Below are 115,343 nucleotides of genomic sequence, written 5' to 3' on the forward strand. Positions count from 1 at the left end.
CTTCAACATTTTCAAGCAATGGCGCAGCATCGCCACCCGATACGACAAGCTCGCCATCACCTACCGCTCCGGGGTCGCCCTCTACTCCGTCCTCATCTGGCTACGCCAATAAGGAGACACGCCCTAGCTCCGGACGGGCTCTTTCCTGCCCCTGAGCTTGTCCCAGCGTGCCTGCAGGCCCCACCGGGTCACGTTGATCATGGCCTCAACCACAATGTTGCCGCTCATTTTGGACGCGCCCAGCTCGCGTTCAACGAACGTGATGGGCCGCTCCTCGATTCTGAGACCCATTTTGGCAACCCGCCATGCAAGGTCCACCTGGAATCCGTAACCCACCGAATCGACCTGGTCGAGGTTGAGTTTTTCCAACGTGGATCTGCGGAAAGCACGGTAGCCGCCGGTGACGTCCTTGATCTTCAGCCCCAGCATCAGCCGTGCGTAGGTGCTGCCAACACGTGAAATCGCCTGGCGGTACAGGGGCCAGTTGACCACGCTGCCACCCGGTACCCACCGGGAACCCATCGCCAAATCGGCGCCCTGATCAACGGCTTCCAGCAGTTGGGGCAGCTGTTCTGGCTGGTGGGAGCCGTCAGCGTCCATTTCCACCAGAACCTCGTAGCCGGCCTCCAGGCCCCATTTAAACCCGGCGATGTAGGCAGCACCGAGGCCTTCCTTGCCCTTGCGGTGCAGGACATGGACCTGGGAGTCGGCAGCCGCAATACTGTCCGCCAGTTGCCCGGTACCGTCCGGGCTGTTGTCATCCACCACCAGTACATCCGAGGCGGGTACGGCCACCCGCAGGCGCTGGAGGGTCTTGGGCAGCGATTCCAGCTCGTTGTAGGTCGGAATAATGGTTAGGACGCGCACAAAGGGCCTTCCTGGACGGGAGCGGTCGGAGCACCTGATCATCAGCTATGTTGCCGGCTGGCAGGCGCAACTACCCATTATAGGGCGCCCGCCCGCACATCGGATCAGGAACGCAGGGCCGGACTGGAATAGAGCTCCTGACCGTCCCGGACAGTCTGCAGGCACACCGGATCACTGCCAGTGTCCAGCGCCGGAAGAAGCGGTGTGCGTGCGCGCGGATCCGTACTCCACGACTGCACCCGACCATCCGCCACCTGGACCATCAGTTCTTCCACGTCCCAGACCGCGAAACTGGCCGGGGCGCCGGGAACCAGCTGGCCGGCCATCGGATTGTGGTGCTTCGCTGCACGCCACCCGGCCCGGGTGTGGCCCAGGAACGCAGCCCGCGCCGAGATCCGCTCAGCCTCGTTGTGGTGTTCCAGGCAGGCCCGAACGCTGGACCACGGCCGCAGCGGCGTCACCGGGCTGTCGCTGCCGAAGGAAATGGGGACCCCGGCCGAATAGAACGAAGCAAAGGCGTTCATGTTCCCGCTGCGGTCGCCGAGTCGCTGCTGGTACATCCCGCCGTCGTTCCCCCACGCGGCGTCGAAGCGTGGCTGGGCGCTGACCGTGACTGCGTAACGTGCGAGCTGTTGGATCGCGCTGGCGTCGGCCAATTCCACATGTTCGAAACGGTGGCCGGCAGCGCGGATCCTCTGCTCCCCCACCTCACCGGCGGCGAGCTCCAGGGCCTCCAGCACGGCGTCCAGGCCGGCGTCACCGATGACGTGGAAACCGCCTTGGATTCCCAGGAGGGAGCAGGCTGCCAGATGGGCGCCGGCCTGGGCGGCCGTGACATACAGGTTTCCCCGCCCACCCGGCGCGTCGGCGTAGTCCGCCCGCAGTGCGGCCGTCCGGGAACCCAGGGAACCGTCGATGTTCAGGTCGCCGGCAAGACCGCGGACGGGCACACCCAGCCCGGCCAAAAGTTCCCGGGCGTGCTCCTCCGAGGTTGCCAGTTCGCCCCAGTAGGGCAGGACCTCAGGCATGGCCCGTCCGGCTGTGTCGGTGTTCCAAGCGCCGGCGAGGCGAAGGTCCTCGAGCCCGCTGATGTGCGGCGCGGCCATCTCCGCGACGGCCACGTAGCCGTTCGCAGCGGCTTCCGTGAGCGCGCGCTGCTGGTAGCCGCGGACACTCGATTCGGGCAGCCGCCGCGCTGCCTGGCGTGCAGCCGTGTGAGCAGCCCGGAAGACCTGTGTCCCCGAACCATAACCGTCCAGGCCGGTGATTCCGGCGTCGGCAACAAGTGAGGCGGAAACCAGGGCTGAATGCGCGTCCACCCGCGACAGGAAGACGTGCCGGCCCCCGGCGGCCTGTTCCAGTTCGTGGACTGTGGGCAGGGCTGGGTCTTCCCAGACGGACTCGTCCCAGCCATGGCCCAGGACCGGGCCTTCACCCCGGGAAGCAGCCACCGCGTCGAGGAGTTGCCGTGCGGAGCGGACATTGCCAAGTTGAAGCCCATCCAACGCAATGCCGGTCTCCGTGAGGTGGACGTGCGAGTCCACAAATCCGGGCGCAACGAGGGCACCGTGAAGATCAATGATCTCCATGGAGGAGTCTGCGATGGAGGATGCTGCCTGTTCGGAGCCCACCCACGCGACAGTGTCGCCGTCCACCACCATGGCGGTGGCCAGCGGATCGGCTGCAGAGTACACGGAGCCATTCCGGTACAGAACCACCTTTCGTTCGGACGGGGCGGGCACGGAGGGACGTTCAGTCATGGGCAAGGCTCCTGGATGGGGGACGCAGCAAACGCTGCTGATGATGGAAACTGCTGTGGGGACGGCGTGCGGCCGCGCTGGTACAGAGGACGGGATGGTTCAAAGGACGGAATGGTTCACAGGACGGAGGAGTAAGCCACCACGCCGCGGCGGATGAGCGAGATGGCTTCCGAACACAGCCTTGCCAGCCGTGGATCCAGGCCCGGAATCTTGGCCAACTGGTCCAGAAGGTCGATGACCTGCTTAACCCAGCGGACAAAGTCTCCTGCGGCCAGGTCCGTTCCGTTCAGCACCTCCTGGAGGTGCCGGCCCTTCGCCCACTTGTACATGGGCCACACCAGCCCCAGCTCGGGTTCACCGGTCAGCGGCAGCTTGTTTTGCTCCTCCACGTCTTCAAGGGCTGACCACTCACGGACTACCAGGTCCACGGACGATTCGAGTGCGATGCTGGGCATCCGCGGGCGGAGGCCCCTGTCCTCGCGCTTGGCCTGGTAGACCAGGACGCTCGCCAAAGCTGCGACCTCGACGGCGTCCAGGTCATCAAAGGCACCCAAACGCAGCGACTGGGAGATCAGGAGGTCCTTCTCGCCGTAGATCCGGCGCAGGCGCTGGCCATCCGTGCTGATGGACAGGCGGCCATCAGTACCGGCCTCCAGATAACCGTAGGCCGAGAGGACGTCGCAGACCCGGTCAAAGGTCTTGGCAATGGTGTTGGTGCGCCCTTGGATCTGACGGATCAGACCGTCCGTTTCCCGGCGCAGCTTCCACCAACGCTCCGACCAGCGGGCATGGTCCTCACGCTCGCTGCACCCGTGGCACGGGTGGGCCCGGAGTGCCCGGCGCAGCTCGCTGATCCGTTTTTCCTGGGTGGGCGTGACGCTGCCAAGCCCGAAGTCGGTACTGCGGCCCGGAGCCGGCGGGCGGTTTTCACGCAAGGCATTGCGGGCGGACGAGGCAAGATCGCGCCGGGATTTGGGCACCTTGGCATTAAACGCCTTGGGAATCCGAATCCTGGTCAGGGGAGAAATCGGGCCTTCAAGGTCTTCGGTGCCGATCCGGCGGAGCTGGTTGTCCAGCGTCAGAACGGCGGGCCGCGGCTCCCGGCCGCTGTGGTCCGAACTGAGCACCACGGCCAGGCCGGGCGCGCGCCCGCCCGGCACGTCCACAACGTCGCCGGGCATGAGCCGGGCCAGCGAGTCTTCGTTGAGGGACTTCCTGGCACGGGACTTTGTGCGTGAGGTGATGTTTTCGGCGTCGGAGAGCTCGCGGCGGAGCCGGGCATACTCGGTGAAGTCACCGAGGTGGCACGTCATCGATTTGGCGTAGCCCGCGAGGGACTCTTCCCTGCTGCGCACCTGCTTGGCGAGGCCAACCACGGACCGGTCGGCCTGGAATTGGGCGAACGAGGACTCCAGGATTTCGCGGGCGCGGGTCCGGCCGAACTGGGCCAGCAGATTGATGCTCATGTTGTAGGTGGGTCGGAAACTTGAATTCAGAGGGTATGTTCGGCGGGAAGCAAGTCCTGCCACCGCGGCCGGATCCGTACCGGGCTGCCAAAGGACAACGGCATGGCCCTCGACGTCGATGCCGCGACGGCCGGCCCGGCCGGTCAGCTGCGTGTACTCCCCCGCCGTGATGTCCACGTGGGCTTCGCCGTTAAACTTGTCCAGCTTTTCCAAAACGACAGACCGGGCCGGCATGTTCACGCCCAAGGCAAGAGTTTCGGTGGCGAAGACCGCCTTGACCAGGCCCTCAACGAACAGCTTTTCCACCACCTCCTTGAAGGTGGGCAGCATCCCCGCATGGTGGGCGGCGAATCCCCGCAGCAGGCCCTCCCGCCACGTCCAGAAACCCAGAACGTCCAGGTCGTCGGACGGGATGTCCTGTGCGGCCTCGTCAACGCGACCGGCGATGATCCGCTGCTCCTTCTCCGTGGTCAGCCACAGGCCTGAGGATACGCATTGAGCCACCGCGGCGTCGCACCCGGCCCGGGAGAAAATGAAGGTGATGGCGGGGAGCAGGTCCTGCCGGTCCAGGCTGGCGATCACCTGGGGCCTGCTGGCCCTCCGGGCCGCGCCGGGTTGGGAACCCTGCGGAGCGCGGGCATCAGAGCGCTGCTTGTGCTGCCGGCGCTGGCTGCGTCCGCCGTGGCCGAACCGGCCGCGGAAGCTGTCCTGACTTTCGCTGCGGGCCATTGCCAGCAGGTCGGGGTTGACTTCGAAGCCCCGGCCGGCCCCGCCATCGCGGAGCGGGAGGCCCCGCCCAGGCTCCGTCGCTTCACGGACCGCCAGGGGTGTACCGGTCTCCGCGTCGGCCGGCGGCGCAATTTCGTCGAACGTGGTTTCCCCGGCGAACAGGTCCACGATTTCCCTGCCCACCATGACGTGCTGCCACAGAGGCACGGGCCTGTGCTCCGAGACAATGATGTCCGTGTCACCGCGCACGGTATCCAGCCACGCGCCGAATTCTTCCGCGTTTGAAACCGTGGCGCTGAGGGACACAACCTGGACTTCACTGGGAAGGTGGATGATCACTTCCTCCCACACTGCGCCGCGGAACCGGTCCGCAAGGTAGTGGACTTCGTCCATCACCACAAAGCCGAGGTCGTCCAGGGTGGCCGAGTCGGCGTACAGCATGTTCCGAAGGACTTCTGTGGTCATGACCACCACGGGGGCGTCGCCGTTGATGCTGGTGTCCCCGGTCAGCAGCCCGACGTTTTCCGCCCCGTACTTTTCCGCGAGTTCGGTGAACTTCTGGTTGCTCAGAGCTTTGATGGGGGTGGTGTAGAAGGCCTTAAGGTGCCGCTCCAACGCGAGGTAGATGGCAAACTCGCCCACGATGGTCTTTCCGGCACCGGTAGGGGCCGCAACCAGCACTCCCCTGCCTTCCTGCAGCGAGCGGCAGGCAAGACGCTGGAATTCGTCAAGTTCGAAATCGAGGGTGCGGACAAAACCGCCGAGGTAGGTGCGCGCCTCGGCTGTGCGTTCCGCGCTGGCCCGGTAACTTTCAGAGGGCGAGAGCGGCCCGGAAATAGAGGACATGCTTCAAGCCTAATGCGCTGCGCCCTACAGGTTCTTCAGTTCGCTGCCAGGGGTTGCGATGTCGGCTGTTGCGTCCGTCTCGGCAACCCGTTTCGCCTGCCTCTTGTCCCGGCGCTTGTCGTTGAAAATACACAGCCCGATGGCCGCGAAAAACAGGACCAGCAGTGGGGCGGCCAGCAGGAACATGGACAGCGCGTCCGTCCCCGGCGCGGCAAGTGCGGCCAGGACAAAAACGAGGAAGACGATGATCCGCCAGGCTTTGAGGATGGTCCGGCCCCGCACCACTCCGGCCATGTTGATGCCGACCAGAATCACGGGAACCAGGAAGGAGACACCCAGGATCAGCAACATCTGCGTGGCGAAGGTGAGGTAGTCGGTGGCGGAAATGTTGTTCGCGCCGGTTTGCGGCGTGAACTGAAGCAGAGCCCTGACTACCGTAGGAAAAACAAGCCACGCAACGTACACGCCGGCCAGGAACAAAGGCACCGCCGCCGCCATAAAACCGAGCGTGTAGCCTCGCTCCTTGCGGGTCAGGCCCGGGGTGATGAACGCCCAGACCTGATAGATCCAGACAGGGCTGGAGATCACCAGCCCGATCTGGATGGCAATCTGGATTTTGAAGGCAAACGGGTCCGCGATGGTGGCGAAGTTAAGGACGGCCGTCCGGCCGGTCTCGTGCGCTATGGAGATCAGCGGAGCCGACAGGCTGCTGACGACGGGATCGTAAAGGAACCAGCCGCCGACGGCAGCGAGCACCACCGCAATTGCTGATTTGATCAGCCGGTTCTTGAGCTCCTTGAGGTGGTCCCAAAGAGCCATCCGCCCCTCAGGGTTGGATTTACGGCCCCGCGTCAGTGCCACTGTGCGTTATGCGCGGTTCGACGGCGGAACGTCGGTGCCGTTGGTCGGCTCGCCGTGCTGGGTCGGTGCAGGATTCGGGTGCGGATGGTTAACGACTTTGCCCTCCACCGGTCCCGATTCGGTGTCTGTGGCGTCGGTCTTGCCGTCGTTCTTCATTTCCTTGACTTCGGACTTGATGATCCGCATGGACTGGCCCAGGCTGCGGGCCATGGCAGGGAGTTTAGGCGCGGCAAAAAGCAACAGCGCAACAACGATGATAATGACAATTGGCCACGGGCCATCAAAGAGTCTTCCCACGGGAATTCCTTTCCTCTTACAACATCCTACGTCTAATTGAGATCCAGATCGCGAAGTGACTGGGGCTGTCCCCGGTCGTGCTTGCGCTGTACCCGCCGTTGGCGGCGGTCCTCCCGGCGGGATGACTTGGATGCGTCGTAATCATGTCGCATCCGGGCCGGAGAGGCAAAAACGGCAGCTCCCGGCTCAACCTGTGTTGAATGCTGCAGCTCGCCGGTGGTGGCCGGGGACGGGGCTACTGCCAGGTGCCCGAGTTTCGAGCTGGCCGCACCCAGGTCTTTCAGTACCGCCATGCCCTGGCGGTACAGCCGGATGCCCAGGAGGACATAAAAGAGCAACGACACGGCAATAAGCGCTATCCAGATCAGGATCCAAGACCACCAAGGCATGCTGACGAGTCTAACTGCCGTACCGCGCGAGGGCCGCCTCGATCCAGCTCCGGGCTGCGGCTGCAAGCTCCGAAGGCTCAAGGATTCTGGCCTTGCCGCCATGTTGCGCCACAAACATCGGAAGCCAGGTCGTGTTGCCGAACCTGATTTCCGCCACCAACCCGCCGTCCGGCAGGTGCGCCACCCTTTCCGCGTAGTAATCGTCGGCAAGGCCGGCGCCCTGCCTGGTGAGGTGTACCAGGACGAGGGTGTCGTCGTCGTTCGGCGTAAACAACTTGGCCGGGAACCCTTCCTCCGGCCGGATCGGCGTGGCGGCAGGCAGGCCGTTCGGCCGCACTTCCTGGATCCGATCCAGCCTGAAGTTCCGCAAACCGTCCGCGGAGTGGCAGTACGCCTCGACGTACCACGTGTTGTCCAGCGAGTACAGGCGGAGCGGGTCAACGTCCCGTTCGGAGACCTGGTCGCGCTGGGCGGAGAAATAGACCAGCCGCAGTTGGGCGCGGTCCCGGATGGCGTTCCGGACCACTTCCAGCACGGCCGAATCCGCGGGCCCGACCTCCGGGCCTGCCAGGGATGCTGCCCGCAGCCCCTCTTCCCCCGCGGCAGCCATCAGCTTGAGGGTGACCGACTCCAGGGCGCCGCCCTCGGCAAGCTCCGGGAGCCCGTTCAAGGTTTCCAGTCCGGTCAGGAGCGCACAGGCTTCGTCCACGGTGAACCGGACCGGCCGGGTGAGGTCCAGGTCCTGGGTGATGTAGACGTGGCCTTCCTCCCAGTTGATGTCGAGAAGGTCGTCGGGGTATCCCTCGGGCAGCCCCGAGCAGATGAGGATCCGGAGGTCATTTTCGAGCTCTCCGGGGGTGATTCCGAAACGTGCGGCGACGTCCTCGATGTGGAGGCCCTGGTTGTGGACCAGGAAGGGCACCAGCTGCAGCATCCGCTTCAGCTGGTCCTCCGAAGTCCGCTTCCGGGTCTGCCGGCCGGCCGGGGAGTCGGCGAAGCGGTAGTCCGGTGCGGGAGCCGCGCAGAACGCTGCGGCGCTTTGCAGCCGGTTCCGCACGGCGGCCACCAGTTCTTGCGGCTCCCGGGCGACGGCGTCCGGACCGTAGGAGGCGAGCTCTTCGGCGAGCACCTCAACGTCCCGGAAGTCCACCTGCAGCCGTTCGTCGCCGCCGTCGGGCGCTCCCGCGGTGGAGGCAGGCGCCCGCAGTGCCCGCCGCCGCAAGCCGAGGAGGCGGCCCTCCCGGACATCCACGACGGCGGTGCGGAGCGGGAGTTCGGGGAGCTTGCCCAGTTCCTCGCGGATGTTGAAGTTCGGCGGCGGAGTGTAGGTTTCCTTGTCAAGGACGGAGACGGCGCCCGTGAAGCGGGAGAGCCTGAAATGGCGGGGCGCCTGGCGGCTCCGGTCGAAGCCGGTCAGGTACCACTGGCCAAACCGGCTGCCGAGGCCCCACGGCTCTACCGTTCGCAGTTCTTCCTTGCCCGTGGTGCCGGCAAGGTAGGAGAAGCTGACGGGGTGCTGGGCGTGCATGGCCGCCACCAGGTCATCGAAGGCCTGGCCGGCGGGCCTGATCCGGGGCTGGACTCCTACGGGAAGCTCGATGTCCGCGAGCGTTCCGGAGGCCTGCAGCTTACGCAGGGCGTTGGCGGCCGCCGTGCCCAGGGCGGCGCGCTCCCACAGCTGGGAGGCCAGCAGCAGGACGGTCCACTCCCCCGGGCTGAGCTGGACGTCGGGCAGCCGGTTGGATTCCTTGCCGATGCGGTAGCGCGTCGTGGCCGGGTCGTCTTCGCTCCACCCGTGGTCGGTGACTGTTTCCACATCAAAGCCGAATTGGCGGAGATCGTTTTTGTCCCGCTCGAACATTCGGCCGAACGCGACGTCGTTGCCGGAGGTGTCGTGATAGACCTTTAGCCGCAGCTCCGAACGGCGCAGGCCGTATTTGGTGTTCAGCAGGGCTATCAGCAGGTTCAGCAGACGTTCAGTACGGGATACGGGCACTCTGGCTACGTTACTAAACTCATCCGCGGAACGCAGAAGGCGCGGCAACAACAGGAAGACAGCTCCTGATTGTTACCGCGCCCTGGCCTTTCGGCGACCTTACGGTGTTCGGGTCAGCGCACGCCGACCAGGTCCACAACGAAGATCAGTGCTTCGTTGGGTCCAATGGCGCCACCGGCACCGCGGGAGCCGTAGGCAAGCTCGGAGGGAATCTCAAGACGACGGCGGCCGCCCACCTTCATGCCGAGCAGGCCCTGGTCCCAGCCCTGGATGACCTGGCCGACGCCCACGCGGAAGTCCAGCGGTGCGCCGCGGCCCCAGGAAGCGTCGAATTCCTCGCCCGTGGACCAGGCCACGCCGACGTAGTGGGTGGAGACGGTGTCGCCCTTCTTGGCCTCGGCACCGTCACCTTCGATCAGGTCCGTGATGACCAGTTCGGTGGGGACATCGCCCTGCGGGAAATCGATTTCCGGCTTCTGGCGGTCGAAATTACGCTGACCAAATGACATGGTTGCTCCTTCTGATTGGGTGCGTGATGGTTGGAAGTTACTTGACGCCGAGGATATCCACAACAAAGACAAGGTCACCCTTGGCTTCGCCCTGACCGGCATCACCGTACGCGAGGTCCTTCGGGACGACCAACAGGACCCGTGAGCCGACCGTCTTGCCGGTGAGCCCCTGCGTCCAGCCCTTAATGACACCCGTCAACGGGAAGCTGGCGGGCTGGCCACGGTCGAAACTCGAATCAAACTTGGTGCCGCCCACGAGGTTCACACCTACGTAATTGACGGTGAGCGTGTCGGTTTCTTTGACCTCCACACCCTTGCCCTTGATCAGGTCCTGGGCCACCAGAGCCGTCGGGGCAGCAGCGCCGTCCACGGATATCTCGGGAACGCCCTTGTCGTTTTCCTTAACGGTCGGGAGGCCGGCCGGCGGTGTGACAGGATCGCCTTCGGGCTTCTCAAGCGGCGGCGTGACGTCCTTCGCGGAAATCAGCTTGATCAGCAGCAGCTGGGTGGGCTGGGTGGCGGCGCTCGGCGTGGGGCTCGGTGTGGCGCCGTCCGGCGCGGCACTGGCAGGCGCGGCCGTCTGGCCGGGAACTGCCAGAGCCAGCGTGGAACCAATTTTGGCTCCCACAAAGGCGTTGTAGACCAGGGAGTTGCCGGTCTTCATGTCATCGCTGAGCTCGAGTGCCTCAGGTTCGGCCGGGAAGGTGTCCTCCAGCGTGGAACCGTCTGCGCCGCTCACGGCGAGGATGGAGATGTTGGCCACCTGGTTGGCTTTGATTCGGTCACCGTTGCCCTCGGTGACCACCTTGACGGTAGGCTCCGTCACCTCAAGAGGCTTGGTGAACTCCACTCCGGGAGCTTTCTTGTCCCCGTTATCCGTCAGCTTCAGGGAGTCGAACTTGGCAGTGTCACCGGCCGCCTGGCTGGTGGGTTCCGGTGCCGCGGGCGTACCGCCGCAAGCGGTAAGCAGCAGCAGACCGGGGAGAAGGATCGCTAGGATTCGGCGCACGTAAGAGAACTTTCGTCGGGGCAGGGTGGACGCGGTACCGGAACAGGCGCCCGGCACCGCTGCAGGGCCAAAGAATGGCCCTGTCAAGGATAGCCCCTGAACCTGAACGTCAGCCCATAGAACCGAGGAGAGCGTCCACCCGGTCATCGACGCTGCGGAACGGATCCTTGCACAGGATGGTCTGATGGGCGCGGTCATTGAGCTTCAGGTGCACCCAGTCCACGGTGTAGTCCCTGCCCAGTTCCTGCGCCCGCCGGACGAAGTCACCCCGGAGCTTGGCCCGCGTGGTTTGCGGCGGCACGTCCACTGCATCCTTGATGACGGTGTCGTCTACGATCCGGCGCACCGCTCCCCGTGACTGCAGCAGGTAATACAGGCCGCGCGTCCGCGAAATGTCGTGGTAGGTCAGGTCCAGCTGGGCGATCCGGGGAGCATCCAGGCCCAGACCGTGCCGCTCCCGATAGTTGTCCATCAGCTTTTTCTTGATGGCCCAGTCGATCTCGGTGTCGATGGTGCTGGTGTTTCCGCTTTCGATGGCCTTCAGCGTCCGTTCCCACAGGTCGAGGATCAGCGGAACGTGGGGGTTGTGCGCACCGTGTTCCTGGACGAACGCCGTGACTTTGGTCAGGTACTCCTGCTGGATCTCCAGGGCAGTGAGCTGCCGCCCGTTGGCCAGCCTGACCAGTGCCCGGCCGCTGAGATCGTGCGAGATCTCCCGGATGCTGCGGATGGGATTCTCCATCCGCATGTCCCGCATGATTACCCCGGCTTCGATCATGCGGAGGATGAGGTCCACCGTGCCGACCTTGATCAGGGCTGTGCTCTCGGACATGTTCGAGTCACCCACGATGACGTGGAGCCGCCGGAAAAATTCGGCGTCGGCGTGCGGCTCGTCCCTGGTGTTGATGATGGGCCGGGACCTGGTGGTGGCCGACGAGACACCCTCCCAAATGTGGTCGGCGCGCTGTGAGAACGCGAACGTCGCCCCGTGCGGCGTCTTCAGGATCTTGCCTGCACCCGCGATCAGCTGGCGGGTGACCAGGAAGGGGATGAGAATCTCCGCCAGCCGGGAAAACTCGCCCCGGCGCGGGATCAGGTAGTTCTCATGGCTGCCATAGGAATTGCCGGCAGAGTCGGTGTTGTTTTTGAAGAGATAGACGGTGCCGTTGAAGCCCTCGGCGGCCAGCCTGGCCTGCGCCTCGTCCACAAGGTCATCGAGGATGAGCTCGCCGGCCCGGTCATGCGCGATCAGCTGGGCGAGGTCATCGCACTCGGCGGTGGCGTACTCGGGGTGGGAGCCGACGTCGAGGTAGAGCCGCGAGCCATTGGTCAGGAACACGTTGGACGAACGCCCCCAGCTGACCACCTTGCGGAACAGGTATCGGGCCACCTCCTCCGGTGCCAGTGGGCGTGAATCGGGACTCGAATACGAGATCCCGAATTCGGTTTCAATACCGAAGATCCTCTTATCCATCTCAGGCCTCCTCCGCCAGCAGCGCCGTAATGTCGGCATCGTTCAATCGCCGGAACGCCCGGCGGAAGCCGCGGGCCGTTTCCGACTGCCTGTCCAGGACGGCCACCTCTACGGCCTTCGCCGGAAGGGTCGCTCCTGACTCGCCCTGCTCAGTGCCGGTGGCGAGGCCGCCGATCGCCAGCCGGACCGCGTCAGCAAAGCGCAGCGAGGACCGCCAGCCGTCGGCAATCACGGCGGAAACCCGCTCCGCCTGGCCGCCCATCACGATGAAGCCGTGTTCGTCCGCGATCGACCCGTCGAACGTCAGCCGGTAAAGGTGGTCCTGCTCCGGGGATGCGCCTACTTCGGCGACGGCCAGTTCCACTTCGAATGGCTTCTGTTCGGCTGTGAAAACGGCGCCCAGGCTTTGCGCGTAGACGCTCGCGAGGCCGCGGGCTGTCACGTCCTCGCGGTCGTAGGAGTAGCCCCGGACGTCGGCGTACCGGACGCCTGCCTGGCGCAGGCTTTCAAATTCGTTGTACTTCCCGACGGCCGCGAAGGCGATTTTGTCGTAGATTTCACCGATCTTGTGCAGCGACGGCGAGGGGTTCTCGGCCACCAGGGCAATCCCGTCCTGGCAGCTGATGACCACCACGGACCTGCCGCGGGCGATGCCTTTCCGTGCGAAGTCCGCACGGTCCTTCATCAGTTGTTCTGGAGAAACGTAGAACTGCTGCGTCATCTCAGGCCTCCCGTCGCTCAGCGGACCTGGCGTCAATGATGCTCCCCGCAACGGCCGCAAGCTCCGGTTCGGGGATGCGCCGGGCACCCTCGCGGTTCACGGTGTACACCACCGGCCACAGTTGCCGGACCGGATCCGGGCCGCCGGTTGCGGAATCGTCGTCGGCTGCGTCATAGAGCGACTCCACCGCGACAGAAACTGCCTCCGCTTCCGTCAGGCCGGGGCGCCAGAGCTTTTTCAGGGCACCGCGGGCAAAAACCGAGCCGGAGCCCACCGTATGGTGCTCGCGTTCTTCGTACCGGCCGCCGGTGACGTCGTACGAGAACAGGCGGCCCACGCCGGCTGTGGTATCGAAACCGGCAAACAGCGGGACCACGGCCAGGCCCTGCAGGGCCATGGGAAGGTTCCCGCGGATCATGGCACCAAGCCGGTTGGCTTTGCCATCGAGGCTGAGGAGTGTGCCTTCAATTTTTTCGTAGTGTTCCAGTTCCACCTGGAAAAGCCGGGTCAGGTCAATGGCAATACCCGCAGTCCCTGCGATGCCCAGGACTGAGTACCGGTCCGCCGGGAAGACTTTCTCGATGTGCCGGCTTGCTATGACGTTGCCCATGGTGGCGCGCCGGTCCCCTGCCATCAGCACGCCGCCGCCGTAGCTCATTGCCACGATCGTGGTGGCGTGCGGCACCTGCAGCGGCGTAGCCTGCGCGGCTGCCGCAGTCAGCGAACGGTTGTACGGGAGCAGGTCCGGCCGGTCCCGCTGCAGATGCTCGGTAAATGACGACGTCGCGTTGCCGGCTACCTGGTTGGCGGTTGATTCCTGCACTGGTGCACTCCTTGAACGTGGTCCTTCTACGTCGGTACAGCTTTCGGCCGGTGCGCGGCTACCGCCCCGCGTGGATCCGGGTTACTGGCCGCCCTTTTGGACGAAGGCGCGGACGAATTCCTCGGCGTTGGACTCAAGGACGCCGTCGATTTCATCCAGGAGGTCATCTACGCCCTGGGTGGCGGCTGAAGCCTGCGCGTCGGGGGCCGCGGGCGGTGCCTCGGGGATGTCGTCTTCGACTTCACTGTCCCGCGACTGTGGCTGCTGTTGTTCCTGGCCTGCCATCTTAATCTCTCCTTCTGCGATCATCGGATCCGGGCGGATCTGCTGATACGCCCATATTGCCACGCTGTGAGCCCGTCGGGGCGGTTTACGCCGGAGGCGGAGCGCTGGTGTGCCCGAGGAGTTCCGCGAGGAACGGCCCGGCTGTGCGGTGCCGGGTGAAGAGTCCTCCCGTCAGGGCCTTGGTGCCGCGCAGCGGCTCCCTTGTCGGGACCCGCTGCAAGCGCCCGTAGCCGGGGACATCGAAGATGACAGAGTCCCAGCTGGCGCCTACCACGTCTTTGCCGAAACTGCTGACGCAGCGTCCGCGAAAGAACGCGCGGGTATCCGGCGGCGGTTCGGTCACAGCGGCGGCGATCACGGCGTCGTCGACAATCCGCTGCATCCGGTTCCTGGCCAGGAAACGGTAGTACAGGCCCTTTTCGGGCCTGATATCGGCCCATTGGAGGTCAACCAAACCCAGCCTGGCATCACTCCAGGCGAGATTGTCACGTTCCCGGTAGCCCTCCAGCAGCGAAAGTTTGGCCAGCCACTCAACGGACGTCGCCGCCGCACCCCGGTCGGCATCGAGCTGTGTCAGGGTGGTGGCCCAGCGTTCCAGAACGTCGTGGGTGTGGCCGTCCCCGTCCACGGCATCGGCAACGCCTGTGTCCTGCGCCAGTTTGGCCGCCGCCTCGTGGTACATCCATTGCAGATCCAACGCCGTCACCCGGCGTCCGTCCACCAACCTGAGTTTCGTGGTCAGGGAGGTATCGTGGCTGACCGCCTGAAGGGCCTGCACCGGCTCGTAGACCTCCACCTTGGGCGCCAGGCCGGCCTCAATCAGGCTGAGCACCAGCGCGGTGGTGCCGAACTTGAGGTAATTCGAGGACTGGCTGAGGTTCGCGTCGCCGATAATGACGTGCAGGCGCCGGTATTTGTCGGCAGTGGCGTGGGGTTCGTCCCGGGTGTTGATGATGGGCCGGCGGATCGTCGTCTCCAGCCCAACCTCGGCTTCAAAAAAGTCCGCGCGCTGGCTGATCTGGTAGCCGGCCGTGGAACTGTCCTGGCCGAGTCCCACGCGGCCGGAGCCGCAGATGATCTGGCGTGTGACGAAGAACGGGGTGAGGCCGCGCACGATGTCCCCGAACGGCACAGAGCGGGGCATGAGGTAGTTCTCATGGGAGCCATAAGAGACGGACTTGTTGTCCGTGTTGTTCTTGTACAGGTTGATCGGCGGAAGCTCGGGGTCCGCGGCAAGGCGCCGCACCGCTGCCAGCGCCACCTGATCCCCGGCGGCATCCCAGATCACAGCATCACGGGGGTTCGTCACCTCGGCGCTGGAATACTCGGGGTGGGCGTGGTCCACGTACAGCCGGGCGCCATTCCCGAGCACCATGTTCATCAGCAGGCTGCCGGACTCATCCTCGCCGTCCAGCTCAAGTTCCTCGCGGCCGTATGCCAGTGCCACCGCTTCGGCGTCGAGCACCGGCGGCTGGTCCGTGAGCTGGCTGGGGTGGGCGGAGGCGCGTTCAAGCGTCCAGCCACGGGCGTCGTGCAGCGGCTCCTCATCGGTGTAGTCCCACCGGGTTTCAGCCCCGCCTGCAGCCCGCTGCCGGGTCACCTGGGCGTATGCCTGGACTACGCGCGCAGACATCATGGTGGCGTTGGCTCCGGGGGCGGACGGGGCGTGGATGCCGTACTCCGTCTCGGCACCCATGACGCGCATGGCACCGCCGACGGGGAGCGATTCCCCTGCGGGTCGTTCCGGAACTGCGGTCATAGGTACTGTCCCGTGGTGGGCATCGTTTCGATGGACTTGCCGGGCTCCTGTCCTGCCTTGCCTTGGACAATGGTGCGGATGTACGTAATCCGCTCCCCCTTCTTACCGGAGATGCGTGCCCAGTCATCCGGGTTGGTGGTGTTGGGCATGTCCTCGTGTTCGCGGAATTCATCCACGACGGCCCGCAGGAGGTGCTCGATCCGGAGACCCTTCTGATGCAGGGTGAGAAGGTCCTTGATGGCGTACTTCTTGGCCCGGTCCACCACGTTCTGAACCACGGCGCCGGAATTGAAGTCCTTGAAGTACAGCATCTCGGTGTCACCGTTGGCGTAGGTGACTTCCAAGTACTCGTTGGATTTCTCCGTGGAGTACATGGCTTCAACCGTGCGCTGGATCATGGCGTCCACGGTGGCCTGGACGTCGCCGTCGTGTTCGGCGAGGTCAGACTCGTGGAACGGCAGGTCCGTGGTGATGTATTTGTTGAAGATGTCCGCCGCGGCTTCGGCATCAGGCCGCTGGATCTTCACCTTCACATCGAGCCGGCCCGGCCGGAGGATGGCAGGATCAATCATGTCCTCGCGGTTGGATGCGCCGATGACGATGACGTTGTCCAGCCGCTCCACGCCATCAATTTCGCTCAGGAGCTGAGGCACGATGGTGGTCTCGACGTCGGAGGAAATTCCCGTGCCGCGGGTGCGGAAGAGGGAATCCATCTCGTCAAAGAAGACCACGACCGGGCTGCCGTCCGAGGCCTTCTCCCGGGCCCGGGAGAAGATCAGGCGGATGTGGCGTTCCGTTTCGCCCACGTACTTATCCAGGAGTTCGGGGCCCTTGATGTTAAGGAAGTAACTCTTCAGGTCCACGTTGCCGGTCCGCTCCGCTGCCCGTGCAGCGAGGGAGTTGGCTACCGCCTTGGCAATAAGCGTTTTGCCGCAGCCCGGCGGACCATACAGAAGAATGCCCTTGGGGGCCTTCAGGCCGTGTTCCCGGTAGAGGTCCGGGTGCAGGAAGGGCAACTCCACGGCATCCCGGATCTGTTCAATCTGTGGGCCGAGACCGCCGATGTCCTCGTAGGTGATGTCCGGCACCTCTTCGAGGACCAGGTTTTCCACCTCGGAGCGGGGCACTTTTTCGAGGGCATAACCGGTGCGGGAATCGATTGAGAGCGCGTCACCGACCCTGAGCTTCTCGGCGAGGAGAGCGCCGGACAGCCTGATGACGCGTTCCTCATCCGCCCGGCCCACCACCAGCGCACGGTCCGTGCCCAGCATTTCCTTAAGGGTGGCGAGTTCGCCCGCGCGTTCATAACCCAGGCCGGCAACAATCAGCAGTGCCTCGTTGAGCAGGACTTCCTGGCCCACGGACAGCTGGCCGATGTTTACCAGCGGGCTGATTCCCACCCGCATTTTCCGGCCCGCGTTGAAGATGTCCGCAGACTCCTCGGTGACGGCCTGGCCGCTGTTCCCGGCTGATGGCATGCGCCGGGGATTGAGCTGCAGGATGGTGCCAAAGCTGTACGGCGGCTGGCCCTCCTGGTCCAGGGCATTTTTCAGGCGCAGGATCTCGGCTTTCGCCGCCTCCAGCATGCTGACCAGCTTGGTATTGTTCTGCGTTGCAGCAGCAAGCTGCCGGTCGATGTGCCGCAGTTTGTCCCGAAGGACATTGACCTGCCTGTCGGCAACGGACAGCTCATTGGCGGCAGCCTGCTCCGCCGGTGTACGTCCGGAGTCCTGATTCGGCGTCTCCATGATGCATCAGCCCCTTCCTGCGCTTCTTATTAAGACCTTAGCCCCAACTTGGCAGGTACTGCTGGAGACTCCCGAAATGTGGACTATTCCGTGATCTCCGGGCCGTCCTTGACGTTGGTTCCGGCGATGGCATCGCGTGCCGCGCGGCGGAGTTTCTTGTCCGAGACCAGCCGTTCACCCACTGCCCCGGGGGTCCAGGCGTTGACATCTTCCTCGTTGAAATCTGTCTTCGAAGGGCGGCGTTTCACGGAAATGCCGGTGACGCCGTCGGCAAGGCGGCGGGTGACCAGGAGGAAGCCCGTGTGGGCCACCATGCGGTGGTCCGGGCGGACCGCGAGCCCCTCCAGGTGCCAGCCGCGGACCATGGATTCCCAGGCGTCGGGTTCGGTGAACCGGCCATCTGCCCGGATGGCCTCGGCGGTCCGGGACAGTTGCGTGACGGTGGCGACGTAGTTGATCCAGACCCCGCCGGGTGCCAGCACCGTGGCGACGGCGTCGAGGCACTCCCAGGGAGCCAGCATGTCCAGGACGACGCGGTCGACGGAACCGGGAGCTTCGGTGCGGACCACTTCCTCCTGGAAATCGCCGAGTGAAATTTTCCAGGCGGGGTGCGGGCCGCCGAAGATCGTCTCCACATTGCCCCGGGCAATGTCTGCGAACTCTTCGCGGCGTTCGAAGGAATGGAGGTAGCCGTTGTCGCCCACGGCGCGCAGCAGCGAGATGGACAGCGCGCCGGACCCCACTCCGGCTTCAACAACCCTGGCACCGGGGAAGATATCGGCCATGGTGACGATCTGTCCGGCATCCTTGGGATACACCACCGCGGCGCCGCGGGGCATGGAAAGGACGAAGTCGGAGAGGAGCGGGCGCAGGGTCTGGTACTGCTGGCCAACGTTGTTGACCACCACCGAGCCGTCTGCCTTGCCGATGATCTCATCATGGTTGAGGAAGCCCCGGTGGGTGTGGAAGGCTCCCCCGCTTTCGAGGGTGATGGTGTTCATACGGCCGCGTTCGTCGGTCAGCTGGACCCGCTCGCCTTCACGGAAAGGTCCGCGGCGGCGGGCAGCACCTACCGGCTGGGTGACGCCGGCAGCCCCACTTGTGGTGGACAACGCCGTTGTGGATGGTGTTGCGGTATCGGCGGCAGATTCGCTGCTCATGAATTTCCTCGCTCCTGTAAGACTGTGGGCGCATACACGGAGTCTGACCGTCCGGCGCGTTCAGGCCCGGGGCAGCCTTCCGGCGGCAAGTGCAGGGCCGGCATGCAACTCTACCGGCTTTGGTTCTGCGGATGTTTCTTTGACCGGACGGCTTTGCCGGTGATGGCGCTCACGATGGCATTCTGCGACAGCAGTCCCGTCACAACGCCGTGGTGATCCACCACGGCATATTCCCGGCCCTCGAGCTGGGAGAGGTATTGGATCAGCTCCTGCCCCTGGGACCACTCGGGCACATAGGCGCCGGGCACGAGGGCGTACGAGACCGCCGTCGCAGGGGTGGATTCCGCAGCAGACTCGGGAACCGCAGCGAGGGCAGCCGGGTCGACCACGCCCTCCGGCCGGCCCTCGGGTCCGCAGGTCACCACCGCAGTCCCGTCCGTCGAGAGTCGCCGGATGTCGGCCACGGTGGCCGTGGCGGGAATGCCGACGGCGGGAGTTGCCAAGGCGGTTGCGCTCACCAGATGCAGCCTGCCGCGCAGGGTTCCCTGCTGGATTGCCGCGCTGGCACCCATCCACAGGAATCCGCCCACAAGGACGGTGATCATCAGGAAGCTGAAGTCAGGGGTGTCGCCGGACAGCAGCGGCATGACAATGAACCAAAGGCCCAAAGCCACCACAATAAGCCGGCCTGCCCAGCCGGCGGCGACGGTCCCCCTGGCCTGGCTGCCGGTGGCTTTCCAGACGGCTGATTCCACGATGCGTCCCCCGTCCAGCGGGAGTCCCGGCAGGACGTTGAAGATGCCGATGACGAAGTTGGCCCACATAAAGATGTTGGTCAGAGTGTCCGCCACAACGCCCAGGCTGCTGCCGGACAGCACAAGCCAGGCCCCGCCGGCGAGGACCAGGTTGGCGGCGGGTCCCGCCAGTGCCACGATGACGGAGCGGCCGGGCGACGCCGTGAAGTTCTCGAACTGGGTGTGGCCGCCCCAGAGGTTGAGGACGATTTTCTGCGTCGGCCAGCCGTAAATCTTGGCGGTGAGGGCGTGCGCCAGCTCGTGGACCAGGACCGAAATAAGCAGGAGCAACGCGTAGGCGAAGGCCACGTAGTAGGCGGTGGTGCCAAGGGCGGGATTTCGCTGAAGCAGGACCGGACCATAGACGATGACGGTAAAGGCGGCAATCACAAACCACGAGTAAGCCAGGATGACCGGGATCCCGGCGATCCGGCCGAGGCGGATCCCTTCCTTCCGGGCTGGGGCCGGCGTGTCGCTCAAGACAGGCTCCCAAGAGCCGGTTCCGAGCCGGACGCGGCTGCCAGGCTGCCCGCCGCAATGGCCTCCAGTTCGGACACGGAGCGCCCCGCCAGCGAAGACCAGGTTGTGTGCCGCGGATCCTCGGGGAGGGGAACAATATGCGGAATGGCCACGGTGGCGACGCCTGACGCGAGAGCCGCGGCAACGCCGGGTGCCGAATCTTCCAGCGCGACGCAGTGGTCGATGGTCAGTCCCGGGTCAGCCTCCTGAAGCAGTTCCACCGCCTTGAGGTACGCCTCCGGATGGGGTTTCCCCTGGGTGACGGTGTCTCCCGTCACCAGGAACTCAAAGTAGGGCTTGGGCAGGTTTGCCACGATCTCGCGGGCCAGGGGCCCTTCGGACATGGTCACCAACGCGCACCGCACGCCGGCCTGGTGCAGGTCATCGAGCAGTTCCCTCGCTCCGGGGCGCCACGGCACGGCGCGCTGGACGCTCTCAATGACCTCGGCAGTCAAGGCATCGATGATCTCCCTGGTCTCCAGCCGCACTCCTGCCTCCTGCAGGACCCCGGCCGAAAACGTCAGTGCCTGCCCCACGAGTTGGGTGGCCTGGTCGTGCGACCAGCTGCCGCCGTGGGCTTCCACGAGCGCGTGTTCCGCGGCGATCCAGTACGGTTCTGTGTCCACGATGGTCCCGTCCATGTCCCAAAGTACGGCGCGGAGCGGTGAATCGGAGGGTAAGGATCGCATGGCTTCAGTCTACGGTGCGAGGCTGAACGCCAGCCGTGGGGTACGCCCTTGGCGAATATGGCCCGCCGCGGGCAGGCGGAATCGCGGCCGGCGGCCTTTTTGGGACCTGTAGTCACTGCATCGCCCCGGTCCTTGGACGTAGGGTGAAGAAATGAATAGCTTCGACGGAGACACCACGGAACCAGGTGCCGCGCCTGAACAGGACCAGTTCCTGCTGCCAGTGGCTGACGGGGAGCGCATCACGGTGATGCTGGCGGCGTTTGAGGGCTGGAACGATGCCGGTGAGGCCGCAAGCGACTCATTGCGCTACCTCAACAAGGCATGGGGCGGTAAGAAGGTCGCGTCCATCGATGCCGACGAATACTACGATTTCCAGTTCACCCGCCCTACCGTCCGCCGGAACGCCGCAGGTGAACGAAAGATCAAGTGGCCCTCCACCCGCATCTACAAGGCGGCTGCACCGGATTCCAATGTGGACGTCATCTTTGTCCAGGGCATTGAGCCGTCGTACAAGTGGCGTGCCTACACGGCGGAACTGCTGGTCCATGCCGAGGCTTTGAAGGTTGACTATGTGGTCCTGGTGGGTGCGCTCCTGGCTGATGTCCCCCACAGCAGGCCGATTCCCGTGAGTACCTCTTCGGATGATCCCCAGTTGCGGGAACGGCTCAACCTGGAACCGTCCCAGTACGAGGGGCCGGTCGGCATTGTTGGCGTCCTGTCGGAGGTGGCATTGCTGGCAGGCATTCCCACCCTGTCCTTATGGGCGGCCGTCCCGCATTACGTCGCCCAGGCCCCTTCGCCCAAGGCGCAGCTGGCCCTCCTGAACCGGGTGGAGGAACTTCTCCAGGTCCCGCTGGACACTCACGAGCTGGCGGAGGAGGCGGCCGCCTGGGAGCGCGGGGTGGATGAGCTGGCCACCGAGGACCCGGAAATCGCCGCATATGTCCGGCAGCTGGAAGAGGCCAAGGACACCGCGGATCTCCCGGAGGCCAGCGGTGAGTCCATTGCCCGTGAATTTGAGCGTTACCTCAAACGCCGGGGCCGCGACAAACCCTAAAGCGGAGCCACAGTGGCCGTGCCGCTGCCGCGGTCACTGTGGCAATCACGGGTTGGAATCAGAGAACGACGCCGAGCAGCGCCTCGACGGCGTCGCTCACCAGGGCTTGATCCTGCTGGCAGCCGGGACCCGCTGCCGCCACGGCGCTTTCGGCCCACCGGTCTACCGCTGCCAGTGCCGCCGGGGCGTCCAGGTCTGCGGACAGGGCGGACCGCATGTCACGAATCAGACCTGCGGCGGAACCTGCCGGCGCCGTGGTCAGGGCCTGGCGCCACGTGGCAAGCCTGGTTTTGGCTTCTTCGAAGCCCTCGGCAGTCCACGACCAGTCCGACCGGTAGTGGTGGGCAAGAATGGCCAGCCGGATGGCGGCCGGTTCCTCGCCGTCTGCCCGGAGCTTGGAGACCAGCACCAGGTTTCCCTTGGATTTGCTCATCTTTTCACCGTCGAGCCCCACCATGCCTGCGTGGGCGTAGTGCTGGGCCAGCGGCACGCCGGTCAGCGAATAGGCGTGCCCGGCACCCATCTCGTGATGCGGGAAGATCAGGTCTGAACCACCGCCCTGGACGGTAAAGGGGGCGGGAAGATACTGCCGGGCAATAACCGTGCACTCGATGTGCCAGCCCGGCCTGCCCTGACCAAGCTCACCGCCGGGCCAGCTGGGCTCACCGTCGCGGGCTACCCGCCACAGCAACGGGTCCAGGGCCTGGTGTTTGCCGGCCCTGCCGGGGTCGCCACCGCGTTCGGCGAACAACTCCAGCATTTCGGCCTCCCCAAGGCGGGAGATCGAACCCAGGGTCCAGGCGTCCGGGGCCATTGATTGCTTCCCGGCGGCCTCGACGTCGTAGTACACATCGCCGTCGGGCTCTCCTGCGGCGCCGGCCACGCGGTAGGCAAGCCCGAGCTCGAGCAGCCGCTCAATGGCAGGAACTATCAGGCCCACGGATTCGACCGCGCCGACGTAGTGGTCCGGGGCGATGACGTTGAGGGCTTCCATGTCCGTCTGGAATAGCTCAATCTGGCTCGCCGCGAGGTCACGCCAGTCCACTCCGGTGGCTGTGGCGCGCTCCAACAGGGGGTCGTCGACGTCGGTGACGTTCTGGACGTAAGCGACCTTAAGGCCGGCGTCGCGCCAGACCCTGTTCAGGAGGTCGAACGCCACGTAGCTGGCGGCATGGCCCATGTGGGTGGCGTCATAGGGGGTGATGCCGCAGACGTACATCGACTGCTCACCACTGGCCGGCAGGCTGACCTCACGCCCCAGGGCGGTATCGAACAGACGGATGGCCGGAGTGGCGCCGGGCAGCACAGGAACAGGGCGGGAGATCCAGGATTTCACAGCCCAAGCCTACTTCTACGCGCTGATGACATTGAAACCGAGCAGGAGATAGAGGGCCAGGCCGAGGAGGATCCGGTACCAGACGAACAACCGGTAGCTGCGGGTGGAGACAAATTTGAGGAACCAGCCAATGATGATGTAGCCCACCACCAGGGCGATGACGGTGGCCAGCGCAGTCTCCGGCAGGCCGAACGGTCCGGTGATGCCATCCTTCGAGACCACTTTGTACAGCTGGTAGAAGCCACTGCCGAACACGGCCGGGATGGCGAGCAGGAACGAATAGCGCGCCGCCGCTTCACGGGTATAACCCATCAGGAGGCCGGCGGTGATGGTGCCACCGGATCGCGAAACACCGGGGATGAGCGCCATGGCCTGAGCCAATCCGTAGAGGATGCCGTGCTTGTAGCTCAGCCGGGTCAGGTCCCGGTCCTGTTTTCCGACGGCGTCCGCCACGGCCAGGATCAAACCAAAAACGATCAGCATGGTGGCGACGATCCACAGGCTGCGCAGCACTGACTCGATCTGGTCCTGGAACAGCAGGCCCAGCACGATGATGGGCAGGCTGCCGAGGATCACCAGCCAGCCCATGCGTGCATCAGGGTCCTGGCGCGAAACCCGTCCCGCCAGCGACCCGGCCCAGGCCTTGACGATCCGGACGATATCGCGCCAAAAGTAGATCACCACAGCCGTTTCGGTTCCCAGTTGCGTGATGGCCGTAAAGGCCGCCCCGGGATCCGAGGCGTTGGGCAGGAACTGCCCCACAATCCGCAGGTGCGCGCTTGATGAAATCGGTAGAAATTCGGTCAGACCCTGTACCAGGCCCAGCAGGGCCGCCTCAATCCAGTTCACGCTAAGACACTACGTCATGCGCCCTGTTGATTCCCCGTAAGCTTGCAGCTATGCAGCAGCGTTACGTCGGCAACAGTGGATTGCGTGTCTCCGCCCTTTCCCTCGGCACCATGTCGTGGGCCAATGAAACCGACGAGCAGGACGCCTCGGACATCTTGCGCACCTTTGTTGATGGCGGCGGAAAGCACATCGACACGGCAGCGTCGTACTCCGATGGCGGCTCCGAGGCGCTGATCGGCTCGCTTCTGGGTGACGTGGTCTCCCGCACCGAAGTGTCGATTTCCACGAAGGCTGGGACCTCGACGACGGACGGCAGGCGGTCGGTGGACACGTCCCGGAACGCGATGCTGAGTGCTTTGGATGCGAGCCTGGCGAGGCTGGGGACCGACTACGTGGACGTATGGTTCGCCCAGGCCTGGGACGGCAATGTTCCCTTGGAAGAAACGCTCTCAGCCCTCGAATTCGCGGTCCGCAGCGGGCGCGCCCGTTATGCGGGCATCGCCAACTTCAACGGCTGGCAGAGCGCCAAAGCAGCCGCCGTTGCCGGATTTCCCCTTGTTGCCGCGCAGGCCGAGTACTCCCTGGTCCGGCGGACGCCGGAGGCGGAACTCATCCCCGCCGTCGAGGACGCGGGCCTGGGCCTGATGGCGTGGGCCCCGCTGGGGCGCGGGGTGCTGACGGGCAAATACCGGGGCAGCATCCCGGCTGATTCCAGGGCCGCACGCGGTGATGCTGCGCCCTATGTGGAGCCATATCTGCAGCCGGGACCCTCGAGTGTGGTGGAGGCCGTTTCCATGGCGGCGAAGGGCCTGGGCAGAACCCCGTTGGATGTTTCGCTGAGCTGGCTGCTGGCGCAGCACGGTGTGGCCACCGCCATCGTGGGGCCCCGGACGCCGCTGCAGGCCAAGGAGATCCTCGCCGCCCAACTGACCCAGCTACCCCCGGAGATAGCGTGTGCGCTGGAGGACGTGTCCCAGCCCGGCTAAGGTTGCGCGGACCGCCGCGGCTGAGGAGACTGAAGGACGACGCGTGTCATTCCTCGACGATTTCGAGGTCCTCGTCATCGTCGATGCCGGATTCCTCGTCCTCGTCCTCTTCGTCGTCAAAGACCTGGAGGGGCGTCACTTCGCTGTACGCCTCGTAGAGCGCGTCTTCGTAAACTTCGAAGGCATCTGCGACCGCAAAAAATGCCGCTTCGACGGCGGGGTCCCCATCCCCTCGCCTGTTGGATGCTGCTATAAGGTGTTCTTCCAAGGCGGATGTCAGGGACTGAAGCGCGACACGCGGATCGATGCTCATGACTTCACGTTAGCCGGAAAAGGACGAAAATGGAGAGCAATGAAGGAACAATTTCTCACCAGCTCGGTCCGTCGCGAGCGGGACTTTCTGAAGCAGTACGAGTACCTCGTACTGACGGTCAGCCCCGTGGATTCGTTGCCTGAGGCCCGTCGCCGGCTCGTGGAGCACTCCGAGTACGGCAAATGGGAACTGGAGCGCAGCGTGCTGTACATGGGCGGAGCCAGGCGCTTCTGGCTCCGCCGCCGGGTCATGCAGGTCCAAAGGACCGTCTAGGCTTCGAGCGGCCCCAGCCAGGCGTTGGCGACGGTGTTGTGCGCTGACTCGTCATCGGACGGGTGGAACATTCCGGCCAGCACGTCCCGGTAGAGCCGCTCAAGTTCGGAACCGCGGAAGTAGCTGGAGCCGCCGCTGACCCGGATGGCGAGGTCCACCACCCGCCGCGCGGTTTCCGTGGCGTTCACCTTCAGCCCAACGAGTTTGGGGAACCACTGCGCGCCGTGATCGGAGAGGTTGTCGACGTCGCGGGTTACGGCCAGCAGTTGGGGATAGAGGATGTCCATGGCCATGGCTGCCTCGGCCACCTTCCAGCGGATGTCCGGGTCCTGGGCGTAGCTTCTGCCGGCGTTCTTAAACGAGGTCCGCCGCTTCACAGCTTCCACGCCGAGGGCCAGTGCACGCTCGCCGATGCCCGTATAAACGGCCGCCAGCAGCGATTCAAAGCAGGCAAAGATGGCGAAGATCAGCGGGTCGGCGTTGGGTCCCACCGGCAATTTGCGGAAGATGCGGTCTGCGCGGACTTCCGCGCCGTCCAGCACGGTGGTGTTGGACTGGCTTGCCCGCATGCCCAGGGTGTCCCAGTCCTCCAGGATGGTGTAGCCGGCGGAATCCCGGTCTATAAAACCGTGCACCAGTTCCCCCTCCCCTCCTCTGGCCTCGGCGTCCTTGCCGAAAATACCCAGGCGGGTCCACGCGGGTGAGAGGCTGGTGAAGATCTTTTTCCCGGTAAACCTGTACGCACCGTCCGGCAGCGGGGTTGCCACCGTCCTCGAGTCAAAGAGCACGGAGTCGTTTCCCGCCTCGGAGTTGCCGAACGCGAAGACCTCGCCGCGGGCGGCGTCCCGGAGGACAAAGCCCAGCGAGTCGTCGCCCCTGGCGGCGAGCAACCGGGCGACGCCGGTCCACACCAAATGCATGTTGATTGCCAGGGCGGTTGCCGGGGCCGCCGTTGCCAGCCTGCGCTGGCACTGAGCTGCCGCTTCGAGTCCGAGGCCGAGGCCGCCGTCGGACGTTGGGACAAAAAGCTTCAGGTAACCGGCGGCGGTCAGTTCCTCAAGATCCTCGGTGAAGAAGGCATTGTCCCGGTCGTAGCCCGCGGCGCGGGCTCGGATGCCTTCCAGCAGGTGGTCCGGGAGGACTTCCTCGGGCGTCATGTCCCCGCCCCTAGTAGTTGGTGAGGAGTGTGTTGAGGACCCGGGCCCCAAACTTCAGGGAGTCCACCGGCACACGTTCGTCCACACCATGGAACATTCCGGTGAAGTCCAGGTCGTCAGGCAACATGAGCGGCGCGAAACCGTAGCCGGTGATGCCCAGCCGGCTTAGGGACTTGTTGTCCGTGCCGCCGGAAAGGGTATAGGGCAGAACCTTGGCTCCCGGGTCTTCGGAGTGCAGTGCATCGATCATGGAGTCCACCAGGTTCCCGGCAAAAGGAACCTCAAGCGAGACGTCGTTGTGCACGTAGCTGACGTCAACACCGGATCCGGCGAGTTCCCGCACGATTTCCAGGACCTGTTCCTCCTGCCCGGGCAGCGTCCGGCAGTCCACCAGCGCCTCTGCCGACTCCGGGATGACGTTGTGCTTGTAGCCGCCCTTCAACAGGGTGGGATTGGTGGTGTTCTGGAGGGTCGCGCCGACGAAGCGTGCCACCGTGCCCAGCTGGTCCAGCAGCCGGTCCGGGTTGTCCGGGTCGAATTCGACGCCGGTGAGTTCCGTCACGCCGTCCAGGAACTGCCGGGTGGTGGGGGTGAGCTCGATTGGCCACTGGTACTGGCCGATCCGGGTGACGGCTGCCGCCAGCCTCGTTACGGCGTTGTCGGTATTGATCTGCGAACCGTGTCCTGCCCTGCCGTGGGCCACAAGGCGGAGCCAGGAGATGCCCTTTTCGGCTGTCTGCAGAAGGTACGTGCGCTGCCCGCCGATGGTGGCCGAGAACCCGCCCACTTCCGAGATCGCCTCTGTGGCGCCCTCGAACAGCTCCGGTCGCTTGTCCACGGCGTAGCGGGCGCCGTATTCGCCGCCGGCTTCCTCGTCAGCAAAGAAGGCGAACACAATGTCCCGCTTGGGCTGGCGGCCGGATCGGGCAAGATCCCGCATGACGGACAGGATCATGGCGTCCATGTCCTTCATGTCCACGGCCCCGCGGCCCCAGATGAGTCCATCCTTGAGTTCTGCACTGAAGGGATCCACGGACCACTGATCCCGCAGGGCCGGAACGACGTCAAGGTGTCCGTGCACCACCAGGGCGCTGGCAGACGGATCTTCGCCTGCCATCCGGGTAACAACGCTTGCGCGCCCCGGCGCCGATTCAAAAATCTCGGCAGCGAGGCCAACTTCCTCGATCAGCCCCGCGGTGTACTCGGCAGCAGCCCGCTCCCCCGGCCCCGAACCGTCACCGTAGTTCGAGGTGTCGATCCGGATGAGCTCCTGGCAGATCCGGACAACTTCATCTTCGGGGCGGATTTCGGTCATGGGGCTCTCCTCATAAAGATGGGCGGCTGCTGGGAACCAAGGGCGGATTCGCGTGCCTTCAGCCTACCCATCCGCTCCGATTTCATCTTCCAGGAAAGTTCATGTAGAGTCTTTCTCGCTGCTTCGGAGAAAAGCGAAACGCTGAAAGGCGGAAACGTTCTCCGAATTACCACCTGCGCGGGTGGCGGAATGGCAGACGCGCTAGCTTGAGGTGCTAGTCCTCGAAAGGGGGTGGGGGTTCAAGTCCCCCTCCGCGCACAATGGGAAAGCCCCTGGAATCCACGGATTCCAGGGGCTTTTTTCGTTCCCGCCCACGCGAGTTCCCCTTTCGTCCACCGGCGTTCCAAAGACACCGGCACCCCAACGGACTCGCGTGGCAGGTAATCTCTTGTGCAGGGACCAAAGTTGCCGGGCGGGATTGCCGGCTAAATATGGCGACCGACGTTACCGGCAACGCTCAAGGCATGTGTGGCCTGAAGGGGACAGTCCATGGATGAGCACTCGGGTGTGAGGATCGACTCAACCAGGATCCGACGAATCATTGCTGAATCGACGTTTACGCTCGGGTTCCTGCTCATTCCGGACCCCGGCAGGGTACAGCCCCCAACACTCGAAGTGGACGATGCGATCGCCGAGATTAGGATGCCAGGGCACACCGATCAACGGTTTCACGCAGTGGAAGTGAGCCAGGGAACGGCAATCTATGTTTTCCCACTGAGTTCAGCGTCCCACGCCGTTGAGGTGGCCGGAATGATCGCTGACGCCATTTCGATTATTGGTTTCACCGGAAGTATTACGGCGTGCGCGGACAAGGTCGGGCGCAGGCCGCGGACGGGACGATACGCCTACAGTGCCGCCATCTGCTCAGTTGAGGCGGCCCTGGATAATGACGAGACCCCGTTGAGCCTTCTGCCTGTCAAGAAGAACTTGGACCGTTGGGCCGTCGGAAGCCCCGCATTCAAGGGCGTCGTTGAGGTGCTCGCTGCATGGGCCCGGACGAATCGCGCCGGACCTATCCTTGCCGGCCTCCACTTCACCATGTCCCGCTGCGAACCGCACCAGGTAGCGGAGATCATCACGCGGTGCTGTGAGGACATCGGATGGGCCGAACTTCTGTTTCCGGCGGCTAACGGGGACTGGTACGTCCATTTCTCGACCGAAGGATGGATAGTGCCGGGTACCGAGATCAAAGCGGGAAAGGCGGACGCCTTGGATTCGCTGTCACGTCTGCTCGAAGACTTGGCACCGCTGTATGACTACGCGGCTGTAGCCAGGGTGCACTTCGGACTCGTGACGCCAGTCAGTGTCATCACCCAGTGGGGACTCCCCTCACCAAGCCAGCGTGAACTGTCACGCGACCACGCCGCAATGCAAACCTCAGTTCCGGGTATCTTCGCGGAGCAGGTCCTGGGTCCGGAGCATGCCGATCTGCTGCCGGAAGGCTACTGGAACGTCACGCCCCTCACCGCCGGCCGAAGGATGTTTACTGCCCCGAACCCTGAGGACTGGCACATGGCGACGATGACAACGAAATATTCCCCGACGGATGGCTTCGGCACTCTGAGGGAGGCCAACAAGGAACTTCTTGGCTAATGGTTCTGATGTTGTTCGGTCACCTGCAAATGCAGCGAAAGACTGATGGTCCAGTGCCACTGCGCATGCGGGGACGCTGGCTGTTCCGAGGGAACCAGAGTGAGATGCGTCGCATCATGTGAACAAAGTCTCCACGCTCCCGCCCACCACGGTGTATCGGCGAGCCTCGTTTGGCGTACTCTTATGGTTTGCCGATTGAGTTCCGGCGTTTTGCCCATACTTCCTTGCGGCGCCACAGACAAATTTTTCCGCCAGCCTATTGGGGAATAGTAGCTGGATGCTGTACGTTGCATACGCGACAGACGAACCAAAGAAAAGAGATACACCTAAGTGGCAACCGATTACGATGAACTTCGCTCCGACGTCAAGGAGTCGCAGGACAACTCGCTCGAGGCACTGCAGTCCGCCAACGCACCGGACGCGCGCAGCGTGGTGCTCGAGCTCGATGAAGCAGACGGGCTGGACGGCGCCGGTGTCCCGGGAGGCGAATTCGTTGCCGAGGAACTGGTCGTGCAGGTTATCCCCCAGGCCGAGGACGAATTCACCTGCTACTCCTGCTTCCTTGTCCGTCACCGCTCGCAGATTGCACGGCAGAAGGACGGCCACAGCTACTGCACGGACTGCGAAGGCTAATTCCGGACCTTCGCAGCACCACCGGTCAGGCTGGAAACCCAGCCCGCAGGACCAAGGCACGCCCACCCATTGTCGGCGTGCCTTTCCTGTCTGTTGGAGCCGGTCTCAGGCCAAACGGCCGCGGACAATCTCGCTGACGGCTTTTCCATCAAAGCGGCCGGCGATCTTCGCGGTTACCGGCTTCATGACGGCACCCAGCTGGCGCAGCCCGGGCTCCACACCTTCGGACCGCAGCCCGGCAATGGTCTCATCAACGATCGCCTCCACTTCGGCGGCCGTCAGCGGGCTGGGCAGGTAGCCCTCAATGACTTCGGCCTCGGCGATCTCCGCGGCGGCCCTTCCGGCCTCGCCGGCATCCGTGTAGATCTTTGCCGTGTCCCGCCGCTTGGCCGCTTCCTTCTGCAGCAGCGCGGTCACCTGGGCGTCGTCCAGTTCGACGGGCGTTTTGCCCGACTTTTCCCGCGTTTCGATCTCGCCAAGGACGTTGCGCACCGTCGTCAGTGCGGTCTTATTCCGCTCCTTCATGTGGGTCACAACGTCCGCGTGCAGGCGGTCTTTCAGGCTGGTCACAGTCTTCCTCAATTCGTTCAGTGCCCAAGGGCAACAGGACAGCGGTGAACCGTCCCTCTAGTACGGTAGAGGGCTATGGCTGAGAATTACTACCTTCTGTCCGGCAGGCCCCGAATTTGAGTTCCGAAGAACTGTGGCACCGCGTCCTCGAGATCTTTAGCCGGACCGCGGTCCCCCAGGTCACGCTGGCCGAACTCGCCATCGTCTTCGTGCTGGCGACAGCCTTGTCCATCCCGCGGGCCACCTGGAAGTACTTCGGACTCCTTGCGACCGCCACCCACGAACTCGGTCATGCCTTCGCAGCCGTCATGAGCGGACAAAGGCTTGGCGGAATCAAGCTGCAACTGGACCACTCCGGGACCACCACCAGTTACAGCCGGGGCCGGCTGGCAACTGTGTGGTCAGGATTCTGGGGCTATCCCGTTCCCGCCGTAACCGGTGCTGCCCTGGTGACGTCCGGGTTCGGCGGCTGGGGTCCCGCGGCCCTGGCCACCGGAACCCTCATCCTCATAGCATCCCTGCTGTTCATCAGGAACTTCGCGGGCATCGTGATTACCGTTACGGCGATCACAGGCGGCGCGCTGCTGGTGATCTTCGTCCCGCACGCCTTCACCGGCCACGTGGCCATCTGCCTCGGGGTGGCCCTGCTGGTCGCCGCGGTCCGCGATCTCGCCAAACTCACCAATGTTCATCTGCGGCGCCGCGACCGGCTGGCCAGTTCCGATGCGTATATTCTGTACCGCGCAACCTCAGTCCCCTCCGGCGTCTGGATTGCAATGTTCCTCGCTGTTGTTGCCGGCTGCTGGCTGGTGGCATGGCAGCCCATATCTTCAATTCTGGCCGCGGGAGCCTAGGCTTGTCCTCATGAGCCAGGAACCAGCGGGCACCCAGCCCGCCCCCACACCCACCGACGACACCACGGACAGCCACCTCGACAATGGTGGAAACCACAGCACCAAAGGCGCCTATGTAACCGGCGGCGCGGAGTTCAACCGCGACACCAACTACATCGAGGACCGGATCACGAAGGACGGCCGCCCGGGTGAGAATGGCGAACCTGGCTGGCCGGTGGAGGCGGGCCGCTACCGGCTCATCGCCGCACGGGCCTGCCCGTGGGCGAACCGGACGGTAATTGTGCGCCGGCTGTTGGGCCTGGAGGAAGCCATATCCCTCGGCCAGCCCGGGCCCACCCACGATGCGCGGTCGTGGACCTTTGACCTGGATCCGGGCGGCGTGGACCCCGTACTGGGCATTGAACGCCTTCAGAGTGCCTACTTCCGGCGGTTCCCGGATTATCCCCGGGGCATTACCGTACCGGCCATTGTGGGGGTGGCCAGCGGCGAAGTGGTCACGAACAACTTCCCGCAGATCACCCTGGACTTCGCGACCGAATGGAAGCAGTTCCACCGGCCCGGCGCCCCGGACCTCTACCCCGAGCACCTCCGTCAGGAAATTGACACGGTCAACAAGCGAGTCTTCACCGAAGTCAACAACGGGGTTTACCGTTGCGGATTTGCCGGGTCCCAGGAGGCGTACGACTCTGCCTATGCGCGGCTCTGGACCGCACTGGACTGGCTGGAGGAACGCCTGACGGGCCAGCGGTACCTGGTCGGTGACACCATCACCGAGGCCGACGTCCGGCTCTTCACCACCCTCGCCCGCTTCGATGCCGTCTACCACGGCCACTTCAAGTGCAACCGGCAGAAACTCACCGAAATGCCCGCACTTTGGGGCTACGCGCGCGATCTGTTTCAGACGCCCGGATTCGGCGACACCATCGATTTTGTCCAGATCAAACAGCACTACTACATCGTTCACGAGGACATCAACCCCACAGGAATCGTGCCGCAGGGCCCGGACCTGTCCAACTGGTTGGAGCCCCACGGCAGAGAATCACTGGGCGGCAGGCCCTTCGGCGACGGCACTCCCCCGGGCCCCGTGCGGCCCGGCGAGGAGGTCGCACCGGGCCACGGTGCCTCTGCAGACCCGGAAGGGATTTCCTGAAGGCCGCGAACAGCCGGCGGTCCCCGGCTCCTTGTACCGGCGCACGGCGGGGCCTAACGTGGGCGTGATGGGCGATACACGCACGGGGCCGGACCGGCCGCGATCGAAAGGGACCCGGCTGCTGCGAAACGCCATTGCCGGTCTCTCCACTGCCTTCACCCTCCAGCGCCTGCAGCTGGCGGGTAAGTCAGCGCTGGCGGCCGGAGTGGCCTTCGCCATAGCACCGCTGATGCCCGGCTCCGCGGCCGAGTATCCGTACTACGCCCCCCTGGGCGCTCTGGTGGCGATGTACCACAACGTTGCCGGATCAGTCCGGCAAGGCCTTCAGACGCTGGTCGGGCTGGCCATCGGCATCGGGCTGGCCTTTGTCCTGGTCAGCATCAGTGATCCGTCGCCGCTTGCCGTGGCTGTTTTCATGGGCATAGGAGTCCTGCTGGGCGGCCTGCCCCGGATTGGCTCCGGCAGTGATTGGATCCCGACGGCGGCGCTACTGGTGCTCTTGGTGGGCGGAAGCAATGCGGACTCCTTTTCCTTCGGCTACCTCATCCAGATGGGCGCCGGAGTGGCCGTTGGCATTGCCGTCAATTTCCTTGTCTTTCCGCCACTGCACTTTGCTGCCGCCGCCAACAGCCTGGGCAAACTCCGGCTGGCACTGGGCAGGCAGCTGACCGACATGGCGGCGGCCCTGACGGAACAATGGCCGCCCGAGCATGAGGACTGGTCCCGCCGCTCCGACGAGCTGGCGGAAGCGGCACGGACGGTTCGCCATCTTGTGCAGGAGGCTGATGAAAGCCGGCGGGCCAATCCGCGCCGGCGGTTCCATCCGCGGGACCTGGACCTCGATTACCGTAACCTGCGCGATCTCGAACGGGTCACGTTCCACATCCAGGACATGACCGAAGTCCTCTCCGATGTCATCTGGGCTGACGACGTTCCCTACGAGGTGCCCTTCGAGGACAGCAAACCGCTGGCCGCAGCGCTGGACAGCACGGGACAACTGCTGGCCTCGTTCCACCATGACGACGAGCCGGAGCAGCGGCGCCTCCTCGCTGCGGCGAAGTCTGCAGTGGAGGCTTGTATGGCCGGGTCCGACGGGAGCAGCACTGACGGCGCCGTGACGGCGTCCGAATCCATCCTCCTGAGCCTGCACCGCATTCTCCGCGCCGTTCGTCCAGCCGCTTAGAGTGGCGCCACGGAACCGCTGAAATGCTTGCGGCCGGAGCGGGGGTTCCACGCCACATAGCCGGACCGTTCCCACCCTCCGCCCGGCGCCTGGCCGGTGGTGATTTCCAGCGCAACCCGCCCGGGCAGATAGACGGGCGCATCGAAGGTCACGTCCCAGCCGAACGCCTCGCCCTTCACCGGCCCCACGTCGGCGAGGGCCCTGGATGCCAGGTACATCCCGTGCGCGATGGAGCGCCGCATGCCCAGGGCCTTGGCCGACAGCGCGCTCAGGTGGATCGGATTGAAGTCACCCGAAACGGCCGCGTACGCCCGTCCTGTTTCCACCCCGAGGTCCCACACCGCCGTCGGGTGCGGCGGCGCAAAATCGGGCCGGCCGTTCTGGGGTGACGGTACGTCGATGCCTGGCAGGAACACTCCTTTGGCGAGGTAGGTGGAGCGGCCCGTCCAGCGGATGTCCGGCCCACCGGCACTCCTGATCTCGGCGATGACGTCCAGTTGGGTCCCGGCCCGGTGCCCGCGCAGGTTCTCCACCCTGGCGCTGATGTCGAGGAGATCTGTGAAGAGCACAGGCGAGCGTTGCTCGATGTAATTGCTCAAGTGGACCATCCCCAGCAGCGGCAAGGGGAAATCGTCCCGGTTCATCACGCTCATGGCCAGCGGGAAAGCAAGCGCGTGGAGGTAGCCGGCGGGCAGCGTATCCCGCGCGGTCAGACCGATCAGGTGCTGGTAGGCGGTCAAATTTGCGACGTCGGCCCTGACACCGCGTACCTCATGGCCGGTTTCCGGGAGGGTTGAGGTGCCATGCGTCCCCAGGATGCGGCGGCGCGCCGCCTGCGCGGCGGCATTGACATACAGTTTCGAAAGAGAGGGCACCTCCCCCAGGATCACCGGCTGCGCGGCACTCACGCTCCCACCAGGTTCTGTCCGCAGACCCGCAGGATGTCACCGTTGATGCCGCCCGCGGCATCGCTGGCCAGGAAGGCGATGGCCTCGGCCACGTCGGAGGGCAGCCCGCCTTGCTGCAGGGCGTTGAGCCGCCGGCCCACCTCCCTGATGGCAAAGGGAATCCGTGCGGTCATCTCCGTTTCGATAAAGCCGGGTGCTACTGCATTGATGGTGCCGCCCCGGGCAGCCAGCAACGGCGCCGTGGTGCGAACCATTCCCATCACGCCACCCTTGGAGGCGGCGTAGTTGGTCTGGCCGCGGTTACCTGCGATGCCGCTGGTGGACGCCACTGAGACGATCCGGGGTGCGCCACGGAACTGGTCCGAGGCCAGCAGGGCTTCATTGATCCTGAGCTGCGCGCCGATGTTGATGTTCAGGACGGCGTTCCACCGCGCGTGGTCCATGTTGGCGAGGAGTTTGTCCCGGGTGATGCCGGCGTTGTGAACCACGATGTCGAGGCGCCCGTGCCGCTGCAGGGTGTGCTCGAGGATGCGCTGACCCGCGTCCACATGGCTGATATCCAGCTGCAAAGCGGTGCCGTGTACCTCGTTGGCGACGGCGGCAAGGTGGTCTCCGGCCGCCGGGATGTCCACAAGCACCAGGGTGGCTCCGTCGCGGTGCAGCGTCCGCGCGATGGCGGCGCCGATGCCGCGTGCCGCCCCGGTAACCACAGCCACCTTTCCGGCGAGCGGCTGGTCGGGATCGGCCGGGAGAACGCCGTTCGCGCTGCTGACTGTCAGGAACTGGCCGTCGACGAATGCCGAGCGCCCGGACAGGAAGAACCGAAGCGCCCCGAGGGTGCTCGGACTGGTGCTTTGTGCCTCGTCAGCCAAAAGAATGCCGTTTGCCGTTGCGCCCGCCCGGAGTTCTTTGGCCAGGGACCGCACGAAGCCGTCCACCCCCTGCCGGGCCGCCGCCTCGGCCGGACTGCCCGCTTCTGCGGCCGGCCGCGAAACGGTAATGAACCGGGCACTCGGCCCGAGGTCCCGGAGTGAGGCCGCCGCCGACAGCACCGGCTTTTCAAGGTCTGCGGGCGCGGCCAGCCCGTCCAGGACAAGAATGATGGCACCTAATTTTTCGCCGGGCACCGCGTGCCGGCGCACGTCCAGGTTCCACGACAGCAGCGTAGTGGCCAACTCGTCAGCCCCCGGGGTACTCCCCTGGACCAGGACAGGCCCGTTGACGAGGGCCTGGCCCGGGGTGTAGCGGCGCAACACCGCGGGCTGCGGCAAGCCGAGCCGCTTGGCAAGGTCTTTACCCAGTCCCTGGCTGACCAGCCGGGTATATGTGTCAGTCATTCGGTACTCCTACGCTGCTTCGAGAATTGCGACGACGCCCTGTCCGCCGGCGGCGCAGATGGAAATGAGGCCGCGTGCCGGCCTGCCGTTCACCCTGCCTCTGGTGTGCAGCATCTTGGCGAGGGACGCGACGATGCGCCCGCCGGTGGCGGCAAACGGGTGGCCCGCCGCGAGGGAGGAGCCGTTCACGTTCAGTTTGGCGCGGTCGATGCTGCCGAAGGCGCCATCGAGGCCCAGCCGGGTGCGGCCGAATTCCTCGTCTTCCCAGGCTGCCAGCGTGCTCAGGACCGTTCCGGCGAAAGCTTCGTGGATCTCGAAGAAATCGAAGTCCTCAAGGGTCAGCCCGTTCCGGGCGAGAAGGCGCGGCACCGCGAACGCCGGCGCCATCAGCAGGCCGTCCTTGCCGTGAACGAAGTCCACCGCCGCGGCTTCCCCGTCCACCACCGTTGCGAGCATGGGGAGGTCATGTGCCCGGGCCCATTCCTCTGATGCCAGCAGGACCGTTGATGCCCCGTCCGTCAGCGGAGTGGAGTTGCCGGCGGTCATGGTGGCCTCGGCGCCCAGGCTCTTCCCGAAGACCGGCTTGAGCGTGGACAGCTTTTCCAGCGTGGTGTCTGCCCTCAGGTTTGAATCCTTCGCGAGCCCCCGGTACGGGGTCAGGAGGTCGTCGAAGAACCCGGCGTCGTAGGCGGCAGCCAGGTTGCGGTGGCTGTTGAAAGCCAGCTCGTCCTGGGCCTCCCGTGAGATGTTCCACTGGGCGGTGGTGAGGGCCTGATGTTCACCCATGGACAATCCTGTCCGCGGCTCTCCGGTGTTGGGCGCATCCGGAGCCAGGTCCTTGGGCCGTATCCTGCTGAGCACCTGCAACCGCTGCGGAAGGGTCTTGGCGCGGTTGAGGTCCAAGAGCACTGCCCGCAGCCCTTCGCTCACCGCAATGGGAGCATCGGAGGCCGAGTCAACGCCGCCGGCGATTGCAGAGTCGATCTGGCCCAGCTTGATCTTGTTGGCCAGACCCAGCACGGTTTCCAGGCCTGTGGCGCAGGCCTGCTGGAGATCGTAGGCGGGCGTCTCCGCCGACAACGCCGAACCCAGGACCGCTTCACGGGTGAGGTTGAAATCCCGGGAGTGTTTCAGAACGGCGCCGGCGGCAACTTCACCGATCCGCTCGTCCTGGAGTCCGAACCGGGCAATCAGGCCGTCCAGCGCCGCAGTCAGCATGTCCTGGTTGGAGGACTTGGTATAGGCCCCGCCGGAACGGGCAAAGGGAATCCGGTTGCCGCCCACGATCACGGCCCGCCGCACCGAGGGCGTTCCGCCCGTTGCCGCGGGGCTGCTGGATTCCTGGGGTCCGGTGGCGGACTGTCCGTTGACGGACATGGGTGTCTCCTCTGATCTGCGACGGTTATCGATACCCAGCGTACCTGATACGCTGGGTATCGTGAACAAGCTCCCCACGGACCCGACGATGCCTACTGCCGGCTCAAGCGCCGACGGCCGTTCCGCCCGCTGGCAGACCCACCGGGAGGAACGCCGGCGCGAACTTATCAAGGCCGCCCGGCGGGCAGTCCATGCACTGGGCAGCGACGCTTCCATGGAGGAGATCGCCGCCGACGCAGGCACCTCGAAATCGGTCTTCTACCGGTACTTTGGCGACAAGGCGGGTCTGCAGCATGCGGTTGGTGAAGTGGTCCTCAGCCAGATGCAGCGCAAGATCCGCGAGGCGGCACAGGCTGCCCAGACGCCCAGGGAGGGCCTTTTGGCCATGATCTCGGCGTACCTCCAGATGGCCGAAACCAGCCCGAATGTGTACACCTTCGTCACCCGGTATGCACCGGTGGATCCCGGCAGCCAACAGGGTCCGGCGGCGATTTCCGGGGCCCTGGGCCACTTTTTCGACTCCATCGCCGAAATGATCGCCGCCCCGATGCGGGCGCATCTGGGCGACGGCCGCGCAGCTGTGCTCGGCTACTGGCCCACCGCAGCCATCGGCCTGGTGCGCAGTGCCGGGGAACAGTGGCTCAGCACTCCTGAATCCGGAGACAAGCCGGACCAGGCAACCATGGCCCGGCAAATTACTGCATGGCTGTGTGTGGGGATAGCCCCGGAACTTCTTGAAACACCTGTCAGAACCAACGAAGGACATTGACATGACCGAAGTAGTAGACCGCAGCGGCGGCTCCGGCAGAACCGTCAACACCAAAACCGGCCCGAATGCCGGGACCACCAGCGGCACCGGCACCTCTGCCGGGTCCCGCGGCGGCGCGCAGCCCGCCGTGGACGTTGCGGCCCTCGGCGAGCAGCTCCTGGGCAAGTGGGCTGACGTCCGCCGGCAGTCACGCGGGCTCGCGGGTGAGCCGGAACTGCATAAGACGGAGGGCCTCACGCACACCGAACACCGCACCCGCGTCTTCGGACAGCTGAAGTACCTGGTGGACCACAACGCCGTGCACCGGGCGTTCCCGGCGGAGCTGAACGGTGCGGATGACCATGGCGGCAACGTTGCCGGCTTTGAGGAACTGGTCACTGCGGACCCGTCCCTGCAGATCAAGGCCGGCGTCCAGTGGGGCCTCTTCGGCTCAGCCGTGATGCACCTCGGAACGGCGGAGCACCACGCCAAGTGGCTGCCGGGCATCATGAGCCTGGAGATTCCCGGGTGCTTTGCCATGACCGAAACCGGGCACGGATCCGATGTCGCCAGCATTGCCACGACGGCGACCTTCGACGAAGCGACCGGGGAATTTGTCATCCACACCCCGTTCCGGGCCGCCTGGAAGGACTACACCGGCAATGCGGCCAATGACGGGCTGGGTGCGGTGGTTTTCGCCCAACTCGTCACCAAGGGCGTGAACCACGGGGTCCATGCGTTCTACGTTGACCTGCGGGATCCCGACACCAAGGAATTCCTGCCCGGCATCGGCGGGGAGGACGACGGCGTCAAGGGCGGCCTCAACGGAATTGACAATGGCCGGCTGCACTTCAACAACGTCCGCATTCCCCGGACCAACCTCCTGAACCGCTACGGCGATGTCACGGCTGACGGCACCTACAGCTCTCCGATTGCCAGTCCCGGCCGGCGCTTTTTCACCATGCTCGGCACCCTCGTCCAGGGGCGGGTCTCCCTGGACGGGGCCGCCGTCGCAGTGTCGAAGATTGCCCTTGCCGCTGCCATCCGCTACGCCACCGAACGCCGGCAGTTCAACGCGTCCTCCCACACGGACGAAGAAGTCCTGCTGGACTACCAGCGCCACCAGCGCAGGCTGTTCACGAGGCTGGCCACCACTTATGCCGCAGGTTTCGCCCACGAGCAGCTGCTGCAGAAGTTCGACGACGTCTTTTCCGGCGCCCATGACACCGATGAGGACCGCCAGGATCTGGAGACGCTGGCGGCAGCACTGAAGCCGCTCAGCACCTGGCATGCCCTGGACACGCTGCAGGAATGCCGTGAGGCCTGCGGGGGGGCCGGCTTCCTGATCGAAAACCGCTTCGCGTCACTGCGTGCGGACATGGACGTCTACGTCACGTTCGAAGGCGACAACACGGTACTTCTCCAGCTCGTGGCCAAGCGACTCCTGGCGGACTACGCCAAGGAGTTCCGCAATGTCGACTTCGGCGTGCTGGCCCGGTATGTAGTCACCCAGGCAACGGGGGTGGCGATCCACCGCACCGGCCTGCGCCAGGTGGCGCAGTTCGTCGCCGACACAGGGTCCGTGCAGAAGGCCGCCCTCGCGCTCCGTGACGAGGAAGGCCAGCGCGCGCTCCTCACAGACCGTGTCCAGACCATGGTGTCCGAAGTCGGTGCCGCCCTGAAGGGTGCCGGCAAGCTTCCGCTTGAGAAGGGTGCAGCCCTTTTCAACCAACATCAGAACGAGCTGATCGACGCAGCCCAGGCGCACGCGGAACTCCTCCAGTGGGAGGCTTTCACGGACGCCTTGCGTGAGGTCAGCGACCCCGGGACCAAGGTGGTGCTGACCTGGCTCCGGGACCTGTTCGGCCTCTCCCTGATCGAGAAGAACCTGGCCTGGTACCTCATGAACGGCCGGCTTTCCATGCAGCGCGCGCGGACAGTGGGCGACTACATCAACCGGCTCCTGGTCAAGATCCGGCCGCATGCCCTGGACCTGGTGGATGCTTTCGGCTACGGGGAGGAACACATCCGGGCGGCCATCGCCACCGGTGACGAAAAGACGCGGCAGGACGAGGCACGGGCCCATTACCGGGCGCAGCGCGCCAGCGGAAACGCGCCTGTTGACGAGAAGGTGCTGCTGGCACGGACGGCGATCGCCGCCCGCGGCCGGCGGAACTGACCGCGGCAGATCCTCCAGCGAGTCAATGCACGACGGCGCCGCTCCCCTTTGGTGGGAACGGCGCCGTCGTGCGTTCTCTCTCTCGGTTACTGCCGCGCGTTAGGAGAGCACGGAACGGTAGACCTCGAGGGTGGTCTCCGTGATGGACTCCCAGGAGAAGTGCTCCTCGGCACGGCGGCGGCCTGCCTGCCCCATGGCCCGGGCCCTTTCGGGGTCCGACACAACCTCGGTCAGGGCCGCGGCGAACTCGGTCACGAACTTCTCCGGGTCCAGCGGCGTTCCGGTGCCGTCGGTGACCTGCTCCAGGTCCACCAGGAGGCCCGTCTCACCGTGCTGGACCACCTCAGGGATGCCGCCGGTGGCGCTGGCCACCACGGCCGCCCCGCACGCCATGGCTTCCAGGTTCACGATGCCGAGCGGCTCGTAGATCGACGGGCAGGCGAAGGCGGTGGCGTGGCTGAGGACCTGGATCAGCTCGTGGCGCGGCAGCATCCGTTCGATGAGGATGACGCCGGTCCGCTGCCGCTGCAGCTCCTCAATGAGGCGGGCTGTCTCCGCCGCCAGCTCAGGGGTGTCCGCTGCGCCCAGGCACAGGACCAGCTGCACATCGGCGGGCAACTTGGCGGCCGCACGCAGCAGGTACGGGACGCCCTTCTGGCGCGTGTTCCGGCCTACAAACACGACGCTCGGTTTCTGCGGGTCGATGCCGAGTGCGCGCACCGCGTCCTCGCCTTCATCACGCTGCCACAGATCGACGTCGATGCCGTTGTGGACCACCCTGACCTTGGCGGGATCAACCTCCGGGTAGCTGCGCAGGATGTCCTGGCGCATTCCTTCCGAGACGGCGATGATTGCCGCCGCGGCCTCGTAAGCGGTTTTTTCCACCCAGGAGGACAGTGCATAGCCGCCACCAAGCTGCTCAGCTTTCCAAGGGCGGAGGGGCTCCAGGCTGTGTGCGCTGAGAACGTGCGGGATGCCGTGCAGCAGTGAGGCCAGGTGCCCCGCCATGTTCGCGTACCAGGTATGGGAATGGACCAGATCGGCCCCCTCGATGTCCGGCACGATGCGCAGGTCCACGCCCAGGGTCTGCACGGCCGGGTTGGCCGAACCGAGGTCCTCGGGCACGGCATAGGAGGTCACCCCGGCACCGTGGTAATCAGCGTCGCGGGGCGCCCCAAAGGCTCGAACCTGCAGGTCAACGTGCTTACTAAGCACCCTGCTCAACTCGGCCACGTGGACTCCGGCGCCACCGTAGATTTCCGGCGGGAACTCTTTAGTCACAATGTCTATTCGCACGTTACCCAAGGTAGTCGTTCCGCCGTATCTGTTCTAGTGTGAAGGAGTCCGGGCATGCCGGATTGTTTGGGGAGTTACGAAGGCGTACAGGAGCGACCACTATGCCGATAAACAAAAAAGTCCTGGCCATTGTCCTTGCAGGTGGCGAGGGAAACAGGCTTATGCCACTGACGGCGGACCGGGCCAAACCTGCTGTGCCTTTCGCGGGCAGTTACCGCCTCATCGATTTTGCGATTTCCAACCTGGTGAATTCGCGCTATTTGCAAATCGTTGTCCTTACACAATATAAATCCCACAGTCTTGACCGGCATATCTCCGAAGCGTGGCGCATGTCCACCCAGCTGGGCAACTATGTGGCTTCCGTTCCCGCGCAGCAGCGCGTCGGGAAGAGCTGGTTCCTGGGCAGCGCCAACGCCATCTACCAGTCCCTGAACCTGATCCACGACGCCAACCCCGACATCGTCGTCGTTGTTGGCGCGGACCATGTGTATCGGATGGACTTCGGCCAAATGGTGGAGCAGCACGTCCTCAGCGGAGCCAAAGCCACTGTTGCCGCGGTGCGGCAGCCACTGAGCATGGCCAATCAGTTCGGTGTGATCGAGGTGGACCAGAACGACGCCCAGAAGATTGCGGCGTTCGTGGAGAAGCCCGCCACCACACCCGGCCTCGCTGCCGACCCCAGCCAATTCCTGGCCTCCATGGGCAACTACGTTTTCGACGCCGACGCCCTGGTGGCGGCCTTGCACGTGGACGCCGAACGCCTTGACACCAAACATGACATGGGCGGCGACATCATCCCCTACTTCGTCAGCCAGGGCGAGGCGGGCGTCTATGACTTCACACTTAACGACATCCCCGGCTCCACCGAACGTGACCGCACCTATTGGCGCGACGTCGGCACCATTGACTCCTTCTACGACGCGCACATGGATCTCATCTCGCCGGTGCCGATCTTCAATCTGTACAACTCTGAATGGCCCATCTACACGAGGCAAAGCATTTCGCCACCGGCCAAGTTCGTCCGCGGCGAGGGAAACACGGTCGGTTCGGCCCTGGACTCGATTGTTGCGAGCGGCTGCGTGATTTCGGGTGGCATCGTGGAGGGTTCCGTGCTTTCCAACGACGTCTTTGTCGGCCGGTCCAGCCGGGTGCTCGACTCTGTGCTGATGGACAAGGTCAACGTCGGTGAAGGGGCCGTCGTAAAGCGCGCGATCATCGACAAGAACGTCAAGGTCCCGGCCGGCGCTGCGATCGGCCTTGACCATGACCTCGACCGGGCCCGCGGCTTCAAGGTCACGGACTCAGGCATCACCGTGCTGTCAAAAGGTCAGTTCGTCCCCGAGCCGGAAGAGGCGGAGCGCGCACTGGCAGCGGCCAACCTGATCATCGTGCCTGACGCGGTACGGGCAGCAACGGAAAGATGGTCCGAGCTGCGCGATTCCGTGGACAAGGTGGCAGAGGTGCAGGCTGCCGCCGTCGGCGTCTCAGCGCAGGGCCACCCAACCAAGTCCTAGCACCATCCGGAAGCCCGGCCCGTCCGCCGTTGGGCCGGGCTTCCGGCAGGCTGTAAAATTGGCCCAATGAGCTCCCCCGATCTGTCAGCCGGGCTGACGCCTGAGGAAATTCAGGCCTGCCTCAAGGTTCTGAACACCATCCACGTCTACGACGAGGAACACCCGGACTACGTTTCCGTGCGCCGGGCCACCGGGAAAATGTTCAAGGCCGTCAAGCGCCACCGCCGGGTCACCAAGCGCGACCTCATCTCAGAAGCCGACCGGGAAGTCCTTGCCCGGACAGCCACGGCCGCGCCCGACCGCATCGATGACGAGACCCGCGGAAACAAGCTGGCCAGCTCGGCGACAGGCGAAGTTGCCGGCCACCTGATCCGGTCCCGGCCCTGCTACATCTGCAAACAGCACTACACCCAGGTGGACGCCTTCTACCATCAGCTCTGCCCTGAGTGCGCTGCTTTCAACCACGGCAAGCGGGACGCCCGGACCGATCTCACCGGCCGGCGTGCGCTGCTCACCGGCGGACGCGCCAAGATCGGCATGTACATTGCCCTGCGGCTGCTGCGGGACGGCGCGCACACCACCATCACCACCAGGTTCCACAAGGACGCCGCGCGCCGTTTCGCCGCCATGGAGGACAGCAGCGACTGGCTGCACCGGCTTCGGATTGTAGGCATCGACCTGCGCGACCCCTCCCAGGTCATGGCGCTGACCGATTCCCTGAACGCCGCCGGCCCGCTGGACATCATCATCAACAACGCGGCCCAGACGGTGCGGCGCTCCGGCAATGCCTACAAACCGCTGGTGGACGCCGAAGACGAACCGCTCCCCGCCGAACTCGAGCCTGCCAACGGCGGCCCGGAACTGCTGACGTTTGGCCACGCGCACGACAAACACCCGCTCGCCCTGGCCGGCAGCGTAACCGACCATCCGGTCCTGGCCGGCGACGCCATCACCTCGCTGGCCCTGTCCACGGGCTCGGCGTCGTTGGAGCGCATCGCGTCAGGCACCGCGATTGACGCCGGCGGCCTGGTTCCGGACCTGGCAAGCATCAACAGCTGGACCCAGGTGGTGGATGAGGTGGATCCGCTGGAGATGCTCGAGGTCCAGCTCTGCAACGTCACAGCCCCGTTCCTGCTGGTCAGCAGGCTCCGTGAGGCCATGAAACGGTCCACAGCGCACCGGAAGTACATCGTGAACGTCTCGGCCATGGAGGGCCAGTTCTCCCGCGCGTACAAAGGCCCTGGGCATCCGCATACCAACATGGCAAAGGCGGCCCTGAACATGATGACCCGGACCAGCGCCAAGGAAATGCTGGACGCTGATGGCATCCTGATGACGGCCGTGGACACCGGGTGGATCACCGACGAGCGCCCGCACTTTACCAAGGTGCGGCTGATGGAAGAGGGCTTCCACGCTCCGCTGGACCTGGTGGACGGGGCCGCCAGGGTCTACGACCCTATCGTGATGGGCGAGAACGGCGAGGACCAGTACGGGGTCTTCCTGAAGGATTACAAGCCCAGCCCCTGGTAGGCAGAAGGGCACTGTGCTGACGCGGTCCGCACAGCGTAGGCTCGGCTTCATGACTAGCGAACCAATTACCGAAGTCCACAACCTGGAACACCACGAATGCTGGGAACTCCTCCGGACAGTCTCCGTGGGCCGGCTCGCGGTCCTTGTGGACGGTCATCCGGACATCTTCCCCATCAACTACACGGTGGACGGGGGAACGATTGTCTTCCGCACGGGCCAGGGGACCAAGCTGGCGGCGGCATCCGGAGGTTCCCGCGTGGCAGTCGAAGCCGACGGCGTGGATGCCGTCACCGGGCTCGCCTGGAGTGTGGTCCTCAAAGGGCCCGCGGCCGCCATCAAGGGCACCGAAGGCGTCCTGGATACGGCCGCACTGTACCTGTTCCCGTGGCAGGCCGGCAAGAAGGACACCTTCATCCGGGTCAGCCCGGACGTCCTGACGGGCCGCCGGTTCAAGGTCACCGCGCCGATGACCTGGTGGACGCAGCTCAGCGGAGCCGCCAAGGCCTCGCCTGAGTGATCAGCGGAGCCGCCCTGCCTACGCCAGGCGGGTGATTTCCACGCTGACGCTCAGCGCCGACCCGCCGCCGCCGGAAAGGATTCCCTTCAGCGGCGGCACGTCGCGGTAGTCACGGCCCCTGGCCACCGTCACGTGGAAATCCCCCGCCGGCTTGTGGTTGGTGGGGTCCCAGCTGCGCCAGGCCCCGTCCCAGAACTCAAGCCATGCGTGCGACTGGCCCGCGACGGTCTCGCCGATCGCCGCCGTCGCTCTCGGGTGCAGGTAGCCGGAGACGTACCGGGCCGGGATCCCGCAGCTGCGCAGTGCGCCGATGGCGAGGTGGGCGAGGTCCTGGCAGACGCCCTGCCGCTGCCCCCAGGCCTCTTCCGCGTTGGTGGTGACAGCGGTGGAACCGGACATGTAGGTCATCTCCCCGCGCATCCATTCGAAGACGGCCATCGCAGCCTCATGCGGGTTCTTGCCTTCAACAACGCCCGGAATGATTCCCAGGACTTCGTCACCCGGCCGGCTCAGCTGGGACTGGGGCAGCCAATCGCTGAACCCATTCAACGTTTCGTATGAGGCCAGGACATCCCAGCCGACAATGTCCGCCTCTGCGGGGATCTTTTCTGCCCGGTACACCTCGACGGTGATGTTGGAAACCACCTCGAGATGCTCGTGCGGCATCTGCATGTCGAACGCCGTGACCCTGGTGCCCCAGTAGTCCCGGTAGGTGCTGACGGCGGCCTGCGAGGGCGACACTTTGAGCACGGACTCAAGAACCACCTGCTGGGCGTCCGTCAGGGGTGTCATGCGGGCCTCGTTGTACGACAGCGTGACGCGCTTGTTGTATTTGTAGGCCGTGGTGTGGATGATGCTCAGCCGGGTCATGAAACTTCTCCCACCCAGGCCAGCTCGTCCGCCTGATTGAAGTATTTACGGGAAATGGCGTCCGACGCCTGGGCCACGGCCTTCTGCACGCGTTCCATGTGCTCGGGCAGTTCGGACATCAGATCGTCCGTGCGGTGGAACTCAAGGAAGGTGCGGGCCTGGCCCACGATGCGGCGGGCGTCGTTGATGAAGCCCACGCGCTGCGCGGACGGATCCAGCTTCGCGAGGCATTCATCGGCGTCACGCAGGGCGTAAACAATCGAACGCGGGAACAGCCGGTCGAGCAGCAGGAACTCGGCCGCATGCTGGTCACCGAAGGCGGCCCTCCGGGTGCGCAGGAAGGATTCATAGGCCCCGGCGCACCGCAGCATGTTCACCCAGGACATGCCCGCGGACAGGACATCGCGGGTGGAGAGCATCCGGGCGGTCATGTCCGCGCGCTCCAGGGACCTGCCGAGCACCAGGAACAGCCAGCTTTCGTCATGGCTCACCGTGGTGTCGGCCAAGCCGCTGACCATGGCGGTCCGTTCCAGCGTCCAGTTACAGAACCGGTACGTCCCCACCACGTCCTTGCGGTGCTGGCTCAGCCCGTAGTACGTGGTGTTCAGGCTCTCCCACAGGCCGGAGGATACGGTCTCGCGGGCGCGCCGTGCGTTTTCCCGGGCTGCGCCCAAAGACCCCGCAATGGAGGTGGCGCTGGTTTTGTCGTACGCCAGGGCGTGCAGCAGCTCCGGCAGGCCGAAGTCTTCACTCTGCGGCCGGGCGCCCATCACCGCGAGCAGTTCCTGGGCCACCCGGCGGCGCTCCTCCATGGGCAGGTGGTTGAGGCGTTCAAGGTGCACGTCCAGGATGCGCGCGGTACCGTCGGCGCGCTCAACATACCGTCCGATCCAAAAAAGGGACTCAGCAATACGGCTAAGCATTCGCGGCTACCTCCTGGGCGTCCGAAATCTGCGGGGTTGAACCCATGGGTGATGATGCGGGATTCAGGTGACGGCTCACTGCTGCTGCTCCGGCTGGCGGTCCCGCCAATTGCTTTCAACCGGCCAGACGGACACACGCTCACGGATGGAGATCGTGGGCCGCGGAACCGTCTCCACCGGCACCTGCGGCGAACCGGCCAGCACCCACGTGTCCTTGGACCCGCCGCCCTGGCTGGAATTCACTATCAGGGAGCCTTCCTTGAGCGCCACACGGGTCAGGCCGCCGGGCAGCACCCAGACGTCGTCGCCGTCGTTCACTGCGAAAGGGCGCAGGTCCACATGGCGGGGGCCGAACTTGTCCCCACCCAGGGTGGGCACCGTGGACAGCTGCAGGACGGGCTGCGCGATCCACCCGCGCGGGTCCGCAATGACCCGGTGGCGGAGGGCCTCAAGCTCATCCTTGGACGCATCCGGACCAATCACCAGGCCCTTGCCGCCGGATCCGTCCACGGGCTTGACCACAAGCTCGGCGAGGTTGTCCAGGACGTACTCGCGGGCTTCCTTCTCCTCAAGCCGGTAGGTGTCCACGTTCGCGATGATGGGTTCCTCGCTGAGGTAATAACGGATGAGGTCCGGGACATAGCTGTACACCAGCTTGTCATCGGCCACGCCGTTGCCCACAGCGTTGGCGATGGTCACGCCGCCGGCGCGGGCGGCGTTGACCAGGCCGGGGCAGCCCAGCATGGAGTCCGACCGGAACTGCAGGGGGTCCAGGAACTCGTCGTCGATGCGTTTGTAAATCACATCCACACGCTGCTCGCCGGCGGTGGTGCGCATGTAAACACGGTTGCCGCGGCAGATGAGGTCCCGGCCCTCGACGAGTTCCACGCCCATCAGGCCGGCCAGCAGGGTGTGTTCAAAGTAAGCGCTGTTGAAGACACCGGGGGTCAGCACCACCACCGTGGGATCGTCGACGCCGGCGGGTGCCGTTTTACGCAGTGCCGACAGGAGCCGGCGCGGGTACTCCTCCACGGGCCGGATCAGCTGCTGGCCGAAGGCCTCGGGCAGGCCCTTGGCCATGGCGCGGCGGTTCTCTAGGACATAGCTGACGCCCGAGGGGACGCGAACGTTGTCCTCCAGGACCCGGAACGTCCCGGCAGCGTCACGGACCACATCGATGCCGGAGATGTGCACCCGGACCCCGCCCGCAGGTTCGAATCCGTGCACCTGGCGGTGGAAGTGGGCGCTGGTGGTGACGAGCTGGCGCGGGATCACGCCGTCAGCCACCACATTCATTTTGTCGTAGACGTCGTTGAGGAACGCTTCCAGGGCCCGCACGCGCTGCGCCACGCCCTTTTCCAGCACAGTCCACTCATCGGCCGGAATGATACGGGGCACAATATCGAGCGGAAATGGCCGCTCCTCCCCCGCAAAGTCAAAGGTCACACCACGGTCCAGGAACGTCCGTGCCATGGAGTCCGCGCGGGCACTGACGTCGGCGAGGGAAAGCTTGCGGAGCGCGTCCGCCACCTCCACGTATGAGCCGCGGGCTTCCTGGCCCGGCGCGAACATCTCGTCGTAGGCGCCGGTGCGCCCGGCGGCCTCGGAGTAATCCTGGAATAGGTCTGACATGTCCTTTAGCCAACCATCTTTTTGTTTCGAATTCATTACCGCCATCCATTGTGGCGTGTTGCGCTACCGCCGCCGGTTCGTTGAATACACGCGTCATCCGGCAAGGTAAGTGAATGCCAGAGAAGACTAGCAAAGGGAGCGCCGGGGGCAGCAGCCGCCGGGGATGGGCCGGCCGCGGGCTGCCCGGGGATGCCGACAGGCTCATTCCCGGCCTGCTCACTGCGGCCGTGGCTCTCGCCGGCGCTTTCGCCGTGCATGCCATGGTGCCCGTCCTGCCTGCCATGACCGGGGCCGTGGCCCTGGGGCTGCTTGCGGCCAACCTGCCGGGAACAGCCGCCTGGATCTCGGGCCGGGCAAGGCCGGGACTCGATTTCGCGGGCAAACACCTGATGCGGGGCGGCATTGTCCTGCTGGGCCTGAAGGTGAGCGTCGTGGACATCCTGGACCTGGGGTGGCTGGCCATGGTTGTGGTCACGGGAGTGGTGCTGCTCAGCTTCGCCGGCACCTACGCCCTGTGCAGGCTGTTCAGGTTGCCCTCCCCGACCGCGCTCCTGGTGGCCACCGGATTCTCCATTTGCGGGGCGTCCGCCATCGGCGCCATGGCGGCGGTGCGGCGCATCCGGCACGCAGACACCGTTCTGCCGGTGGCGCTGGTGACTCTGTGCGGCACCATGGCGATCGGACTGCTGCCGCTTCTGATGCATCCGCTGCGCCTGAGCCCCCTGGCGTTCGGAGCCTGGACCGGCGCATCCGTGCACGACGTCGGCCAGGTGGTGGCCACCGCACAGTCCGCCGGGACGGCCGCCCTGGGGATCGCCGTGGTGGTCAAGCTGACTCGTGTGCTGCTCCTGGCGCCGGTGGTGGCCGTGGCAGGCATGCACCACCGCGCGAAGGCAGATGCCCGGCAACATGTGCCAGTGCCCCTGATCCCCCTTTTTGTGGCCGGGTTTGTGGCCATGGTCGCGCTCCGGTCCACGGGATGGCTCCCTCCGGGCGTACTTGACGCCGGCGCCGGACTGCAGGACATCCTGCTCGGGGCTGCACTGTTCGGACTCGGGTCCGCAGTGCGGATCCGCACACTCCTGCACACCGGAGCGCGGGCGCTGCTTGCGGCGCTTGCGGCGTGGCTCCTGATCGCCCTGCTCGGCCTGGCAGCCGCCCTGCTCATCACCCCCTAGCCGCGGGCCGGCGTCGTGATTCCCGGCACGGTCCTCCGTGATTAGATAGCTGGGTGTCACATGAGAATCTGCAGCGCAGCGAAGCCGCCACCCGTTCAGCCCTGATCACCACGCACAGTTACGACGTCTCCCTGGACGTACGGCAGGCGGCGGATCCGGAGGTGGCAGGCTACACCAGCCGGAGCATCATCCATTTTTCGGCGGCACTGCCCGGCGCCGGCGCGCCCGCGGCTCCGGCCGGGAAGCCCGACGAGGGGCACACCGCGAAGCCGGCCCGGACGTTCCTGGATTTCATCTCCGGCGACGTGCACAGCGTGATCCTCAACGGGAAATCCCTGCCGCTGGCGGACGTTGTGGACGGCTCCCGCATCCGGCTGGACAACCTCCTGGCCGAGAATCAGGTGACAGTGACCGGAACAGCGCTGTACAGCCGGTCAGGCGAGGGCATGCACCGTTTCGTGGATCCCGCCGACGGCCAGTGCTACCTCTATACGCAGTACGAGCCCGCCGACGCGCGCCGGGTGTTCGCCAACTTCGAGCAGCCGGACCTGAAAGCCGAATTCACCTTCCACGTGATGGCGCCGTCAGGCTGGCACGTCGCCTCCAACGGAGCGGAAGCCGCCCGCACCCCGCTGACCAGTGATCCGGACACCAGCCGCTGGGACTTCGCCACCACCAAGCCGATGTCCACATACATCACCACCGTCCTCGCCGGGCCCTACTTCAAGGCGGAGGACCACTGGAGCGCCACGCTTGAGGACGGCACGCACCTGGACGTGCCGCTGGCACTGTACTGCCGCGCCTCGATGGCTGATTCCTTCGACACCGCGGAACTTTTCCGTCTCACCAAGGATGGCCTGGCGTTCTTCAACCGGCTGTTCGGCTTCCCCTACCCCTGGGGCAAGTACGATCAGGCCTTTGTGCCGGAATACAACCTGGGCGCGATGGAAAACCCGGGACTGGTCACGTTCACCGAAAACTATGTGTTCACGTCGCGGGCCACCGATGCCCAGTACCAGGCACGCGCCACCACGCTGATGCATGAAATGGCACACATGTGGTTCGGGGACCTGGTGACCATGCAGTGGTGGAACGATCTGTGGCTGAAGGAGTCCTTCGCCGACTACATGGGCACCCTCGGGGTGGACCGCGCCACGACCTGGGAGACCGCCTGGGTGGGTTTCGCGAACAAGCGCAAGGGCTGGGCCTACGTACAGGACCAGCTGCCCACCACGCACCCCATTGTTGCGGACATCCCCGACCTTGAGGCCGCCAAGCAGAACTTCGACGGCATCACGTACGCCAAGGGCGCCTCGGTGCTCAAGCAGCTGGTCGCGTATGCGGGCTTTGATGCCTTCATCGCAGGCTCCCGGCAGTACTTCCGCGACCACGCCTATGGAAACACCACCCTGGCCGATCTCCTGTCCGCCCTGAGCGCGGCATCAGGCCGGGACCTGGCAGGCTGGGCAGCGCAATGGCTGCAGACCTCCGGGATCTCCACGCTGTCCCTGGACCTTGAGGATCACGACGGCGTCCTGGACTCCGTGACGATCGTCCAGGACGCCGTGGACCCGGTCACCGGACGGGAGGAACTCCGGCCGCACCGGCTTCGCGTGGGGCTCTACGACTTCGACGACGACGGCGCCCTGGTCCGGACGGGCAGCGTTGAGACCGACGCGGCCGGTCACAGGACCGAAGTGCCGGAGCTCGCCGGCCGGCCCCGGCCTGCCCTGCTGCTGCCCAACGACGACGACCTGACCTATGCCAAGGTCCGGCTCGACCCGGATTCTGAGGCCACGGTACTGTCATCGCTGGGCCGGATCACCGACCCCATGGCAAGGGCGCTCTGCTGGACAGCCCTGTGGAACTCCGCCCGTGATGCGGAGAGCCCTGCCGCCCGCTACGTGCATGCGGTCACCGCGTTCGGACCGTCCGAAACCGGGATCGGCGTGCTGCTGAACATCCTCGAAAACGCCGACACCGCCGTCGATCGCTATACCCCCGCGTCCCAACGGGCCGCCCTGCGTCGCGACTTCCTGGCGGCTGCCGCGGACCAGCTGGAACTGGCCGCCCCGGGCTCGGACCACCAGCTGGGCTGGGCCCGGACGGTGGCTACGGTCAGCCGCCGGGACAATTCCCTCCTGGCCCGGCTCCGGGGCATCCTGGACGGTGCGGTGACCGTCGAGGGCCTCGCTGTCGACGCCGAGCTGCGCTGGCACATCTGGCATGCGCTGGCCGCCCATGGTGAGGCCACGGTGGCCGAACTCGACGCCGAATTGGCGCGGGACACCACCGCCTCGGGCCGGGCCGGCCACGCCACCGCGCTCGCCGCCCGCCCTGACCCCCAGGTCAAAGCCGACGCGTGGACGGAAGCCGTGCACGGGACCGCGCTGTCCAACCAGCTCCTCAGCGCTACGATCGCAGGTTTCACCACTGCGCCCCCAGCGCTGCTGGAGCCCTATGTCGAGCCGTATTTCGACTGCCTCCGCGATGTCTGGCAGAGCCGGAGCATCGAGATCGCCAGCAGGATTGTCCGGGGCCTGTTTCCCGCCGCGCAGGACCTGTCCGCTAATGGTGCCCGGCCGGAAAAGCAGCCGGTGGTGCTCCGGACCGATGCCTGGCTGGATGCCAACACTGATGCACCGCGAGCCTTGCGCAGGATCGTGGTGGAACAGCGCAGCCACCTCCTGCGGGCGCTCACCGCGCAGCTGGGGTCACAGGGCCGGTAGCCCTCAGGGGACCCGGTGCAGCCATTCTTCGGTGCCGAACTTGGCGGCTACCCGTTCGCGGGCGGCTGCCAGTTCCGCAGCGGATAGTGCGGACGGCGTGGCCCCGTAGCGCTCGGTAAAGACCTCCATCATGGCCGCGATGATCTCGGTGCGGGCCATCCCGGTCTGCCGCCGCAGCGGGTCAACGCGTTTTTTGGCGCTGCGGGTGCCCTTGTCCGAGAGCTTTTCCTTGCCGATACGCAGCACCTCAACCATCTTGTCGGCATCGATGTCGTAGCTCATGGTGACGTGGTGCAGCATCCCGCCGTTGGCCAGGCGTTTCTGCGCCGCCCCGCCGATCTTGCCCTGCTCCGTGGCAATGTCGTTCAGCGGCACGTAAAAGGCGCTGATGCCCAGTTTCTCCAAAGCCGCCATCACCCAGGCATCCAGGAAGGCGTAGGAGTCAGCGAAGCTGATCCCGTCCACCAGTGTTTGGGGCACGTAGAGCGAGTACGTGATGCAGTTGCCGGCCTCCATGAACATCGCTCCCCCGCCGCTGATCCGGCGCACCACGGTGATGCCGTGCCTGGCCACGCCCTCAGGGTGCAGTTCGTTCCGGACCGACTGGAAGCTGCCGATCACCACGGACGGTTCCTCCCAGTCCCAGAAGCGCAGTGTGGGATTGCGGCGCCCGGAGCCGACCTCCTCGGTCAGGACCTCGTCCAGGGCGACGTTGACGTGGGTGGGCAGCACGGTGGGCGCGATGACATCCCATGGGTGGTCCGACCACGACGTTGCCCGTGCCAGCGCCCGGCGGACGGTGACGGCCACGGCATCGGCGGAGAAGCCGAACAGGACTGCGTCCGGCGGCAGCGAACCGGTCACTGCCGCGGAGAGCTCAGCCGCCGTCGTGCTTTCCGGAAGCCCGCTGAGGGCCCTGTTAATCTGCGGAAGCGCTTCGTCCGGTTCCAGGAAAAAGTCGCCACTGAGGGAGACATCAGAGAGCGCCCCGTCCACCACATCGAAGTCCACCACCACCAGCTTGCCGCCGGGGACTTTGTACTCGCCGTGGTGGCTGCGGGGGCGGTCTTCGGGTGCAGATGAAAGGGCAGTCATGCCTTCCATCCTCCCCCATCGTCCCGGACTCCGGGAAACAACAAAGCCCGCACCGTTGCCGGTGCGGGCTTTGTAAGAACTTGGAGGAAGTGAGTTACTTCTTGCCGCCGAAGCCCTTGAAGCGAGCGTTGAACCGCTCGACGCGGCCTGCGGAGTCCATGATGCGCTGCTTACCCGTGTAGAACGGGTGGGACTCGGAGGAGATTTCGACGTCGATAACCGGGTAGGTGTTTCCGTCTTCCCACTCGATGGTCTTCTTGGAAGACACGGTGGACTTGGTCAGGAACTTGACGCCGGAAGCCAGGTCGTTGAAAACAACAGCTTCGTACTTCGGGTGTGTATCAGACTTCATAATGGGGCCTTTGTTCGCACAACTGGATTTTGCCAGCTGCCAGGTATGAATGGGATGGCTGGTGCCCGCATCCGTGCCGCGAGAGAGAAGACTCGAGGCAGAAACAGCAGGACAGCCAGCTGTTAATGATAGCGGATCAGTGCGGGCCCTGCGAACTCCGGGGCCGGAGCTCCCAGAATGCCACAGCGGAGGCCGCCGCCACGTTCAAAGAATCCACCCCGGCACGCATGGGGATTTTCACGGCCAGGTCGACGGCGGCGAGCGTCTCTGTGCTCATGCCGGCCCCTTCCGTGCCCAGCACCAGGGCCAGCCGGTCCGGGTTGCTGGCGGCCAGCCGGTCAACGTCCACGGCGTCCCCAGTCAGTTCCAGGGCGGCGACGGTGAATCCATTCTGTTTGAGGACCGCGATGTCCTGTGGCCAGGATTCGAGCCGTGCCCACGGGACCTGGAATACGGTGCCCATGCTGACCCGCACGCTGCGCCGGTAAAGGGGATCGCCGCAGCGCGGCGAAATCAGGACCGCATCGATGTCCAGGGCAGCGGCGGAACGGAAGATGGCGCCGACATTGGTGTGATCCACGATGTCTTCCAGAACAACCACCCGGCGGGCAGCTGCCAGAAGCTTCTGAAGCGGCACCGGTGCGGGCCGGTGCATCGCGGCCATCGCCCCGCGGTGCAAATGGAATCCCGTGATCTCTTCCAGCAGCGCCGCGCTGCCGATGAACGCCGGCACGTCCGGGTAGGCGGCCAGGACATCCTGCAGGTCCGCCAGCCATTTCTCGGCCAGGAAAAACGACCGCGGCCGGTGGCCCGCCACCAGCGCCCGGCGCAGGACCCGTGACGATTCGGCGATGTACATGCCTTCGGCCGGCTCGCGGAGCTTCCGCAGGTGCACGTCGGTGAGCTGCGTGTAGTCGGCGACGCGCGGATCCGCGGCAGATTCAAGGTAGTGGATTGTCACCGGCTGATTATTTCAGCAGATTGGCGATCATGAAGCCCAGTGCCACCAGGCCAAGGGCAAAGATCACGCCGCGGAGGACCGGCGGGGACAACCGGCGGCCCACTTTGGACCCGATGAAGCCGCCAATCAGCGAACTGACCGCGATGATGGCCACCACCGGCCAGTTGATCCGCCCGAAGGCGAACAGCAGGTATGAGACTGCCGCCACAATGTTCACGCCCAGCACCAGAATGTTTTTCATGGCATTGGCATTTTGGATGGTTCCGGCCATAAAGACACCCAGGATCCCTACCAGCAGGATGCCTTGGGCGGCCACGAAGTAGCCGCCGTAGACGCCCGCCAGGTACACCAGGACGATCAGCAGGATGCCGTGGTTCCTGTCCTTGAGGGCGTGCTCCGGGTTTTCCTCCCGGGACCGGACCCACCGCTGGAGCCGGGGCTGGAAGACCACCATCAGCAGGGCCAGGACAATCAGGGCCGGAGCAGCGTAGTAGAACACCTTTTCCGGGAGGTGGAGCAGCAGCCAGGCGCCGCTGACACCGCCGAGCAAGGAGGCAGGCAGCAGTTTGAGGAGCTGGCCGCCCCGGCCTTTGAGTTCCTTGCGATACCCCCAGGCGCCGGCGGCATTTCCGGCCACCAGCCCCATGGCGTTGCTGATGGAGGCAGTCACCGGGGCCACCCCGAGGGCGATCAGGACGGGGAACGTGACCAGGGTGCCGGAGCCTACGACGGCGTTGATGGTGCCGGCCCACAGGCCGGCAAAAAACACAAGGATGCTGCTAAGAAGCTCCACTGCGGCGGTACCGCGTCAGCGGCGTGCTGTGGCCGTGTACCGGCCGGCGTTTTCGGTGACGTCCAGGGCCAGGCCGAAAGTGTTGCTGAGGTGCTCGTCGGTGAGCACCTCCTTGATGGGACCTGCCGCGACAACACCGCCGTCGCGCAGCAGCATGGCGTGCGTGAACCCTGGCGGCACCTCCTCAAGGTGGTGCGTGACCAGGACCATGGCCGGTGAGTCCTCATCGCGGGCGAGTTCGCCCAGCTTGTGTACGAGTTCCTCGCGGCCGCCGAGGTCCAGCCCTGCGGCGGGCTCGTCAAGGAGGAGCAGTTCGGGGTCCGTCATGAGGGCGCGGGCGATCTGCACGCGTTTGCGTTCACCTTCGGACAGTGTGGCAAAGGTCCGGTTCAGCATCGGGCCCATGCCCCAGTCGTTCAACAGCCGGAAGGCGCGCCGTTCGTCCGGCCGTTCGTATCCTTCACGCCAGCGGCCGGTCACGCCGTACGCCGCGGTGACCACAACGTTGAGGACATTCTCCGACTCGGGTATCTGGCTGGCCAGCGCCGCCGAGGACAGGCCAATCCGGGGACGAAGTTCGAAAACATCCACGCGGCCCATGGTTTCGTCCAGGATCCCGGCCGTGCCGCTGCTGGGATGGAGCCGGGCTGCAGCTACCTGCAGGAGAGTGGTCTTGCCGGCGCCGTTGGGTCCCAGGATGACCCAGCGTTCCCCCTCATTGACCTGCCAGTCCACCTTGTCCAATAGGGTCTTTTTGCCTCGGACAACGCTGACGGAAGCCATTTCAAGAACATCACTCATAGGAGTAGACACTAGGACAAAATCAGGGCCGACTGATAACTGATACCCGGCGGCGGGACGCGTAGAGGCACGCCGCGTCGATCCTCCGCCCAACGTGTGCGTTGTGTCGTGCCACGAATTCGGGCGCGTGGGCGGCGCTGACTAAGATTGCAGCCATGACTCCGAACGTGACTGCGGTCAGCTATGGCCCCAAACTGACCGACGCCGAGCTCGAACGGCTGCGATCCCTCTGGGCCGGCAGGGGCGCCACCGTCGAGTCGGAGTCGCGGGCCGGGGACCACAGGTTTGAGGTCCTCACCACCGGACTCGTCGTGGCGGACAGCACCGCCGCCGGCATCGCAGCCCTCCGCCGGGCCGTGGCGGACGCGGGCGTCGACGGACTGGATACCGCGATCGTCCCGGCCGGGCTGCGCGAGGCTCCCCGGAAGTTCCTGATCATGGACGTCGACTCGACCCTCATCCAGCAGGAAGTCATCGAACTCCTGGCGGCCTACGCCGGCAAACGCGAAGAGGTGGCCGCCGTCACCGAAGCCGCCATGCGCGGGGAACTGGACTTCGCGCAAAGCCTGCACGCGCGGGTGGCGGTGCTCGCAGGGCTGCCGGCCGCCGTCGTCGACGCTGTCCGGGCCGAAGTGCAGCTCAGTGAAGGTGCCGCTGAACTGGTGGCCGCCTTCAAGGCGGCAGGCCACGTTGTGGCGGTGGTCTCCGGAGGTTTCAACCAGGTCCTGCGCCCCATCGCCGAGGAGCTCGGCCTGGACTACTGGATCGCCAACGAATTGGAAATCCTCGACGGCGTCCTCACTGGCAGGGTGCTCGGCGCCGTCATTGACCGGGCCGCCAAGGAGAAGTACCTGCGCGAATGGGCTGCTGCCGAAGGAATCGCCATGGAGCACACCATTGCGGTGGGCGACGGCGCCAACGACCTTGACATGCTCGGGGCCGCCGGGATCGGGGTGGCGTTCAACGCCAAGCCGGCAGTGCGGGCCGTGGCAGACTCGGCCATCAACATGCCCTACCTGGACACCGTCCGGTACATCGCCGGCGTCTGAACTCAAGCGAAAGGGCAGTTCGCGGCAATGTTCCTCAGGAACTCTGCCGCGAACTGCCCTTTCGCGTTACTTGCCTCTGGCGCTAGTTGGCGCTCTTACCGAAGTAGTCCGCGCCGCCTGCATACTCCGTGTGGCCGGACTTGACGTCCGCGGTAGCCATGCCGGCCACCACCTCAGCGAATTCCTCCACGGAGTAAAGCTTGCCGGCCTCGGCACGGCGGGCTTCGATGGCGCCCGGCGTGGCCCGGTCCAGGAGGGTGGCCGTGACCGTGCCCTCGATCATGTCACCGGACACGACCACCAGGGAGATGCCCTTTTCGGCCAGGTGCGGCACGAGTTCACGCAGCGCATCCTCACCGGCACGCTTGCTGCGGGCTACGGGCTCGTACGACGGCATGGTGGGCACAGTATCGATGAAGTGGGCCTGGTGGCTGGTCACAAAAACCACCCGGGACCCTTCCTTCATCAGCGGCACGGCCGCGTTGAGCATGTTAACCTGCGCATCCCGGTTCAGCTTGAGCGCGTAGTCCTCCTCCATGCCGGACTCCATGCCACCCGAAGCGTTGAGTACCAGCACGTCCAGCGAGCCGAAGTTCTCCATGGCCGCACTGGCCAGGGCCTGGACGCCTTCCTGGGTGGTCAGGTCCGCCCCCACCGCCACGGCACGGCCGCCGGCAGCTTCAATTCCCTGCACGACCTTGTTGGCCCGCGGCGCCTTCTGCCGGTAGTTCACTACAACGGCGGCGCCCTCGCCGGCCAGGATCTTTGCCACTTCGGCGCCGATCCCGCGGGAGGATCCGGTCACGATGGCTGTCTTGTTATCCAGCAGTCCCACAAGGGCTCCTTTGTTCGATACGTCTAAATCGCTTGGGGTCTGAAGTCCATCATGCCAGCGGCGGCTCCGTGTTCCCTTGTGTGACTCCCACAAAGATGCGCGTTCCGGCTAGTCGGCCGCAGCCCCCGGGAATCCCCGGCGGATTCCCGGGGAGTCCTGGGGAGTCCCGGGGAGTCCCCAGGTACGGCCGGGCTAGTGGCCCATCCCGAGGCCGCCGTCCACGGGAATGACGGCGCCGGAGATGTAGGCTGCCTCGTCGCTGGCAATCCAACGGACCACGTTGGCCACTTCCGAAGCTTCGGCAAAACGTCCTGCCGGAATGCTGGACAGGTAATCCTTCTGGGTGGCTTCGGGGAGTTCGGCGGTCATGTCCGTATTAATGAAGCCGGGAGCCACCACGTTGGCCGTGATGCCGCGGGAGCCCAGTTCCCGGGTCAGGGAACGGGCCACGCCAACAAGTCCGGCTTTGGACGCGGAGTAGTTGATCTGACCCGGGGCCCCATACAGCCCGGACACGGAGGAAATCAGGACCACGCGGCCTTTCCGCATCCTGATCATGCCCTTGGACGCCCGCTTGATAACGCGGAACGCGCCCGTGAGATTGGTGTCAATGACGGAAGTGAAGTCATCCTCGCTCATGCGCAGCAGAAGAGTGTCCTTGGTGATCCCGGCGTTCGCTACCAGTACCTCCACCGGCCCGTGGGCTGCTTCCACTTCGCTGAAGGCTGCATCCACCGAGGCCTCATCGGTGACGTCGGCCTTGACGCCCAGGATTCCTGCCGGCAACCGGGACTCGCTCCGGTACGTCACAGCCACCTTGTCCCCGTTGGCCAGGAAAGCTTCAGCGATGGCCAGCCCGATGCCGCGGTTACCCCCGGTGATCAGGACGCTGCGGGCGGTGGTGGCTTCAGACATAGGACGCTCCGGGAATCTGCGGCAGGAAGCACCGCTGTAGAAACGGGTGGGATTTTTACTGCCTCCGATCTTAGCCTCCGTTTGGGTGCTTCTGCCGATAGTGGGAGAATGGAGCCAAGCCTTTGGAGCGTGATCAAACAGCCGTGACCCCTGAAAACAATGCTGGAGAGTTTGTGCCCGGAAACCCACCGCGGTTCTCCGGCGATAGCTCCGTCCACAGCATTACGGACGCCGCCACGGCTCACTCCGAGGACATGAGCCGACGCATGCGGAAGTATGCGCTGGCCATGGGCATCCGACTGGTTTGCCTCATCCTCGTTTTTGTTGTGGACGGCTGGTTCAAGCTGGTCATGGTGGCCGGGGCGGTGTTCCTCCCCTGGATTGCGGTGGTCATCGCCAACGGCAGCGATAAAGCCGAAGTCCACAGCGACTCGCTTCTCGACTACGTCCCGTTTGGTGAATTGGACAGCGCCGAAGACGTATCCGGGCAGGAAGAAGACGAACCGGCACCAGTGCTTCAGGGCGAACTTGTTGAGGACGACGACGAACCAACGCACGGACAGGAACGGCGCGCTTCATGAATATTTTCGACCTGGCCGCAGGGACCGCCGGTCCCCCCGCGGGCACCGCCGCCATGTGCTCCCGGAAAGCCTGCCGCAGCGAGGCCTCGTGGCAACTGCTGTGGAACAATCCCAAGATCCATACCCCGGAGCGACGCAAAATCTGGCTGGCCTGCGCGGAGCACCGCGCGTGGCTGGAGGACTACCTGCAGACGCGCGGGCTGTGGAAGGAGACTGTTGTGCTGGATTCCGGCCAGGGCGGCCACGAACCATTGGGGCAGGACAGCTGAATGTACCGCTTTCTTTTCTCCAGCAAGTGGATGGGTTACCTCCTGCTTGCCGCCATCTTCGCCGCTGCCTGCGTCTTCCTGGGCAGGTGGCAGATGGACCGCCGTGCCGAAACCCTTGCCGAGATCAACCGCGTCGTAACCAATTATTCGGCCACGCCCATCTCCTTCGACCAGGCCAGGGAAGAGTTTTCCGCACTGGACCCAGCGAAGGAGTGGACCCAGGTGGAGCTCAAGGGCACCTACGACGTCGCCGGGCAGCGGGTTGTCCGTAACCGTCCGCTGAACGGGCAGCCCGGCTACGAGGTGGTTGTCCCGTTCAAGCTCGACGCCGGCCAGACCGTCATCATTGATCGCGGTTGGCTGCCCATCGGCAATAAGAACCCCGGCAGCCCGGATTCCGTCCCGGCACCCCCGTCCGGACCCGTGACAGCGGTAGTCCGTCTCAAGCACGGTGAGCCCCGGCTGGATCGCGGCGCACCCGAGGGCCAGCTCGCCTCCATCGACCTGCCGACCTACGCGGATCAGTTGCCGTACCCCGTGCTCACGGGCGCCTACGGCCAGTTGGCGTCCGAATCGCCTGCGCCGGCCGACTCCCCCGTACCGTTCCCGAAGCCTGCCACGGAGGAGGGAACACACCTGTCCTACTCGCTGCAGTGGTTCGCCTTCGGCATTCTGATGTTCGTGGGCTTCGGCTATGCCGCACGGCAACAGGCCCGCAACGCCGCTATCGACGCCGAAGACGAGGAGGATGAGGACGGGACCCGGGATTCGGGCAGCCCGGTCCACTCCGCAGCTGCGGCAGCCCGCCGTCGGCCGGCAGTCCCCCGGAAACGCAAGCACGCCACCTCTGAGGAAGAGGAAGACGCTCTCCTGGACGCGCAGGGCTTCTAGAGTGGCGGACCAGACCGAGCCCGCACCGGTGGCCAACGTCAAGCGGGCCCTGACGGATTTTGGCCTCCGGGACACAGTGCGGGTCTTCAGCACGAGGGTGCCCACCGCGGCCGCGGCCGCCGAGGTCCTGGGTTGCGACGTCGCGGCGATCACCAACAGCCTGGTGTTTATGCTCGACGGCGGTCCGTTGCTGATACTCGCCAGCGGCGCCGCGAGGGTGGACACCGCCCTGGTGGCCGGCCATCTTGGAGCCGGAACCATCCGCCGGGCCAGCCCTGACTTCGTGCTAAAACACACCGGGCAGGAAGTGGGCGGCGTGGCACCGGTGGGGCACCCGGCTAGGATCAGAACCCTGCTGGACGAATCCCTGGCCGCCCACCCCGTGCTGTGGGCCGGGGCGGGAGACCACCATTCCATGTTCAGCATCACTTACGATGAGCTGAAACTCATGACCGCAGCCCAAGAGCTCAAGGTGCGCTAGGTGTGTGCCGACAGGTGCCCGCCCACGCCGCCGCGTGAGGCGGGGCAGCGCATGCATACGAAAGGCGCCGCATGATCGAGATCCTGAACCCCGACGAAGTGGCCCGCGCCAAGGAAACCGGCGCCGTGGTCGCTGAGATCCTGCAGACGCTGAAATCCCGCAGCACAGTGGGCACCAACCTCCTGGAGATCGATCAGTGGGCCAAGGCCATGATCCATCGGGCAGGAGCAGTGTCCTGTTACGTCGACTACGCGCCGTCCTTCGGTAACGGCCCGTTCGGACACTACATCTGCACGGGAGTCAACGACGCCGTGCTCCACGGGCTGCCGCGCGACTACACGCTTGCCGACGGCGACCTGCTGACGCTTGACCTGGCTGTCTCCAAGGAAGGCCTTGCTGCGGACGCTGCCATCAGCTTCATTGTGGGCGACTCGAAGCCTGCCGGGAGCGTGGCCATGATTGATGCAACCGAGCGTGCCTTGCGCGCCGGTATTGCGGTCGCCGGGCCGGGCGCCCGCATCGGCGATATCTCCTATGCCATCGGTTCGGTCCTCAGCGAGGCCGGCTACCCTGTGAACACGCAATTCGGAGGTCACGGCATCGGATCAACGATGCATCAGGACCCGCATGTGCCCAATACCGGGCGGCCGGGCCGCGGTTACAAGCTGCGGCCGGGGCTGCTGCTCGCGCTTGAACCGTGGGTCATGGAAGACACCCCGGAACTCGTCACCGACGCCGACGGCTGGACGCTCCGCAGCGCCACCGGTTGCCTGACGGCGCACACCGAACACACCATCGCCATCACCGAGGACGGCGCCGACATTCTCACCCTGCCCGGTTCCTAGGCCGGCGGTCACGTCAGGGTGCCCGGCGTTGTGGCCTAAGCCAGCGTGATCAGGTCCAGGTAGTCTTCGTTCCAGTGGTCTTCGACGCCGTCCGGCAGCAGCACAACCCGCTCAGGGTTGAGGGCCTCGACTGCGCCCTCATCGTGGCTGACCAGGACGACGGCGCCACTGTAGTTACGCAGCGCACCCAGGATTTCAGCGCGGCTGGCAGGGTCCAGGTTGTTGGTGGGCTCGTCGAGGAGGAGGACGTTGGCGCTGGACGCAACGATCGTGGCCAGGGCCAGGCGGGTCTTCTCACCGCCGGAAAGCACACCGGCAGGCTTCTCGACGTCGTCGCCGGAGAACAGGAACGAGCCGAGGATGCCGCGGACTTCGGCGTCCTTCATGTCCGGAGCCGAGGAACGCATGTTCTCCAGCACAGTCCGGTTTACGTCCAGGGTGTCGTGTTCCTGGGCGTAGTAGCCCACCTTCAGTCCGTGACCGGCGACAACTTCACCGGTGTCCGGCTTGTCAACGCCGGCGAGCATCCGCAGGAGCGTGGTCTTGCCGGCGCCGTTGAGGCCCAGGATGACCACCTTGGAGCCGCGGTCAATGGCAAGGTCCACATCCGTGAAGATCTCCAGCGAGCCGTAGGATTTGCTGAGTCCCTCTGCCGTGAGCGGGGTCTTGCCGCAGGGTGACGGGTCGGGGAACCGCAGGGCGGCCACGCGGTCATTCTCGCGGACGGCTTCCAGGCCGCTGAGGAGGCGCTCGGCACGCTTGGCCATGTTCTGCGCTGCAACGGCCTTGGTGGCTTTGGCCCGCATCTTGTTGGCCTGGTCGAACAGGACCTGCGCCTTTTTCTCGGCGTTGGCGCGTTCACGCTTGCGGGCGCGCTCGTCGGTTTCGCGCTGTGTGAGGTAGCGCTTCCAGTCCATGTTGTAGAAGTCGATCTGAGCCCGGTTCGCGTCCAGCAGGAAGACCTTGTTAACGGTGGCTTCCAGCAGTTCGGTGTCGTGGCTGATCACAATCAGGCCGCCCTGGTGGTTCTTGAGGAATTCGCGCAGCCACGCGATGGAGTCCGCGTCAAGGTGGTTGGTGGGCTCGTCGAGGAGCATGGTCTCGGCGTCCGAGTACAGGATGCGGGCCAGTTCCACTCGGCGGCGCTGGCCACCGGAAAGGGTCTTCAGCGGCTGGTTGAGGATCCGGTCCGGCAGGGCCAGGTTGGAGCAGATCGCGGCGGCTTCGGCTTCGGCCGCGTAGCCGCCGGCGGCGAGGAATTCGGATTCCAGCCGGTCGTAGCGGTTCATGGCCTTGCGCTGGACCTCGGCGTCGTCGCTGGCCATTTCGTCGTGTGCTTTCCGGAGCTTGCCGACGGCGATGTCCAGTCCGCGGGCAGCGAGGATGCGGTCGCGGGCGAGCTGTTCCATGTCCGGGGTGCGTGGATCCTGCGGGAGGTAGCCGATCTCGCCCGTGCGGGTGACTTTGCCGGCCGCGGGCAGGCCTTCGCCGGCCAGGACCCGGGTGAGGGTGGTCTTGCCTGCTCCGTTACGGCCCACGAGACCGATCTTGTCGCCCTTGTCGATGCGGAAGCTCACCTGGTCCATAAGGAGCCGGGCGCCGGCGCGCAGTTCAAGATCCTGGACAGTAATCACAGCAGGTAAGGCCTTTCACAACAGGGAAACGCCGCAGCTCTACGGATGGTGTCTGGAGCAGCCGGGCAGAATGGCCGGACAGAACGGCCTATCCAAGTCTACCGGCCCCAGCTTCTCCTCCTAACCGCCGGACTCCAGGCCGCTGCTTGTATCCAGCCTGCAGCCTGGCCGTGGCTGCTTAGTAGGTCTCCTACAAAAAAGCTCCCGACGGCGGCCGGTAACGTCAGGATCATCCCCATGCTCCGCTTGTACAACCACGACAGGACTACCCATGAGCCAGCCTGACACTGCCGTCACCGGCCCCGCCTCCTCCGACTCCCCCGCCCGCAGGCGCTGGGACGCGACCGACCTGGGCCTGATCGCCGTCTTCGCTGCCCTGGTTGCCGGCGCCGCGCTGGTCCCGGGCATCTCAGCCAACGTTTTCGGCGTCCCCATCACGTTCCAGACCCTCGCCGTGATGCTCACCGGCCTCATGCTTGGCCCGTCGCGGGGCTTCGCCGCCGTCGGCCTTTACACGCTGCTGGGCCTCGCAGGACTGCCGATCTTCAGCCAGGGCCGCAGCGGACTCGGCATCCTGGCCGGCCCCTCGGCGGGCTACATCATCGCGTTTCCCCTCGCCGCGGCCCTGGTGGGCTGGCTCGCCACGGTGATCATCCGGCGCACCTCAAAGGCCCGGGCGTTGTGGTTTTTTCTGGCCGCCACCGTAACCAGCATCACCCTGGTCCACACCCTCGGCGTCCTGGGAATGGCAGTGAACTCGAAGGCGACCCTCGGCGAGGCTTTCCTGGCCGACCTTGTCTTTTACCCCGGCGACATCATCAAGAACACCGCGGCCGCAGCGATCGCGGTTGCCCTGCACCGCGCTTTCCCCGACCTGCTGGTCCGCCGGGTCAAGCGCATCGGCGCCTAACCAGCCATGGCAACAATTTCCTTCCGGAACGCATCCGTGGCAGTGGCCATGGACGGCCGCCCGGTGCCCAAAACGCTCCTGGCCGATGTCACCCTGGAGCTGACCGAACAGCGCATCGGAGTGATCGGGGCGAACGGATCCGGGAAGTCCACCCTGCTCCGGCTGCTCAATGGCCTGGTCCGGCCCACACGGGGCACCGTGACGGTTGACGGCGCCGACACCGTCCGGGCGGTGCGGGCTGTCCGACGGCAGGTGGGCTTCGTCTTCACCGATCCGCTTTCACAGCTGGTGATGCCGACAGGGCGCGAGGATGTTGAACTGTCGCTCCGGCGTTCCGTGAGGAACGGCAGCGAACGCCGGAGCCTGGCAGAAGCGGCCCTGGACCGCTTCGAGCTCCTGGGCCTGGCAGACCAGAGCATCTACGAGCTCTCCGGCGGCGAACGCCAGCTGATGGCGCTGGCGGCCGTGCTGACTGTAAACCCGACGGTGCTGGTGCTGGATGAACCGTCCACGCTGTTGGACCTCCGAAACCGGGAGCTGCTCCGCCGCACCCTGTCCGGCCTTGGGCAGCAGATCATCATGTCCACCCATGACCTCGACCTGGCCATGGAAATGGACCGTGTGCTGGTGGTTGAGGAAGGGCGTGTGGTGTTCGACGGCGGCCCGGCGGCTGCCGTGGAAACGTACCGCAGGCTGTGCACCAGCGGGCTGGCCGCGCCGTGAGGGGCCATGGCTTCCTGCTGGCCAACTATGTTCCGGGCAACTCGGTGGTTCACCGGGCGCCGCTGTCCCTGAAGTTCCTGCTGGTGGTGGGGTGCGGGATGGCCTCGTTCCTCATCGTGGACTGGCTGGTGTCCGCCGCCGGCTTCACGGTGATGTGCGGGCTCTTCCTGCTGACGGGGGCCGGTCCGCGGCGACTGCTCAGCGCCGTCCGGCCCCTGCTGCCGGTCCTGCTGGTCATCGGTGCGTTCCAGTGGTGGCAACTCGGCGCTCCCACCGCGGCACGGATCGTCCTGAACATTCTGATCTGTGTGGTGGCTGCGGCCCTGCTGACGGCCACCACCCCGATGCAGCGCCTGCTGGACGGGGTGGTGTCGCTGGCTATCCCGTTCCGCCGCTTCGGCGCGGATCCCGAGCGCTTCGCCCTGACCATCGGAGTGATGCTGCGCAGCATCCCCTATATTGCCGGAGCGTTTGCCGATGTCCGCGATTCCGCCAGGGCACGCGGGCTGGAACGGAATCCGCGGGCACTGGTCCTGCCTGTCTTCATCACCACCGTGGCTTACGCCCGCCAGACCGGCGAGGCGCTGGCAGCCCGGGGACTCGGTGATGCTGAGGACTGACCGGCACGTCATCGAGCGGCGAGGTCTCGCCGCTATGCCGGCTCCTTAGCGCTGAGACGTCGCCGCTCGATCCGTGATGGCCTCGTAGCGCAGCAGCGCGGCCGTGCCCATGCCGCCGGCGCTGCTGATCATGGCCAGAGCCAGCGCACCATCATTCCCCGCACTCCGGGCCTGGGCCAGTAGCCGGGTCACGAGCACCGCTCCTGACGCGCCGTAGGCATGCCCCAGAGCCAGCGCTCCACCGTCACGGTTCACCCGGTCCGGGTCAATGCCCAACCGGTCCAAGCACGCCAGGGTCTGGGAGGCGAACGCTTCGTTGAACTCCACCATGTCCACGCTTGCCGCGGACATTCGCTGTGCCGCCAACAGCCGTTCTGCGGCGAACGCTGCGCCGAGGCCCAGCAGCCCAGGCTCCACGCCTGCCGTGTCGGTCGCCAGCACCAGGAACCCGTCGGCCACGCCGAGTTCCCGGGCACGCTGCAGGGAGGTGATTACGACGGCGGAGGCGGCGTCAGCATCGAAGCACGAGTTTCCGGCGGTGACAGTTCCTCCGGGTACGAAGGCAGCCGGGAACCTTGCCAGGACCGCCGCGTTGAGTCCCGGCCGCGGACCGTCATCTGCGCGGACTGTTCCGGAGGGGGTTTCCAGCGGGATGATCTCGCCAGCAAATTGGCCAGCCGCGGCGGCAGCCAGGGCACGCTGATGGCTTTGCAGCGCGAGGGCATCCTGCCGCTCCCGGCTGACCGAACCATGCGCGGCGACGTTCTCCGCCGCCACACCCATGTCCGGGTCGCCGTAGCTGAGCGGCACAAACTGGGCCCGCGCGAAGAAGGCGGGTTCGCCGTCGTCGTTCCGGTATGCCCGCAGCGGCGCGGTGCTGATGCTTTCCACTCCCCCGGCGAGATACACGGGGTTGCCGCCGGCGGCCACCAGCCGGGATGCGAGGGCGATCGCGTCCAGGCCGGAGCCGCACTGCCGGTCAAGCGTCAGCCCGGGCACGCTGACGGGAAGGCCCGCTTCCAGCAGGGCCAGCCGGGCAACATTGCCTCCGCCGCCCACGGCGTTGCCGATCATGACATCTGACACCGCGGCCGGGGAAAGCCGGCACTCGCTCAGGAGCTGTCCCAGCACCGGCGCCAGCAGTTGGTGTGCGCGCAGGTCCTTCAGGGCCCCGTTGGCCCGGCAAACGGCAGTGCGCCGTGCCGCAATGATCACGGGTTGCCGGTCCGCCGGCAGCACCTCAGCGTTCAAGCTGGCGCACCCTCGGGTCGCGGGAACCGATCCATTCGAGCAGGATGTTGCGGCTAATCTTGCCACGGTCGGTGGTGGGCAGTTCAGCCAGGCAGAAGTACTGCAGCGGGCGCTTCTCGCGCGAGAGGATGTTTTCGATGCCGGCTTTCAGCTGGGTGGCGCTCATTCCGCCGTGGGCCGGCACTACCCCCGCCACCACCCGCTGGCCCCGGATGTCGTCGGGCATGCCCGCTGCAACGGCGGCAGCCACGCCGGGCACGGAAGCCAGTGCCAGCTCCACCTCGTGCGGGTAAACGTTCCTCCCGGAGGTCACGATCATGTCCGCCCGCCGGCCGAGGATATGCAGTTCGCCGTCGGCAAGATACCCCTGATCGCCGACTGTGAGCCAACTGCCGAAGGAGCGGAGGGCCTGGCCGTCATCGCCCCACAGATAGCCGTTGCTCACCATGGCGCTTTGAACGCAGATGTTGCCGATGGTCCCGTCCGGCAGCGTGGAACCCGCGTCGTCGAGGATCCGAACCTGCACGCCGGGGAAGGCTCGGCCGATCCCCGTGCCACCGGCGTCTGGCTCCCCGGCGGGCAGGCCCAGGCCGGACACAAAGCTCAATTCGGACGCCCCGTAGTACTCAAAGATGGTGGCGTTCGGTGCCCAGCGGCGGGCGGCTTCAAGGGTGCGGGCATCGAGCTTTGAACCGGCGCAGATGATGGCGCGGACACCGGTGGCATCAACGCCCCCGGCGAGGCCGCGCTCACTGAGCAACCGCAACATGGTGGGCACCAGGACCAGGCGGGTGACGCCGTCGTGCGTGATCGCAGTGTGGACATCGCCGACGTCGAACCCGTCCAGCGTATGGAACTCCGAGCCCGCATACAGGCACTCGGCCAAGGCATAAAGGTTAAGGCTTGCCGCGAGGGGACCGGGGGCCAGCGTCACGTCGTCCCGGCGCAGCCCAAAGAACTCGATGGAGGCGTCGAAGGATTCCCGCCAGGACTGCCGCGTGCGGGTGAACGCCTTGGGCACGGACGTGGTTCCGGAGGTGAGGCCGATCAGGAAGGTCGATTCCGGCGCGCCGTCGGCCAGTGCGTCCGCCGGGGAGACTACGCCCGGCAGGACAGCTGCGGTGAGATTTTCCCTGATTCCGCTGAGCAGCGCCTCTGGCCATGCGGGATCCAGCACAGCACACTGCCGCTCACCGGCCACCGCCGCAGCGAACCGGACCACAAAGTCCACCGAGTTGTGTTCGGCCAGGACGGTCACAGCAGCGGTGGCGGGGACGGCCGCTGTGGCGGCATGGTGAAGCTCGGCCCAGCCCAGGCGGCGGCCCGCCGCCAGCACGGCGGTGTCATCGGGCCGTTCGTCGGCCCAGCGCCGGATGTTGTCGAGAAAAGGCATCTCTCAACTTTACCGGCGTGACCCGCTGCAGCGGCTCCGGCACCGGCTATTGTGACTTCATGAGCTTCAATGACAACGTCCAGCTGGACCCATCACAGGTGCAGGACCGCCGCGGCATGGGCCGTGGCGTCAAAGTCGGCGGCGGCATCGGCGGCGGGATCATCCTGCTGATCGCTGCCCTCCTCGGCGTTAACCCGGCCCTGTTGGAGGGCCTCACCGGCGGTGCCGGGCAGGAGACCCAAAGCCAGGGCACCGCGCCAGCATGCGCCACGGGGGCGGATGCCGACGCCCGGCTTGACTGCCGGATTACCGGCACCGTCAATAGCCTGAACGCGTTTTGGCCGGCCTACCTGCAGAATTACAAGGTCCAGTATCCCCAGCCCAAAGCCGTCATCTTCAGCGGCGGGACCAACACCGGTTGCGGTGCGGCTACCACGGCCGTGGGCCCGTTCTACTGCCCCACTGACACCACCGCCTACTTCGACCCCGGATTTTTCCAGGAACTCGTGGACCGGTTCGGCTCCTCCGGCGGCCCGCTCGCCCAGGAGTATGTCGTGGCCCATGAATTCGGGCATCACATCCAGAACATCCTGGGCGACCTGGACCGCGCCCAGCAGGATCCGCAGGGGCCCGAGTCCGGCTCAGTCCGCACCGAACTTCAGGCAGACTGCTACGCAGGACTGTGGGCCAAGCATGCCTCCACCACCGCGGACCCTGCCACCGGGCAGCCCTTCCTGGAACCGCTGAAGCAGCAGGACATCAACGATGCGCTCTCGGCAGCAGCGTCCGTGGGCGACGACCGGATCCAGAAGGCGGCTACCGGTCGGGTGTCCCCCGAAGGCTGGACGCACGGTTCCAGCGAAGAGCGCCAGCGGTGGTTCTCCCGCGGCTACCAGACCGGTGACATCACCCAGTGCGACACGTTCTCGGCGACCAGCCTGTAATCTGATCCACCGACTGCTGAGTATCAGCCCTTTTGAGCGGTCAAAAGGGCTGATACTCAGCAACGGATGAGGGAACGACGACGGCCGGTTACCTTCCAAAAGGAAGGTAACCGGCCGTCGTCGTGCGTCTTAGATGTTGAAGCCGAGGGCCCGCATCTGGTCTTTGCCGTCGTCGGTGATCCGTTCCGGACCCCATGGCGGCATCCACACCCAGTTGAGGCGCCATTCGTCCACAACGCCGTCCAGGGCCTTGCCTACCTGCTCCTCGATCACGTCGGTGAGCGGGCAGGCGGCCGTGGTGAGGGTCATGTCGATCAGCAGGGCGCCGTCGTCGTCCGAGTACTTCAGGCCGTACAGCAGCCCAAGGTCGACGATGTTCACGCCGAGCTCGGGGTCGATGACGTCCTTCAATGCCTCTTCGATATCTTCGAGGTCCGTTTGGGCCGCTTTGATTTCGGTCATGGCGTAAGTCCTAACTAGGCCTGTACTGCAGCGATGGTGGCGGCGCCGGCGCCCTTGGCGTAACGGTCGTAGCCTTCTTCTTCAAGGCGGTCAGCCAGTTCCGGACCGCCCTCTTCGACAACCTGGCCATCGACGAACACGTGGACGAAGTCAGGCTTGATGTAGCGCAGGATCCGCGTGTAGTGCGTGATGAGCAGTGTGCCCATGTTGCCGCCTTCATGCGCGCGGTTGACGCCTTCGGAGACAACCTTCAGTGCATCCACGTCGAGGCCGGAGTCGGTTTCGTCCAGGATGGCGAACTTCGGCTTGAAAAGCTCCAGCTGAAGGATCTCCACACGCTTCTTCTCGCCGCCGGAGAAGCCTTCGTTGACGTTGCGCTGTGCGAAGTCCGCATCGATGCGCAGCTGGGCCATGGCGTCCTTGACGTCCTTGGTCCAGGTGCGCAGCTTGGGTGCTTCGCCGTCAATGGCGGTCTTGGCCGTGCGGAGGAAGTTGGTCATGGAGACGCCGGGGACCTCCACCGGGTACTGCATGGCCAGGAAAACTCCGGCGCGGGCGCGCTCGTCAACGCTCATCGTGAGGACGTCTTCGCCGTCGAGGGTGATGGTGCCGCTGGTCACCTTGTAGCGCGGGTGGCCGGCGATGGTGGACGCCAGGGTGGACTTGCCGGAACCATTGGGGCCCATGATGGCGTGGGTCTGGCCGGTCTTGATGGTCAGGCTGACGCCCTTCAGGATCTCCTTGGTGCCCTGCTCCGTGTCAATGCTGACGTGCAGGTCCTTGATCTCAAGAGTAGACATACGTCTTGTTCTCCTCTGCACCGGGCCTCTCGGCGGCGGTGCGGTCTGTGTCTGGAAGTTTGGTTCTGTTGCTGGGTAAAGACTGGCGCTAGCTGAAGTTCGGAGCCTGTGCCCCGTTGAGGACGTTGGTGAAGTCCACGTAGACCTCATCTCCGCGGATCTCGACGGCGAACACCGGCACGGGATCGTAGGCCGGCAGCTGCAGCGGCTCGCCGGTGCGCAGATCGAACTGGGAACCATGGCCCCAGCATTCGATCATGCACCCCTCCACTTCACCCTCGGACAAGGAAATATCCGCGTGTGAGCAGGTGTCCCCGATGGCGTGGATTTCTCCCATGGAATCCTTGACGATGGCTACCGGGTAGTCATCGATCAGGATCCGCAGCGCCTGCTTGACCTGGATTTCATCGGTCCTGCAGACAAGTTCGCCCTTTGGCTCGTCAGTCATCGGTGTGTCCGTACCCTCTAGTTGTTCGTTACGGCGAGTTCGCGCTCAACAGCTTCGGTCAGCCGCTCTGCGAGGGCCGGGACCTTGATCTGCTGGATGATCTCGTTCAGGAAGCCGCGGACCACCAGGCGGCGGGCAACATCCTCGGGGATGCCGCGGGCCATCAGGTAGAACAGGTGCTCGTCGTCCAGCCGACCGGTGGCGCTGGCGTGGCCGGCGCCCTTGATCAGTCCGGTCTCGATCTCCAGGTTGGGGACCGAGTCGGCGCGGGCGCCGTCGGTGAGCAGGAGGTTGCGGTTGGCTTCGTAGCTGTCGGTGCCCTCGGCTTCCTTGCGGATCAGGACGTCGCCCACCCACACAGCGTGCGCGTCGCGGCCCTGCAGTGCGCCCTTGTACAGGACGTTCGAGGTGCAGTTGGCCACTGCGTGGTCAACGAACAGACGCTGTTCCAGGTGCTGGCCGGCGTCGGCGAAGTACAGGCCGAACATTTCAGCCTCGCCGCCGGGAGCCGTGAACCGGGCTGACGGTGTGACGCGGACCAGGTCGCCGCCAAGGCTGACCACAACGTGCTTGAGCTTGGCGTCGCGGCCAATCTTCGCCTGCTGCGAGGACGCGTGCACAGCGTCCCCGTTCCATTCCTGGAGCGAGACAACCGTGAGGTCGGCGCCGTCTTCAACAATGATCTCGATGTTCTCGGACACCACGGCCGAGCCCTGGTGGTCCAGGACAACGACGGACTTGGAGAACTTCTCCGCCACGATCACCAGGTGCTGCGCTGCCGCCTCCGTGGAGGTGCCTTCGATCACAACGGTGATTTCGGCGTCGGCCTCAAATTCGGCCGGGACGGTGAGGACGGTGGCCTCGGTGAAGTTCTCCCAGGCATTGGCGGACACGCGGTCCTCCGGGATGCCGGCCGAGCCGATGCGCTTGTCATCGCGGGCCACCGTTTCCACCGTGACCTGCGCGGGGGCGCTCACGGTGACGGTGGGTGCAGCACCGGCCAGAACCTCGCTGTGCAGGCCGCGGAGGCGCTTGAGCGGGGTGAACCGCCAGTCCTCTTCGAGGCCGGTCAGCGGCTTGAAGTCCGCCAGGTTGTAGGAGGTCAGCCGGCCGGCGCGTGAGCTGTCCGGGATGCCCACGCCGCCGCCGTGCGAGTGGCTCTTGACCGCTTCGCCGGCGAGCGGGGCCTTGGATTTGGCCGCGTTGATCGGAGACAGGCTTTCGCCTTCTTCGGTGAAACCGTCAATAAACGGCTGGGCCGAGGGCGCGCCCATGCGGGCCTTTTCAGTAGTGATTTCAGTCATCGTTATCCGACGGACCCTTCCATCTGCAGTTCAATCAGGCGGTTCAGCTCGAGTGCGTACTCCATCGGGAGTTCGCGGGCAATGGGCTCGATGAAGCCGCGGACGATCATAGCCATGGCCTCGTCTTCGCGCATGCCGCGGGACATCAGGTAGAAGAGCTGCTCTTCGCTGACCCGGGAAACAGTTGCTTCATGGCCCATCACCACGTCATCCTCACGGATGTCGATGTACGGGTAGGTGTCCGAACGGCTGATGGTGTCCACCAGGAGCGCGTCACACCGGACGGTGTTGGCCGAGTGCTTGGCGCCTTCACGGACCTGGACCAGGCCGCGGTAGGCGGCACGGCCGCCGCCGCGGGCCACGGACTTGGAAATGATGGAGCTCTTGGTGTTCGGCGCAATGTGCACCATCTTCGAACCCGTGTCCTGGTGCTGGCCGGCACCCGCGAAAGCGATGGACAGGGTTTCGCCCTTGGCGTGCTCGCCCACCAGGTAGACGGCCGGGTACTTCATGGTGACCTTGGACCCGATGTTGCCATCGACCCACTCCATGGTGGCGCCCTCTTCGCAGATGGCACGCTTGGTCACGAGGTTGTACACGTTCGTGGACCAGTTCTGGATGGTGGTGTAGCGGACGCGGGCGCCCTTCTTCACGATGATTTCCACGACAGCGGAGTGCAGCGAGTCCGACGTGTAGATCGGGGCGGTGCAGCCTTCGATGTAATGGATGTAGGAGTCCTCATCGGCGATGATCAGGGTCCGCTCGAACTGGCCCATGTTTTCCGTGTTGATGCGGAAGTATGCCTGCAGGGGGATGTCCACGTGGACGCCCTTGGGCACGTACACAAAGGAGCCGCCGGACCAGACAGCCGTGTTCAGCGAGGCGAACTTGTTGTCGCCCACGGGGATGACCGTGCCGAAGTATTCCTGGAAGATCTCCGGGTGCTCGCGCAGCGCGGTGTCGGTGTCCAGGAAGATGACGCCCTGCTTTTCGAGGTCCTCACGCAGCTGGTGGTAAACCACCTCGGACTCGTACTGGGCCGCGACGCCGGAAACCAGGCGCTGCTTTTCGGCTTCGGGGATGCCGAGCTTGTCGTACGTGTTCTTGATGTCCTCAGGCAGTTCCTCCCAGCTGGTGGCCTGCTTCTCGGTGGACCGCACAAAGTACTTGATGTTGTCGAAGTCGATGCCGGAGAGGTCTGCACCCCAGGTGGGCATGGGCTTGCGGTCGAAGTACTTCAGGCCCTTGAGGCGAAGGTCGAGCATCCACTCGGGTTCGCTCTTTTTGTCCGAGATGTCACGGACTACTTCGTCGTTGATGCCGCGGCGGGCGTTGGCGCCGACGTCGTTCTTGTCGGACCAGCCGTACTCGTATGTACCGATGCCGTGGAGCTCGGGATTCTTTTCCAGAATCTCCGAGATCACAGTGTCTTCGGCTACCGCTTTCTCTGATAGTTGGTCCGTCATCACGGCCTTTCTTGCTGATGGTTGGTTACTTCATTCAGGCCGGCGGGGGCTGCATGGGGGACGTGGGGTCCCCCTGCAGCCAGCCGTCCTGTGGGTATGTGGGTGGTGCAGACGTGGCCGCCCCGCGCCAGGGTGGACAGACGGCGCACGTCCACGCCCACCAGCCGGGAGAACACTTCGGTCTCCACGTCGCAGAAAACAGGAAAGTGGGCGGCGAGCTGCTGGATGGGGCAGTGACCCTGGCACAGCTGGACGCTGGAGAGCGCCGCCGGAAGGGGTGCTTTGGCTTCAATCGATGCCGCTGAAGCCACGAACCCGTCGCGGCTGAGGGCCTCGGCCAGAACCCGGGCACGAGCGGTGATGTCCGGCCCGGCCTGCTCGATTTCCGGCGCGTAACGGCGTTCCATCTCCGAGAAGCGTTCGACGGCGAACTGGCGGACAGCCTCCTGGCCCGCCACTTCCTGGAGCTGCTGGAGCGCGAGGGTGGCGATGTCGAGGTAGTCGTTGCCAAGCTTCGACTGTCCCTGGGAGCTCAGAACGTAGCGCCGCGCGGGGCGACCCGCGCCGGCGCCGGCCTTGGCCACGCGTTTAACTTCGATGACACCGCTGCGGTCCAGGTGGTCAAGATGCCTTCGGACAGCCGCGGGGGTGAAGCCGAGCATGTCGCCGAGTTCCGCGGCGCTGATGGGTCCATGCTCCAGAACGGCACTCAGCACGCGGTCCCGGGTACGCTCGTCCGGGTCCGCCACCGTTGAAACGGCGGCGTGGCCGCGCTCCGGGGCGGTGCGCGGCGCTCCGTGCCCGGCAACGGGCACAACAGTAGCGTTGGTCATGGAATACACAACACAATCATGTCGTAATTTAGTCCCCCGTTCCAGTAAGGCGAGGCTGACCTGTGCTCCGGGCGGCCGCCGGCGCCGACAACCCGCCAAGTACTACATCGCGTAGAATGCTGGGGTGCGATCCCCCGAATCCCCGGTTCTGACCATCAGCGGGCTGATAAAAGATGTTGGTCCGCTGGCCAGCCTGGATGGAAAGATGCTCCGGGTGGTCAGCGGCGTCTCCCTCATCGCCGAACGCGGCCAGGTAACCGCGCTGCTCGGAGCCAACGGGGCGGGAAAGACCACCACCATCGAATGTGCCCAGGGCCTGCAGGCCCGCACCGGCGGCACCATCTCACTGCTGGGACAGGATCCCGGCCGGGCGGGGGCAGACCTGCGCTCCCGCGTCGGGGTGATGCTCCAGGATGGCGGGCTCCCGCCGTCGGCCCGTCCCATTCCCCTTCTGCGCCATATCGCCGGAATGTACGCCAAACCGCGCTCCGTTGACGAACTCGTGGACCGATTGGGCATTGAATCCTTTGCCCGGACCTCTGTGCGCCGGCTCTCCGGTGGCCAGAAGCAACGGCTTGCCCTGGCAGCGGCACTGATCGGCGACCCCGAGGTGCTGTTCCTGGACGAGCCCAGCGCAGGGCTGGATCCGCAGTCGCGGCAGCTGGTTTTTGAGCTCATCGCGGAGCTGCGGGATGCCGGCATGGGAATCATCCTCACCACCCACCTGATGGACGACGCCCAGCGGCTGGCCGACTACGTTTACATCATCGACGCCGGCCGGAACGTCGCGGAGGGCACGGTGGCGCAGCTTCTTCAGCGGGAACCCGCCGTCGAGTCCGGCGAGCATATCCGTACCCTTCTCTTCGAAGCCGAAGCCGGTCTCAACCTCTCCGGCGTCCTTCCCGAGTCCATTACCGTCCGCGAAACGCGTGCCGGCAGCTATATTGCCAACGGGCCGCTCACAGCCCAGGACCTGGCCGCACTCACCGCCTGGTGGGCCGCCCATGGTGTGATGCCCAGTTCACTCAGCCTTGCGGCGCGAAGCCTCGAAGACGTGTTCCTGGATGTTTCCGGAAAGGATGTCCGATGACCGGCACCACGGATCCGGTGATGCGCCAACAGCCCGCACCCCTCATGCGGCGCATCATGCTGCAGGGTAAATACGAAGCTGTCGCGATGCTCCGGAACGGCGAGCAGCTCATCCTTGCAGTGGTCCTGCCGCTGCTCGCCCTCGTTGGCCTGACCGTCACGCCGCTCCTGGACGGCCTTGGCGGCACCCGCATCAACATCGCGGTCCCCGGCATCCTCGCGCTCTGCGCCCTGTCCACCGCCTTCACGGGACAGGGCATCGCCACCGGGTTCGACCGCCGGTACGGCGTCCTGCGTTTCCTGTCCACAACGCCCCTGGGCCGCGGCGGCCTCATTGCCGGAAAGGTCCTGGCCGTCCTGACCGTGCTGGCCATCCAGGTTGCCGTGGTCACTGCGGTGGCTCTTCCCCTCGGCTGGAGTCCGCCCGCTTCAGGCTGGTTGCCGGGCCTGGCCTTGCTCGTCCTGGGCGCGGCTGCCTTCACCGCCCTCGGGTTGCTCGTCGCCGGCACCGTCCGGCCTGAGGCCACCCTGGCCATCACCAACCTCCTGTGGATCCTGCTCGGTGCGCTGGGCGGGATAGTGATTCCGGCCGACCGGCTGCCCGCCCTGGCCCAGGGGATCGTGCACTACCTGCCCTCGGGCGCATTGGGTGCGGCCTTGCGCGAGGCCTTTCTCTTCGGCACCGTTAATTCAGGTGCCGCCCTAATACTGCTGCTGTGGACAGTCCTTGCCGGAGCTGCAGCCATCCGTTGGTTCAAGTGGAATTGAGATATTCGTGAGCACGGCTTCACGCCTCCCTGAGTTTGCCGGTCGCCTGACATCGCGGCTGCCCCGTACCGTCGACGCCCGGGTCCGCCGCCTTGCCGTGGCCTCACTCATTGGCCAGACCCTGCTGGTGGTGACCGGTGGCGCGGTCCGGCTGACCGCGTCCGGGCTGGGGTGCCCCACCTGGCCTCGCTGTACCGACACGTCCCTGGTCAACACGGCCGAGATGGGAATCCACGGCTTCATTGAGTTCGGCAACCGGCTCCTGACCTTCGCCCTGGCCGCCGTTGCGGTGCTGATGCTGGTCTACTTGTGGAACCTGCGCCGGGAGCGCCGCGACCTGTTCCTGCTGGCCCTGGGCCTGCTGGCCAGTATCCCCGCTCAGGCAGTCATCGGCGGCATTACCGTCCTGACCAACCTCAACCCGTGGGTGGTGGGCCTGCACTTCCTGGTGTCCATGGCCCTGGTCGTCATCGCAACCTTATTGGTCAACCGGGCATACGGCCGGACCGGGCGTTTCGCCGTCGCCACGTTGCCCGCCTTGCCGGGAGTACTGCGCCCGGTGACCGCCGCCGTCGCGCTGTTCTCCGCCCTGGCAGTCATGCTGGGTGTGGTGGTCACCGGAGCCGGTCCGCACGCCGGAGATGCCGATGCGCCGCGTAACGGGCTGGACTGGGACCTGTTCTCGCACATCCACGCCGTACCGGCCTACCTGGTTACTGCCGGAACACTGTTCGCGCTCGTGCTGGTGTTTACGCGCCGGATACCCGGGTTGTTCCGCACGGCAGCCATTCTGCTGCTGGCAGTGACGCTGCTGCAGGCCGTCATCGGCTTCACGCAGTATTACAACGGGATTCCCGCCCTGCTGGTGGGGGCGCACATGCTGGGCGCCGCACTGCTGATGGGCGCAGCAACCAACGCGGCCGACGTCGCACATTCCAGCCCGACGAAGTAGCCCCCCGGCGCGCAGCCGGGCAGCGCAGCGCGCCCGAATGCCGGACGACGAAGTGCCACGGTCCCCCGGACCGTGGCACTTCCGTTTCCAACGCTCTCTCACTTAATGCGCTAAATTCCCGAACGCTCTCTCACTTAATGCGGAAGACAGCGCACTCCAGGCCGGCAGCGAAAGACCCTCCCTCGCCTTGAAGGTCGAAGGAGGGTCAGGTGCTTTCCAAGGAAAGTGCAAGAGCGTTGGAAGAAAACCCACATTAAGTGAGAGAGGGTCCGGCCGCCCGGGACGGGGTGGCTTAGCCGACGATGGCGGATCCGATGAAGGGGTCCACGGCCAGGGCGATGAACAGCAGCGTCAGGTAGCTGATGGAGCCGTGGAAGACCTTCATGGCCCGCTTGTCCGGGATGTCCTCGCGCTGGGCCCGGCTGTACAGGGCATGTGATTCGTAGAGGAACCAGGCACCGGCAAGGACGGCAGTGATCGTGTACACCCAGCCCGCGCCACCGGCCGGCACCATCAGGAGGGAGCACACCACCATGGCCCAGGCGTAGAGGACAACCTGGACGGAGACCACCTTGGCGCCCGCAATCGCGCCGAGCATGGGCACGTTCGCGTTACGGTAATCCTCGCCGTAGCGCATGGACAGGGGCCAGTAGTGCGGCGGAGTCCACAGGAAGATGACCATGAACAGGATGATGGCCGGCCATTCCACGCGTTCCGTGACGGCCGCCCACGCGATCACCACGGGGAAACAGCCTGCGGCCCCGCCCCAGACGATGTTCTGGGCCGTGCGGCGCTTGAGGATCAGCGTGTAGATGACCACGTAGAAGAAGATCGCCGCCACCCCGAGCCAGGCGGCGAGCGGGTTGGCCCCGAACCAGAGAATGGCGATGGCAGCCACACCGAGGAGCCAGGAGAAGATCAGCGCCTCCCGCGGGGTCACCTCACCGGTGACGAGGGGCCGGTTTTCGGTCCGGTGCATCAGTTTGTCGATGTCGCGGTCAAAGTAACAGTTAAAGGCCCCGGCGCTACCGGCGGCAAAAGCACCGCCTACCAGGGTGGCCAGGATCAGTCCGATCGAGGGGAACCCGCGTTCGGCGAAGATCATGGTTGGCAACGTACTGACGAGCAGCAGCTCGATGACGCGCGGTTTAGTGAGGGCGAAATACGCCTTGGCCTTCCGGGCCAGTCCGGCTCTCCCCCATACGGGGGCGGCGTTTAACGGCGTATCGGTTGTGCTCACGGTGGCAGTCACCCGTTCTTGTTGGCAGTTCTGTCTGTCAGGACAGCTGGATCTCGCGGCCGTCGTTCCCGGGTAACCCGCCGTTGTCCTCGGTCCAGGATCCCGGTAGCGCCGCAGGCGCACGCACCCGAAGGGCGCAGCAACGCGGCGTCAGCCTCCAAATATCATACCGTGCGCATTTTGCACCAGATCCCCGCACAATAAGCCCAGATGATCGCTCACAGTCCGATTCGAGCAGATTAACTCAACCTCACGGAACACGCATTCACATAAAGCGAAATTGCGTCCAAAACGTGAGATTTGGGCCGCCCGCAGAATGGAATGGAGCTAAGCTGTCACCAGATCAGCACACCAAAAGAACGCGCTGGAAACTGCGTTCCAGCGGCCAGTGTCTGAGTAAAAAGATCCACGTTTCGATGGTGAACGGCTGGTACACCGCAGCGGCACCTCAGCGTGCCGTTGACCGGATCCGCCGTCCCGCCATCAGCATAGAGAGGGGCCCGGTTTTCGTGCCACATTTGGAAGAGCAAGAACTGTCATGGACCAGCTTGGACCAGCGCGCGGTGGACACAGTCCGTGTCCTGGCCGCAGACGCTGTGGAGAAGGTCGGCAACGGCCACCCCGGTACGGCCATGAGCCTGGCTCCGGCCGCTTACCTTCTCTTCCAGAAGCTCATGCGCCACGATCCCCGCAATCCGGACTGGCTGGGACGTGACCGTTTCATCCTCTCACCCGGCCACACGTCGCTGACCCTCTACATCCAGCTGTTCCTCTCCGGCTACGGCCTGGAACTGAAGGACCTGGAAGCGCTGCGCACCTGGGGTTCACTGACGCCGGGCCACCCCGAGTACAAGCACACCGCCGGCGTGGAAATTACCACCGGCCCGCTGGGCCAGGGCCTGGCCTCCTCGGTGGGCTTCGCCTACTCCCAGCGCCGGATGCGCGGCCTGTTCGACGCCGACGCCGCCGAGGGAACCTCCCCGTTTGACCACACCATCTGGGTCATCGCTTCCGACGGCGACATGCAGGAAGGTGTGACGTCCGAGGCTTCCTCGCTGGCCGGGCACCAGGAGCTGGGCAACCTCGTGGTGATCTATGACGAGAACCACATCTCCATCGAGGACGACACCGACATCTCCTTCACCGAGGACGTCCTGAAGCGCTACGAGGCCTACGGCTGGCACACCCAGCGCGTGGACTGGACCAAGACCGGCGAATACGTCGAAGACGTGCAGGAACTGTACTCCGCGCTGCTGGCCGCGAAGGCCGAGACGTCCAAGCCGTCCATCATCTCGCTGCGCACCATCATCGGTTACCCGGCCCCGAAGAAGCAGAACACCGGCAAGATCCACGGCTCGGCCCTGGGCGCCGACGAGGTCGCAGGCCTGAAGTCCGTGCTCGGCTTCGACCCGGAGAAGTCCTTCGACGTGGACCAGGACGTCCTGGCCCACGCCCGCTCTGTAGTGGACCGCGGAGCCGCCGCCCACAAGGAATGGGAAGAGTCCTTCAACGCCTGGCAGGCAGCCAACCCTGAAGGCGCGGCGCTTCTGCAGCGCATCGAGGCCCGCGAACTGCCGTCAGGTCTCGACGCTGCCCTTCCGGTCTTCGAAGCCGGCAAGGACGTTTCCACCCGCGCAGCGTCGGGCAAGGTCCTGAATGCACTGGGTCCGGTCATGCCGGAACTCTGGGGCGGTTCGGCTGACCTCGCCGAGTCCAACAACACCACGATCGAGGGCTCGCCGTCCTTCATCCCGGTCTCCCGCTCCACCGATGCGTGGAAGGGCAATCCCTACGGCCGTGTCCTGCACTTCGGCATCCGCGAGCACGCTGCGGCGTCGATCGTGAACGGCATCTCGCTGCACGGCCGGACCCGCGCGTTCTCCGGCACGTTCCTGATCTTCTCCGACTACCAGCGCCCGGCCATCCGCCTCGGCGCCCTGATGGGCGTCCCCTCGCTGTACGTGTGGACGCACGATTCCATCGGCCTCGGCGAGGACGGCCCCACCCACCAGCCGGTGGAGCAGCTCGCCTCGCTGCGCGCCATTGTGGGCCTGGACGTTGTCCGCCCCGGTGACGCGAACGAGGTTGCCGCAGCCTGGAAGACCATGCTGGAGAACCACTCCAACCCGGCCGGCATCGTCCTGACCCGCCAGAACATCCCCACCTACGCACGTGGTGAAGGCGCGGCCGACGGCGATACGTTCGGTTCAGTTGCGGGCGTCGCCAAGGGCGGCTACGTACTGGCCGAAGCGTCGAAGGACGGCGCCACGGTTCCGGCCGACGTCATCCTGATCGGCACCGGTTCCGAGGTGCAGCTGGCCGTCCAGGCCCGCGAGGCGCTCCAGGCCGAAGGCATTGCCGCCCGCGTGGTTTCCATGCCGTGCGTCGAATGGTTCACCAAGCAGGACGCCGCCTACCGCGAGTCCGTGCTGCCCGCCGCCGTCAAGGCCCGCGTCTCGGTCGAGGCCGGCCTGGCCCTGGGCTGGAGGGAGTTCGTCGGCGACGCCGGCCGCTCCATCAGCCTCGAACACTACGGCGCTTCCGCCGACTACAAGCGCCTCTTCAAGGAGTTCGGCATCACCGCGGAGGCAGTCGCCGCCGCCGCCAAGGACTCCCTCGCAGGCCTGCAGGCCTAACCAAGATTCCAGGAGATAACACCATGACTACCCCCACACAGCAGCTCTCCGACGCCGGAGTGTCCATCTGGCTCGATGACCTTTCCCGCAGCCGCCTCGAGACGGGCACCCTGCGCAAGCTCATCGAAGAGAAGAACGTGGTTGGCGTGACGACCAACCCGTCCATCTTCCACGCCGCCATCACGGCCGGCACGGACTACGACGCCACCATCTCCGCCCAGGCAGCGGCAGGCGCCACCGTCGAGGAGACCATCTTCAAAATCACCACCACCGACGTCGCCGACGCCTGCGACCTGTTCGCCCCTGTGGCAGCAGCGACCAAGGGTGTGGACGGCCGCGTGTCCATCGAAGTTGACCCCCGCCTCGCCTGGGACACCGCCGGCACCATCGCCGAAGCCAAGCACCTTTACAAGAAGGTCAATAAGGACAACGTCCACATCAAGATCCCGGCGACGCTTGAAGGCCTGGAAGCCATCACCGCCACCCTCGCCGAGGGCATCAGTGTTAACGTGACGCTGATCTTCTCGCTGGAGCGCTACCGCGCCGTCATCAACGCGTTCCAGTCCGGCCTGGAGCAGGCCAAGGAGAACGGCCACGACCTCGCGAAGATCCACTCGGTGGCCTCCTTCTTCGTCTCCCGCGTGGACACCGAGATCGACAAGCGGCTCAACGCGATCGGCACCGACGAAGCCAAAGCCCTCAAGGGCAAGGCCGGCGTGGCTAACGCCCGCTTGGCCTACCAGGTATACGAGGAACTCTTCGCCACCGAGCGCTGGGCCGTCCTTGCTGCGGCCGGCGCACGTCCGCAGCGTCCCCTGTGGGCATCCACCGGCGTCAAGGACCCGGCGTACCCGGACACCCTCTACGTCACGGAACTCGTCGCTCCGGGCGTCGTCAACACGATGCCGGAGAAGACCCTCGATGCCACGTTTGACCACGGCGTGGTCACCGGTGACACCATCTCCGGTACCTACGCCGATGCCAACGCCACGCTGGACGCCCTGGACGGGCTGGGCATCTCCTACAACGAGGTGGTGGCCCTCCTCGAATCCGAGGGCCTGGACAAGTTCGTGGCCAGCTGGAAAGAACTGCTGGCCGACGTCGAAGGCGCGCTCGCCTCTGCACGGAAGGCTTCCTAACCCACTATGAGCACACTCAGCTACGACGCTACCGGCGCCGCGCAGCAGGCCCTCGAGCAGCACCTTCCCACCCTTGTGGCGGACCGCATCGCTACCCGGATCTTCGCGAAGGACCACACCCTGTGGGGTCCCGACGCCGAGGCCGAGTCCGCTGTCCGCCTCGGCTGGGTGGAGGCGGCCACCGTCTCGCAGGCGTTGGTGCCGGGCATCCTTGAGCTCCGCGATGCCTTGAAGGCCGATGGCGTGACCCGGATCGTGCTGTGCGGGATGGGCGGTTCCTCGCTGGCTCCCGAGGTCATTGCCGGCACCGCCGGCGTCGAGCTGACTGTGCTGGACAGCACGGATCCGGACCAGGTCCGTGCTGCCCTCGCGGACCGGCTGGCCGAAACCGCGATTGTGGTTTCGTCCAAGTCCGGTTCCACCCTGGAGACCGACTCGCAGCGCCGGATCTTCGAGCATGCCTTCACCGAGGCCGGCGTCGATGCGAAGAGCCGGATCATCGTGGTCACCGATCCCGGTTCCCCGCTGGATGCGGCATCACGCGAGGCCGGCTACCGGGCAGTGTTCAATGCGGACCCGAACGTCGGCGGCCGGTACTCGGCCCTGACCGCGTTCGGCCTGGTCCCTTCAGGGCTGGCCGGGGTGGACATTCAGGCCTTCCTGGATGAGGCCGAGGAAGCCGCCGAGGTCCTTAATGACGACGCGCCCGAGAACATTGGTCTGGCTCTCGGGACGGCCCTGGGCGGCACCAGCCCGCTGCGGAACAAGATCGTCATTGCCGAGGACGGGTCCGGGATTGTGGGTTTCGCTGACTGGGCCGAACAGCTCATCGCCGAATCCACGGGCAAGCTTGGCACCGGCGTCCTGCCGGTGGTGGCCGGCCCGAACTCCCCGGAGGTCAGCTCCGGGGCGGACGACGTCCTGGTGGTCCGGCTGGTAGCCGCGGACGCCGACGTCGAACTCGGTGCCAACGAAGTAGCCATCGCCGGGGGCCTGGCCACGCAGATGATGGTGTGGGAGTTCGCCACCGCTGTTGCCGGCCGTCTGCTGGGGATCAACCCGTTCGACCAGCCTGACGTGGAGGCGGCGAAGGTGGCCGCCCGCGGTCTGCTTGACGCCCAGCCCGAGCCCACGCCGGCCGCGTTTGTGGACGGTGTTATCGAGGTCCGCGGCGGTGACTGGCTGCGTGGTGCGGCCACGGCGGAGGAAGCCGTGGGTGCGCTCCTGGGCACGCTCGACGACGACAGTTACCTCAGCGTCCAGGCGTACTTTGACCGGCTGGCCTTCGCCGGCCTGGAAGGCATCCGCGACCAGCTCGCCGAGGTCAGCGGCCGCCCTGTCACCTTCGGGTGGGGCCCGCGGTTCCTGCACTCCACCGGCCAGTTCCACAAGGGCGGTCCCGCGATCGGCGTGTTCCTCCAGGTCACGGCGGCCCCCGCGGAAGATCTGGCCATCCCGGAGCGTCCCTTCACGTTCGGGGAACTGATTGCCGCCCAGGCCGCGGGCGACGCCCAGGTCCTGGCCGGACACGGGCGCCCGGTCCTGCGCCTGCACCTCACCGACCGCGCCGCCGGCGTCGCCCAGCTGCAGGAGATCATCGCAGCATTGGCCTCCCGGTCCGCATCCGTTACCGACAGCTAAGGTTCCACAGCAACCATGCCAGAAACTGAACACGGCAGAACATCCGGGCTGCGATCCGGAAAGTCCGGGCGTAATCCGTTGCGGGATCCGCGGGATCGCCGGTTGAACCGGATTGCGGGTCCGTCCTCGTTGGTCCTTTTTGGGGTGACGGGTGATTTGGCCCGGAAGAAGCTGATGCCGGCGGTGTATGACCTGGCGAACCGGGGGTTGTTGCCGCCGAGTTTCGCGTTGGTGGGTTTCGGCCGGCGGTCCTGGTCCCATGAGGAGTTCGCCGCGCAGGTGGAGGAGTCTGTCCGGGCTCATGCCCGGACCCCGTTTGATGAAGCGGTCTGGAACCAGCTCGCCGAGGGGGTGCGTTTTGTCCAGGGCGAGTTCGACGATGATGACGCGTTCGAGCGGCTCGGGACGACGATCGCGGAACTGGACGAGGTCCGCGGAACGCGGGGGAACCACGCGTTTTATCTTTCGATCCCGCCGAAGGCGTTTGAGCAGGTCTGCCGGCAACTGTCCAAGCATGGCCTCGCGCAGGCGGACGGGCAGAAGTGGCGCCGGGTGGTGATCGAGAAGCCGTTCGGTCATGACCTGGAGTCCGCCCGGCAGCTGAATGACATTGTCGAGTCGGTGTTCCCGCCGGACGCGGTGTTCCGGATCGATCATTACCTGGGCAAGGAAACGGTGCAGAACATCCTGGCGCTGCGGTTCGCGAACCAGCTGTTCGAACCGTTGTGGAACGCGAATTACGTGGACCACGTCCAGATCACCATGGCCGAGGACATCGGCACGGGCGGCCGGGCGGGGTATTACGACGGGGTCGGCGCGGCCCGGGACGTGATCCAGAACCACCTCCTGCAGCTGCTGGCACTGACCGCGATGGAGGAACCGATCTCGTTCAACGCCGATGATTTGCGGGCGGAGAAGGAAAAGGTCCTCGCCGCGGTCAAGCTCCCGGAGGATTTATCCGCGCACTCCGCGCGGGGGCAGTTCGCCGGCGGCTGGCAGGGCGGGGAACAGGTCCAGGGCTACCTGGAAGAAGAAGGCATCCCGGCGGATTCGACGACCGAGACGTACGCGGCGATCCGGGTGGATATCCATACCCGCCGCTGGGCCGGGGTCCCGTTCTACCTGCGCGCGGGCAAACGCCTGGGCCGGCGGGTGACCGAGATCGCGGTGGTGTTCAAACGCGCCCCGAACCTGCTCTTCCGCGATCACGGCGAGGATGATTTCGGGCAGAATGCCGTGGTCATCCGGGTCCAGCCCGATGAGGGCGCCACGATCCGGTTCGGGTCCAAGGTCCCGGGCACCCAGATGGAAGTCCGGGACGTGACCATGGACTTCGGCTACGGGCACTCGTTCACCGAGTCCTCCCCGGAGGCCTACGAGCGGCTGATCCTGGACGTGCTGTTGGGTGAGCCGCCGCTGTTCCCCCGGCATGAGGAAGTGGAACTGTCCTGGAAGATCCTGGACCCGTTCGAAGATTATTGGGCCGGGCTGAAGGAACAGCCTGAACCCTACGCCCCCGGGTCCTGGGGACCCGCCAGCGCGGATGAGCTGTTGGCCCGTGACGGACGAACCTGGAGAAGGCCATGATCGTTGACCTGCCGGACACCACCACCTCGAAGGTTTCCAAAAAGCTGATGTCCCTGCGCGAGCAGGGCGGGGTGATCGCCCTGGGCCGGGTCCTGACCCTGGTGGTCGTGACCCGTTCCGGGCTCGAGGAAGAAGCGATCGAGGCCGCGAACGAAGCCAGCCGGGAACACCCCTGCCGGATCATCGTGCTCGCCGACGCCGGCGCGGACGCCCCGAACCGGCTTGACGCCCAGATCCGGGTCGGCGGGGACGCCGGCGCCTCGGAAGTGATCGTGCTCCGCGGCTACGGGGAACTCGCGCACGAATCCGAATCCCTCGTCGCGGCCCTGCTGCTCCCGGACGCCCCGATCGTGGCCTGGTGGCCGCACGGCGCCCCGGAAAACGCGTGCGAAACCTCCGTGGGACGCATCGCGCACCGCCGGATCACCGACTCCGCGAACGAACCGGACCCCCAAAAAGCGCTCGAGAACATCCGGGCCACCTACCAGGCCGGCGACACCGACCTCGCCTGGACCCGGCTCACGAACTGGCGGATCCAGCTCGCCGCCGTCCTGGACCAGACCGATTCCTCCCCCGTCACCGCCGTCGCGGTCGAAGGCGCATCCGACTCACCCTCCACGATCCTGCTCGCCGCCTGGCTGACCCTGGCCCTGGACGCACCCGTAACCATCGTCGCGGACCCCGCCGGAACCGGCATCCGCCGCGTCCGGCTCACCCGCCGCAGCGGCGACGTCCAGCTCTACCGCCCCGGGACCACCATCGCCGAACTCACCCAACCCGGCCAACCCGCCCAACGCATCTCCCTGCCCCGCCGCAGCCTCAAAGACTGCCTCGCCGAAGAACTCCGCCGCCTCGACCCCGACGAAGTCTTCGGCGAAGTGATTACTATTGGACTTCCACGTACCAATCTAAGGAGCGTCCGGCCCAGTGAGCGTTGAGCCTAGAGTAAGCATCCACCCTGATTCGTCCGTCCTGATGGCGGCCATAGCGGCTCGCCTGATCACCAAGCTGGTGGATGTCCAGGACAAGTACGGTGAGGCCACAGTGGTGCTCACCGGCGGCACGGTAGGGATCGGTACGCTGAAGGCCGTCGCGGACTCACCGGCGGCGCCTGCGGTGGACTGGTCGAAGGTCAATTTTTGGTGGGGTGATGAGCGGTTTGTTGCCGCGGATGATCCGGACCGCAACACCAAGCAGGCCTTTGATGCCCTGCTCGCGCATATCCCGGTTGATCCGGCGAGGATCAACCAGCCCGCATCCACCGATGACTTTGACACTCCCGAGGAAGCAGCCGAGGATTACGCCCGCCGCCTGCGCGAAGCTGCCGCGGCCGAACACGCGGCGGACATGTCAGATGACCGGCCCGAGGAACCGGGGCAGCTCCCCCGGCTTGATGTGGTGTTGTTGGGTGTTGGCCCGGACGCCCATGTGGCCTCGTTGTTCCCCGAGCAGGGCGGAATCCGGGAAAAGGAACGGACCGTCGTGGGCGTTCGCAACTCCCCCAAGCCGCCACCCGAGCGGATTTCCCTTACCCTGCCGGCCATCAACACAGCCGCCGAAGTCTGGATGGTTGTGGCCGGCGAGGACAAAGCCGGAGCCGTTGGCCTCGCGTTGGCGGGCGCCAACCCGGTGCAGGTTCCCGCGGCAGGTCCCCGCGGCACGTCCCGCACGCTCTGGCTCATCGACGAAAACGCCGCCTCAAGGGTCCCGCAGCAACTCGTCCGGAAGGACGCCGCGGGCGCGTAGCTTTTCCAGTGCTCCAGCCAGGACCGCTTCGGCGTCCTGGCTGGAGCGCCGCTCTTTAACGTATTCGAGATGGCTCTTATAGCCCTCTTCGGCCTGCTCATCGTGAGCAGGTTCCCGGCCCTCGCGTGAGGCCAGGGCACCGCACCGCCGGCAGTCCCAACTGGACGGGATCTGTTCATCCGGCAGCCGCAGAAAAACGAGTTGTGTCTCATGGCCCTTGGCGCACCAGTAACTGACCTGGATCCGCGGCAGCCTTTCGCCTGAGGTGGTTTCGGACTGGTTCTTGGGACCGGTACCTTCTGTGACACCCACGCGGGTGCCGCGGAACGCTGACGCACTATGGACCATCGAAACTCCTGGCTGCTTAAACGACGCTGTTTAAACGAAACTGTGGCTGTTGGAAGCCAACAGCCACAGTCTAGTTCGGAGATCCCCGTGGCGGCAGTGCCGCACCACGATCCGTTGGAAGTTCTAGGAGTCGCCGGCCCCGCTGAAGCGCATCAGCAGGCCAAGGGCAATGATCACAACGCCCCATGTGACACCCAGGACGACGGTGAACCTGTTGAGGTTCCGCTCCGCAACGCCCGATGAGCTCAGGCCGGAACTCATACCGCCGCCGAACATGTCCGACAGGCCACCGCCCCGTCCCTTGTGAAGCAGGATAAGCAGTGTCAGCAGAAGGCTGGTGATGCCCAGGAGAATCTGCAGAATGACATGAAGAACGTCCACGACGGCCTTTCAGAAGATTGGATTTACGGGAGCCTGGTGCTGCAGAGGAACTACTCTGTCAGCAAGTGACTCTCGAACCTGACAATATTAGCAAACTCCGCGGGGTCCAGGCTGGCCCCGCCCACCAACACGCCGTCCACGTCCCGTTCGTTCAGGATCGCGGCAACGTTGTTTGCCTTGACCGAACCGCCGTAGAGCAGCCGGATCTTCGCCGCAACATCGTCGCCGAAGATGGTGGCCAGTTCGGCACGGATGGCCTCGCACATCTCCTGGGCATCTTCGGGTCCGGCCACTTCACCGGTGCCGATGGCCCAGACGGGCTCGTAGGCCACGACAAGATCAGCCGCCTGTTCGTTGGTCAGACCGGTAACATCGGCCCGCAGCTGGGTCAGGGTGTGCTCGACGTGGGTACCGGCCTGCCGGACTTCCAAGCCTTCACCGACGCACAGCACCGGAGTGATGCCGTGCTTGTACGCGGCCTTGACCTTCGCGTTCAGGACCTCGTCCGACTCGTTGTGGACGGTGCGGCGTTCGCTGTGGCCCACCAGCACGTAGCGGCAGCCCAGCTTGTTCAGGAACTGGCCGGAGATATCGCCGGTGTAGGCGCCGGAATCGAACTGGGACAGGTCCTGCCCACCGTAGGCGATCTGCAGTTCGTCTCCCTGGACCAGGGTCTGCACCCCGCGGAGATCGGTGAACGGCGGGAACACCGCAACCTCCACCCGGTTGTAGTCGTGCTTGGCGTCGGACAGAGTCCAGGCCAGCTTCTGCAGGAGGGTGATGCCCTGGACGTGGTCCATGTTCATTTTCCAGTTGCCCGCGATGAGGGGCTTACGGTCAAAAGCGCCGTTCGTTGACGTTGTCACATGTTCTCCAAAAGTCTTGATAAGTGTGCGGCCGGCAGGGTGCACGCGGCACCCTGCCGGCCGGAGGACTTGGCAGCCCGGCTTCTTAGCGGTCCAGGACGCTCAGTCCCGGCAGTTCCTTGCCTTCAAGATATTCCAGGCTGGCGCCGCCGCCAGTGGAAATGTGGCCGAACTGGTCATCAGCAAAGCCCAGGGTCCGGACGGCCGCTGCGGAGTCGCCGCCGCCAACAACCGTGAACGCGTCCGTCTCGGTCAGCGCCTGGGCGATGGCCCGGGTACCGGCAGCGAAAGCGGCGAACTCGAAGACACCCATGGGCCCGTTCCAGAAGACCGTCTTTGCGCTCTTGATCCGCGCGGCGAAGGCTGCTGCCGAGTCCGGGCCGATGTCCAGCCCGATGCCCTGTGCTCCGAAGCTGCTTCCCTCGATACCGTCTGCGGGGACCGTCTCATGCTCGGCGTCAGCGGCGAATTTGCTTGCCACCACAACATCCGTAGGCACAATGAACTCCGTGCCGGCATCGGCCGCCCGCTTGAGGTAGTCCTTGACCACTGGGATCTGGTCCTCCTCGAGGAGACTGCCGGCCACAGCGTGGCCCTCCGCTGCGAGGAACGTGAACAGCATGCCGCCGCCCACCAGAATGGTGTCTGCCTTGCCGATGAGGTTGTCGATGACGGCCAGCTTGTCGGACACCTTGGAGCCGCCGAGTACCACGACGTAAGGCCGCTGCGTGTCAGCCGTCAGCTTCCGCAGGACCTCCACCTCGGTGTGTACGAGGTCGCCCTGGTAGGACGGCAAGCGGGTGGCGACATCGTAGACACTGGCGTGCTTGCGATGCACTGCGCCGAAGGCGTCGTCAACGTACGCGCCGTTGTCTCCGGTCAGGGCCACGAGCTCATCTGCGAAGGCGCCGCGTTCGGCGTCGTCCTTGCTGGTTTCGCGGGCGTCGAAGCGGACGTTCTCCAGGACAAGCACCTGGCCGTCAGTCAGGCCGGCGGCCAGCTCTTTGGCGGAACTGCCCACTGTGTCACCGGCGAGGGTGACACTGAACGGCGCGAGCTCCGCCAGCCGCGCCACGGCAGGCTTGAGGGAGTATTTGTCGTCCGGAGCGCCCTTGGGGCGTCCGAGATGGGCTGTTACCAGCACGCGGGCACCGGCGTCCGTGAGCTTCGTCAGCACTGGCAGTGAGGCCTTGATGCGGCCGTCGTCAGTCACTGTAGAGCCGTCGAGCGGCACATTCAGGTCACTTCGAACCAGAATGTACCGCCCGCGGACACCTTCAGCGATCAGTTCGTTGAGGGTGTGGAATGTCATGTGTCTAACCCTAGCCCAGCTTGGCTGCGACAAGCTCCGTCAGGTCCACGAGGCGGTTGGAGTAGCCCCATTCGTTGTCATACCAGGAAACAACCTTGACCTGGTTGCCGATGACCTTGGTCAAACCGGAGTCAAAGATGGACGACGCCGGGTCCCCCACAATATCGGAGGAGACGATGGGCTCATCCGTGTAGGTGAGGAAGCCCTGCAGCGCCTCGGATTCGGAAGCCTTCTTCAGTGCGGCGTTAACTTCCTCGACAGTGGTCTCGCGGGAGACGGTGACGGTGAGGTCGGTAGCGGAGCCGGTGGGGACCGGGACGCGGATGGCGTAACCGTCCAGCTTGCCCTTGAGTTCCGGCAGGACCAGGCCGATTGCCTTGGCAGCACCCGTGGAGGTGGGGACCATGTTGATCGCGGCGGCGCGGGCGCGGCGGAGGTCCTTGTGCGGCCCGTCCTGGAGGTTCTGGTCAGCGGTGTAGGCGTGGATGGTGGTCATCAGGCCACGCTCGATGCCGAACTCGTCGTTGACCACCTTGGCCAGCGGGCCCAGGCAGTTGGTGGTGCATGAAGCGTTGGAGATGATGTGGTGCGCGGCGGAGTCGTACAGGTTGTCATTGACTCCCATCACGATGGTGATGTCCTCATCCGAGGCGGGGGCGGAGATCAGGACCTTCTTGGCGCCGGCGTCGATGTGCTTCTGCGCGTCCGCTGCCTTGGTGAAGAAACCCGTGGACTCGATGACGATGTCCACCCCGAGTTCGCCCCAGGGAAGCTTTGCCGGATCACGCTCGGCGAGGACCTTGACCACATTGCCGTTAACGACGATGTTGCCGTCCTTGACCTCGATGGTTTCCTTCAGGCGGCCGCCGACCGAGTCGTACTTGAACAGGTGTGCCAGTGCCTCGGGGCTGGTGAGGTCGTTGACTGCCACGATCTCGAGGTCCGCGCCCTGTGCGAGTGCTGCGCGGAAGTAATTGCGGCCGATGCGGCCGAAGCCGTTGATACCAATACGGGTCGTCACTTTTTCAGTCTCCTTGGTGCTTGATAAAGCACAACTAGTTGAGCGGGCGTTGAAGCCAACTAACAGATCCCGCACGCCATTGGGCAGAGATGATTAACAGAACGGAGGGCGACCAGCCACGTTGCTGAAGGCTGACCGCCTTCCGTGATCCATCTTACGTTTAAGTGGGTCCGCCCCCGCAAGTGCGGGGGCGGACCTTCCACAATCCAGCCAAAATCACGCCGAAATGTGAAGTTTGTTACAGGCGCATGTGCGCGGCGTCACTACGGCAGGGTGATGAGGCCCGTGGCGTTGGTGCGTGCGGCCTCGAAGCGCTTGGCGACGTCGGCCCAGTTAACGATGTTCCAGAAAGCCTTGACGTAGTCGGCCTTGACGTTGACGTAGTCCAGGTAGAAGGCGTGCTCCCACATGTCCAGCATCAGCAGCGGCGTGGTGCCGAGCGCCACGTTGCCCTGCTGGTCATAGAGCTGTTCGATGACCAGGTTGCCGCCGATGGGCTCGTAGGCCAGGAAGCCCCATCCGGATCCCTGCAGGCCAAGGGCTGCTGCGGAGAACTGGGCGCGGAAGGCGTCAAAGGAGCCGAAGGCGTCGTCGATGGCAGCGGCCAGCTCGCCCTCAGGCTTGTCGCCGCCGTCCGGGGAGAGGTTCTTCCAGAACACCGAGTGGTTCACGTGGCCACCGGTGTGGAACGCCAGATCCTTGGAAAGGCGGTTGATGTTGGCGAAGTCGCCCTTGTCGCGTGCTTCGGCCAGCTGCTTCAGCGCATTGTTGGCGCCCGCAACGTAGGTTGCATGGTGCTTGCTGTGGTGAAGCTCCATGATGCGCGCCGAAATGTGCGGCTCCAGGGCAGCGTAGTCGTAGTCAAGTTCGGGCAGTACGTACTCGGTCACAAAATCCTCCAATATCGTGGACGGGTTCGTCCGGTTTTCTAACTCTCGGATTGTGCATCCGGATGACGGGCATCCGGAAGATTATGGTGAACGCTCTGATTCTAGGGTGCTGTTACTCGTCCAGCATTTCAGGCGTCACATTGGCATCCGTGCCGGGGATGCCGAGGTCGATGGCGCGTTTGTCCGCCATCGCAAGCAGCCGGCGGATCCGGCCTGCGATGGCGTCCTTGGTCATCACCGGATCAGCCAGCCGCCCCAGCTCATCCAGGCTGGCCTGTTTGTGGGCCACGCGGAGTTCGCCGGCGTATTTGAGGTGGTCCGGGACGTCGTCGCCGAGGATCTCCAGGGCCCGGTCCACCCGGGCGCCGGCAGCCACCGCCGCCTGGGCGGAGCGGCGCAGGTTCGCGTCATCGAAGTTGGCGAGCCGGTTGGCGGTGGCGCGGACCTCCTTGCGCATCCGGCGCTCCTCCCAGACCATGAGGGCGTCGTGGGCACCCATCCGGGTCAGCAGGGCGGCGATGGTGTCGCCGTCGCGGATGACGACGCGGTCCACGCCGCGGACTTCGCGCGCCTTGGCCTGGATCCCGAGGCGGCGGGCGGCGCCGACCAGGGCCAGCGCTGACTCGGGGCCGGGGCAGGTGACTTCCATGGACGACGAACGGCCGGGCTCGGTGAGGGACCCGTGGGCCAGGAAGGCGCCGCGCCACACGGCTTCGGCATCCGCGGCGGAACCGTTGACCACCGCTGATGGCAGGCCGCGCACCGGACGCCCGCGGCCGTCCAGGAGCCCGGTCTGCCGCGCCAGCGACTCACCGTCCCGGACGACCCGCACCACGTAGCGGCTGCCGCGGCGCAGGCCGCCGGCGGACACCACAATTATTTCGCTCTGGTGGCCGTATACCTCCGCGATTGCTGCGCGCAGGCGGCGGGCGGTGGATGCGAGGTCAACTTCCGCCTCGATCACGATGCGTCCGGAGATGATGTGCAGACCGCCGGCGAACCGGAGCATCGCCGAAACCTCAGCCTTACGCACGGATGACTTTTTGATGTCCAGCCGGGACAGTTCTTCCTTGACCGATGATGTCAGTGCCATGGCACCTTCCTAACTGTTCCCAAAAATGTCGTGGTACGCCGCTGCCAGACGCAGGGGGTCATGGACGGGTCGGCGGCCCGACGCCCCCACTTTACCCAAGACAACCTCGGCGCCGATCATCGCGGCAGCTTTCTCGAACTCCTCCCGGTCCGGCACGGAGGCGGGATCGGCCAGAACGACGTCGATGCTGAAGTCCGGAGCGTACCGGCGCAGGGCGTGGAGGTGGTCGGCTGCCGTCATGCCGGAAGTCTCTTTGGTGTCCGTGGCCAGGTTCATGGTCAGGCAGCGTTTGGCGGCCGTCGCGCTGAGGGCGTCGCGCATCTCGGGGAGCAGCAGATGCGGGAGCACGGAGGTGTACCAGGAGCCTGGCCCGAGGATGACCCAGTCCGCCAGTTCGATCGCCGTCAGAGCCTCCGTGCAGGCACGGGCATCTTCGGGCAGGAGCCTGACGTGCTCGAGTGAACCGGCCACGGCGCAGCGCGCCTGGCCGCGGACCGTCCGGAGGACCGATTCGCCGTCGGGCGCGGTGACACGGATGTCGCCCTCGATGGTGAGCGGCACGGTGGACATGGGCAGGACCTGGCCCCGCGCCCCCAGCAGCGCACCGGCCCACTTCAGGCCCGCCACGGCGTCGCCGAGCAATTCCCAGAGCGTCACAATGAGAAGGTTTCCGGTGGCATGGTCATCCAGGGACCCGCCGCTGCCCTTCCCGGGCCGGAAACGGTGCTGCATCACGTCACGCCAGGTCCGGCCCCAGTCGGTGTCGTCACACAGCGCGGAGAGCGCCATGCGCAGGTCGCCGGGCGGGAGGACGCCGTACTCTTCGCGCAGACGCCCGGAGGACCCGCCGTCGTCCGCCACTGTGACGATGGCGGTCAGCTCGGTGGTGAGCAGGCGCAAGGCTGACAGCGAAGCCGACAGGCCGTGACCGCCGCCGAGCGCCACCACGTTGGGGCCCTTGTCCTGCTGGGCGCCTGCCGTCCCGCTGGTGAGCGGTATCAGCGGCAGCGGCCCGGTAAGCATCCCCATTACTCGCGGCCCAGGTCCCGGTGTGTGGTGGTGACGGTGACACGGGGATACTGCGCAAGTTTCTTGGACAGCTCGACGGCGACCGCCACCGAGCGGTGTTTGCCGCCGGTGCAGCCCACGGCAATGGTGGCGTAGTGCTTGTTTTCGCGCCGGTACCCGTCCAGCACCGGCTCGAGTGCCAGCACGTAGCGGTCCACGAAATTCTTGACGCCCTCGGCTTCGAGCACGTAATCGCTGACGTCCTTGTCCAGCCCGGTGTGGGGGCGCAGCTGGGGTACCCAGTGCGGGTTGGGGATGAACCGGACGTCGGCAACGTAGTTGGCATCAACCGGCAGCCCGTATTTGAAGCCGAAGCTCATGACGTTGAGCCGCAGCGCCACCGGCCCCGTCTCGCTGAAGAGTTCGGTAACGGCGGTGGCCAGGCCGTGGACGTTGTAGTCAGAGGTATCCAGAACGACGTCGGAGCTGTCGCGCAGTTCCTTCAGCACCTCACGCTCGGCTGCTATTCCGTCGAGGATGCGGCCGCCCTCCTGCAAGGGATGCGGCCTGCGGCCCTGCTCGAAGCGGCGGACCAGGACGTCGTCATTGGCGTCCAGGAACAGCACCCGGAACGTGACCCCGCTGGCGGCGAGGGCACCCAGGGTGGCCCGCATGTCAGCGAAGAGGCCCTTGCTGCGCACATCCATCACCACGGCCAGGCGGGGAATGGACTGTGGCGCGTGGGAGACCAGTTCGGCGAGGGTGCCAAGCATTTGCGGCGGAAGGTTCTCCACGACGTACCAGCCATGGTCCTCCAGAGCGTCCGCGGCGGTGCTGCGGCCGGCCCCGGACATACCGGTGACCACCAGCAGCTCCGCTTCGACGGGTTTGATCGGCGTCATGCCGTCCTGCCCCGTCCCGGATTCCGCCGTCGAGTCTGTCATTCGCCCTGCCCCGTTCCTGTCAAGATCCAGCAGGCAACCGCGTCGGCGGAAACCTGCGCTCCTTACCCTACCTAGGTTTCAATGATTTCGCCGGTGGTCATGTTGATGGCCGGAACCGTCTCACCGGCCGCGTCCTCGCTGCTGAAGTGGCTCACGATGGCATTGGCCAGTGACGGGCCGATGCCTTTGGCCGCCGTCAGCTCCTCCGCTGTGGCCGCCTTCACGCCCTTAATGGAGCCAAAGTGGGCTACCAGGGCCTTGCGCTTGGACTCCCCCAGGCCCGGCACCCCGTCCAACGCGGACAGGGTCATCGCCTTGCCGCGCTTCTGCCGGTGGAAGGTGATGGCGAAGCGGTGCGCTTCGTCGCGGATCCGTTGGAGCAGGTACAGGCCCTGGGACGTTCTGGGCAGGATCACCGGGAAGTCACTGTCCGGAAGCCAGACCTCCTCCAGCCGCTTGGCCAGGCCCACCACGTACACGTCGTCGATGCCCAGCTCCGCCAGCGCCCGGGCCGCGGCATTCACCTGGGGCTGGCCGCCGTCCACCACCACGAGGTTGGGAGGGTAGGCGAACTTGGCCCGGGGTGCCGCTGTGGTGGTGTCCAGGACGGCGGCGTCCCCTGCCGCATCCAGTGCCGCCTGGTGATCGGTGAGTGCCGCGGCCTCGACCTGCGCCGTTTTGTCCTCCACGTAATAGCGGAACCGCCGGGTCAGGACGTCGTGCATGGCGGCCGTGTCGTCGGACGCCGCCGCCCCGGTGACAGAGAATTTGCGGTAGTCGGACTTTTTGGGCAGGCCGTCCTCGACCACCACCATGGAGGCCACCACGTTGGTTCCCTGCACGTGGGAGACGTCATAGCACTCAATGCGCAGCAGCGGCACCGGCAGGTCCAGGGCCTCCTGCAGCTCCTGGAGTGCCTGGGAACGGACTGTCAGGTCACCCGCCCGCCGGGTCTTGTGCAGTTTCAGCGCATGCTCGGCATTCTCGCGCACGGTGGACATCAGCGCGGCCTTGTCCCCGCGCTGCGGCACCCTGATGTCCACCTTCGCGCCCCGGAGACCGCCCAGCCATTCGGTCAGTTCTTCCGCATTGCTGGGCGCCACGGGGACAAGGACTTCGCGCGGCAGCCGGCCGTGGCTGTCGCTGTCCTCGCCGTAAACCTGCTGGAGCAGGTGCTCCACCAGGTCGGGAGTGGTGGAGTCTTCCACTTTCTCCACCACCCAGCCCCGCTGGCCGCGGACCCTGCCGCCCCGGACGTGGAAGACCTGGACCGCGGCCTCGAGTTCGTCCTCGTGCAGGGCAAAAATATCGGCGTCGGTGTCTTCGGCGAGCACCACGGCGTTGCGTTCAAAGACTTTCCGCAAGGCCGAGATGTCATCCCGGAGCCGGGCCGCCCGCTCGTAGTCGAGCGTGGACACCGCCTCGGCCATCTGCTTTTCGAGCTTGGAGATGAACCGCTTGGCTTCCCCGCCCATAAAGGCGCAGAAGTCCTCGGCCAGGACGCGGTGTTCCTCCGGCGTCACCCGTCCGACGCAGGGGGCCGAGCATTTGTCGATGTAGCCCAGGAGGCAGGGACGGCCACTGGCCTGCGCCCGCTTGAACACCCCTGCGCTGCAGCTGCGGACCGGGAAGACCCGCAGGAGCGTGTCCATGGTTTCCCGGATGGCTCCGGCGGTATAGGGACCGAAGTACCGGGTACCCTTGCGCCGGTCCCCGCGCATGACCTGCACCCGGGGGAACTTCTCGCTCATGGTCAGGGCGAGGTAGGGGTACGTCTTGTCGTCGCGGAACACGACGTTGAAGCGGGGCTTGAATTCCTTGATCCAGGTGTATTCAAGCTGCAGGGATTCCAGTTCGCTGCCCACCACGGTCCACTCCACACTGCTGGCCGCGTGGACCATGGCATGGGTTTTGGGCAGCAGTCCTGCCGGGTTCGCGAAATAGGAGTTCAGGCGGGAACGAAGGTTCTTGGCCTTGCCGACGTAAATAACCCGGCCATGCGGATCGCGGAACCGGTATACCCCGGGGTTGGTGGGAATTTCACCCGTCTGGGGCCTGTACGTTGCTGGATCTGCCACTACTTAAGTCTACTGATCCTTAGTCCGTCGCCTTGCTCTGGTTGTAGCTGCTGGAACGCTCCTGGCCGCTGAGTTCGGCAATGGCGTCCATGATCCGGTCCGTCACCTGCCGGCGTGCGGGCAGGGAGTGGTCCGGGCCGGTCTTCTCGAAGTACAGCGGTTCACCGACTTTCATGGTGAAGTGATGCGGCTTAAACCCCTTCTCGCCTGCCGGCTGCAGGTTTTCGGTGCCGATCAGCCCAACGGGGATCACGGGAGCCCCCGTTGCCAGCGCAAGCCAGCCCACACCCGTCCGCCCGCGGTAGAGGATGCCGTCCCGTGAGCGGGTGCCTTCAGGGTAAATGCCGATTCCCTTGCCCGCCTCGAGGATGTCCAGGAGGGTTTTGAGCGCCTGCACACTTGCGGCCTGTTCGCCGCGTTCCACGGGAATGGAGCCGACGGACTCGAAGAACGATTTCATGACCTTTCCCTTCACGCCACCGGTCGTGAAGTACTCGGCCTTGGCGAAGAAGGCCACCGGCCGGGGCATCAGTGCCTGGACAATGACACTGTCAAAGAACGAAAGATGGTTGGGGGCCACAATGAACGGCCCCTCCTTGGGAACGTTCTCCAGGCCGACGACGGTGGGCCGGCAGGTGCCCGCGACAAGACCGCGGAATGTCCAGCGGACTGCCTCAAACAACGCCATCGTTGCGCACCTCACTCATCGCGGCAGTGTGGATGGACTCAAGCCGTTCGATGGCCGCGACCATGCCATCCGTATCTTCCACCACGGTGACGGCACCGGCAACCTCCAGTTCGCCGTCGGGCGCAAAGCCCCAACGCACACCGATGCAGTCCAGGCCGTTCGCGATGGCACCGGCAACATCCTGGGCGCGGTCCCCCACCATCACGGCGTGGTGTGTGGACAGGTCAGCCAGGGCAGCGGCGATGATGTCCGCTTTGCCGACCGGGCCCTCGGTGGAGGTTTCGTCATCCGAGGATCCCCTGATCGTTTGGAACAGGCCGGCGATGCCGTGGTGCTGCAGCACAATATGTGCCAGCCCTTCGGGTTTCTGCGTTGCGACGGCCACCGGCCTGCCCGCAGCGGCGAACGCCTCCAGCACAGCCTTGATCCCCGGGTAGAGGCGGCTCTGCGAAATGCCCGTTGCCAGGTAGTGCTGCCGGTACAGCCGGATGACGCTGTCCAGCTTGTCCGCCGGAACCATGGCGACGGTGAGCAGCGAATCGCTGAGCTTGGGACCGATCATCGCGGCCAGCAGGTCGGGAGCGGGAACCGGGAGCCCGGAAGCCGCCAGGGCCGCCGCGATGCCGCCGGTTATTCCACCTGCCGGATCGACAAGAGTGCCGTCCAGGTCAAAGATCACGGGCACTGTTGTTTGAGTCACCGGCTTAGTTTCTCACGACACCGTGCATGGCAGAAACTCGCATGCCCGACACGGCATACATCCGGGCGGACGTGGCGTTATGCCAAAATCTCCGCGAGGAACGCCGCCGTGTGGCTGGCGGTGGACTTGGCCACCTGTTCCGGGGTGCCCGTGGCCACCACCTGGCCGCCTCCCGAGCCGCCGTCCGGGCCCAGATCCACAATCCAGTCCGCGCTCTTGATCACGTCCAGGTTGTGTTCGATGGTGATCACCGTGTTTCCCTTGTCCACGAGGCCCTGCAGCACCATCAGAAGTTTCCTGATGTCCTCAAAGTGGAGACCCGTGGTGGGTTCATCGAGGACGTAGATGCTGCGGCCGTTGGAGCGTTTCTGCAGTTCCGCGGCCAGCTTGACCCGCTGGGCTTCGCCGCCGGAAAGCGTGGTGGCCGGCTGTCCCAGCCGGACGTAGCCCAGGCCGACATCCACCAGGGTATTAAGGTGCCGGGCGATGGGCGAGAAGGCAGCAAAGAACTCCGCGCCTTCCTCGATGGGCATGTTCAGGACGTCAGCGATGGTTTTGCCCTTGTAGTGGACCTCCAACGTTTCCCGGTTATACCGCGCGCCATGGCACACTTCGCACGGCACGTAAACGTCCGGGAGGAAGTTCATTTCAATCTTGAGGGTGCCATCGCCCGAACAGGCTTCGCAACGGCCGCCCTTGACGTTGAATGAGAACCGGCCCGGGAGGTAGCCGCGGACCTTGGCCTCGGTGGTTTCCGCGAACAGCTTCCGGATATTGTCAAAAACGCCGGTGTACGTTGCCGGGTTGGACCGGGGCGTGCGGCCAATGGGGCTCTGGTCCACGTGGACAACCTTGTCCAGGTGCTCCAGGCCCTGGATGCTCTTGTGGCGCCCGGCAACCTGCTTGGCACCGTTGAGCTTGTTGGCCAGCACTTTGTACAGGATCTCGTTGACCAGGGTGGACTTACCGGAGCCACTGACCCCGGTCACCGCCGTAAAGAGCCCCAGCGGGAACGCCGCGTCAACATTGACCAGATTGTTTTCCCGCGCACCGATGACCTTCAGCTCACGCTTCTTGTCGTATTTGCGTCTTTTCTTGGGAACGTCAATCTTCCGGCGGCCGGAGAGGTAATCCCCGGTTAGTGAGTTGGTGTTCTCGAGCAGGTCCTCATACGATCCCGAATGCACCACCTGTCCACCGTGCTCGCCGGCACCCGGGCCGATGTCCACAATCCAGTCGGCCACGTGGATGGTGTCTTCGTCGTGTTCGACCACGATCAGGGTGTTTCCCATGTCCCGCAGCCGGGTCAGGGTTTCGATGAGCCGGCGGTTGTCCCGCTGGTGGAGGCCGATGGAGGGTTCGTCAAGGACGTACAGCACCCCCACCAGGCCGGAGCCGATCTGCGTTGCGAGCCGGATGCGCTGGGCCTCACCGCCGGACAGCGTAGCCGAAGGCCGCTCGAGATTAAGGTACTCGAGGCCGACGTCGAGCAGGAAGGTCAGCCGGGCCTGGATTTCCTTCAGCACCTGATGGGCGATCTGGGCCTCCCGGCCGGTGAGGACCAGGTTGTTCAGGAAATCCGCGCAGGCCCGCATGGGCATCGCTGCGACGTCGGCAATGGACTTGCCATTGATCAGCACGGAGAGGGAGGCCGGGTTCAGCCGGGCGCCGTTGCAGGCCGGGCAGGGAATCTGCCGCATGTACTCTTCGTAGCGGTCCCGCGCCCATTCGGAGTCCGTCTCGCCGTGCTTCCGGTGCACATACTGGATGGCCCCTTCAAATCCGGTACTGTACTTCCGTTCGCGTCCGAAACGGTTCTTGTACTGGACCACAACCTTGTGGTCCTTGCCGTGCAGGACGGTTTGACGGACGTCCTTACCCAGCTTCTCCCACGGCGTGTTCATGGAGAAGCCCAGTTCTTTGGCGAGCCCCTCAAGCAGCCGGTTCCAGTATTCAGTGGTGGCCGTACCCAGCGACCAGGGGGCGATGGCGCCTTCAGCCAGCGACAGCTCCGGGTTCGGAACGATCAGTTCCTCATCCACCTCGAGCCGGGTGCCGATTCCACTGCAGGCCGCGCAGGCACCGAACGGATTGTTGAAGGAGAACGAGCGGGGCTCAATCTCATCGATGGCGAGGGGGTGTTCGTTGGGGCAGGCGAGGTTTTCCGAAAACGCGCGCAGCCGGCCGGGAGCGTCCGCCTCCACGTCGACGAATTCGGCCAGTACCCGGCCCTCGGCCAGTCCCAGTGCGGTCTCCACCGAATCGGTGAGGCGCTGGCTGATGCCTTCCTTGACCACCAGCCGGTCAACGACCACTTCGATGGTGTGCTTGAATTGCTTCCCGAGTTTGGGCGGCTCACTGAGCTGAATGAGCTCACCGTCCACCCGTGCCCGGGAGTAGCCCTTCGCGGTCAGTTCCTTGAAGAGGTCGACGAATTCGCCTTTGCGTCCCCGGACTACCGGAGCCAGGACCTGGAAGCGCGTGCCGTCGTCGAGTTCGAGCAGCTGGTCAACGATCTGCTGGGGGGTCTGCCTGGCCACCACCTCGCCGCAGACGGGACAGTGCGGCCGTCCCACGCGCGCCCACAGCAGGCGCATGTAGTCGTATATTTCGGTGATGGTGCCCACAGTTGACCGCGGGTTCTTGCTGGTGGACTTCTGGTCGATGGACACGGCCGGCGAGAGCCCCTCGATGAAGTCGACGTCCGGCTTGTCCACCTGCCCCAGGAACTGGCGTGCGTAGGCCGACAGCGACTCAACGTAGCGCCGCTGGCCCTCGGCAAAGATGGTGTCGAATGCCAGGGAGGACTTTCCGGAGCCGGAGAGCCCCGTGAAAACAATCATGGCGTCGCGGGGCAGGTCCAGGTCAACGTTCCGCAGGTTGTGTTCCCGCGCCCCCTTGACGACAAGGCGGGACAGGTCCGGCCGGGCAGGCGTGGCTCCGCCCGGGGCAATGGAGACGGGAACGGATTCAACTGCTGTTTCTTCAGCTACGGCTTTAGGCACCCACTAATGCTAATCGAAAACTTCTTCGAATATCCACGCGGCGGGTCAGTGGGCGTCGTAGGCGGCGGCCAGGAGCTTGACCGCTTCCGCAAACGTGGCCCCCTGCGCCTTCGCCACCGAAGCGTAGGCGCCTGCGGCAGCGGAAAGCGCATTCGACCGCTCACCACGCGCGCTGATGACGGTGCCGTTCCTGCCTTGGGTGGCGACCACTCCGGCCGCCTCGAGTTCCTTATAGGCGCGGGCCACGGTATGCGGGGCAACGTCAAGTTGTTCCGCCAGCGCACGGACCGCCGGAAGTCTGGTTCCGGGCGGCAGCTCACCGCTGTCGGCCAGCCGGATCACCTGCAGCCGCAACTGCTCAAAGAGTGGCACAGTGCTGGCCTGGTTAGGTGTCCACGTCCCGGGGAACCCCTGGGCTGGACTCATCGGCCTGCCTCCAGTGTTCCGGCCCGGCCGGCAAACTGGGCCTTGTAGAGCCGTGCATAGTGGCCGTTGGCAGCCAACAGGTTTTGGTGCGTACCTTGCTCTGCGATGCGTCCGTGATCCATGACCAAGATTAGATCAGCGTCCCGGACCGTAGACAAACGGTGGGCGATGACAAAACTTGTTTTGCCCCGCCGCAATCTCTGCATGGCCTGGCGGATCAGCACCTCAATGCGTGAATCCACTGAACTTGTGGCCTCGTCAAGGATCAGCACCCCGCGGTCTGCCAGCTGCGCCCGTGCGATGGCGATGAGCTGGCGCTGCCCGTGACTCAGCGGCTCCCCGCCGCTGTCCAGGACGGAGTCGTAGCCGGCCGGCATGGACCGCACGAAGTGGTCCAGGTGGCTGGCCTCCGCCGCAGCAGTCACCTCTGCGTCCGTTGCGCCGGGCCGGCCGTATTCGATGTTCTCCCTGATGGTGCCCGCGAAGAGCCAGGCATCCTGGAGCACCACTCCGAAACCCTCGCGCAGGGTATCCCTGGACATGACGGCAATGTCGGTGCCGCCGATGCTGATCCGGCCCGCGTCAGGTTCGTAAAACCGCATCAGAAGATTCACAACAGTGGTCTTACCGGCCCCGGTATGTCCGACGATAGCCACCGTCTGCCCCGGCTCCACCGTAAACGAGAGGTCCCGGATGACGGGTTCGCCTGCGTAGCCAAAGGTGACGTTGTCAAAAACGATTCGTCCGGCCGGCAGGGCAGCCGGGCCGGATTCCTTTGGCTCGACAGGAATCTCCTCGGCGTCGAGGAGTTCGAAGACCCGGTGCGCCGAAGCCGCGCAGGACTGCATGACGTTCAGCATGCCGCCGATCTGGCTCACCGGTTGCGTGAACAGGCGGCTGAACTGGATAAACGCCAGAATTCCACCAATGGTCATGGCACCAAGGGTGACCTGGAATGCGCCCACCACTGCGACGGCGATGTAGGTCAGGTTGGAAATCAGGATCATCAGGGGCTGAACAAGCCCTGACACGTATTCGGCGAGGGCGGACGCGCGGGTGAGCCGGTCGTTGCTGGCACGGAAGACCTCTGCTGCGCGGTCCTGGTGCCCGAAGGCCATCACCACCTCATGGCCGGTGATGAATTCCTCCACGTGCGCGTTCAGGACCCCGGTTTCGGTCCACTGGCCCGCAAAATGTGCCTGGGATTTGCGTGCCACCAGAACCGTTATCACGGTGGACACCGGCACCGAGACCAGGGCAATCAGCGCCAGGAGGGGCGATATCCAGAGCATCATGGCCAAGGCGCCGGACAGCATCAGAACAGAAATGATCAGTTGCGTCAGGACCTGGCTCAGTGACTGGGAAATGTTGTCGATGTCGTTGGTGACCCGGCTCAGGACGTCGCCGCGGGACTTCCCGTGAAAGTAGTTGGAGGGAAGCCTGTGCAGCTTTTCCTCAACGGATGCCCGGAGGCCCTGCATCAGGCCCTGGACTGACCCCGCGGTCAGCTTCCCCTGGACCCAGTTGAAAAGGGAAGCCCCGACGTACATCAACGCGACAACTGCCAGCAGCCGGCCCAGCCGGTCCCGCTCAAACAGGCCGCTGTACACCCCGTCCACCACGATGTCCGTGGCTTCCCCGAGGTAATTCGGGGCGGCCACGTTCAGCCCGGCGAAGCAACACGTGGCTATGACGGCGGCACGCATCCGCCACCGGAAGGGGTGCAGCAGGCTGAGCAGTCGGCGGGCAGCGGGCCAGAACTCCTTGTCCGGTGCGCCCGGGATCGGCCCGGTCACTGGAGGCTCTCCAGGGCCAACTGCGACTCGGCGATTTCGCGGTAGGTGGTGGAGGCTTCCAACAGCTCAAGGTGCGTCCCCTGCGCGACCAGCCGCCCGTCGTCGAGCACTAAAATCCGGTCAGCGCCGGCAACGGTGGAGATCCGCTCGGCGACCACGACCACCACGGCCTCGGTCAGGGTGTCCGCGAGGGCATCCCGGAGCCGGTTCTCGGTACCGAAATCGAGTGCGGAAAAGCTGTCATCAAAGAGATAGATCGGCGCCTGCCGGACCAAGGCGCGGGCGATGCAGATGCGTTGCCGCTGGCCGCCGGAGAGCGTCACTCCGCCTTGGCCGACTTCGGTGGCCAGCCCGAGGGGAAGTTCGCGGACAAACCCTGCCGCCTGCGCAGTTTCCAGCGCCTGCCAGAGCTCGGGGTCGGTGGCCTCTGGATCGGCGATCCGCAGGTTATGGGCGATGGTCCCCGTGAACAGATGCGACCGCTGCGGGACAACGGCCATGGAACGGCGAAGGACTTCCAGCGGGACGGTGCGGATGTCCCGGCCGCCGATGGTGATGGTCCCGGCGGTGGCATCAAGAAAGCGGGGCAACAGGCCCAGCAGGGTTGATTTGCCGCTGCCCGTTGAGCCGATAACGGCAACGGTAGTGCCTGGGCTTGCTGTAAAGCTGATGTTTTGGAGCACCGGACTTTCGGCACCGGGATAGGCGAAGCGCACATCCGTGAAGGTGATGCTGCCCCCGTCGAAGGCTTCCCCGCGCACGTCCCCCACATCCCGGACCGAAGGCTGGGTATTGAGCACAGCATTGAGACGCTCAGCGCACGCCGCCGCGCGCGGGGCCGCGGTCAGGACGTACATGGCCATCATGATGGCCAGCAGAATCTGCATGATATAGGCGATGAAGGCCGTCAGGGCCCCGATGTTCATCTCGCCGGAGAACACCCGGTGTCCCCCGAACCACACCACGGCCACGGAGGAAAGATTCACCACGATCATGATCAGCGGAAGCATTGCGGCAATGACCAGGGCGGATTTCAGGTTGTTTCCGGTCAAGCTGGTATTTGCCCGGGCAAACCGGCGTTTCTCGTGGCCCTGCCTGACAAAGGAACGGATGACGTTGGCTCCGATGATCTGCTCGCGCAGGATCTGCCCGGTGGCGTCCAGCAGTTCCTGGCCGCCGCGGTAGAGCGGTATCAGACGCCGGACGATCAGGTACATGATGAGCAGAAGCACCGGCATGATGATGACGACGATGCTGGACAACACCACGTCCTGCTGCCAGGCAAGATAGACCCCGCCCACTGCCATGACGGGCGCCGCCACCAGCATGGTGAATACCAGGACCGCGAACGACTGGATCTGCTGGGTGTCGTTTGTGGCCCTGGTGACGAGGCTATGGGCACCGAAGGACGCCACCTCCTGGGACGAAAGCGACTGGATTTTGGTGAAAACCTCAGCCCTCAGCTGTTGGCCAAGGGTCATGGCCACAACAGCGCCCAGGTAGCCGGCAGCCACAGCCGCTGCCGCCTGGATGGCCGCAACCAGGGCCATATCAACGCCGAGCCGGACAATCTCGGGGGTGTTGCCGGCCACGATGCCGTCATCGATGATGGCAGCGTTAATGGTGGGCAGCAGCAGAATGCCCGCGGTCTGAACCAGCTGCAGGGCGATGATGGCGGCTACACGGCCCTTGTTGCCTGCCAGCAACCTCATCAATAAGGCGAAAAGCACTACACCTCCTGGGTTGGTGGGGAGGCCGATGAGGCTGAGGCTTTTGGCCATCCCCACGAGGCCGGTTATTCCTCATTTCCGACTGAACATTCACTGTTAGTCACATGGCTATACGGGCCTTGTAAATAACATCGAACGAATGGAGTTTAGGCGGAAAGTTGCTTTTGCGCTACGGCGAAGATCCGCCGGAAGGGAAAAACTGTCCCGTGGGCGGTGGCAGGATAGGCAATCCGCAGTGCGGCAGCGTACTCGGCTTCGAAAGCCGCACCTTCCTGGGGTGAGAGGACGGCCAGCACCGGCCGCAGCGCGGTGCCGCGCACCCACTCAAGCACCGGATCGGTCCCGGGGAGTACCTGCTGATAGGTGGTTTCCCAAGCGTCGGCAGTGCATCCCGCGTCCAGCATGGTGCGCAGATAGTCGGCCGGTTCCCCCACGGATTCCCCGCCGCGGAGAACGCCTTTCAGCAGCGGCCGCCAGCGGGCGGTGGCGGCCAACTCCCGCATAAGGGTGTGTGACGGGGCGTTGAAGTTTCCCGGTACCTGCATGCCGAACCACGCGCCCGCGCGCAACGCGGCCAGCCACCGGCTCAGCATCTCCTGGTGCCCGGGCACCCACTGCAGTGCGGCGTTGGTGACCACCACGTCGGTTTCACCCGAGGGCATCCACTGGGCAATGTCGGCCTGTGCAAAGGCCAGGCCGGGAGAAGCGTCGGCCTGGCCGGCGGCCCGTTCCAGCATTTCAGCTGACGAGTCGAGGCCCAGGACCCTGGCCTCGGGCCATCGCCGGGCGAGGGTGGCCGTCAGGTTGCCGGGGCCGCAGCCCAGATCGACCACCTGACGGGGGCGGTCCGGCCGGATCCTGCCTGTGAGGTCAAAAAACGGCCGGTCGCGGTAGTCGCCGAACTGGACGTACTTCAGGGGATCCCACTTCACAGTTCCTCCATAATTGGGCGCCGGGTGGCTTCCCGCGAGCCTAACCCCGCCATGCCCGGATATCGGGCATCTGCGGGGCACTAAGCTGGAAATCAATGAAACTCGTTGACCAGCTGCCTGTCCTGTCCGCCTCGAACCGCCCGGCCGCAGGCATCGACCCGGACGTGCTCTACAGCCGGTTCCTTGAGTGGACCGGGAGCCGCGGCCTGGACCTGTATGCCGCCCAGGACGAAGCCATCATGGAACTGGCCACCGGCGCCAACGTCATCCTCGCCACGCCCACGGGGTCCGGAAAATCGCTGGTCGCGATCGCGGCACATTTCCAGGCCATGGCACGCGGGCAGCGGAGCTACTACACGGCTCCCATCAAGGCCCTGGTTTCAGAGAAGTTCTTCGCCTTGTGTGAGATCTTCGGCGCCGAAAACGTCGGGATGATCACCGGTGATTCAGGCGTGAACCAGGACGCGCCGATCATCTGCTGCACCGCGGAAATCCTGGCAAACATCGCGCTGCGCGAAGGCGAGGCCGCGGACCTCGGCTCAGTGGTGATGGATGAATTCCATTTCTACTCCGACCCCCAGCGCGGCTGGGCGTGGCAGGTCCCCCTGCTGGAGCTCCCCCAGGCCCAGTTCCTCCTCATGTCGGCAACGCTGGGAGACGTCAGCCGCTTTGAGGAGGGCATCACCGAACTGACAGGCCGGCCCACCACTACGGTCAGTTCAGCCGAGCGTCCCATTCCGCTGCATTACTATTACCACGAGACCCCTGTCCATGAGACGTTGGAGGAGTTGCTCTCCACCCGGCAGGTGCCGGTCTATGTGGTGCATTTCAGCCAGATCGAGGCCATTGACCGTGCCCAGACGCTGATGAGCATCAATGTGTGCACGCGTGAGGAAAAGGACAAGATCGCCGAGCTGATCGCGAATTTCCGTTTTGCCGCCGGGTTCGGTAAAACCCTCAACAGGCTGGTCCGGCACGGCATCGGCGTCCACCATGCCGGCATGCTGCCGAAGTACCGGCGGCTCGTGGAACAGCTCGCACAGGCCGGCCTGCTCAAGGTCATCTGCGGAACTGACACGCTCGGCGTCGGCATCAATGTGCCCATCCGCACCGTCCTGCTCACCGCCCTGAGCAAGTACGACGGCGTGCGCACCCGCCTGCTTAACTCGCGGGAGTTCCACCAGATCGCGGGGCGGGCCGGGCGGGCAGGCTACGACACCGCGGGCACGGTGGTGGTGCAGGCGCCGGAGCATGTGATCGAGAACGTCAAGGCAATGGCCAAGGCCACGGCGAAGTTCGGCGACGACCAGAAGAAGCTGCGCCAGGTGGTCCGGAAGAAGCCGCCGGAAGGGTTTGTGTCCTGGGGCGAACCCACGTTCAAACGGCTGGTCGAGTCGGCGCCGGATCCCCTCAGCTCCAGTTTCACCGTGACCCACTCCATGCTGATGAACCTGATGGAACGGCCGGGGGACCCGTTTGCCGCGGCACGCCGGCTGCTGACCGAGAACCATGAAACCCGGCCCGCGCAGCTACGGCTGATGAAACGCGCCCTGGGAATCTACCGCGAACTCCTGGCCGCCGAAGTGGTGGAACGCATCCCCGAAGCGGAGCAGGGCGCAGACGGCAGGACCGTCCGGCTGACCGTCCACCTGCAGGCCAACTTTGCCCTGAATCAGCCGCTCTCGCCGTTTGCGCTGGCGGCGCTGGAACTGCTTGACCCGGAGTCGCCGTCGTACGCCCTTGACGTGGTGTCCGTGATCGAAGCGACCCTCGAAAAGCCCCGGCAGATCCTGTCCGCCCAGCAGAAGAAGGCCCGCGGGGAAGCCATTGCGGCGATGAAGGCTGACGGCATCGAATACGACCAGCGGATGGCCATGCTGGAAGAGGTTACTTACCCGCAGCCGCTCGCCGAAATGCTGGGCGAGGCGTTCGAGGTCTACCGCAAGGCCGCACCCTGGGTGGGCGACTTTGAACTGGCGCCCAAGTCGGTGGTCCGGGATATGTACGAACGGGCCATGAACTTCGGCGAGTTCGTCCAGTTCTACGGCCTGGCCCGCTCCGAAGGCATCGTCCTGCGTTACCTCGCGGACTGCTTCAAGGCGCTGCGCCAGACGGTGCCGCAGGACCTGCTGCGTGAGGATCTTGAGGACCTCATTGCCTGGCTGGGTGAGCTGGTCCGGCAGGTCGACTCCAGCCTCCTGGACGAATGGGAGGAATTGACCTCCGGCGTGGCACCCACCCCGCACGACGAACCTCCTCCCCCGCCGCCGTCGCTCACGTCCAACATCAGGGCCTTCCGGGTGATGGTCCGGAACGAAATGTTCCGCCGCGTGGAACTGTTCGCCGACGAGGACGCCGCCGCGCTGGGCGAGCTGGATGCCGGCGCCGGCTGGGATGCGGAGCGGTGGGAAGACGTTTTGGACGACTACTTCGACGAACACAACGACATCGGCACCGGGCCTGACGCCCGCGGCCCCGGGCTGCTCATCATCACCGAGGAACCGGGGCTGTGGAAAGTCCGGCAGATCTTCGACGACCCGGCCGGCAACCATGACTGGGGCATTTCCGCCGAAGTGGACCTGGCGGCGTCGGACGAAACCGGAACCGCCGTGGTCCAGGTCACCGGCGTCAACCGGCTGTAGGGGCGCAGCACCGTGGAATCCGTCCCCGACCTGACCGCCAGCCTGCGGGTCCTGGACGCCGTGAAGGCCCAGCCTGCGGCACGGTGGGAGGGGCCCCGGTGGTGGTGGGGCGGTCCACTGGATGTTGAGGGCCTGGCGCTTGGCGCGGTCCAGGCCGCCGCCACAGCGTTGAACGCCCTGACCGCGGCACCCGGGAGATATGCCCTCGCTTCCGGTTCCACGGCCGCTTCCTTCGATTCGCTGGGGCATCTGCGGATCGCCGGCAGGAAAGCGGAAGGTTTCGCTCCGCTGTCCGGATTCCGCCGCACCGGAGACGGTTGGATCCGCCTGCATGCAAACTATCCGCACCACGCGGCCCGTCTGATGGCTGCCCTGTCCGCCGACACGCCACCGGCGGTGGACCGCGCACTGCTGCACATGACCTCCCTCGAGGCGGAGGAAGCCATTACGGCGCACCAGGGTGTGGCGGCTGCCGTCCGCACGCGCGCGGACTGGCTCACGACGCCGATGCACGCGGCCGCCGGCGCCGGGCCGTGGATCCGCATTTCACGGCCGCCCGGGCAGGCCCGGCAAGGCGGTCCGCTCCCGTCATGGACGCCATCCCCTGATCCACGCCGTCCTTTGGCCGGGCTGAAGGTCCTGGACCTGACCCGCGTCATCGCCGGGCCCACGGCCACCCGCCTGCTCGCGGCCCTCGGTGCGGATGTCCTGCGCATTGACCCGCCGCACCTCCCGGAGCTGACCGACGCCTACATCGACTCCGGCTTCGACAAACGCAGTGCCGTGGCTGACTTCCGGAGCGCCGCCGGCCTCGAGGCCGTGAGGGGCCTCGCCGGGTCTGCTGATGTGGTGGTGGCCGGGTACCGTGCGGGTGGCCTGGACCGGTTCGGTCTGGGCGCTGAGCCGCTGTTGGCCGCCCGTCCCGGCCTTGTGGTGGTCACCCTCAGCGCGTGGGGTGACGGCGGTCCATGGAACGGCCGGCGCGGCTTTGACAGCCTGGTCCAGGCAGCCACCGGGATCGCTGCAAGATATGGCCGGGGCGCCGCCAACGCCTGGGTTCCCGGCGCGCTCCCCGTGCAGGCGCTGGATCACGCCACCGGGTACGGCCTGGCGGCGGCAGCCCTCGCCTTGCTGGCCGAACGGATCAGCAGCGGGCTTGGCGGCAGCGCACGGCTGTCGCTGGCACGGACCGCTGAGGAACTGGTGCGGCTCCCTGAAGCACACAACTCCGCTGCTCCCCTGCCGGACCCGGAGTTCCGGAGCATGGCAAGCCCCTATGGGAGCCTGCGTTTTGTGGGACCGCCCCTGCTGGCTGACGGTGTGCCGCTGGAGTATGCCGAAAGCCCGGTCCGGTACGGCAGCTCCGAACTTCGCTGGCGGTAGCAGCCCGGCGGGCGCCGGCTGCAACAGAGCCCTTGTAAACTCGACCCATGAGTGTAATCCGCCCCGCCACCCCGCAAGACGTCCCCGTCATTCTGCAGATGATCCACGAATTGGCCATCTACGAGAAAGAACCCGACGCAGTTCAAAATACGCCCGAACTGCTGGCCGGGGTGCTGTTCGGCGAGAATCCCCGAGTGTTCGCCGCGATGGCCGAGAACGCCGGAGGCGAGGTCCAGGGGTTCGCTCTTTGGTTTCTGAACTACTCCACGTGGGAAGGGGTCCACGGCATCTATCTGGAGGACCTTTACGTCAGCCCGGATGCCCGCGGGGAAGGCCACGGCAAGGCGCTCCTGAAGCACCTGGCCGCCACCGCCGTCGAAAACGGGTATGCCCGGGTGGAATGGAGCGTCCTGGACTGGAACGAGCCGTCCATCAACTTCTACCGGAGCCTGGGTGCCCGGCCCATGGACGGCTGGTCTACGTTCCGGCTGACCGGCGCGGCACTGGAAAGCTTCGGCACCAACACGCCGGCGGCTGCCCGTGCCTGACCGGGCCGTCTCCGCCGGAGCTTTAAGCGCGGCACCGCCGGGTGGCCATGTCATCAAGGCCCGCCACGAATTCCGTGGCATGCGCACGGCCGAACACTATTTCACGGTGCCACTGAACCACTTCGAGCCGGCCCCGGGCGCCAGCGGTGAAGCGCCGGAGACCATCACGGTCTTCGCCCGCGAATATGTTTCCTCCAGCCACTCCGTGGCTGAGGCTGAAAGTCTTCCCTGGCTGTTGTTCCTCCAGGGCGGCCCGGGCGGCCGCGGGAACAGACTGGCCTCGCTGGGTGGCTGGAGCAAAGCGGCTGCCAGGGATTTCAGGATCCTCATGCTGGACCAGCGCGGCACCGGCCTATCGTCACCCATCGACCGGAACTCCTTGCCGGCCCGGGGAACAGCTGAGGCCCAGGCTGCCTACCTGGAAAACTTCCGCGCGGACTCCATCGTGGCCGATGCGGAACTCATCCGTGCCGCGCTCGGCTCCGGCCCCTGGTCTATTTACGGACAAAGTTATGGCGGGTTCTGCGCGCTCACGTACCTTTCATTTGCACCGGAAGGCGTCAAGGAAGCCCTCATCACCGGAGGCCTGGCGCCGCTGGACGGGCCGGCCGACGACGTCTACCGCGCCACCTTCGGGCGTGTCGCGGCACGCAACGCGGAATACTTCGGCTGGTATCCGGAGGACCGTCTGACGGTGGAGAGGATCGCTTCGCACCTGCGCCAGGTGGCGGAGTTCCTTCCCGACGGCGGCAGGCTGACGGTTGAGCGCTTCCAGATGGTGGGCGCTTTCCTTGGCGGCAACACCCGCGTCGACGGCCTCCACTACCTCCTCGAAGGAGCCTTCACGGACACCCCGGACGGTCCCAGGCTGTCCGATGCGTTCCTGGAACAGGTACAGGGCATCGTGTCGCGCCGCAGTAATCCGCTTTATGCCCTGATGCACGAGTCCATCTACGGGCAGGGCAGGCCCACTGACTGGGCCGCGTGGCGGGTTCTGCGCGACTATCCGGAATTCCACCCCGACGCGGAGCCGCTGCTGCTGACCGGCGAGATGGTTTACCCGTGGTACTTCGAGCAGGACCCGTCGCTTGAGCCACTCCGGGACGTGGCCGAACTGCTCGCCGCCAAGCCTGACTGGAAGCCGCTGTATGACCGCAAGCGCCTGGCCGTGAACAGCGTACCTGCGGCCGCGGCTGTCTACCGGGACGATATCTACGTGGACCGTGAGCTGTCGCTGGAAACCGCGGCGGCCGTCCGGGGCCTCCAGGTGTGGGAGACCTCGGAGTTCCACCATGACGGCATTTCTGATGACGGCGAAGCCATTTTCGGCCGTCTTTTGGGAATGGTTCGTTCGGCCGGCGGCCCCGCTTAGCGGCAGCGTTGGCAACCGTTTAGCTGCGGGCCTTACCGGCGGAGAGCGGGCGGGCGCGAAAAGGGCGCCGCTGGATTTGCTGCTAAGCCAAGCGCCCCCTGAGCTCGATGCTTCAGCTGAATGCCACTTGCACGGGCTTGAACCTGAAAGGGCCGCCGCATCCCGGTCCGTAGGGGTGTTCCCCGGTTGACTCCGTTTCGATGGGCAAATTGCCGGCTACGCGGCCACCGGAAGTGGCCACGGCCTCCACAAAAATCGACGTGACACTAGCAGGCGGGCTCAGGTACGGCGGGGACTGCGGAACCAGCCATTTTCCCTCCGGGTTTCTCGTCACCGGCTCAGGAGTGCATCCCTCCCCAAAGCAAGCCGCTGCTGACGCCGGCGGGGTGGAAAAGGTCAGCTCCACGTCACCCACATAGGCGTAACCGACTGCTGGACATGCCCGGCTGACCGAGGGCATGCGGCCGAGCAGGACGGCAAGTGCCAACACGGTGACAATAACGCCCGACGCAAGCAGAAGTACGCTCCGACGGTTCATACCGCGAGCCTAAACCCGTCAGGCATCGGGAGTCTCGCCATGGCGGACTCCGTTATACAAGGTTCACCGCTGCTTGTGAGCAACCCGTTGCGGTCATGTCCGAGTGTGCCTGGCAGGGTGCAATGCGGACAAGGCCGCATACCTGTGGGCCAGCTACTTTAGGGCCGCGGATTCCCGAGTCTCGTAGCTGAGGTTGCTGAATTCCTCGTCCAACTCATTCACCTGGATGAGGTATCCATCCGGGTCCTGGACAGTGAGATACCGGCCGAAGTTTTCGTCCATGATCTCTGATGGCACGTAACCGGCGTCTCGAAGGCGCTTGGCGGTGTTCTCCAGATTCTCGTCAGTTGTGAATTGCAGTTCCACGGCTCCCGCATCGACGTTTCTGGTTTGAGCTTCGGCGATGTGGAGGCCCAGCTGACCGCCGTCGCCGCGCATGTCCGCCCAGGTTCCGCTTGTTGCTGCAGCATTCTCGTTCAGCCCGAGCGTGGAATAGAACTTGTTTGCGAACTCGATGTTCACCCCCTTCAGGAAAAAGGACAGCAGCCCCGGCCGCGGGGGCGGCCGGGACTGCTGTGACGTAGGAGGTGGGCGCCGGGCCTACTCGGAGTCGCTGAGGCTCCTTCTGGCGTCTTCTTCCAGGCGGGGGTCCACGGGGGACGCTTCAGCTTTGGAGCTCATCAGGCTTGCTATCACAGCAACGATGATGGTGCCCACGATCACGGCAAGGGAGACAAACGTGGGGATCTCCGGAGCCCATTCGATGTGGTTGCCACCGTTGATGAACGGCAGTTCGTTCACGTGCATGGCGTGCAGCACGAGCTTCACTCCGATGAACGCCAGAATGAAGGACAAAGCATGCTTCAGGTAGATCAGGCGGTTCATCAGGCCACCCAGCAGGAAGTAGAGCTGGCGGAGGCCCATCAGGGCGAACAGGTTGGCGGTGAACACGATGAACGGGCTCTGGGTGAGGCCGAAGATCGCCGGAATGGAGTCCACGGCGAAGAGCAGGTCGGTCAGGCCGATGGTGACGAACACCACCAGCATGGGGGTGAAGACTTTCTTCCCGTCCACCGTGGTACGCAGCTTCCCTTCGTCGAATTTCTCCGACATGGGGATGACTTTGCGGATTTGGGCGATGAGCGGGTTTTCCTTGTCCTCCTCGTCCTCGCCTTCGTCCTGCGCCTGCTTCCAGGCGGTCCAGAGCAGGAAGGCCCCAAAGATATAGAAGACCCAGCTGAACTGTTCGATCACGATCGCGCCGAGGAGGATGAAGATGCCTCGCAGGATCAGGGCAATGATGATGCCCACCATCAACACTTCCTGCTGGTATTTCCGGGGTACGGAGAACCTGGCCATGATGATGATGAAGACAAACAGGTTGTCGATGCTGAGGCTGTACTCTGTGACCCAGCCCGCCACGAACTGGCCACCGAATTCTGCGTTGGTGAACGCGAACATCGCACCGGCAAAGACCAGG

The 115,343-nt window shown here is 65.3% G+C and carries 105 protein-coding genes, 1 tRNA gene and 1 pseudogene (1 of these 107 running past the window's edge); 40 read left to right on the top strand and 67 right to left on the bottom strand.

The features are described 5' to 3' along the window. Positions 1–112 (top strand): annotated as a pseudogene (locus PY310_RS13505) (IS5/IS1182 family transposase); the annotation flags it as partial. Positions 113–123: 11 nt separating this feature from the next. Here the strand turns inward: PY310_RS13505 and PY310_RS13510 are convergent. The 18 genes from PY310_RS13510 to PY310_RS13595 all read right to left on the bottom strand — a co-directional run bounded on the left by PY310_RS13510 (position 124) and on the right by PY310_RS13595 (position 20,653). Beyond that, entirely contained in the window at positions 124–867 is a 744-nt protein-coding gene (locus tag PY310_RS13510) for a polyprenol monophosphomannose synthase (protein ID WP_275214952.1), read from the bottom strand. Positions 868–971: 104 nt separating this feature from the next. Then, complete coding sequence (locus PY310_RS13515) at positions 972–2,627, bottom strand: amidohydrolase (protein ID WP_275214953.1); 1,656 nt, start codon at positions 2,625–2,627, stop codon at positions 972–974. Between the two features lie 116 nt (positions 2,628–2,743). After that, positions 2,744–5,668: a DEAD/DEAH box helicase gene (locus tag PY310_RS13520; protein ID WP_275214954.1), complete on the bottom strand. Its 2,925-nt coding sequence runs from the start codon at positions 5,666–5,668 to the stop codon at positions 2,744–2,746. Positions 5,669–5,692: 24 nt separating this feature from the next. After that, positions 5,693–6,487, bottom strand: a complete 795-nt coding sequence (gene tatC / locus PY310_RS13525; RefSeq protein ID WP_275214956.1) for a twin-arginine translocase subunit TatC — start codon at positions 6,485–6,487, stop codon at positions 5,693–5,695. A gap of 48 nt (positions 6,488–6,535) precedes the next feature. Further along, the gene (gene tatA, locus PY310_RS13530; protein WP_275214957.1) at positions 6,536–6,826 is read right to left on the bottom strand and encodes a Sec-independent protein translocase subunit TatA; all 291 of its coding nucleotides are present in this window, start codon (positions 6,824–6,826) and stop codon (positions 6,536–6,538) included. 32 nt (positions 6,827–6,858) lie between these two features. Further along, positions 6,859–7,215 (bottom strand): hypothetical protein, encoded by a 357-nt coding sequence (locus PY310_RS13535; RefSeq protein ID WP_275214959.1) that lies wholly within the window; start codon positions 7,213–7,215, stop codon positions 6,859–6,861. Between the two features lie 10 nt (positions 7,216–7,225). Next, entirely contained in the window at positions 7,226–9,211 is a 1,986-nt protein-coding gene (locus PY310_RS13540; RefSeq protein ID WP_275214960.1) for a helix-turn-helix transcriptional regulator, read from the bottom strand. A gap of 113 nt (positions 9,212–9,324) precedes the next feature. Then, positions 9,325–9,720 carry an FKBP-type peptidyl-prolyl cis-trans isomerase gene (locus PY310_RS13545; RefSeq protein WP_275214961.1) on the bottom strand — a complete coding sequence of 132 codons (396 nt, stop codon included), beginning with the start codon at positions 9,718–9,720 and terminating at the stop codon, positions 9,325–9,327. 37 nt (positions 9,721–9,757) lie between these two features. After that, the gene (locus PY310_RS13550) at positions 9,758–10,729 is read right to left on the bottom strand and encodes an FKBP-type peptidyl-prolyl cis-trans isomerase (RefSeq protein WP_275214963.1); all 972 of its coding nucleotides are present in this window, start codon (positions 10,727–10,729) and stop codon (positions 9,758–9,760) included. A 109-nt stretch (positions 10,730–10,838) separates the two neighbouring features. Beyond that, positions 10,839–12,203, bottom strand: a complete 1,365-nt coding sequence (gene pafA / locus PY310_RS13555; RefSeq protein ID WP_275214964.1) for a Pup--protein ligase — start codon at positions 12,201–12,203, stop codon at positions 10,839–10,841. Between the two features lies 1 nt (position 12,204). Beyond that, a complete protein-coding gene (gene prcA / locus PY310_RS13560) occupies positions 12,205–12,924 on the bottom strand; it encodes a proteasome subunit alpha (protein WP_275214965.1) in 720 nt (239 codons plus the stop codon). A 1-nt stretch (position 12,925) separates the two neighbouring features. Continuing rightward, positions 12,926–13,747: a proteasome subunit beta gene (gene prcB, locus PY310_RS13565; RefSeq protein ID WP_275214966.1), complete on the bottom strand. Its 822-nt coding sequence runs from the start codon at positions 13,745–13,747 to the stop codon at positions 12,926–12,928. Positions 13,748–13,828: 81 nt separating this feature from the next. Then, complete coding sequence (locus PY310_RS13570; RefSeq protein ID WP_275214967.1) at positions 13,829–14,032, bottom strand: ubiquitin-like protein Pup; 204 nt, start codon at positions 14,030–14,032, stop codon at positions 13,829–13,831. 85 nt (positions 14,033–14,117) lie between these two features. Continuing rightward, complete coding sequence (dop, locus tag PY310_RS13575) at positions 14,118–15,791, bottom strand: depupylase/deamidase Dop (RefSeq protein WP_275214968.1); 1,674 nt, start codon at positions 15,789–15,791, stop codon at positions 14,118–14,120. After that, on the bottom strand, positions 15,788–17,539 hold the full coding sequence (arc, locus tag PY310_RS13580) for a proteasome ATPase (protein ID WP_275214969.1): 1,752 nt from the start codon (positions 17,537–17,539) through the stop codon (positions 15,788–15,790). Before arc ends, dop begins: the two co-directional genes overlap by 4 nt. Positions 17,540–17,622: 83 nt before the next feature. After that, positions 17,623–18,699: a tRNA (adenine-N1)-methyltransferase gene (locus PY310_RS13585; RefSeq protein WP_275214971.1), complete on the bottom strand. Its 1,077-nt coding sequence runs from the start codon at positions 18,697–18,699 to the stop codon at positions 17,623–17,625. A gap of 110 nt (positions 18,700–18,809) precedes the next feature. Then, on the bottom strand, positions 18,810–19,973 hold the full coding sequence (locus PY310_RS13590; protein WP_275214972.1) for a site-2 protease family protein: 1,164 nt from the start codon (positions 19,971–19,973) through the stop codon (positions 18,810–18,812). Next, positions 19,970–20,653 (bottom strand): HAD family hydrolase, encoded by a 684-nt coding sequence (locus PY310_RS13595; protein ID WP_419095493.1) that lies wholly within the window; start codon positions 20,651–20,653, stop codon positions 19,970–19,972. The genes PY310_RS13590 and PY310_RS13595 overlap by 4 nt, the downstream gene beginning before the upstream one ends. Before the next feature lie 199 nt (positions 20,654–20,852). On the opposite strand from PY310_RS13595, the gene PY310_RS13600 reads away from it, so the two are divergent. Further along, complete coding sequence (locus PY310_RS13600; RefSeq protein WP_275214975.1) at positions 20,853–21,758, top strand: PAC2 family protein; 906 nt, start codon at positions 20,853–20,855, stop codon at positions 21,756–21,758. A 58-nt stretch (positions 21,759–21,816) separates the two neighbouring features. Here PY310_RS13600 and mshC read toward each other — a convergent pair whose 3' ends face one another. Together mshC and PY310_RS13610 are read right to left on the bottom strand one after the other, a co-directional pair. Continuing rightward, the gene (gene mshC / locus PY310_RS13605) at positions 21,817–23,094 is read right to left on the bottom strand and encodes a cysteine--1-D-myo-inosityl 2-amino-2-deoxy-alpha-D-glucopyranoside ligase (protein ID WP_275214976.1); all 1,278 of its coding nucleotides are present in this window, start codon (positions 23,092–23,094) and stop codon (positions 21,817–21,819) included. A gap of 15 nt (positions 23,095–23,109) precedes the next feature. Then, positions 23,110–23,943, bottom strand: a complete 834-nt coding sequence (locus PY310_RS13610; RefSeq protein ID WP_275214977.1) for an undecaprenyl-diphosphate phosphatase — start codon at positions 23,941–23,943, stop codon at positions 23,110–23,112. Between the two features lie 50 nt (positions 23,944–23,993). Between PY310_RS13610 and PY310_RS13615 the strand changes: the two genes are divergently transcribed. After that, positions 23,994–24,929, top strand: a complete 936-nt coding sequence (locus tag PY310_RS13615) for an aldo/keto reductase (RefSeq protein ID WP_275214979.1) — start codon at positions 23,994–23,996, stop codon at positions 24,927–24,929. 46 nt (positions 24,930–24,975) lie between these two features. Here PY310_RS13615 and PY310_RS13620 read toward each other — a convergent pair whose 3' ends face one another. After that, positions 24,976–25,242: a hypothetical protein gene (locus PY310_RS13620; RefSeq protein ID WP_275214980.1), complete on the bottom strand. Its 267-nt coding sequence runs from the start codon at positions 25,240–25,242 to the stop codon at positions 24,976–24,978. Positions 25,243–25,281: 39 nt separating this feature from the next. Between PY310_RS13620 and PY310_RS13625 the strand changes: the two genes are divergently transcribed. Then, positions 25,282–25,515 carry a DUF5703 family protein gene (locus tag PY310_RS13625; protein ID WP_275214981.1) on the top strand — a complete coding sequence of 78 codons (234 nt, stop codon included), beginning with the start codon at positions 25,282–25,284 and terminating at the stop codon, positions 25,513–25,515. Here PY310_RS13625 and PY310_RS13630 read toward each other — a convergent pair. Both PY310_RS13630 and PY310_RS13635 read right to left on the bottom strand, forming a co-directional pair. Continuing rightward, on the bottom strand, positions 25,512–26,672 hold the full coding sequence (locus tag PY310_RS13630; RefSeq protein ID WP_275214983.1) for an acyl-CoA dehydrogenase family protein: 1,161 nt from the start codon (positions 26,670–26,672) through the stop codon (positions 25,512–25,514). The genes PY310_RS13625 and PY310_RS13630 overlap by 4 nt on opposite strands. 10 nt (positions 26,673–26,682) lie before the next feature. Then, positions 26,683–27,987, bottom strand: coding sequence for a M20/M25/M40 family metallo-hydrolase (locus PY310_RS13635; RefSeq protein ID WP_275214985.1), 1,305 nt, complete (start codon positions 27,985–27,987; stop codon positions 26,683–26,685). Positions 27,988–28,162: 175 nt separating this feature from the next. Here PY310_RS13635 and PY310_RS13640 point away from each other — a divergent pair. From PY310_RS13640 to PY310_RS13650, 3 genes are all read left to right on the top strand, one after another. Further along, a tRNA-Leu gene (locus PY310_RS13640) sits at positions 28,163–28,245 on the top strand. Between the two features lie 231 nt (positions 28,246–28,476). Then, the gene (locus tag PY310_RS13645) at positions 28,477–29,580 is read left to right on the top strand and encodes a hypothetical protein (RefSeq protein WP_275214986.1); all 1,104 of its coding nucleotides are present in this window, start codon (positions 28,477–28,479) and stop codon (positions 29,578–29,580) included. A 330-nt stretch (positions 29,581–29,910) separates the two neighbouring features. After that, entirely contained in the window at positions 29,911–30,213 is a 303-nt protein-coding gene (locus PY310_RS13650; protein ID WP_056339942.1) for a DUF4193 domain-containing protein, read from the top strand. A gap of 105 nt (positions 30,214–30,318) precedes the next feature. On the opposite strand, the gene PY310_RS13655 is transcribed toward PY310_RS13650, so the two are convergent. Then, on the bottom strand, positions 30,319–30,783 hold the full coding sequence (locus PY310_RS13655; protein ID WP_275214988.1) for a GatB/YqeY domain-containing protein: 465 nt from the start codon (positions 30,781–30,783) through the stop codon (positions 30,319–30,321). Between the two features lie 116 nt (positions 30,784–30,899). On the opposite strand from PY310_RS13655, the gene PY310_RS13660 reads away from it, so the two are divergent. The 3 genes from PY310_RS13660 (at position 30,900) to PY310_RS13670 (ending at position 33,970) form a co-directional block, all read left to right on the top strand. Further along, on the top strand, positions 30,900–31,637 hold the full coding sequence (locus PY310_RS13660; protein WP_275214989.1) for a M50 family metallopeptidase: 738 nt from the start codon (positions 30,900–30,902) through the stop codon (positions 31,635–31,637). A gap of 10 nt (positions 31,638–31,647) precedes the next feature. Beyond that, the gene (locus PY310_RS13665) at positions 31,648–32,787 is read left to right on the top strand and encodes a glutathione S-transferase family protein (RefSeq protein ID WP_275214991.1); all 1,140 of its coding nucleotides are present in this window, start codon (positions 31,648–31,650) and stop codon (positions 32,785–32,787) included. A gap of 133 nt (positions 32,788–32,920) precedes the next feature. After that, positions 32,921–33,970 (top strand): FUSC family protein, encoded by a 1,050-nt coding sequence (locus PY310_RS13670; RefSeq protein WP_275215102.1) that lies wholly within the window; start codon positions 32,921–32,923, stop codon positions 33,968–33,970. Here the strand turns inward: PY310_RS13670 and PY310_RS13675 are convergent. From PY310_RS13675 to PY310_RS13685, 3 genes are read right to left on the bottom strand one after another with little or no spacing between them, the layout of a single operon-like run. Beyond that, complete coding sequence (locus PY310_RS13675) at positions 33,967–34,878, bottom strand: MaoC family dehydratase (protein WP_275214992.1); 912 nt, start codon at positions 34,876–34,878, stop codon at positions 33,967–33,969. The genes PY310_RS13670 and PY310_RS13675 overlap by 4 nt on opposite strands. Further along, the gene (locus PY310_RS13680; protein WP_275214993.1) at positions 34,875–36,215 is read right to left on the bottom strand and encodes a 3-oxoacyl-ACP reductase; all 1,341 of its coding nucleotides are present in this window, start codon (positions 36,213–36,215) and stop codon (positions 34,875–34,877) included. The genes PY310_RS13675 and PY310_RS13680 overlap by 4 nt, the downstream gene beginning before the upstream one ends. Positions 36,216–36,224: 9 nt before the next feature. After that, positions 36,225–37,592: an acetyl-CoA C-acetyltransferase gene (locus PY310_RS13685; protein WP_275214994.1), complete on the bottom strand. Its 1,368-nt coding sequence runs from the start codon at positions 37,590–37,592 to the stop codon at positions 36,225–36,227. A gap of 88 nt (positions 37,593–37,680) precedes the next feature. On the opposite strand from PY310_RS13685, the gene PY310_RS13690 reads away from it, so the two are divergent. Together PY310_RS13690 and PY310_RS13695 are read left to right on the top strand one after the other, a co-directional pair. After that, positions 37,681–38,361, top strand: coding sequence for a TetR/AcrR family transcriptional regulator (locus tag PY310_RS13690; protein ID WP_275215103.1), 681 nt, complete (start codon positions 37,681–37,683; stop codon positions 38,359–38,361). 1 nt (position 38,362) lies between these two features. Continuing rightward, positions 38,363–40,519 carry an acyl-CoA dehydrogenase family protein gene (locus tag PY310_RS13695; protein WP_275214995.1) on the top strand — a complete coding sequence of 719 codons (2,157 nt, stop codon included), beginning with the start codon at positions 38,363–38,365 and terminating at the stop codon, positions 40,517–40,519. A 99-nt stretch (positions 40,520–40,618) separates the two neighbouring features. Here PY310_RS13695 and glgA read toward each other — a convergent pair whose 3' ends face one another. Then, positions 40,619–41,815: a glycogen synthase gene (glgA, locus tag PY310_RS13700; protein ID WP_275214996.1), complete on the bottom strand. Its 1,197-nt coding sequence runs from the start codon at positions 41,813–41,815 to the stop codon at positions 40,619–40,621. A 101-nt stretch (positions 41,816–41,916) separates the two neighbouring features. On the opposite strand from glgA, the gene glgC reads away from it, so the two are divergent. From glgC to PY310_RS13715, 3 genes are all read left to right on the top strand, one after another. Continuing rightward, a complete protein-coding gene (glgC, locus tag PY310_RS13705) occupies positions 41,917–43,329 on the top strand; it encodes a glucose-1-phosphate adenylyltransferase (protein WP_275214998.1) in 1,413 nt (470 codons plus the stop codon). A 66-nt stretch (positions 43,330–43,395) separates the two neighbouring features. Then, positions 43,396–44,859 (top strand): SDR family NAD(P)-dependent oxidoreductase, encoded by a 1,464-nt coding sequence (locus tag PY310_RS13710; protein WP_275215000.1) that lies wholly within the window; start codon positions 43,396–43,398, stop codon positions 44,857–44,859. Positions 44,860–44,908: 49 nt separating this feature from the next. After that, positions 44,909–45,376, top strand: coding sequence for a pyridoxamine 5'-phosphate oxidase family protein (locus PY310_RS13715; protein WP_275215001.1), 468 nt, complete (start codon positions 44,909–44,911; stop codon positions 45,374–45,376). 18 nt (positions 45,377–45,394) lie between these two features. Here PY310_RS13715 and PY310_RS13720 read toward each other — a convergent pair whose 3' ends face one another. The 3 genes from PY310_RS13720 to PY310_RS13730 form a co-directional block, all read right to left on the bottom strand. After that, positions 45,395–46,246 (bottom strand): transglutaminase family protein, encoded by an 852-nt coding sequence (locus PY310_RS13720; RefSeq protein ID WP_275215003.1) that lies wholly within the window; start codon positions 46,244–46,246, stop codon positions 45,395–45,397. After that, a complete protein-coding gene (locus tag PY310_RS13725; protein ID WP_275215004.1) occupies positions 46,243–47,169 on the bottom strand; it encodes an alpha-E domain-containing protein in 927 nt (308 codons plus the stop codon). The genes PY310_RS13720 and PY310_RS13725 overlap by 4 nt, the downstream gene beginning before the upstream one ends. Positions 47,170–47,244: 75 nt before the next feature. Beyond that, positions 47,245–48,801: a circularly permuted type 2 ATP-grasp protein gene (locus tag PY310_RS13730; RefSeq protein ID WP_275215005.1), complete on the bottom strand. Its 1,557-nt coding sequence runs from the start codon at positions 48,799–48,801 to the stop codon at positions 47,245–47,247. 113 nt (positions 48,802–48,914) lie between these two features. On the opposite strand from PY310_RS13730, the gene PY310_RS13735 reads away from it, so the two are divergent. Together PY310_RS13735 and pepN are read left to right on the top strand one after the other, a co-directional pair. Next, positions 48,915–49,979, top strand: coding sequence for a YeiH family protein (locus PY310_RS13735; protein ID WP_275215007.1), 1,065 nt, complete (start codon positions 48,915–48,917; stop codon positions 49,977–49,979). 53 nt (positions 49,980–50,032) lie between these two features. Then, positions 50,033–52,708, top strand: coding sequence for an aminopeptidase N (gene pepN, locus PY310_RS13740; RefSeq protein WP_275215009.1), 2,676 nt, complete (start codon positions 50,033–50,035; stop codon positions 52,706–52,708). Between the two features lie 3 nt (positions 52,709–52,711). Here the strand turns inward: pepN and PY310_RS13745 are convergent, their stop codons facing one another. The 5 genes from PY310_RS13745 to PY310_RS13765 all read right to left on the bottom strand — a co-directional run bounded on the left by PY310_RS13745 (position 52,712) and on the right by PY310_RS13765 (position 56,710). Next, a complete protein-coding gene (locus tag PY310_RS13745; RefSeq protein WP_275215010.1) occupies positions 52,712–53,803 on the bottom strand; it encodes a lipoate-protein ligase LplAB in 1,092 nt (363 codons plus the stop codon). A 94-nt stretch (positions 53,804–53,897) separates the two neighbouring features. Beyond that, positions 53,898–54,155 (bottom strand): type B 50S ribosomal protein L31, encoded by a 258-nt coding sequence (locus PY310_RS13750; protein WP_024365679.1) that lies wholly within the window; start codon positions 54,153–54,155, stop codon positions 53,898–53,900. Between the two features lie 136 nt (positions 54,156–54,291). Continuing rightward, on the bottom strand, positions 54,292–55,116 hold the full coding sequence (locus PY310_RS13755; protein ID WP_275215012.1) for a TrmH family RNA methyltransferase: 825 nt from the start codon (positions 55,114–55,116) through the stop codon (positions 54,292–54,294). Positions 55,117–55,123: 7 nt separating this feature from the next. Beyond that, entirely contained in the window at positions 55,124–55,909 is a 786-nt protein-coding gene (locus PY310_RS13760) for a sulfite exporter TauE/SafE family protein (RefSeq protein WP_275215014.1), read from the bottom strand. Positions 55,910–55,924: 15 nt separating this feature from the next. Next, entirely contained in the window at positions 55,925–56,710 is a 786-nt protein-coding gene (locus PY310_RS13765; RefSeq protein ID WP_275215016.1) for an ABC transporter ATP-binding protein, read from the bottom strand. 155 nt (positions 56,711–56,865) lie between these two features. Here PY310_RS13765 and serB point away from each other — a divergent pair, with 155 nt between their 5' ends. After that, a complete protein-coding gene (gene serB / locus PY310_RS13770; RefSeq protein WP_275215018.1) occupies positions 56,866–57,759 on the top strand; it encodes a phosphoserine phosphatase SerB in 894 nt (297 codons plus the stop codon). Positions 57,760–57,841: 82 nt separating this feature from the next. Here serB and PY310_RS13775 read toward each other — a convergent pair whose 3' ends face one another. Beyond that, positions 57,842–58,594, bottom strand: a complete 753-nt coding sequence (locus PY310_RS13775; protein ID WP_275215020.1) for an SDR family oxidoreductase — start codon at positions 58,592–58,594, stop codon at positions 57,842–57,844. A 192-nt stretch (positions 58,595–58,786) separates the two neighbouring features. After that, entirely contained in the window at positions 58,787–59,509 is a 723-nt protein-coding gene (locus PY310_RS13780) for a beta-ketoacyl-ACP reductase (RefSeq protein ID WP_275215021.1), read from the bottom strand. 143 nt (positions 59,510–59,652) lie between these two features. On the opposite strand from PY310_RS13780, the gene PY310_RS13785 reads away from it, so the two are divergent. The 5 genes from PY310_RS13785 to map all read left to right on the top strand — a co-directional run bounded on the left by PY310_RS13785 (position 59,653) and on the right by map (position 62,576). After that, the gene (locus PY310_RS13785) at positions 59,653–60,090 is read left to right on the top strand and encodes a DUF3099 domain-containing protein (RefSeq protein ID WP_275215023.1); all 438 of its coding nucleotides are present in this window, start codon (positions 59,653–59,655) and stop codon (positions 60,088–60,090) included. Continuing rightward, a complete protein-coding gene (locus tag PY310_RS13790; RefSeq protein WP_275215025.1) occupies positions 60,087–60,359 on the top strand; it encodes a hypothetical protein in 273 nt (90 codons plus the stop codon). The genes PY310_RS13785 and PY310_RS13790 overlap by 4 nt, the downstream gene beginning before the upstream one ends. After that, positions 60,360–61,250 carry an SURF1 family cytochrome oxidase biogenesis protein gene (locus PY310_RS13795; RefSeq protein ID WP_275215026.1) on the top strand — a complete coding sequence of 297 codons (891 nt, stop codon included), beginning with the start codon at positions 60,360–60,362 and terminating at the stop codon, positions 61,248–61,250. 1 nt (position 61,251) lies between these two features. Next, complete coding sequence (locus PY310_RS13800) at positions 61,252–61,731, top strand: YbaK/EbsC family protein (RefSeq protein ID WP_275215028.1); 480 nt, start codon at positions 61,252–61,254, stop codon at positions 61,729–61,731. Positions 61,732–61,802: 71 nt separating this feature from the next. After that, a complete protein-coding gene (gene map / locus PY310_RS13805) occupies positions 61,803–62,576 on the top strand; it encodes a type I methionyl aminopeptidase (RefSeq protein WP_275215029.1) in 774 nt (257 codons plus the stop codon). Between the two features lie 35 nt (positions 62,577–62,611). Here the strand turns inward: map and PY310_RS13810 are convergent, their stop codons facing one another. Next, a complete protein-coding gene (locus PY310_RS13810; protein WP_275215030.1) occupies positions 62,612–64,210 on the bottom strand; it encodes an ABC-F family ATP-binding cassette domain-containing protein in 1,599 nt (532 codons plus the stop codon). A gap of 271 nt (positions 64,211–64,481) precedes the next feature. Between PY310_RS13810 and PY310_RS13815 the strand changes: the two genes are divergently transcribed. Genes PY310_RS13815 through PY310_RS13825 form a run of 3 tightly spaced genes read left to right on the top strand, consistent with a single transcriptional unit; the run spans position 64,482 to position 66,463 of the window. Then, positions 64,482–65,120 (top strand): biotin transporter BioY, encoded by a 639-nt coding sequence (locus PY310_RS13815; RefSeq protein ID WP_275215032.1) that lies wholly within the window; start codon positions 64,482–64,484, stop codon positions 65,118–65,120. 6 nt (positions 65,121–65,126) lie between these two features. Further along, entirely contained in the window at positions 65,127–65,843 is a 717-nt protein-coding gene (locus PY310_RS13820) for an energy-coupling factor ABC transporter ATP-binding protein (RefSeq protein ID WP_275215033.1), read from the top strand. After that, positions 65,840–66,463 (top strand): energy-coupling factor transporter transmembrane component T family protein, encoded by a 624-nt coding sequence (locus PY310_RS13825; RefSeq protein WP_275215034.1) that lies wholly within the window; start codon positions 65,840–65,842, stop codon positions 66,461–66,463. Before PY310_RS13820 ends, PY310_RS13825 begins: the two co-directional genes overlap by 4 nt. Before the next feature lie 45 nt (positions 66,464–66,508). On the opposite strand, the gene PY310_RS13830 is transcribed toward PY310_RS13825, so the two are convergent. Both PY310_RS13830 and PY310_RS13835 read right to left on the bottom strand, forming a co-directional pair. Then, entirely contained in the window at positions 66,509–67,714 is a 1,206-nt protein-coding gene (locus PY310_RS13830) for a thiolase family protein (protein ID WP_275215035.1), read from the bottom strand. Continuing rightward, the gene (locus PY310_RS13835) at positions 67,704–69,107 is read right to left on the bottom strand and encodes a class I adenylate-forming enzyme family protein (RefSeq protein WP_275215037.1); all 1,404 of its coding nucleotides are present in this window, start codon (positions 69,105–69,107) and stop codon (positions 67,704–67,706) included. Before PY310_RS13835 ends, PY310_RS13830 begins: the two co-directional genes overlap by 11 nt. Positions 69,108–69,166: 59 nt before the next feature. Here PY310_RS13835 and ypfJ point away from each other — a divergent pair, with 59 nt between their 5' ends. Continuing rightward, positions 69,167–70,051, top strand: a complete 885-nt coding sequence (ypfJ, locus tag PY310_RS13840) for a KPN_02809 family neutral zinc metallopeptidase (RefSeq protein WP_275215039.1) — start codon at positions 69,167–69,169, stop codon at positions 70,049–70,051. Between the two features lie 129 nt (positions 70,052–70,180). On the opposite strand, the gene PY310_RS13845 is transcribed toward ypfJ, so the two are convergent. The 6 genes from PY310_RS13845 to PY310_RS13870 all read right to left on the bottom strand — a co-directional run bounded on the left by PY310_RS13845 (position 70,181) and on the right by PY310_RS13870 (position 75,373). Continuing rightward, entirely contained in the window at positions 70,181–70,513 is a 333-nt protein-coding gene (locus PY310_RS13845) for a metal-sulfur cluster assembly factor (protein ID WP_275215040.1), read from the bottom strand. Between the two features lie 14 nt (positions 70,514–70,527). Continuing rightward, positions 70,528–71,313, bottom strand: a complete 786-nt coding sequence (gene sufC, locus PY310_RS13850) for a Fe-S cluster assembly ATPase SufC (RefSeq protein ID WP_275215041.1) — start codon at positions 71,311–71,313, stop codon at positions 70,528–70,530. Positions 71,314–71,401: 88 nt separating this feature from the next. Beyond that, on the bottom strand, positions 71,402–71,761 hold the full coding sequence (locus PY310_RS13855) for a non-heme iron oxygenase ferredoxin subunit (RefSeq protein WP_275215043.1): 360 nt from the start codon (positions 71,759–71,761) through the stop codon (positions 71,402–71,404). A 17-nt stretch (positions 71,762–71,778) separates the two neighbouring features. Next, entirely contained in the window at positions 71,779–73,065 is a 1,287-nt protein-coding gene (gene sufD, locus PY310_RS13860; RefSeq protein ID WP_275215045.1) for a Fe-S cluster assembly protein SufD, read from the bottom strand. Positions 73,066–73,067: 2 nt separating this feature from the next. Next, entirely contained in the window at positions 73,068–74,531 is a 1,464-nt protein-coding gene (gene sufB, locus PY310_RS13865) for a Fe-S cluster assembly protein SufB (protein WP_275215047.1), read from the bottom strand. Next, positions 74,531–75,373: a helix-turn-helix transcriptional regulator gene (locus PY310_RS13870; RefSeq protein WP_275215048.1), complete on the bottom strand. Its 843-nt coding sequence runs from the start codon at positions 75,371–75,373 to the stop codon at positions 74,531–74,533. The genes sufB and PY310_RS13870 overlap by 1 nt, the downstream gene beginning before the upstream one ends. Before the next feature lie 115 nt (positions 75,374–75,488). Between PY310_RS13870 and PY310_RS13875 the strand changes: the two genes are divergently transcribed. From PY310_RS13875 to PY310_RS13885, 3 genes are read left to right on the top strand one after another with little or no spacing between them, the layout of a single operon-like run. Beyond that, positions 75,489–76,454, top strand: coding sequence for an ABC transporter ATP-binding protein (locus PY310_RS13875; RefSeq protein ID WP_275215049.1), 966 nt, complete (start codon positions 75,489–75,491; stop codon positions 76,452–76,454). After that, a complete protein-coding gene (locus tag PY310_RS13880; RefSeq protein WP_275215050.1) occupies positions 76,451–77,221 on the top strand; it encodes an ABC transporter permease in 771 nt (256 codons plus the stop codon). The genes PY310_RS13875 and PY310_RS13880 overlap by 4 nt, the downstream gene beginning before the upstream one ends. A gap of 7 nt (positions 77,222–77,228) precedes the next feature. Beyond that, complete coding sequence (locus tag PY310_RS13885; protein ID WP_275215051.1) at positions 77,229–78,173, top strand: COX15/CtaA family protein; 945 nt, start codon at positions 77,229–77,231, stop codon at positions 78,171–78,173. Positions 78,174–78,465: 292 nt separating this feature from the next. On the opposite strand, the gene PY310_RS13890 is transcribed toward PY310_RS13885, so the two are convergent. Next, positions 78,466–79,425 carry a heme o synthase gene (locus PY310_RS13890; protein ID WP_275215052.1) on the bottom strand — a complete coding sequence of 320 codons (960 nt, stop codon included), beginning with the start codon at positions 79,423–79,425 and terminating at the stop codon, positions 78,466–78,468. 506 nt (positions 79,426–79,931) lie between these two features. On the opposite strand from PY310_RS13890, the gene tkt reads away from it, so the two are divergent. The 6 genes from tkt to pgl are packed head-to-tail and all read left to right on the top strand — an operon-like array spanning position 79,932 to position 88,162. Beyond that, positions 79,932–82,049 carry a transketolase gene (tkt, locus tag PY310_RS13895; protein WP_275215053.1) on the top strand — a complete coding sequence of 706 codons (2,118 nt, stop codon included), beginning with the start codon at positions 79,932–79,934 and terminating at the stop codon, positions 82,047–82,049. A gap of 23 nt (positions 82,050–82,072) precedes the next feature. Next, positions 82,073–83,188, top strand: coding sequence for a transaldolase (gene tal, locus PY310_RS13900; protein WP_275215054.1), 1,116 nt, complete (start codon positions 82,073–82,075; stop codon positions 83,186–83,188). A 6-nt stretch (positions 83,189–83,194) separates the two neighbouring features. Then, positions 83,195–84,829, top strand: a complete 1,635-nt coding sequence (locus tag PY310_RS13905; RefSeq protein WP_275215055.1) for a glucose-6-phosphate isomerase — start codon at positions 83,195–83,197, stop codon at positions 84,827–84,829. Positions 84,830–84,844: 15 nt separating this feature from the next. Further along, entirely contained in the window at positions 84,845–86,416 is a 1,572-nt protein-coding gene (zwf, locus tag PY310_RS13910) for a glucose-6-phosphate dehydrogenase (protein WP_275215056.1), read from the top strand. Then, complete coding sequence (locus PY310_RS13915) at positions 86,413–87,354, top strand: glucose-6-phosphate dehydrogenase assembly protein OpcA (RefSeq protein ID WP_275215057.1); 942 nt, start codon at positions 86,413–86,415, stop codon at positions 87,352–87,354. Before zwf ends, PY310_RS13915 begins: the two co-directional genes overlap by 4 nt. Further along, entirely contained in the window at positions 87,344–88,162 is an 819-nt protein-coding gene (gene pgl / locus PY310_RS13920; RefSeq protein ID WP_275215058.1) for a 6-phosphogluconolactonase, read from the top strand. Before PY310_RS13915 ends, pgl begins: the two co-directional genes overlap by 11 nt. On the opposite strand, the gene PY310_RS13925 is transcribed toward pgl, so the two are convergent. The 17 genes from PY310_RS13925 to PY310_RS14005 form a co-directional block, all read right to left on the bottom strand. Further along, entirely contained in the window at positions 88,115–88,510 is a 396-nt protein-coding gene (locus PY310_RS13925) for an RNA polymerase-binding protein RbpA (RefSeq protein ID WP_275215059.1), read from the bottom strand. The genes pgl and PY310_RS13925 overlap by 48 nt on opposite strands. A gap of 123 nt (positions 88,511–88,633) precedes the next feature. Continuing rightward, the gene (gene secG, locus PY310_RS13930; protein ID WP_164199881.1) at positions 88,634–88,891 is read right to left on the bottom strand and encodes a preprotein translocase subunit SecG; all 258 of its coding nucleotides are present in this window, start codon (positions 88,889–88,891) and stop codon (positions 88,634–88,636) included. A gap of 50 nt (positions 88,892–88,941) precedes the next feature. Continuing rightward, complete coding sequence (tpiA, locus tag PY310_RS13935; RefSeq protein WP_275215060.1) at positions 88,942–89,757, bottom strand: triose-phosphate isomerase; 816 nt, start codon at positions 89,755–89,757, stop codon at positions 88,942–88,944. Between the two features lie 85 nt (positions 89,758–89,842). After that, on the bottom strand, positions 89,843–91,069 hold the full coding sequence (locus tag PY310_RS13940) for a phosphoglycerate kinase (protein WP_275215061.1): 1,227 nt from the start codon (positions 91,067–91,069) through the stop codon (positions 89,843–89,845). Between the two features lie 10 nt (positions 91,070–91,079). Beyond that, complete coding sequence (gene gap, locus PY310_RS13945; RefSeq protein ID WP_275215062.1) at positions 91,080–92,090, bottom strand: type I glyceraldehyde-3-phosphate dehydrogenase; 1,011 nt, start codon at positions 92,088–92,090, stop codon at positions 91,080–91,082. 263 nt (positions 92,091–92,353) lie between these two features. Beyond that, on the bottom strand, positions 92,354–92,980 hold the full coding sequence (locus PY310_RS13950) for a superoxide dismutase (RefSeq protein WP_275215063.1): 627 nt from the start codon (positions 92,978–92,980) through the stop codon (positions 92,354–92,356). 112 nt (positions 92,981–93,092) lie between these two features. Beyond that, positions 93,093–94,073, bottom strand: a complete 981-nt coding sequence (whiA, locus tag PY310_RS13955; protein ID WP_275215064.1) for a DNA-binding protein WhiA — start codon at positions 94,071–94,073, stop codon at positions 93,093–93,095. 9 nt (positions 94,074–94,082) lie between these two features. After that, positions 94,083–95,102, bottom strand: a complete 1,020-nt coding sequence (locus PY310_RS13960; protein ID WP_275215065.1) for a gluconeogenesis factor YvcK family protein — start codon at positions 95,100–95,102, stop codon at positions 94,083–94,085. Next, the gene (gene rapZ, locus PY310_RS13965) at positions 95,102–96,025 is read right to left on the bottom strand and encodes an RNase adapter RapZ (protein ID WP_275215066.1); all 924 of its coding nucleotides are present in this window, start codon (positions 96,023–96,025) and stop codon (positions 95,102–95,104) included. Before rapZ ends, PY310_RS13960 begins: the two co-directional genes overlap by 1 nt. Before the next feature lie 71 nt (positions 96,026–96,096). Continuing rightward, positions 96,097–98,103 carry an excinuclease ABC subunit UvrC gene (gene uvrC, locus PY310_RS13970; protein ID WP_275215067.1) on the bottom strand — a complete coding sequence of 669 codons (2,007 nt, stop codon included), beginning with the start codon at positions 98,101–98,103 and terminating at the stop codon, positions 96,097–96,099. 19 nt (positions 98,104–98,122) lie between these two features. Next, positions 98,123–98,791: a lysophospholipid acyltransferase family protein gene (locus PY310_RS13975; protein WP_275215068.1), complete on the bottom strand. Its 669-nt coding sequence runs from the start codon at positions 98,789–98,791 to the stop codon at positions 98,123–98,125. Further along, positions 98,778–99,491 carry an HAD hydrolase-like protein gene (locus PY310_RS13980; protein ID WP_275215069.1) on the bottom strand — a complete coding sequence of 238 codons (714 nt, stop codon included), beginning with the start codon at positions 99,489–99,491 and terminating at the stop codon, positions 98,778–98,780. The genes PY310_RS13975 and PY310_RS13980 overlap by 14 nt, the downstream gene beginning before the upstream one ends. A 77-nt stretch (positions 99,492–99,568) precedes the next feature. Then, complete coding sequence (gene uvrA, locus PY310_RS13985; RefSeq protein WP_275215070.1) at positions 99,569–102,496, bottom strand: excinuclease ABC subunit UvrA; 2,928 nt, start codon at positions 102,494–102,496, stop codon at positions 99,569–99,571. A gap of 45 nt (positions 102,497–102,541) precedes the next feature. Then, complete coding sequence (locus PY310_RS13990) at positions 102,542–102,922, bottom strand: GntR family transcriptional regulator (RefSeq protein ID WP_275215071.1); 381 nt, start codon at positions 102,920–102,922, stop codon at positions 102,542–102,544. Then, on the bottom strand, positions 102,919–104,628 hold the full coding sequence (locus PY310_RS13995; RefSeq protein ID WP_275215104.1) for an ABC transporter ATP-binding protein: 1,710 nt from the start codon (positions 104,626–104,628) through the stop codon (positions 102,919–102,921). Before PY310_RS13995 ends, PY310_RS13990 begins: the two co-directional genes overlap by 4 nt. 86 nt (positions 104,629–104,714) lie before the next feature. After that, entirely contained in the window at positions 104,715–106,430 is a 1,716-nt protein-coding gene (locus PY310_RS14000; RefSeq protein ID WP_419095494.1) for an ABC transporter ATP-binding protein, read from the bottom strand. A gap of 164 nt (positions 106,431–106,594) precedes the next feature. Then, on the bottom strand, positions 106,595–107,380 hold the full coding sequence (locus PY310_RS14005; RefSeq protein WP_275215073.1) for a trans-aconitate 2-methyltransferase: 786 nt from the start codon (positions 107,378–107,380) through the stop codon (positions 106,595–106,597). Between the two features lie 95 nt (positions 107,381–107,475). Between PY310_RS14005 and PY310_RS14010 the strand changes: the two genes are divergently transcribed. From PY310_RS14010 to PY310_RS14025, 4 genes are all read left to right on the top strand, one after another. Then, a complete protein-coding gene (locus PY310_RS14010) occupies positions 107,476–110,022 on the top strand; it encodes a DEAD/DEAH box helicase (protein WP_275215074.1) in 2,547 nt (848 codons plus the stop codon). 12 nt (positions 110,023–110,034) lie between these two features. Next, positions 110,035–111,405 carry a CoA transferase gene (locus PY310_RS14015; protein WP_275215075.1) on the top strand — a complete coding sequence of 457 codons (1,371 nt, stop codon included), beginning with the start codon at positions 110,035–110,037 and terminating at the stop codon, positions 111,403–111,405. 47 nt (positions 111,406–111,452) lie between these two features. Continuing rightward, entirely contained in the window at positions 111,453–111,953 is a 501-nt protein-coding gene (locus tag PY310_RS14020; protein WP_275215076.1) for a GNAT family N-acetyltransferase, read from the top strand. Between the two features lie 79 nt (positions 111,954–112,032). Next, positions 112,033–113,325 carry an alpha/beta fold hydrolase gene (locus PY310_RS14025; RefSeq protein WP_275215105.1) on the top strand — a complete coding sequence of 431 codons (1,293 nt, stop codon included), beginning with the start codon at positions 112,033–112,035 and terminating at the stop codon, positions 113,323–113,325. A gap of 691 nt (positions 113,326–114,016) precedes the next feature. Here the strand turns inward: PY310_RS14025 and PY310_RS14030 are convergent. Continuing rightward, positions 114,017–114,385: a VOC family protein gene (locus tag PY310_RS14030; RefSeq protein ID WP_275215077.1), complete on the bottom strand. Its 369-nt coding sequence runs from the start codon at positions 114,383–114,385 to the stop codon at positions 114,017–114,019. Between the two features lie 78 nt (positions 114,386–114,463). After that, positions 114,464–115,343, bottom strand: partial view of a TerC family protein gene (locus tag PY310_RS14035; protein ID WP_275215078.1) — the 3' portion only. Its footprint extends 149 nt past the window's final position; the window shows 880 of its 1,029 coding nt (coding positions 150–1,029); its start codon lies off the right edge, out of view — the gene reads right to left on this strand; it ends in the stop codon at positions 114,464–114,466.

The organism is Pseudarthrobacter naphthalenicus, from assembly GCF_029076445.1.
Taxonomy (GTDB): Bacteria; Actinomycetota; Actinomycetes; order Actinomycetales; family Micrococcaceae; genus Arthrobacter; species Arthrobacter naphthalenicus.

Bases quoted from the DNA above. Each gene is read 5' to 3' on its own strand.
- PY310_RS13745 (WP_275215010.1), bottom strand. From the start codon at position 53,803: ATGACTGCCCTTTCATCTGCACCCGAAGACCGCCCCCGCAGCCACCAC.
- arc (WP_275214969.1), bottom strand. From the start codon at position 17,539: ATGGAGACGCCGAATCAGGACTCCGGACGTACACCGGCGGAGCAGGCT.
- PY310_RS13545 (WP_275214961.1), bottom strand. From the start codon at position 9,720: ATGTCATTTGGTCAGCGTAATTTCGACCGCCAGAAGCCGGAAATCGAT.
- PY310_RS13690 (WP_275215103.1), top strand. From the start codon at position 37,681: ATGCCTACTGCCGGCTCAAGCGCCGACGGCCGTTCCGCCCGCTGGCAG.
- PY310_RS13665 (WP_275214991.1), top strand. From the start codon at position 31,648: ATGAGCCAGGAACCAGCGGGCACCCAGCCCGCCCCCACACCCACCGAC.
- PY310_RS13750 (WP_024365679.1), bottom strand. From the start codon at position 54,155: ATGAAGTCTGATACACACCCGAAGTACGAAGCTGTTGTTTTCAACGAC.
- PY310_RS13600 (WP_275214975.1), top strand. From the start codon at position 20,853: ATGAATAGCTTCGACGGAGACACCACGGAACCAGGTGCCGCGCCTGAA.
- sufB (WP_275215047.1), bottom strand. From the start codon at position 74,531: ATGACGGACCAACTATCAGAGAAAGCGGTAGCCGAAGACACTGTGATC.
- PY310_RS13730 (WP_275215005.1), bottom strand. From the start codon at position 48,801: ATGTCAGACCTATTCCAGGATTACTCCGAGGCCGCCGGGCGCACCGGC.
- prcA (WP_275214965.1), bottom strand. From the start codon at position 12,924: ATGACGCAGCAGTTCTACGTTTCTCCAGAACAACTGATGAAGGACCGT.
- PY310_RS13585 (WP_275214971.1), bottom strand. From the start codon at position 18,699: ATGAGCAGCGAATCTGCCGCCGATACCGCAACACCATCCACAACGGCG.
- PY310_RS13620 (WP_275214980.1), bottom strand. From the start codon at position 25,242: ATGAGCATCGATCCGCGTGTCGCGCTTCAGTCCCTGACATCCGCCTTG.
- PY310_RS13845 (WP_275215040.1), bottom strand. From the start codon at position 70,513: ATGACCGAAATCAAAGCGGCCCAAACGGACCTCGAAGATATCGAAGAG.
- PY310_RS13925 (WP_275215059.1), bottom strand. From the start codon at position 88,510: ATGGTCCATAGTGCGTCAGCGTTCCGCGGCACCCGCGTGGGTGTCACA.
- PY310_RS13645 (WP_275214986.1), top strand. From the start codon at position 28,477: ATGGATGAGCACTCGGGTGTGAGGATCGACTCAACCAGGATCCGACGA.
- PY310_RS13960 (WP_275215065.1), bottom strand. From the start codon at position 95,102: ATGGGGATGCTTACCGGGCCGCTGCCGCTGATACCGCTCACCAGCGGG.
- pafA (WP_275214964.1), bottom strand. From the start codon at position 12,203: ATGGATAAGAGGATCTTCGGTATTGAAACCGAATTCGGGATCTCGTAT.
- PY310_RS13790 (WP_275215025.1), top strand. From the start codon at position 60,087: ATGAATATTTTCGACCTGGCCGCAGGGACCGCCGGTCCCCCCGCGGGC.
- PY310_RS13780 (WP_275215021.1), bottom strand. From the start codon at position 59,509: ATGTCTGAAGCCACCACCGCCCGCAGCGTCCTGATCACCGGGGGTAAC.
- zwf (WP_275215056.1), top strand. From the start codon at position 84,845: ATGCCAGAAACTGAACACGGCAGAACATCCGGGCTGCGATCCGGAAAG.
- tatC (WP_275214956.1), bottom strand. From the start codon at position 6,487: ATGGCTCTTTGGGACCACCTCAAGGAGCTCAAGAACCGGCTGATCAAA.
- PY310_RS13570 (WP_275214967.1), bottom strand. From the start codon at position 14,032: ATGGCAGGCCAGGAACAACAGCAGCCACAGTCGCGGGACAGTGAAGTC.
- PY310_RS13520 (WP_275214954.1), bottom strand. From the start codon at position 5,668: ATGTCCTCTATTTCCGGGCCGCTCTCGCCCTCTGAAAGTTACCGGGCC.
- PY310_RS13795 (WP_275215026.1), top strand. From the start codon at position 60,360: ATGTACCGCTTTCTTTTCTCCAGCAAGTGGATGGGTTACCTCCTGCTT.
- PY310_RS13615 (WP_275214979.1), top strand. From the start codon at position 23,994: ATGCAGCAGCGTTACGTCGGCAACAGTGGATTGCGTGTCTCCGCCCTT.
- PY310_RS13880 (WP_275215050.1), top strand. From the start codon at position 76,451: ATGACCGGCACCACGGATCCGGTGATGCGCCAACAGCCCGCACCCCTC.
- PY310_RS13820 (WP_275215033.1), top strand. From the start codon at position 65,127: ATGGCAACAATTTCCTTCCGGAACGCATCCGTGGCAGTGGCCATGGAC.
- PY310_RS13680 (WP_275214993.1), bottom strand. From the start codon at position 36,215: ATGACTGACACATATACCCGGCTGGTCAGCCAGGGACTGGGTAAAGAC.
- PY310_RS13855 (WP_275215043.1), bottom strand. From the start codon at position 71,761: ATGACTGACGAGCCAAAGGGCGAACTTGTCTGCAGGACCGATGAAATC.
- PY310_RS13710 (WP_275215000.1), top strand. From the start codon at position 43,396: ATGAGCTCCCCCGATCTGTCAGCCGGGCTGACGCCTGAGGAAATTCAG.
- sufD (WP_275215045.1), bottom strand. From the start codon at position 73,065: ATGACTGAAATCACTACTGAAAAGGCCCGCATGGGCGCGCCCTCGGCC.
- dop (WP_275214968.1), bottom strand. From the start codon at position 15,791: ATGACCGCAGTTCCGGAACGACCCGCAGGGGAATCGCTCCCCGTCGGC.
- PY310_RS13735 (WP_275215007.1), top strand. From the start codon at position 48,915: ATGCCAGAGAAGACTAGCAAAGGGAGCGCCGGGGGCAGCAGCCGCCGG.
- PY310_RS13915 (WP_275215057.1), top strand. From the start codon at position 86,413: ATGATCGTTGACCTGCCGGACACCACCACCTCGAAGGTTTCCAAAAAG.
- sufC (WP_275215041.1), bottom strand. From the start codon at position 71,313: ATGTCTACTCTTGAGATCAAGGACCTGCACGTCAGCATTGACACGGAG.
- PY310_RS13835 (WP_275215037.1), bottom strand. From the start codon at position 69,107: ATGCCTTTTCTCGACAACATCCGGCGCTGGGCCGACGAACGGCCCGAT.
- PY310_RS13990 (WP_275215071.1), bottom strand. From the start codon at position 102,922: ATGAGTCCAGCCCAGGGGTTCCCCGGGACGTGGACACCTAACCAGGCC.
- PY310_RS13995 (WP_275215104.1), bottom strand. From the start codon at position 104,628: ATGCGTGCCGCCGTCATAGCCACGTGTTGCTTCGCCGGGCTGAACGTG.
- PY310_RS13815 (WP_275215032.1), top strand. From the start codon at position 64,482: ATGAGCCAGCCTGACACTGCCGTCACCGGCCCCGCCTCCTCCGACTCC.
- PY310_RS13940 (WP_275215061.1), bottom strand. From the start codon at position 91,069: ATGACATTCCACACCCTCAACGAACTGATCGCTGAAGGTGTCCGCGGG.
- PY310_RS14000 (WP_419095494.1), bottom strand. From the start codon at position 106,430: ATGAGGTTGCTGGCAGGCAACAAGGGCCGTGTAGCCGCCATCATCGCC.
- PY310_RS13905 (WP_275215055.1), top strand. From the start codon at position 83,195: ATGAGCACACTCAGCTACGACGCTACCGGCGCCGCGCAGCAGGCCCTC.
- PY310_RS13515 (WP_275214953.1), bottom strand. From the start codon at position 2,627: ATGACTGAACGTCCCTCCGTGCCCGCCCCGTCCGAACGAAAGGTGGTT.
- glgC (WP_275214998.1), top strand. From the start codon at position 41,917: ATGCCGATAAACAAAAAAGTCCTGGCCATTGTCCTTGCAGGTGGCGAG.
- PY310_RS13725 (WP_275215004.1), bottom strand. From the start codon at position 47,169: ATGCTTAGCCGTATTGCTGAGTCCCTTTTTTGGATCGGACGGTATGTT.
- rapZ (WP_275215066.1), bottom strand. From the start codon at position 96,025: ATGACAGACTCGACGGCGGAATCCGGGACGGGGCAGGACGGCATGACG.
- serB (WP_275215018.1), top strand. From the start codon at position 56,866: ATGACTCCGAACGTGACTGCGGTCAGCTATGGCCCCAAACTGACCGAC.
- PY310_RS13535 (WP_275214959.1), bottom strand. From the start codon at position 7,215: ATGCCTTGGTGGTCTTGGATCCTGATCTGGATAGCGCTTATTGCCGTG.
- PY310_RS13975 (WP_275215068.1), bottom strand. From the start codon at position 98,791: ATGGCGTTGTTTGAGGCAGTCCGCTGGACATTCCGCGGTCTTGTCGCG.
- PY310_RS14010 (WP_275215074.1), top strand. From the start codon at position 107,476: ATGAAACTCGTTGACCAGCTGCCTGTCCTGTCCGCCTCGAACCGCCCG.
- ypfJ (WP_275215039.1), top strand. From the start codon at position 69,167: ATGAGCTTCAATGACAACGTCCAGCTGGACCCATCACAGGTGCAGGAC.
- whiA (WP_275215064.1), bottom strand. From the start codon at position 94,073: ATGGCACTGACATCATCGGTCAAGGAAGAACTGTCCCGGCTGGACATC.
- PY310_RS13685 (WP_275214994.1), bottom strand. From the start codon at position 37,592: ATGTCCGTCAACGGACAGTCCGCCACCGGACCCCAGGAATCCAGCAGC.
- PY310_RS13720 (WP_275215003.1), bottom strand. From the start codon at position 46,246: ATGACCCGGCTGAGCATCATCCACACCACGGCCTACAAATACAACAAG.
- PY310_RS13765 (WP_275215016.1), bottom strand. From the start codon at position 56,710: ATGAGTGATGTTCTTGAAATGGCTTCCGTCAGCGTTGTCCGAGGCAAA.
- PY310_RS14025 (WP_275215105.1), top strand. From the start codon at position 112,033: ATGCGCACGGCCGAACACTATTTCACGGTGCCACTGAACCACTTCGAG.
- PY310_RS13695 (WP_275214995.1), top strand. From the start codon at position 38,363: ATGACCGAAGTAGTAGACCGCAGCGGCGGCTCCGGCAGAACCGTCAAC.
- map (WP_275215029.1), top strand. From the start codon at position 61,803: ATGATCGAGATCCTGAACCCCGACGAAGTGGCCCGCGCCAAGGAAACC.
- PY310_RS13715 (WP_275215001.1), top strand. From the start codon at position 44,909: ATGACTAGCGAACCAATTACCGAAGTCCACAACCTGGAACACCACGAA.
- PY310_RS13595 (WP_419095493.1), bottom strand. From the start codon at position 20,653: ATGGACGGGACCATCGTGGACACAGAACCGTACTGGATCGCCGCGGAA.
- PY310_RS13630 (WP_275214983.1), bottom strand. From the start codon at position 26,672: ATGACGCCCGAGGAAGTCCTCCCGGACCACCTGCTGGAAGGCATCCGA.
- PY310_RS14020 (WP_275215076.1), top strand. From the start codon at position 111,453: ATGAGTGTAATCCGCCCCGCCACCCCGCAAGACGTCCCCGTCATTCTG.
- tal (WP_275215054.1), top strand. From the start codon at position 82,073: ATGACTACCCCCACACAGCAGCTCTCCGACGCCGGAGTGTCCATCTGG.
- PY310_RS13635 (WP_275214985.1), bottom strand. From the start codon at position 27,987: ATGACCGAAATCCGCCCCGAAGATGAAGTTGTCCGGATCTGCCAGGAG.
- PY310_RS13625 (WP_275214981.1), top strand. From the start codon at position 25,282: ATGAAGGAACAATTTCTCACCAGCTCGGTCCGTCGCGAGCGGGACTTT.